Here is a 100,581-nt window from a genome sequence, read left to right on the forward strand (position 1 = left end):
TCGTGGTGATGAACAACTCATCCCGCCGGGAGCCGGAATTTTCGAGCGCGGCGCCAAGAAAGGCTTCCGTTCCATAGATCTGCGCGGCATCGAAATGTCGCACCCCTGCCTCAATCGCGGTGGCGACCACCGCCTGTATCTGCTTGTCCGTCATGAACATCGTGCCAAGGCCCAGGGCGGGTATGTTGGCACCGCCTGCGGTGATGAATTCCATGAACATTTCCTTGCGTCCAAGGCGTGACGAACTACCGGTTACCATCTCCTTGAAACCATAGAAAACGTCCGCGCGGACGAAGTCCCTCGACAATGCGGCGTTTAGTCGATGGAACCAAGGAGCAAAGGGCAGAACATTGGTTTGGAAAGCGCGACAGATTTTGCAGCTTGGCTATGTCGTCCGCAGCCTTGAGGCCGCGGTGGATTATTTCGTCGACCACCAGGGCGTGGGTCCATTCTACGCCATGGATGTTCCCCCCGGCGTCGCACGATATACCTATCGCGGGGAAGCGGTCGAAGGGGTGACGAAGAACCGCGTCGCATTTGGCTATCGCGGTCCCCTGCAATTCGAACTGATCGAAAGCGACAATCCCGTTTTCGATCATCTGCGCGGTGATAAGGATATCGCCTATCATCATTGCATGCAGATGTCGGACAGGTTCGAGGCAGATCGCGCGGCCTATGCAGCAGCCGGTTACGCCACGATGGGCACCGGCGTGATGCCGGGGGTTCTGATCCACTATATCGATACGATGGAGCAGCTCGGCCACTATACCGAATTGTTCAACTACGATTCCGCCATCGACGAAACCGCAGGCGCCATGTTCAAGCTGTTCGAAATCATGTCCGTTGAATCGCAAGGTTGGGGTGGCCAGGATCGGATCAGGGACTTACACGATCTTCCAGCAATGATATAAAGCAAGCTGGTGATTATCATGGGCGGAGACGGGATGCCGCCCGCGCTTTGGCGCGGCTTTTCGGCGGGGCGGGCGCGTCGGTGGCCGGTTTTGACGTCAGCGATGCGGCGCCGGATGCCTTTAGGCTGATGTCGCGGCCCAAGCTGGCCGCTCGCGCCATTGCCTGCGACTTCCTCCCACTATTTCGCCGCATAGGGATGGCGCCGTCGAGGCGGATAACCTCACCGTCCAACATCAGGTTGCGGCTGATGCTGTCGACGATGTCCGTGGATGCGGTGCGTACTCACGGCGCACTGTCTTGATAGAGGGCGCGATGCCCGCGCAACTGACGAAAGAAGATGCCGGCACACTATGAGCCTTTCAGCTGCGTTCAGTCCGGCAGAGGCGCTAGTGTCGTCGTCGACGTTCACAGCCAGGAAGAATCCGCTATCGCGTTCGCCGCGAGAGGTCATGCCCTAATCCGTTTGGACGTCGCTCGCATCTACTGCCCTCAGCAATATGACTATTGGAAGTCTCACTAAGCGTGAGCATGAGACTCGACGCAACGCAGGGGAGGAATACAAGACATGTTTTCTTTGAAAACCATATTTCTTGCGGGCACAGCGGGTGCCGCGATGGCGTTTTCAGGCAGTGCCTATGCGCAAGATGCTGCAGCGCCGGAGACCGGGAGGGCTGGCGGGCTAGGAGACGAAATCATCGTCACCGCGCGCCGTACGGGGGAAAGCATCCAGCGCACGCCCGTCTCGGTTCAGGCATTCTCGGGCGAGACCCTGGCAAGACAAGGCGTCTCAAATCTGCAGGACGTGCAACGCAGCACGACCAGCCTTCAGGTCCAGACGCCGAACGTCTCGCCAGCCGGACTTTTCCTGTCCATGCGTGGACAGGTCGCCGCAGGCACCGGTTCGTTCGACACGAGCTCCGTCGGCGTCTATCTCGACGACGTCTTCAACGGTTCGTCGCAGCTTTCAGGCGGCCTGCTGAATTTCGACGACCTCGAGCGCGTTGAGGTGCTGAAGGGGCCGCAGGGAACCTTGTATGGGCGCAATGTAACCGGGGGCGTCGTCAAATTCGTAACCCGGAAGCCATCCAACGACTTTGAGGGTCAGATGAAGGCCGGCATCGGCAATTACGACCGTCGACACATCAGTGGCATGATCAACGTGCCGATTGTTGACGGAAGGCTTGCGGTGCGCGTGGTTGGCGGGCTCGAAGATCATTCTGGATACTCCTACGACGTGCGATCGAGGCGCGATCTTGACGATTTGCACAAATGGAATGTCCGTGCGTCGGTAAAGGCTAATCCGACCGATAACCTCGAGATCATCGTCACGGGCTGGTATGGCAAATATAGAGGCAACGGCCCGGATACGCGCGTCACCTACGTTCAGCCCGGGATCAACACTTTTTCCATGAATTACATCGTAGCGGAGGGGATCAATGGCATCACTGCCGCTAACCTGGCGCCCTTGATCTTCGGCAGCGCGGGCGGCTTTACCCCGGCGCAACAGGGTGCCGCTGCGGGTCTGGTGCTTGGCGCATTGCCCACCGTCAATCAGCGGATTCAAGATCAGTTGAATGCGCCGCGTAATCGCGCCGAACAGAACCCCCTCTATCCGCAATCCGGCCGGGCCGAAGCGCGAGGTGCGGTGCTCACTGTGGCGCAGCACTTTGGTACGGTCGAACTGAAGTCGATTACCGCTTACGACTATGGAAGCCGCAGCAGCTTCTTCAACGTTGGCGGAGGCTCCTCGATCCCGATCTACACGAACCAACAGGGATCCAACGATCAGTTCACCCAGGAATTGCAGCTTAATGGCACGGCGATGGACAATCGGTTGAAGTTCGCGCTTGGCGCATATTATCTGAATTCAACTCTTAGGGACGCGCGGCGGGACTCGTCGATCGACGGTGCGTTTCCCCTGTTTCTTGGCCAGAAGGGGCTGGGGCTCACCAATGGCTCGACCCAGACAAACCGGCTGAAGGTGGAAAGCAAGGCCGTATACGGCCAGGCGACCTTCGGAATAACGGATTCGATCAATTTCACCGGCGGTCTGCGCTATACGGATGAATCGTCGCAGTTACGCTACTATGCGATCCAGCTTCCAAGTCTGAGCAATGGACTGCGCACCGTTTGCATCGGAGCCGCGCCAACAAACGCGGCCACGCCGCTCGCCCAGTGCGAACAGGAATCGGCAAAATTCTCCAACCACAATCTATCCTATACGGCGGGTCTGGATTGGTCGATCACACCCGATATTCTGGTCTATGGAAAGGTGAGCCGCGGCTTCAAGTCGGGCGGTGTGAGCGCCTACACGGCGGCAGGTGCACCGTTTACCACCTATCGGCCGGAAGTGAACGTCGACTATGAAGCCGGTTTCAAATCTGAGTTTCTCGATCGGCGGGTGCGCCTTAATGCGTCCTATTACCACACCGATTATTCGAACATTCAGCGGACAACCGCGTTCGAAGTGAAGCCGGGGCTGATTGCAACGGCAACGCGCAATGCTGCCGATGCCACCATCGACGGCGTCGAGGCCGAATTGGCTGTCGTCCCGGTCGAGGGACTGACTCTCGGTGGTACATTCGCCTATACCAAACCCAAATATGGCACCTACCTCATCGCAAGTCCCACCTTCCCGGGCGGTTTCAGAGATGCTTCGGGCCAGGCGTTCCAGGGTCTCGCCAAATACACCTACAGCGTGAACGCCGCGTATACGATATCGCTGAAAGATGCGGATGTTACGGCGTCAGTTAACTGGGCCCATCGTAGCAGTGCGGTATTATATGTAGATGATAGCCAGCCTTCCGTATTGGGTGGCCCATCCGCAAGCGATGCCGTCAACACTCAACGGGGCTATGGCCTGTTGAGCGCGTCGCTCAGCGTGGAGCTGCCGAAACACAATGTCACGCTGTCGATCTGGGGCAAGAACGTCCTGAACAAGCGCTATTATGAGGCGATCATCAGCCTAGTGAACAGCGGCGTCGGCTCAGGCTGGGCAACCTTTGGCGCTCCGGCAACGGTTGGCGCGGACGTTACCTTCCGCTTCTGATCGATCGGGAACGACAAGCGCACCGGGGGGACCTTAGGTTTCCTTCCGGTGCGTCTTGTTTTCATCAGCATGCGCGAACCCTCGCACAAATGGACGAGGACAGTCCCCGCCGCACCGTTCATCGTGCGAAAATTGCGGGATCGAACGGCCGATCGCCGCCGGTCACGTCACGTGAGCGCCGTTGGTTCATCAGAGTCACGGAGAAAAGTGATGAGTGGGATCGTACCTGGAACCGATATGTACCACATGGGCGTCGTGACTGGTCCGGACGTAACCGCGATGCCGGGCAAGCTCCCGATCGATAAACTCTATCACTACACGGTCGTCGCCGACCAGCCTCGCGACCAATTCAAGGCAGGTTATGAAGACATCCTTGGTGTGAAGAACTGGTACAAGTTTGAGAACATTCCGCACGAATCGGTGCAGGACTCGCTCTATGAAGGCGAGCCGGAGGACTATCGCTTTCAGACATGGTCCGGACGCAAGGGTGCACTCGGCGTCGAAACCGTGGAGCCCCAAGGCGGAAAATCCATCTTCACCGAAAAGCTGACGGGCGGTGGGCCCGGCATCCACCATATCACGATCACGAACTCGCGGGAGTGGGAGAAGACTGAACGCTGGCTCAAGCAGAACGGTATGTCGATTGCGCAAGAAGCGTGGACGCCCGATCGCTCTACCCAGATCATCTTTGTCGATGCTCGTGAGCGGCTCGACAACATGTATATCGAGGTGCTGGTCCAGCAGGAACGCAGCTCGCCGATGATCGGTCCAGAGGTGGACATTTTGACCGGTGGCTGAGTCGTCTTCGAGCGAGTGGCAAGGCGGCTGGAAGCTCGTGCTCGCCGCCGGTTTAGGGGTAGGCCTGTCCTCGGCCCCACTCTACGCCATCGGCGTCTTCATTGGCCCATTGAATGAAAGCTTCGGCTGGAGCCGTACCGAAATCACCATGTCGCAGGTGTTGGTATCGCTTGTGGTCGCGCTTCTGTCGCCGCTTGCCGGCATCTTGGTCGATCGCGTCGGGGCTCGCCGTCTGGTGCTGCCGGGCACAATCGTTGCCAGCGTAGCGGCCGCCGCACTATCGCTGCAGAACGGATCCCTCCTGGTCTATCTTGCCCTTTATATGGCGTTGGCCATGGGGATCGGAATGGCATCCGCGGTCATCTGGACCCGGGCGATTGTCGATCGGTTCATCGAGAAGCGCGGCCTTGCCCTGTCCATCGCGCTCTGCGGTTCCAATCTGGCCGGCGCTGCCGCACCGTTGTTGTGCCGGTATCTCATTGAAACGGAGGGCTGGAGAACCGCCTATCTGGGGTTGGGGCTATTCATGTTCCTTTCGGTATTCCCGACCGCATATCTCCATTTTTTCGATGGTTCCGATCTCAGGCGCGCATCCACCGCCGGCAACAGTCCCGCGCCTCAGGCAATGCCGGCGCATGGACTTAGCCTGATCGAGGCCAGCAAGACGCTCAATTTCTGGGCATTGGCAGTGTCGTTCCTACTGGCCGGCGGTGGAATCACCGTGTTCGTCATCCACCTCTATCCGATGCAGACGGACCGGGGACTGGCTCCGATGGTCGCGGCAAGCATCGTCGGATCGGTCAGCCTCGCCGCAATTCTGGGACGTTTGATTGCCGGTTATCTGATGGATCGGGTTTTTGCGACACGATTGGCTGCGATCGCGCTGTCGCTGCCGATATTGGCCTGTCTGCTGCTGCTGTTCGCCCCTCCCACTTATTTGTCCGGACTGATGGCTGCAGTCCTGCTGGGCCTCGCAACGGGCGCCGAATTCAGCATGATCTCGTTTCTCACCGCCCGCTATTTTGGCCTTCGGAAGTTCGGCGTCATCAGCAGCGTCATGTTCACCGCATTTACCGCGGGATCGATCATCATGCCGCCGGCCGCCAGCATGATGTATGACAGCCTGGGCAGCTATGATCTGGTGTTGAAATCGCTGGCTGCCTGCTTCGCGATCGCTGTCATCGCGATGCTGTCTTGTTCCCATTACCCGGATCTCAGCGGGAAAAGTGCGATGGTTTCGTCGAACGTCCGCGCGCGCCACATGAAGGACAGAAATCGTGCAGGGAGAGGCTGGAATGAGGCAGGCGGTATCTGACCCTGGTACGAACTACAGTCGCGTACCGCAGCCGAGCCATGTGCCCGACGAGCTCGTCGTCGATTTCGACTATATGGATCCCGACGGAATTGAAGACGACACGGTGTACACCGCGTGGGACCGGTTGCACGCCGGCCCGGACATTGTCTGGACTCCTTGCAATGGCGGGCACTGGATTCTGACCCGCGCCGAGGACATCTGCTGGGTGCAGGAAAGCTACGAGAAATTCAGCCACGAAGTCTTCAGCATCCCGCGCGGTTCGACCCCGATCATCATGCCGCCGATCACGGTCGATCCGCCCCTGCATGCTCGTTATCGAGCCGTGCTGAATCCGTTCTTCGTGCCGAGCAAAGTGGCGAATTTCGGCGAGACGGCGCGTCAGATCACCGTCGAATTGGCGGAGAAACTGCGGCCGGCCGGTCGCTGCGAATTCGTGGGCGATTTTTCGCGTAAAATGCCGGTGAGCGTATTTCTGGACATTGTCGATCTGCCGCAGGATCGACGCGAGGACTTCGTCGCATGGGCCCTCGGCTTCCTTGCGCCCTCGTCAGATCAGAATGCGCGAAACGCCAGCCTGAACAAGATCGTCGAATATCTGAGCGCGAAGATCGAGGAACGTGCCGTAAATCCCGGCAGCGATTTGCTGACGCGGATCGTCAGTTGGCGCGAGAATCCCCGTTTTCAGAGCGAGGCCGAGGTTATCGGCATGGCACTGGTGACATTCCTGGGCGGTATCGACACGGTCGCCAATATGCTGTCCTTCATGGTCTGGCACCTGGCTACCCACCCAGAACATCGGCGCCGCATTATCGAAGAGCCGGAGATTATCCCCAGGGCCGCGGAAGAATATCTTCGCCGTTACGGCCTGTCCAACACCGGCCGGCTGATCCTGAGCGATGTCGAGTACAAAGGCGTGACCTTCAAGGCGGACGAAATGGTGATGGTGCCCATTTCCATGTCAAGCTTGGACGAGCGGAAACACCCCAATCCGTTTGAAGTCGATTTTGATCGGCCCGACCTGTTTGAAAACGGCGTCCCGGCGCACAACACCTTTGGCAATGGGCCGCACAAATGCATCGGCGCGCCGTTGGCACGAGCCGAGCTAAAGATCTTTCTCGAAGAATGGCTGAAGCGTATTCCGGATTTCCGGCTCGATCCGGATCGGCCCCCGGTCAGCCATTCGGGTCCGATCAACGGTGTCGATCATCTCCACCTTGTCTGGGACGTGTGAGTGTCTTCGCGAGACGCGCCGAGCGGACCCGGCATGGTTCCCTGGCGGGGCAGCGAAAGGTTATCCCTTTAGTCCTGTAGGACGCTGCATTGGGATGGGAAGAATGAATATCTGTCCGGAAGAGGGGGGATGATGCAGGGGAAGATAGCGATAGTCACCGGCGGGGCGTCGGGAATCGGCGAGGCCACTTGTCGGCGACTGGCCGATGCCGGCGCGAAGGTTGCCGTCATCGACATCAACGCGGACGGCGCCGATGCGCTGGCCGCAGAACTGGGCGAGGGGCATTTTGCCTTCGGCATCGATATCGGAGACGTCGAGGCGGTTGCGTTCGCGACCGGCGAGATCGCGGACCGGATGGGCGGCATTGATATCCTGGTGAACAATGCGGCGGCACTCGACCTGAGCGGCGTCGATCTTGCGGTGGCGGATATCGACCTCGATGTCTGGAACCGGCAGATCGCCGTGAATCTCACTGCGCCGATGCTGTTCGCGAAATTGACGATTCCGCACATGATCGCACGAGGCGGCGGCGCCATGGTTCATGTCGCATCGGTTACGGCCATGCATTCGGAAGACGTGCGGGCCGGCTATGCGGCCACCAAGTCCGCAATCCTGGCATTGTCGCGATCCGTGGCGGTGCAATATGGCAAGGCCAACATCCGCAGCAATGTCGTTGCGCCGGGACTGATTCTGTCGCCGGCAGCCATTTCCTGTTTCCCCGCGGACATTCTCGAGCTGTTCGAGAATCATCACATGACTCCGCGGCTGGGCGAGCCTAGGGATATTGCAGCGGTGATCGCGTTCCTGGCCTCATCCGATGCTGCGTTCGTGAATGGCGCGGTGTTGAAGGCCGATGGCGGATTTACAGCTGCCCTGCCGGTCGTGCCGGCGCTGCGCGTCCTGGCTCGGCCAGTTGAGTAGGCTAGGCTCGGGCCGGAGGAACAGACATGCTGAGCTTGCGGGAGATATCAGATCGCCTCGAAATCCAGCAGTTGCTGATCGACTATGCGGACGCGATCGACACCAACGACATGGCGAAGCTGGACAATATCTTCACGCCGGACGCCTTCGTGTCCTATACGCCTTATGGAGGGCGCGAGGGCCGCTATTCCGAACTGAGAGACTGGCTGAGGGAATCGCTGAGCGCGTTCAGTGCCACGCAGCACCTTGTCGCCAACCCGGACATTCGGATCGATGGAGACGTCGCGACGGGGAAGGTGATGTGCTTCAATCCACTCGTTGCCAAGTCCGGGGATGCGCCGAACGGCGTCATGTTCCTCGGCCTGTGGTACAAGGATTGCTATGCGCGCACGCCGGACGGTTGGCGGATCACAGCCCGCGAGGAAATACCCTCCTGGGATATGAACCTCAAACTGCCTTGATGTCGCGCGCTTGCTGACGCCGTGACGGTTGGCGGCCGAGCATGGCAGCCTCCGCGGTCATACATCCCACTCGATATGCAACTCGCCCAGACGGGTCTGCGTTCCGGAATGCGACTTATGCGGGGCGCCGGGGGTAAGGCGAAAATCCGGAATCCGGGCGAGCCATTCTTCCAGCATGATCGCAATTTCGGCCCGTGCCAGCGTGGCGCCCGGGCAGCGGTGGGGGCCGGTTCCGAACGTGTTGTGATCCGCCCGGTTCGGGCGATCGAAATCGATCTTGAGCGGCTCGTCATACATTCGCTCGTCAAGGCCCGACAAGGGTAGCGGAACAAGTATCATCTGGTCCTCAGCGAAGGTGACGCCCTTGTACGTCACATCCTCCTTGATCAGCCGGCCGGTGCTGGAAAGGCCGAAGCGTCTAAGATATTCCTCGACTGCGTGCGGAATGATGGCAGGGTCGTCGATCAGTCTTTTGCGGTGATCGGGATGCATGGCCAGATGGCGCATGATGAACGACATCATGTTGGCGACGGTGTCCAGGCCCGCCACGAAAATGAGCAACAGCATACCGGCCACTTCCTCGTCGGTGCGGAAGCGGCCGTCCTTCTTGCCTTCTGCCACCCGGGAAATCAGGTCGGTTCCGCCCTTGCCGCATCGTTCCTCCGCGACCGCCGATAGATAAGCCGTGATCTTGCCGTAATATTCGTTTTTGACCTCCTCATCGAAGGTGTGGATGAAGCGATTGGCCCAGCCGACAAACATATCCCGCTCGCTCAGCGGCAGTTCAATTATCTGGAGGAAGATGGATATTGGCATATCCATCGCGAACTCCGCGACGAAGTTGCAGCGTCCATTTGGCTTGATGTTCTCCACCAGCGAGATTGCCTTCTCTCGCGCCCCTACGGAAATCTTCTTGACCTGCCCGGGGGTCAGGGCGGGATTGATCATGGAACGATAGCGCACATGATCGGGCGGATCGATCGACATGGGCGGCGCGACAAGGGGCTCCTTGAGACGCGGTATGACGAAGATTTCGTGGGAGAATATCCGGTGATTGGCCTGCACCCAGCGAATGTCCTCGGCCCGCGTCACCACCCAATGGCCCCCATTGCGTGGCGTCCAGAAGATATCTGGCCGGTCGTGAATCCGCGACCATGCCTCGGTGATCTCCACTTCGCCTGAGCCGGGGGGATTGATATAGTCGAAATCCACCACAAGCTCGGGGGGCACGTTCGCCGGAGGCTGTGCGTATGTGTCAGTCATCGGGCATAGGCCTTGTTCAATGCAAATGCTGGCCGTCGATATGCGAGTATCCACAAGCCGCATGCCGCAATCGCGACGGGCGCGATGCAACGATGCGGGGTCTTGCCGGACGAAATCGCCGTCGCTCCCGGTTGTCAGCGATCAATTGCTAACAGGTGATCCTCAGGCTCGCTTAGTCCAAATGGACGCCGAGGACGCCAGCGCCATGCGCTAGTTTTTCAGCCGCAGCTTCATCGATCGGGAGACTTCCTTGGAGGAGCAAGCCTGACGTGGCACCTTCGCCAGCCTGGCGACGCCGTCGTCCGCGATCGAGCTTCTCCCCGGGGTTACTGCTGCGGAATGAAAAAGGGAGTGACACATGCCAGCCGCCAGCGGGTTCATCGGCCTCGGAAATATCGGGGCACCTATGGCGCACCGCGTCGCAGAGGGGACACAGACGATCGTCTTCGACGTCCGCGCCGGTGCCAGGTCGGCCTTTGAGGGCAAGGCGCAGGTGGCGCAAAGCCCCGCTGAGATCGGGAAAGAGGCGGATGTCGTCGGCCTGTGTGTGCGCGATGATGCTGATGTGACAGCGGTCACTGCTGGCTCCGATGGCCTTTTCGAAACCATGGGCAAAGGGGGGATTATCCTAGTTCACAGTACCGTAAGCCCCGCCACCATCCACCGCCTTGCCGCACAGGCAGCCGCGAAAGGCATCGATCTCGTCGATGCGGCGGTCACCGGGGGACCGGGCCGGGCAGCCGCAGGCACGCTCGTCACGATGATCGGTGCCACGCCCGAAGCATTCGCAAAGGCAAGGCCGTTCGCGGCCCATTTTTCGAGTGAGGTCATTCATGCCGGGGAACTGGGGGCAGGCATCGCGGCAAAGATCTGCAACAATATCGTCGGTTATATGAGCGTCTTGGCAGTCTATGAAAGTTTTGGCGTGGCGGAGGCCGCGGGCGTGTCTCCGGACGTGCTGCGCAAGATCATGAGCGGTAATGGAAATCTTACCGAGATGATGGGATTGTATCTAGCAGGGCGTGAGGCCGTTCGTTCGGGTGGAGTGCCCGCGACCGGCACTCAACATGCGGCAAGCCTGGCGCGGAAGGACCTTGCCCTGGGGATTGAGCTTGGCGAAGCCAATGGGCGAGATGCCCGTGTATCAAGAGCGATCCGGGAACTGATCGACCTGGCCTTTTGATGTGCCTGCCTGATCGAGAGGTTGTCGGCCTCAGGTCCGTTCGGAAGATGCAGTCCGGTGCCGGCCATCACAGCCAAACCAGGCGTGTCGATGATCCTGAGTAAAGCGATGGCCCTCCCGAACGACGAAGATGATCATGCGGTGATCCGCGCATGGATTGAAGAGAATTTGGGCGCAGCCGTCGAGCAGATCGAACGGACCGAACGATGGCGCCCGGCCTGGATCGTGCGCATCAAGTCAGCCGATGGCGTCGCCAGGCGACTGTATGTCCGCGGCCTGCGCGAGGGCGACCAACCCCGCACATTGAAGCGAGAATGGAAGGTCAATGTGGCGCTGGCCCGGGCTGACATCAGGATTCCGCAACCTCATGGATATATCGAAGAGTTGCCCGCGATCGTGATGGAAGCAGTCGATGGCCGGCCCGATCTTGGTACTGCTGAATCGGACGCCGATCGGGTTGCGGTCCGTCACCAGCTGGTCGAGCAGATGACTAGGATGCACGCCCTCGATACGGAGCAGTTTCGCGACATCGGGTTCGCCGTCCCACCTGATAGCGACGCGATATCGCTCGCCTTCTTCGATTCCAGTTATGCGCTCTATCGCCAGTCGAATTGCCGGGGGAATGCCAGTCTTATCTTTCTCGCGGAATGGGTGATGCGGAACCGTCGATCCTATTGCGATACGCCCACGCTCATTGCCTGCGACGCTGGACAATTTCTGTTCGAGGGTCCTGAACTGACGGCTATGATCGATCTGGAGTTGAGCATGCTGGGTGATCCGATGGCGGATCTGGCGGCGCTGCGCGTGCGGGGGACGCGGGAACTCCTTGGCGATTTGCCGAGCCTGTTCGCCGACTATAGCCGAGTGCGAGGGGCGCCTGTCGATCTGGACGCCATTCGGTACCATACGATAACCTTCGCGCTGTCGACAGCTCTGTTGTCATCGGTGCATGTGAAGCATTTTGCGGCGGATCCAAAGCCGGAGGGTGACTATTTCGAGTATCTGACGTGGATCGATTGGTCACTGAAGCTGGCATATGAAGCGCTGACTGAGCTTATGGGCTGGAAAGACCTGCCGATGCCTTGTCCAAACATCGATGACGATGGTGATCGCGACATCAGCATTCTGCGCTTCGCTATCGAACTGTCTGCAGGCAAAACCGATGAATCCAAATATTTGTGCGACAAGGTCCTTGCACTGACGTCATATCTTCAGCGGCGGCTGGCCTATGGCCCCGAATTCGAGCGAACCTATCTCGACGATTGTACTGCGATTCTGGGATGGCGGCCGGCGACCCGTGATGCGGCTGAAGCGGCACTGGATGCCGTCGTACGATCGGCGTCTCCCCGCGATGATGAGCGGCTATGCGTGTATTTCCTGAAGGACGTTCGCCGCAGAGCGTTCCTTCTGGCGACGCCAGAGTCGAAATACCGAGAAGGTCTGTTGAAGCCGCTTCCCGCTATCTAAGTTGGGCGACTTCCTCCAGCTCCCGCGGATATGGCCCCATGGTGGCAATCAATATCGTCGAGACCACACTGATGCATATCGCTCCCCAAAGCGCGTAGTCATAGGACCCAAAGCGATCATAGACGACGCTCGCTAGCAACGGGCCCAGCCCGGTGGCGAGCCCAAGCAGTGCGGCGATGATCGCGAACAAGGTTGCGTAACGATACATACCGAAATGGCGGGCGACGAGATAGGCACCGATCTCGAACTCCGCGCCGACGGCCAGCCCGATCACAATCGCGACGATGATCGCGTCGGTGCCGGATACGTCCGTTTTCAGCAGAATGGCAAACGCAACAAGTGGCAGAGAGAATATGATCGCACCGATCAACGATCCGCTGAACCGGTCCAGCAATGTGCCGCAGGCGAGCCTGCCGGTGATCGAGGCGAATCCGATGGCACTCGCAATGGCGGCGATCTGTTGGGGCGTTTGGCCCTTCGCTCTCAGTAAGGGAATGAAGTGAACAATCGTTGCCGTCACCACCATGACCGTCAGCGAAACGGAAATGGCGAGCTTGAAGAAGCGGGCCGAGAGAATGGCATCCCTCACTTCCAGACCGGGAAGTCTGGCAGATTGCGCGGTTTCCGCGGCGGTTGAGCGATTGAGGCGGCGAAGGTCAGTGGCTCCGTAGAAAAACATGACGAGCAGAGGCAGCGTCAGCAGCGCCCAGCCGGCGGCAAGGCAAAGAAACGCCAATCGCCACCCGACGCTTTCGATCAGTGCCCCGCAAACGACCGGTGCCAGAATGGACGCTATTCCAGTGCCGCACAATGTCACCGATGTCGCAAGACCGCGCGCTGTCTCAAATCGACTGACGACCGCGGTTGCCCATACGGCAGGACTGATCAGCATTGAGGTCAGCGCGATGGCCAACCACATGCCCCACCAATGCAGAAGATTGCCATTCGCCGTGGATTGCGCTGCAAATGCGCTGAGAAACAGGATGATCCCTGTGATGCCGATGCGGCGTGAACCCAGGCGGTCGATGGCGATGCCGATGAACGGGGAGCATATGAGGTGGACGACTGCATTGATCGTCAGCCCAACCGTGACCTCGGTGCGCGACCAGCCGAATTCCTGCTGTAGCGGGATCATGAACAGGCCTACTGTGTAAACCATGGCCGCAGGGGTTGATATTCCTGCCATGGCGGAGAGGACGACTGGCCAGCCCGCTGCCCATTCGTCCCTCGCGGCTGCATGGTGTTGCGCTATGGAATCCATGCGAACTGCCTTTCAGCCGATATGTTCGGTCGATCGGATTTCGGCGCTCGCGATCTCCGGGGCGTCCAGAAAGCGGGGTGGGCCCTTCAGACTGATCCGGTAGTTCAGCCGACGTTTTCCGGGTTCGTCGGTGAACTCGATGGGCGTCGCGCGATGCATCACGCTAAGATTGTCCCAGATCAAAAGGTCGCCCGGCATGAGCTTGTAGGCCGAGCGAAAACGATCCTGGATGGCATAGCGGCGTAGCTCGAGAATCAACTCGGCGCCTTCTGCATCGCTCATTCCCTCGATCGCATAGGGGGATCCACCCAGCCCATAGAGCGCCTTGCGGCCACTATATGGATTTATCCGAACCAGCGGGTGGCTCACCGGGTCGAGGAACGTGACCGTGGCCGCGATCTCGGGGGGGATCTTGCTTCGGTCCGGAATATGTTCATCCGGTAGCGGGGTGGCGGCGCTGGTCGCGTGTTTGACGGTCAGCGTGTCGTAAAGCGCCTGCTTTTCGCCGGACAAAGCGTCGTAGGCGGCGACCAGATCGGCAAACAGGGTGTCCCCGCCTTCATTCGGCGTTTCCACGCCATAGAGCATCGTGCAGGTGGCGACATCTTCCTCATAAGAGCTGTCGCAATGCCAGTTGCACGCGACGTTGCGGACATAGTCCGGCGTAGCGGCGCTGTTGCCCTGGACGATCATCTCCGGATGGCTCGCCAGCTGGTTCTTCTTTGCGATAAGTAGCAACGGGCGGCCCCAGCGCCCGGCAAATTCGACATATTGATCATTGTTCAACTGTTGGCCGGGAATGACGACGAACCGGTGTTCGGTCAGCAGGTTGTGCAGGGCGCGCAGATCGGCGTCAGGCAAGGCATGGCAGGGCACCTCGCATGGGACGCTGGTCCCGAAATTGCCGGGCAGCCTGTGATGCAGCATTGCCATATGCTTAGCCTCTCCAATGCCTCAAAGAATGCGTCGTCGGTATCGACCGTGTTCCGGAACAGTCTATCGCCGCCGATCGCATCGCATCGTCTGATCCGGCTAGTGTTGCGCGCGACTTCCATCGTCCGAAGCAGGGATGGAGGAAAGGGCGGAGCTCCCTATCGTCGGCCCCGCTATTCGGGAGATGAAATGATGACGAGTATCACGCTGGCCCAAGCCAATGCCCTTGTTGAAGCAGCACTCAAGCATGGGCGAAGCCTCAACCTTGCGCCGCTGAGCGCCGCTGTGCTCGATGCGGGCGGCTTTCTGATCGCATTTGCGCGGGAGGATGGATCCTCCAATTTGCGTCCGCAGATCGCCATCGGAAAAGCTGCTGGTGCGCTTTCGCTCGGCATGTCGTCGCGAAGGATCGGTGAGATGGCAGCCGAACGGCCAAGTTTTGTGGGGGCGCTCGGCTCGATCGCGCCGGGCGGGATCATCCCGGCGGCTGGCGGGCTGCTGATCCGTGCCGACGCCGGGCAGGTGATCGGTGCAGTGGGTGTCACGGGCGATACTTCGGACAATGATGAGCTTTGCGCCCTGCACGCCATCGCAGCTGCAGGCGTTGCCGGTTGATTTCCGTGCGCGGTTGAAGCGACAGGCCTGGCCGGCGTTCGGGCATAGTGCCAGGCCAATGAGCTTTGATCCCGCATCGGCCCGGAAGATTGTGGATCGGACGAGCCGTTCCCTCCGGTCCCGGCTAGGCGGGGAGGAGGCCCAGCTTCGTTAATTCCTCACGCGCCGCGGTCGCTGCATGGCTCGCCTTCGGGTATCCCGCATATGGCAGCGCGTGGAGCACGATCTCTTCGACCTCCGATACCGTGATCCCGTTCTTGATGGCGATCGCAATATGGTATTTCAGTTCGGGCATATGCCCCGTTCCGATCAGGATGCCGATGGTCAACAAGGATCGCGACCGACGATCCAGACCAGGACGTCCCCAATATTCGGCAAAGACGTTGCGCGCGCCATGCTCGGCCAACTCGGCGCCGAATCCACCGCTGTCGCGATGCGCGCGGGCACCGGCGGCGAATTCTTCGCCCAGCAACTCCTCGATAAGCGACATGCCTAGTTCAAAGCGATCCTCAAGCGTCTCCGGCATGCTCATCTTCTCCTAACTTACGAGGTAGCCGCCATCCACGGCGATGATTTGGCCAGTAACGTAGCTCGCCGCGGAGCTGGCAAGAAACGCGACGACCTGTGCCACTTCGCTCGGGTCACAGTGCCGCGCCAGGGGTAGGCGTTTCGGGTCGGTCAACGGACCCTCCATTTTGTATTGTGAGTTGATGCTGGTTGCCCCTTCGCTGACCATTCCGTTTGGTAGGATAGAGTTCACCCGTATTCCCATGCGGCCGAACTCCGCGGCAAAGGATTTGGTCAGGCTGTCGATGCCGGCCTTGGCCGCGTCATAGTGGATGTTGATGTTCCGAAGGCCGGGATGGACGGCTCCTACGGACGATATGTTGATGATGCTGCCGCCGCCTGTTGCCTCCATCCGTGGCAGCGCTTCGCGGCAGCACAGAAACGTACCGCGTAGCGTGACATCCAGCATCGCATCCCACTGATCGATCGTCATGTCGAACAGCGGAGCCTTTGTTCGTTGTGCGGCATTGTTAATCAGGATGTCGATCCTGCCGAACTGGGCATCGATCGCTGTGAACATGCCGGCGATGGACTCGGCAGCGCCGATGTCCACCGCTTGCGCGACTGCGGTTCCGCCTTCTGCATCGATTTTCGCTGCGACGGCCCGTGCGCCTTGCTCATTCAGATCCGCGACGACAACCGTCGCACCGAGTTGCGCCAGCAAGAGGCTCGTCGCTCGCCCGAGGCCCTGCGCGCCGCCGGTCACGACCGCGATCCTGCCATCCAGCCCGAACCGCGATACGATGTCCTGTGCGATCTTCTGGTTCATCGCGATATGTCCCGAACTTCCTTTGTGATGTCGTCAAGCTGCGGCGTCGGCGATCGCGCGAATGAAGCGGCCATTACCAAAAATCAGCGGTCGCGCTTCGTCAGTGAGGCGGACGCCGGCAATTTTGCCGATCACAATGGTGTGGGACGTGTAGTCGATCAGCTTGTCGACGACGCAGAGCAGATTGGCCTGCGCATCGGTGAGATAGGGCGCTTCGTCATAGCCCCAGTTGCCAGAGTCAAAGCGTTTCTCTGGCGGGGTTTTGCCTCCGAAGATCAACGGCAGATCGTGATGCGATTCGGCGAGCAGATTGATGCAGAAACGTGCACCCAGGGGCAGGGCATCACGGATGCTCGCGCTGCGGTTCACACAGGCGAGAATCGACGGCGGATCGGCGGACAGCGAACTGACCGCAGTGGCCGTCATGCCGAGCGGATTTTCCCGATCACCGGTAGTGATGATCGTCACCGTAGTGGCCAGGCGACGCATCGACTGCGTGAAGGCGTCGCGCAGCCGTATCGCGTCAGAAACAAATTGGCATTCTGTCACGGTCGTTCGTTCCCGGCATGAAGTTGCGGATCGCCGCTCATCGGGGAGGTTCAGACCTTCCACGGGTCGATCATCACCTTGCATTCGTGGCTGGGCTTGCGCAGCGCTTCGAACATCTTCGGCAGCTCATCCAGGCTGACGGTGTTGGTCACCATCGCTCGCGACTCCACGGCCCCACTTTCAAGTACATTCAGCGTCGTCTGATAATCGTCGATCGTATAAAGCATCGGAAACTTCATCGTCACTTCCCGCGTCGCTGCGGCGGCAGCGAAAAAGGGTTCCTGCGACATGCAGAAGCCGAGCGACACGATGGTGCTGCATGGCCGTACCCGATCGAGCGACGACAGCAGCAACCCCGGCTTGCCAACGCATTCGAATACTACATCGGCGGGAGCTGGGATCGACGCGGGGTCGACCGACTCTGCCTGTCCTGGCGTCCCAGTGCTGGGCGCGGGCGGGGCGAACAGTTGATCGGCCCCCATCCCCAGGGCCATCTCGCCGCGAAACACGTTTCCTTCGACGATCTGGACTTTGGCGGCGCCAAAATGTCGTGCCCAGAACACCGCGGCCAGACCGATCGGACCTCCGCCCATAACGGTCACCGTCGCTCCCTTCAAATCGGGCACCGTCCTCACGCCATGCAGCGCGACGGCCAAGGGTTCGGCAAGGGCGCCGTCTGCCACATCCAAGCCCCCGGGAAGCAAGAGGCACTCGCGCGCTCCGGCACGGGCGTACTGGGCATAGCCACCGGCCAGATATTGCAATCCCTGCTCGCACCATGATGGCGTGCCGGCTTTGCAGGAGTTGCATTTGCCGCAACCTTTGATGGGCATTGCTGCCACCCTGTCGCCAATCTTCAAGTTTGAGACATCGCGGCCGATGGCCACGACCTCACCGGAAAATTCATGGCCGATGACCGACCTGGAGGCGGGCGGCATCCCGCCCGTGTCGGTCATGTGCAGATCGCTTCCGCAAATCCCGCATCGGCCGACAGAGACGACGACTTCATCGGCGGCGGGTTCCGGTTCGGGCAGCTCGACGATCTCCAGCGGTTGGCCCACCTCCTTGAATATTGCCGCGCGCATCGCCCTCAACCCTTCACGTCATTGCTGTCGGGCGCGAATGCCCTTGGGATGCGCAATGTAGCGCGGAGTTAGCTTGCTGGAACGTCCGAATGGACGAAACGCTATGCCCGGGCATGGCATTAGGCCGTTCGGACGTGGCCCGTCGCGTGCGCGATTCCTAACGGGGAAAGGCAGCATGGCACCGATCGAGGGTTCTTTGACCAAACAGGCAGTGATTACGGGCGGGGCGCATCCCCGGGGCATTGGCTTCGCCGCTGCCCTGAAGCTCGCCGAGAGCGGTTTCGACGTGATCGTGACCGGCATCTCGGACAATGAGGTCGCGCTGACGCCGGATCATCCCCGTATCCGCGCGGTCGTCCTGGATGTGACGGACGACGCGGCGGTCAAGACTCTGTTCGAGGGGCTCGACCGGCTCGACGCGCTGGTCACATGCGCGGGCACGTCGAGCGTCGAAGAGTATGAGGAAGCTGATTTTCTGCGCACGCTGAATGTCAACGTCGCGGGCACGATGCGGTGCTGCACGGCGGCCCGCAAACTGCTGGCTGAGACAAAAGGGGCGATCGTTAACATCGGCTCGGTCTACGCGACGTTCGGCAGCCCTGTCGTTCCGGCTTATACGGCGAGCAAGGGCGCGGTGGTTCAACTGACCAAGTCACTGGCAGTGGCCTGGGGCGGGGACGGCATCAACGTGAATGCCATTTCGCCCGGCTGGATCCAGACGAACATGGCCAGGGGGGTGTTCGAGAACCGCGACTATGTCGCCCAACTGATCTCGCGCACGCCGCTCGGCCGTGTCGGGGTGGCGGCAGATTGCGGCGATGTCATCGCCTTTCTGTGCTCGCCGGAAGCGCGCTTCGTGACGGGTGTCACGATCCCCGTGGACGGCGGCTATATCGTGAGCGGTTGATGATTGCTGAAATCGAAATGGCCGAGACCCGTCGGCGTGCGGCCATGGTGGCCGGCGACGTTGAAGCGCTGATGGCGATTATCGATGAAGACGCGCTGTATGTGCACACGAACGGCCTGCGCGAGACCGGCCCGGAGTTCCTGGAACTGGTACGCAGCGGCACCTATCGATATGCGGATGTGAACCAGCCGGAAATGATCGTGCGGATGCTGGCCGCAGACGTCGCGGTCGTCACTGGGCGCACCATTCTGCATGCCATCATTCCCGATAATTCGATCAAGGTGGTCGATGGCCGCAGCGTGGTGATCTGGGCCCGCCGTGGCGGCGAATGGCGGATGCAGCATTATCAGGGCACGCTGTTTTGACCTGCGAGGATAGCGGCCTCGCCGTAAGGACGGGGCAAGGAGCGCCGTTGCTGCTTCCCGTCATATTGTCCGGCACGGCGATGATGGCGCTCGTGTTCGTCGCGCTGGCGCCGGTGCTGGCCCTGCTCGCCCGGCATCTCGGCGGGGGACAGCAAGGCGCTTTCTACGCGCAGATGTTGATGAGCACGCCCGCATTGGGCATTGTCATCGGCGGACCGCTTGCCGGTGCGCTGATCGGTCGCTGGGGACCGCCTGCCGTCTTGCTGGGTGCATTGCTAGGTTATGCGCTGTTCGGCGGATTCGGGCTTTTCAGCGAGGACGCCAAACTGCTGATTGGGTCGCGCTTCCTGCTGGGGGCCGACGTCGCCGCAATCGTCACGGCGACCAGCACCATGATTGGCAGACTGTACGATAGTGATGCGCGCAACCGCTTGTTCGGATTGCAGGGCGCAATCGGTGCCGGAGTAGCGCTCATCGGCGTGTGGAGCGCCGGGGCGGTTGGGGAGGGGTTCGGCTGGCGCGCACCGTTCGCGCTCTACCTGCTTGCCTTGCCGATGGCGTTGCTCGCGTTCATCGCGGTACGCGGAATCAACTTCGCGGCGGGCCATAGGGTGGAGGTGGAGGCGGATACATTCGCCTCGCTGTCGCTTTACCGGCTCTGGCCAACCTATCTGCTGATCTTCGCGATGTGCATCGTCATGCAGATGACCGGAATCCAGACCGGACTGGTGATGGCCGAGGACGGCGTAACGAGCCCTGCCAGCCAGTCGGTGGTGCTCGGAATGGCTTCGCTTACCGGGATGTTGGCTGGACTGGCATATGGCCGCGTGTGCCGAAGATTCTCCCGCCACGTGGTAGGCAATCTCATCCTGTTATTCTGGTGTGCGGGGCAAATCTCGATCGGGCTGTCGCACGAGCCGGTTGCAACCGGTGCTGCGGTCGCACTGTCCGGTGTCGGGTCGGGGCTGATGATGTCTTATCTGCCCACCCTGCTGCTCGGCCAGGTTCCGCTGCAAATGCAGGCAAAGGCGCTGGGCTTTTATTACGCGACCATGTTCCTGGGGGATTTTTGCAATCCGCTGGTGATGAGCGGACTGCGTACCGTGCTGCCGGACTATCATGCGGTGTTCATCGCGATCGGTGGCATTTGCGGCGCATGCATCTGCCCGTCGCTTGTCGCCACGCAGATGCACGGGCGAAGGGCGCAATGGTAATCCGATTAGACGACGCGGGCATCGTTGCAACATGAGAACAGGCGATCGATGCAGGGGCGCCATTCTGACGACCGTCGCTGATCGGGCGGATCGTGGATGCATTTCCGGGTCCGCCTGACGCGAACTTGTCCATGAATTCGGTACGCCTCTACACGCTCAGGAAAAGGGTGATCGCCAGTGAAAATCTATCATGATGGACGGACGCGTTCGTTGCGCGTTGTCTGGATGGCCGAGGAGCTGGGCCTAGACTATCAGGCGATCCCGGTCGAACTCGGCTCAGCCGAACTGGTTGCGGTCAATCCGCTCGGCACGTTGCCTGCCTTTGTGGATGGCGACGTTCGAATGAGCGAATCCATGGCCATCGTCCAGTATCTGGCCGGCCGCTATGGCCCGACGCCCATCGCCCTGGAGCCGGAAGACCCGGACTATGCCGCATATCTGCAATTTCTTTGGCTGGGCGAAGCCTCGATCGCGATGCCGTTCACGCTGCGCATCCTGAACATGTTCATGGCGCCGGAAAAGCTGAAAGGCGGCTGGATCGAGCACTATACGCAGAATGCGATGCCAAAGCGCATTCAGCACGTCGCCGACCGGCTGGCCGAGCATGATTATATCGTCGGGAATCGATTTACAGCGGCCGACATCTCGCTGTTCCACGCCTTGGGCGCGGTCGAGCTGGTCGGTCTCGAGAATGAGGTGACCCCTTCTATCGCGGCGTACCGGGAGCGGATCAAGTCAAGGCCCGCTTTCCAGCGGGCGGTGGCGAAATAGCGTCACGGCTATGACGAAGGCAAGCGCCCCGTCGACCTATGCAGATACAGCAGGATAGCGGAGTACCTATGACTGGGCGGATTCAGGGCAAGGTTTGCATTATTACCGGGATCGGCAGCGGGATTGGGCGCGAAGCCGCCCGGCTCTTTTGCGCCGAGGGTGGTTGGGTCATCGGCTGCGATCTGGATCAGCAACGAGCCCAACAGACCGCGGAAATGGTTGGGGCCACCGGCGGTCGGATCGATGTCGTCGCGGCGGGCGATCTGACGGCTTTCGATGCGTGCAAGAAGCTCGTTGCAGACGCCGAGGCCATCGCTGGTGGGATCGATGTGCTGTACAACAACGCGGCCCACACGCTGTTCGGCTTCATGGACGACACCGAAACCACGGAAATGTGGGACTATACGATCCGCAGCGAGCTCGACATCGCCTATTACATGTGCCTCGCGGCTTGGCCCGCGTTCAGGCGTCGAGGGGCCGGGTCGATCATCAACGTCGGCTCGCTCGCGGCGCATCGTTCGAGCCGTGCGGTCGGGAATGTCGCGCATCAGGCAGCGAAGGCCGGCGTGATTGCGATGACCAAACAGCTCGCTCTTGAAGGCGGGAAGCATCAGATCCGGGTCAATTCAGTCTCACCGGGACCGGTGGCTACGGAACAGACGGAAGCACTGCTGGCCTCCGATGAATATAGGCAGATCGCTGGCGATTTCCTTGTGCTCGGTCGAGTCGGCAAGCCGATCGACATCGCTGCCTACGCGCTGTTTCTGGCCTCCGATGAATCGGATTGGGTCAATGGCACCGATCTGCTGATCGATGGCGGACATGCTGTGATTTAGGGCAGATGCCAGAACACTGTTCCAGAGATGATATGATGGGCATGGATTCCAGTTTCGCTGACGCTTCCGCAGTTGGAAAAAGCTGGTGCATGCGTTCAGCTTTGGGGCCGGCACGGGCGATGCTGACGCGGAAGGGGCTTTTCCGGTTTCGAGGTCATGTTGGGACAGACCGATGAGGATGTGGTCGGTCGCGCCGCAACCGCGGACTTTTCGACGGAATCTTTCCGCGGATCGAAATTTCTGCAGCAAATCTCGCCGATCGGGCAGCTAGAGATCGATGGCAACACCGCCTCGGGAACGACCATAGTGCGCGAGCATATCCGTCGGCGCGGGCAGGACATGACGGTGTTCAGCGGATCGTATCAGGACAGCTTCGTGCGAACCGCTGAAGGCTGGCGCTTTACACGGCGCAGATTGCAGCCGCTATATGCCAATCAACCAGAAGGCACCGTCACCTGCTTCGGAGGGGGGGCATTCGGATCAGTCGACGGTGATGACGATCTTTCCGTGCATATGATTCGTGCGGCTCTTCGCCAACGCCTCGCCGACCTGCTCGAGCGTAAAGGCTGCCCCGATATAGGGTTTAAGCCTTCCAGTTTCCGCAAGTATTGCGATTTTGTGAAGCTTCGAGCTGTCCGGCGCGGCGCCGACCAGCATCGAGATGACATCGTCCCGCAACTGGTCGGCAGGCTCGAACGGTGGGACCAGCGTGGCCATTCGTCCGCCCGGGCGCAATAGTGGCCACGAACGATTGCGGGTTTCTCCACCGACCGCATCGATCACCAGATCGAAGCCAGAATGCTCGGCGAAGTCTTCGCGGGTATAGTCGACAAGCGCGTCCACACCCAGTTTTTGCGCCAGCGGCATGGCCGCCGCCGAGCATGTGCCGACGACGCGTGCTCCGGCGATTTTGGCGAGCTGTGCAGCAAAGATGCCGACGCCCCCGGCTATGGCGTGAATGAGTACCGATTGGCCAGCTTCAAGCTGACCAAATTCGAACAGCGCGTTCCAAGCGGTGATCGCGGAGAGGGGCATCGCTGCCGCTTCTTCGAACGTCAGGTTCACGGGTTTGCGCGCGACAAGTCGGCTGTCGAGGACAATATATTGGGCAAAGCTGCCATTGCGTGCGATGTCAGCCATGGCGAATATCTCATCGCCTGGCTCGAAGTCCTGTACGGCGTTTCCGCCATTTTCCACCACGCCCGCGACGTCCCAGCCAAGTGTGAGGGGCAGCGTGTGTGGAATGAACCCCTCGATCCAGCCTTCCTGCACCTTCCAGTCGAGCTGGTTGATCGCCGCCGCGCGCACTTTCACCAGCATGTCATGGCCGGCAATGTCCGGGATCGCGGTCTGATTGAGAGATGATCCCTCGCCGCCGCCGAAACGGTTCACCTGATATGCCCTCATCATTCCCTCCCAAGGCAGCGCATCTTCCTCCATTTTGACCTGGAGAGAGCGATTATCCTCGTGCAAGTGGACCATGTTCGAAGGCCGATGGATCGCGATATTTAGGCTATCCAGACGATGCCAATTTGCGCCGCCGCTCTAAATCCTACGATTGAGGAAGTCGACGCGTAGGGGAGGGGTATATGAAGGGTCGGCCCGGCTGGGATTTCATCTTGGTGGGTGGTGGATCCGCCGGTTGCGTGCTTGCCGAGCGGCTGAGCGCCGACCCATCCGTATCTGTCCTGCTGATTGAGGAAGGACCGCCCGCAGAAGACTGGCTGGTTCGCATGCCAAAGGGGTTTACCAAGAATCTGGCAAATCCCGAACGGGCAACCCATCTGGTGACAAGCCAGCCGCGCGGTGAACTGGAGCGACCGGATATCTGGATGCGCGGCAAGATGCTGGGCGGGTCCAGCGCGCTGAACGGCATGGTCTGGATGCGCGGTCAGCCCGAAGATTATGATCGCTACGGTGAGCTGGGCTTGAATGGGTGGAACTGGGCGGACATGCTGCTCTGCTTCAAGGCGCTGGAGGACCATGAGCTGCGCGCGGACGACTATCGCGGCGGGGGCGGGCCGATCCGGATCAGCTCGACCCGCGCTCGCACTCCCCTTGCCGAAGCCTTACTGAAGGCGGCGCGCGATTTGGGGCTTCCGACTCTTCAGGATCTCAATCGGGAAGCGCGCGAAGGCTTGGGCTATCTCCAGGTCAACATTGATGGCCGCGGCAGGCGTGTCAGCGCGGCCCGCGCCTTTCTCAACCCCGCGCGCGTTCGGCCGAATCTGACGATTGTCACCCATACGCGAATCGATCGTGTCTTGTTCGATGGCAAACGGGCGATCGGTGTGGAAGGGCGTTCGCGCGGCGAGGCGGTTCGTTTCGAAACGCGGGGAGAAGTAATTCTCAGCGCAGGTGGGCTGGCCTCGCCGCTGTTACTGCAGCGATCCGGGGTGGGAGACGCCGAGTTGCTGGAATCGCACGGCATTCCGGTGCTTGTCGATAGTCGGGATGTCGGCGCCAACATGCGCGAGCATTGGATGCTGCAAGTGCAGTTTCGCCTCCGGCATGATTCCAACTCTGAAAATCGCTCGCTGCGCGGACTCAGGCTGGCCGGCAATGTGGTGCGCTACTTTCTGACGGGGAAGGGATCGTTGGCGACAGGCCCTTATCATATCGGCGGATTCATGCGGTCCAGCTACAGCACCAACCGACCCGACGCGCAGATCCTGTTCATGCCGCTTTCGCAGGATGAAACCGGCAGGGGTGGGCTGGAAAAGGAGCCTGGGCTGCAGCTGATGGGCTATCAATGCCGACCGGAAAGCAAGGGGAGCATCTCGATCACTTCGGCCGATCCTGACGCGCCGCCTGCCATTCGTCCCAACTATCACGCCGATGAAATGGACCGGAAGATCGCGGTCGAAATGGTGCGCACGATTCGCAGGCTGGCCCAGACATCGCCGCTTTCGGACTTCATTGTGGGAGAGACGAAGCGGACGGCGGACGCGCAGACGGATGCCGCGATACTCGATGCGTTCGCCCGACTGGGACAAGCGGGCTATCACGCATGCGGAACCTGCCGCATGGGGGCGGACGAAAACGCCGTTCTGGATGACCGGGCGCGGGTTCGGGGTGTGACCGGTCTCCGAGTCGTGGACTTGTCCATGGCGCCTGAAATGGTCTCCGGCAACACCAACGCGCCGGTCATGGCGATGGCGTGGCGGGCGTCGCAGATGATCCTTGAGGAGCATCGTGCAAAACATGCTTATGAGACGAGACCAACGCGCAGGTAGCGCGGGATCATGAATGACCCAGAACACTTGAAAAACTTCCCGAGCAGGCTCGTATAGCCTGCTGGCGCAACGCAGCAACAAGCGCCATCTCAACGCCCATTCAGCGGGCGGACCGATTAGATAATGGCTCATCGCCACCGCCATCACAAATGCGTCCTCCTGTAGACAGGAGAACTATGCCAGCGACGTCGGCGAAACGACGCTAGGGAGTGTCATTTCTATCTAGCGCTTTCCCACGCATAGTCCGATAATATATATTATGTTAAATCGGAGGCGCATACTCAGCTGCTTTTGGGCATCGCCATTACGACAACGGTCACCACCGCGATGATCACGATCCACAGCAGCGCCATCAGCAGCATCCTGTTCCGAGGCGTGCGATCCCGCGCGAGCCGGGGCAGCACCAGCGAAAGCATAGCCGCGATTGCGACGCAGCCGACCAGCTGATCAGACGTCACAGGTGCGCCTCCAGCCCGTCATAGCCCGGTTCGACGCCATCGGGCAGCGACGCGCGCAGACGAGCATAGTCCATCGAATGATCCATATGCGTCAGGATTGCGCGTGCGGGTCGGCATGTCGCGATGGCATCGAGAGTCTGGGCCAGATGGGTGTGGGTCGGATGCGGCCGTTCCCGCAAGGCATCGACCACCCAGATGTCAACAGCTGCGAACATGTCGATCATATCACTGGTAACTTCATGAAAATCTGTCGAATATCCGATAGACTTGCCATCGCAGTCGAAGCGGAACCCAATGCTGAAGATGTTGCCGTGGGGCTGGACCACGTAGCGGACCCGGAGATCGCCGAGCTGCATATCCTTGTGCAGCACATGCGTCTCCACCGTCGGCGGATAACCGTCGCGACCTTCGAACACATAGCTGAAGCGCTGCTTGAGCTGCGCCATGGTCTCGGCGACCGCATAGCCAGGCACTGGAGCCCGCCGCGCATGGAAGATCTGCCGGACATCGTCGATGCCATGGCAGTGATCGGCATGGTCATGGGTCCACAGGATCGCGTCGAGAACACCGCGGTCGGCGTCGAGGAGCTGCTGGCGCATGTCCGGCGTGGTATCGACCAGGATGCTGGTGGTGGCGCTTTCGACCAGGATCGAGGCGCGAGTCCGCCGATTGCGCGGGTCCTGGGGATCGCAATCGCCCCAGTCATTACCGATCCGCGGCACCCCCGATGACGTACCGCACCCGAGAATGCGGAGCTTCATGGGCGAGCTTTCGTGAACAATGCAAAGAAATTAGCGCTCGTCCTTCGAGCAAGATCGTCGATGTCCCAGTCGAGCTCCTTCGCCAGAACGCGCGCCGTGTCGGCCACGAACGCCGGCTCGCATGGCTTGCCCCGATGCGGCACCGGAGCAAGGAAGGGGCTGTCGGTTTCGATCAGCAGGCGGTCGTGCGGGATGAGGCGGGCCGTCTCGCGCAGATCAGCAGCGTTCTTGAAGGTCACGATACCCGACAAGGATATCGAAAAGCCGAGATCAAGCATCGCGCGGGCGAGATCGGCACTGCCGGTGAAGCAGTGGATGACCGCGGTGAAAGCCCCCTTCCCCATTTCGTCATCGAGGATGGCAATCGTATCCGCCTCTGCATCGCGGGTATGAACGATCAGCGGCAGCCCCGTCTCGCGTGCGGCGGCGATATGGCGGCGGAAGCTGCCCCGCTGCCGTTCGCGGTCCGACTTGTCATAATAATAGTCGAGCCCTGTCTCGCCGATTCCGACGATCCGCGGATGCGCTGCCTTATCGACCAGCAGCGTCGTCTCGATATCTTCATGGGTGTCGGCATCGTGCGGATGGATGCCGACGCTCGCCCAGACATCGGGTTCGCGCTCGGCCGTCTCCAGTACGGCACCCCATTCGGCGGCGCGGGTCGAAATATTGAGCATGGTTGTCACGCCCGCCGCGCGCGCGGCCGCCAATACTTCCTGCTGGCGTTCTGCGAGGCCGGTATAATTCAGGTGACAGTGGCTGTCGACGAACATCAGGCCTCGATTTCCTCCAGTTCGAGCCGCGGGAACAGTGGCACCGGCTGCGCGATCTTGTAGCCCGAAGTCCGCAAGGCGTCATACCAGGCCTGATCCTCGATGGCCGCGAAATCGCGGCCATCCGTCGCGATGCCCATCTGGTCGAGCAGCTTGCCGGCACTATCGGGAATAATCGGGAGGATCGCGATGGCAAGGTCTCGGATCACGGAGAACAGGGTGCCGAGCACCGTCTTCATCCTTTCGGGATCGCTTTTGCGCAGCGCCCAGGGCGCCTGGCCGTCGACATATTGGTTGCAGGCGAACACCGCCTTCATCCACGCCTCGATACCGACTGAAAAGGCGAGCTGCTCGAAGGCCCGCGGCGTTTCGTCGAGGCAGGCGGCGGCGACCGCGCGGACCAGCGCCGCATCCTCTTCATTCCGGTCGAGTGCCGGCAATTCGCCATCGAGATTCTTGAAGATCATCGAGAGCGTACGCTGCGCTAGGTTGCCGAAACTGTTGGCCAGCTCTGCATTGCAGCGGTTGACGATCGCCTCATGGCCATAGCTGCCATCCTGGCCGAAGCTGACCTCGCGCAGCAGGAAGTAGCGCAGCTGATCGACGCCATAGCGTTCGGCCATTGCCCTGGGATCGACGACATTGCCGACAGACTTCGACATCTTCTCGCCGCGATTGAGCAGGAATCCGTGGCCGAACACCTGTTTGGGCAGCTTTATTCCAGCGGACATCAGGAAGGCCGGCCAATAAACCGCATGGAAGCGGACGATATCCTTGCCGATCAGATGGAGATTGGCCGGCCAATAGCGATCCAGGGTCTCTCCACCATCAGGATAGCCAAGTCCGGTCAGATAGTTGGTCAGTGCGTCGACCCAGACATACATGACGTGGCCCGGACTGCCCGGCACCGGCACGCCCCAATCGAAGCTGGTGCGCGAGATCGACAGATCGCTGAGCCCGCCGGAGACGAAGCTCATCACCTCGTTGCGGCGGCTTTCCGGGCGGATGAAGTCGGGCTGGTCGCGATACAGCCCGAGCAATCGCTCCTGATAGCTGGACAGGCGGAAGAACCAGCTCTCCTCAACTGTCCACTCCACCGGCGTGCCCTGTGGCGACAGCTTCGTCTCGCCATCCCCCGCGACCAGTTCCTTCTCGTCGTAGAAGGCCTCGTCTCGCACCGAATACCAGCCTTCATAGCGATCCAGATAGAGGTCGCCATTGGCCTCCATCGCTCTCCAGAGCGCCTGGCTCGCGGCGTAGTGCTCGGCCTCGCTGGTGCGAATGAAGCGATCATAGGAAATATTGAGAAGATCATCCATCTCTTTGAAATGAGATGCCATTTCATCTGCCAATGCGCGTGGCTCGATATCGCGCGCGCGCGCCGCTTGCGCCATCTTGAGGCCATGCTCGTCGGTACCGGTCTGGAAACGGACGTCGCGGCCCATCGAGCGCTGGAACCGCGCGATGGCATCGGCGGCGATCGCCTCATAAGCGTGGCCGATATGCGGCCGGCCATTGGGATAGCTGATCGCCGTGGTGATATAATAGGGTGTCGACATGCGCTCAGCCATTAGGGACGCCAGCTACTATCCGCAACGGCGGTAATCGTTCCCGCCGGTCGCGCGACGGCGGAGTTGAGGTCGCGAAGCTCCACGGGACTCCGGCCTCCGCCGGAATGACGATTATTTGCCAGGTGCCAGTCTCGCCAGCAGCGTCGCCAGCTCGAACACCGTCGTCGACTGATCGAGCGACAAATGGACGGCGCTTTCGCCGACGCGCCGCGCCTCCTCCCACAGCGCGATGGCATTCGCCAGCGCCTGCCCCTCGCGTTTCCGCGCCTCGGCGGCGATCCTGGCCGGAACGCGATCGAGATAGGCTTCGTAGCGAGCCTGGGCCGCCTTGGTGCCGAGTTGCTTCGCCAGCGCCGCGCGGACCGCGTTGGTGGGGTCGCCCTCCCCGACGAGCCGGTCTATCGCGGCATCGAGCGTCCCGATGTCCAGGCCTGCAAAACCCAGCGCGCGGCCGGGCGATCCTTCGCCCACCGCAACCAGCGCTTCGATTTCGTCGCGCGGTTCCTCCGGCAGCAGGCGCTGGAGCGCGAGCAGCATCTGATCGCCGCTTAGCGGACCGAAACGCAGGAGCCGGCAGCGCGAGCGGATGGTCGGCAGCAGCTTGCCAGGCGCATGGCTGACCAGCAGGAAGACCGTGCCGGCGGGCGGTTCCTCGAGATTCTTGAGCAGCGCATTGGCGCCATTGCGTTCCAGGTCGTCGATCGCATCGATAATCACCACCCGGCGCGGCGACAGGCTGGGCGTAGTCGCGAACAGACCTTGAAGCGACCGCACCTGTTCGATGTTGATTGATCGCGCCAGATCGTCGGACTTATCCTTGGTCAGGCGGGCCAGGACGCGCAGGTCGGGATGGCTGCCGGCGCGGATATAGCGCGCTACCGGATGATCCTCGGGCGTTTCGAAGCCAGGCAGATGGACGCGCGGCCCCGCTGCATCGGCGAGAAGCCGGGTCGCTGCCTGAAGCGCGAAGCTCGCCTTGCCGACGCCTTCCGGGCCGGTCAGCAGCCAGGCATGATGGAGCCGCCCGGAGTCCGCTGCATCGCGAAAGGCGGCGATCTGGCTGTCATGGCCTAGGAGCTTCACGGCAGCAGATCCGACAACGCATCGAGTAGGCGGGTGGTGACCTCTTCGGGCGTGCCTTCCGCGGACACAAGCCTGATTCTCTTCGGCTCGGCCTGCGCGAACTGGCGGAAGCTCGCTGCAACCCGGTCGTGGAAGCCCCCGTCCCGCTTTTCGAAACGATCGCTCAGCCCGATGCCTGCGACCGCCTGTCGATAGCCGGCGTCGTAAACCGGCATGTCCAGCAACAGCGTCCGATCGGGCAGGAGATCCTTGCTGCCGATCTGATGCAGCGTCCGGATCGCGTCGGCACCAAGCCCGTCAGCTCCCCCCTGGTAAGCCAGCGAGCTATCGAGGAAACGATCGCAGATCACCCATTTACCCACGTGAATCGCCGGCAGGATCGTCTTTTCGACATGGTCCGCGCGCGCCGCCGCGAACAGCAGCGCCTCGGCCCGCGAGCTCCAGCGATCGCCTTCGCCCTCGAGCAGCAGCGCGCGGATCGCCTCCGCGCCGGGGCTGCCGCCTGGCTCGCGTGTCTCGATCAGGTCGATGCCGCGTCCGCGCAGGGCCGCGGCGAGTGCGCGGGCCTGGGTGGATTTCCCGACCCCTTCCCCGCCCTCCAGGGTGATGAACTTGCCGGCCACGGCCTCAGGCGAGGCCGAACAGCCAACGCAGCCCGGCCATGACTCTGTCGAAGAAGCCGGCCGTGCCGATATCCTTGTCGGCGACGAGCGGGAGCTTTTGCGGCACCATATCGGGCCCGGTGACGACCAGGTCGGCGATGTGATCGCCAGCCTTGAACGGCGCCTTGATCGGTCCCTGATAGACCACCTTGGTCTTCAGGTCCGATCCCAGGCCGGCCGGAATGGTGACCGTCAGGTTTTTCGGGGCGACCAGGCCCACCTCGCGTTCGTCGCCGAGCTGAACCTCGGCGGTCTGGACTTTGCGGCCCTTGGCGACGAGCGGCTTGGCCTGCCAGGCGCGGAAGCCCCAGTTCATGAAAGTGACGGACTGGTCGATCCGCTCGTTGAACGAGTGCAGCCCCGACAGCACCATCACCAGCCGTCGGCCATTCTGCTCGGCCGAGCCGGTGAAGCCATAGCCGGCCTCCTCGGTATGACCGGTCTTGAGTCCGTCCGCTCCGGCGACGCGGCCGAGCAGCGGATCGCGATTGGCCTGGGTAATCGCCGTGCCGCTACCCATCGTCTTGCCCCAGGTGAAATTGGGGCGGCTGTAGAAGGTCTTGTAGAGCTTGGGGTGCTCCTCGATTGTCTTCTCGGCCAGCGTCGCGAGATCGCGCGCTGTGACATAGGTGACGCCTGCGTCAGGCCAGCCGTTGGAATTGCCGAAATGGCTGTTGGTCAGTCCCATTTCCTGGGCGCGCCGGTTCATGAGCGCGGCGAAAGCCGGTTCGGTGCCCGAGATATGCTCGGCAAGCACGACGCAGGCATCGTTGCCGGAGAGCGTCACGATTCCGAACAGCAGGTTGGCGATGCTGACCTGCTCGCCCGGCGACAGGAACATGGTCGAACCGGCCGCGGGGCCGTGCCACTGCTTCCAGGTCTCGGGACGAACTGTCGCCATCGCATCGAGCTTTAACTCGCCCTTCTCGATCAGGTCGAAGGCGACATAGACTGTCATCATCTTGGCCATCGACGCCGGCGGCATGCGCTGGTCGGGATTTTTGGCGTAGAGAATCGCGCCCGATGACAGGTCCTTCATGAACGCGACCGGTGCGGGAGTATCGAAGACCGGCGCAGCAGCCTTGGCAGGCAGTCCGGCTAGCAGGAAAAGCGCGGGAATAAGGGCGATCGGGCGGCGCATCATTGTGGAATCGTTCCCTCTGGAATCTTGCTGTTGCTGGGGATCAGGACCAGCCTGGCATCCTGATAGCCGTCCGACCGGACCTGCGCCAGCGCGCTTGTCGCCTCCGCCTCGCTCTTATAGGGCCCCATCCGCACGCGCCATAACGCGCCCACCGGCTCGATCCGTCCGGCGATCATCTCGGCGATTTCCTCTGCCCTCTCGCGCAGGCCGACGGCCGTCACCTGGATGAACCATCCGCCGACCGGCACGGCTGCATCGGGTATAGCGGCCGCGACCCGCGGCGGCGCAACCGGATCGGGCGCACGGAGGGCGAAGCGCTGGTTGAGCAGCGCGAGCTCACCACCGCTGGCATTGGGCCGTGCCGAGGCCGGGCGCCCCCAGCGCAGCGCCAGCCGATCCGAATCGGCCGGAAATACGCGGCGGACGCGGACCCGCGACACACCGGCCCGCTCGATGCCCAGCAACTGCGCCGAGCGTCGCGACAGATCTATGATGCGATTGGTGACGAAGGGGCCGCGATCGTTGATACGCACGACAATCGTGCGGCCGGTATCGAGCGCGGTCACCTCGACATAGCAGGGCAAAGGCAGGGTCTTGTGTGCCGCGCCGACCCGATCCATGTCGAACAGCTCGCCATTGGCGGTCTGGCCGCCATGGAATTGCGCGCCATACCAGGATGCTAGTCCGACTTCATCATAGCCGGTGGCATCGGCGGGATAATACCATATGCCGCCGACCTGATAGGCTTTTCCCAGCTTGACCGGCGTGTCGGAGGCGGGGCCGCTTGGCTTTGACGGCGGGAAGACGCGGCCCGGCTTGTGGCGCGGCCGGCCGGATGGATGCTCGGGCGGTGATAGTCCGCAGCTCGCCAGCAGCAGGGTCAGCGCCAGTGCGGCGAACCTACTGGACGATCGCATCGCCGAGCAGGCCCACCGACAGCGCGTAGAAGTTCGAGCAGTTATAATCGAGGATCGAGCGATAGTTGGTCGTGAGCAGATAGGCGGTCCGTCCGTTGCCGTCCGGCTCGATCAGGGTCGCCAGCTCGTCCTCGGCCGGCACCCGCCCGCTCAGCATCGTCAGGCCCCTGTCGCGCCATTCGGAGACGGTCAGCCAGCGGCTCTGCCGCGCGAACACCCGCGGGCACCGCGGCGACGACAGCGGCGAGCGGATCGCGGCCCGGTCGATGCCATCGGGGACACGGACGGCGACGCCCCACGGCACGCCCGGCTTCCACCCCGCATCCTTCAGATAGTTGCCGATCGACGCCAGCGCATCCGGTTCGCTGCGCCAGATATCGACCTTGCCGTCGCGATCGCCATCGGTGCCGAGCCGAAGATAGACGCTCGGCAGGAACTGCGGATAGCCGGTGGCGCCTGCCCAACTGCCCTGCAGCTGCGCCCGCGGCACACCCTGCTGGAGCAGCAGCATTGCATTGAGGAACTCGTCGGCAAACAGCTCCCGGCGGCGTCCTTCGAAAGCAAGCGTGGCGAGCGAACTCAACAGATCGAAATTGCCGGTGAAGGTGCCATAGCCGGTCTCATGACCATAGATCGCAAGCATGATCTGCTCGGGCACCCCGGTCTTCTGCTCGATCGACAACAGCAGCGGGCGTAGCGAGCCATAGCGCGAGCGACCCATGCCGATCCGCACCGCATCGACGTGGCTGGCGAGGTACGGCGCAAAGTCCGGGGGGTTGACTACGGTGGCAGGCGTCGCCCCCGGCTGCGCGCGGTCGAGCCGCACCACGCGCGCGCTGAAGTTCAGTGTCGGCAGGGTCGCATCGAACAATGTCGGGGTGATCCCCATGGCCAGCGCGCGCGGCCGTAGGCCTGCCACGTACGCGCGCATCAGGCTGTCCTGCGAGGGCGCCGCTGGCGCGGGAGCGTCGCTGACCTGCGCCGCATCGTCGGGCGCCTGCCCCTCGCCGGCAATCGTCTGGGCAATCGAAGGCGCTCCAGCGGCGGCGATCGCCATCATCGTCATGGCCGCGACCGCGATACGCAACAGGCTTGGCATTATATCCCCTTTGTTCGCGATCTGCTTGCCACAGCTTCGACCGGTGGTGAAATGCTTTGATCGCGCCGCTTGCACGAAAGGCCGCACCGGCGATATGGGGCGCTTCCGCTCGGATGTTTCGATGCGGAGAGGTGGCCGAGTGGTTTAAGGCAGCGGTCTTGAAAACCGCCGATGGTGCAAGCTATCCGTGGGTTCGAATCCCACCCTCTCCGCCATTGTTGGGTTAAGCGGTTGATGTCTAAGAAACATCGGAAATTCGCCAGTTTCTAGCGGTAGACCCGCTACAAACTGGTGCTACAAATGCGCTTGATGACATATGTTCGAAAAACCAGCGACGGCGGATATGAAGTGCGCATTGTCGTGCCCGCCGAATTCCGCGAGGCGCTGGGTAAGGCTAATCTCACTCAGCGGCTCGGGCGCGTCTCGAAATCCGAACCGTGTTGATGCTAATGTCGCGGTATGCCCCTGCCGCCAATCGATCTGGACCAACCTCTACCGAACTGCTCCGCACGGCTACAAATAGCGGGGACGCCGATTAGGCTCGCGGGGAGCTAACCCTCGGTCGGAAAGTCTTCCAACTTCCAACCCGGTTGCGGATTTGGGAAGAAGGTGTAGCCCTTGTAATATGATGCAAACTGGCCTTGCCGCCGAAGCATCTGCCACATCTTCCGGTGGCCGGTGACCAACCGCACATTCGCGGCTTTGGCCCTTGCCGACATCGAAGCGCAGTCGTCGCGGTCTCTGTAGACCGCGTCCCTGTGAGCCTTGAATTTGTCGAAATCGAAGTCGGCAAAGTGCATGTAGGCTTCTACGGGCGTGAGGCCGGGAAGATCGCGTTCTTCCAGATCAGGCATAGTCACAGCTTTTCCGATGCTATCCTGATAATGTGGCAGCACCAGCAGGCAGGCTGTGAAGGCGTCCACCACCGGCTGCGACGGTGTGTTCGCAATGGCGTGTAGCAAGGCATAGTAGAGGTTGCGCTTAGGATAAGGGAGAAGGCGGGTATCTCGGATGAAGTCGCGCCCTAATTCATTATCGTCAAGCCATGCGGCGAAGCCATAAGCCATACGCATCTTGCCAGCGCGAACGCAGGCGTCTTGTTCGCGCGAGCGGACAATGAACGCCTGCCTTTCCTCTTCCGTCTTAAATGTCAGCCGCACGGGCCTTCACTCCACGCTGAACTTCGTCACCGATCGAATATCGCCAGCCATGAATGGGTTCTCCCACGGCGAGCGTCCGCCCGTATGGAAGATGATATAGGGGTGGCTGGGAAAGATCGCTGCAATCACGGTGGCATCCACAACCGGCGTTTCCTTCCACACCTTTTTTGGCATCATCTTGCCTTTGACGCCTCGCATTGAACGGCCAACCGTCGCGGTCCAGACGATCCCGTTATGTCCGAAGGTCACCGAATAAACCCGGTCGCCAAGTGCGGGCACGCCACACCTGCCATGTTCCGCCATATGGGCATAGGCGGCTTCCTGTTCGTCGGACCGGATTTCCGGGACGAAGAAGGCGGGTGGCTTCTCCATATCGGTAGCTTAACGAATCGGAAAACTAATCACCATGGAAAGTTCGTGACTTGGAAGGTTCGCAGTAAGCCCGCTGACAGACAGTGCACTCGCGGCTCGCTCATGCGAAGCTGGACGGCATATTACCGGCGAAATAGCGGTGGATTGATGAGCGACGAGGAAATTACGAAGCAGCGTTCGTTCTTGGAGGAAGGGCTTCAACGCATCGGCCCTAAGCTGCCGGGGGCTGTCCGTTATCGGCTTGAGAACTGCCTCGACCATTTTTCAAAGGCGCTCGAAATCCTCGATATCGACCGGGCGATGGCATCGTTCCGTGCTATCACCGGTGAAGAAGAAGCCGCAACCGCGCTGATGCGAGCAATCCAGTTTCGGCAATATCCCAACGCAAGGTCATTCAGCGCACGCAATCACGTTCACAAGGCGGCCGTTGGGGCGTGTATTGCGGCCATAGGGCTCGACATACGCCAAGCCCTTCAGAGGTTCCAGCTAACCTTTAATTTCGACGTGCCCCGGATCGATATCAGCGTCCCTATCGCCACATTCGGCGTCGTGATGCCCGAGGGTGAGGAATATTTTCTACAACCCGTCGAGCCGCTGTCGATCGTTCACACGAAGCCCGGCAAAGAACGGTCCAACCTGTTTGAGGATAACTTGGTCAACCTTGCGGAACGGACCCGCTTCGAAAACATCAAGAAGCTGGTCGCTTCGCAAGCAAACGCTCGAAACACCCTACTCTATGCGGGAGATACAAGCCTCCCCATTAGTCGTGCAACCATGAACGATCTGTTGGTTCGGAAGGATCGAGCAATGGGAGCGCTAATTTTGTCGATCATGATCCTGCAATCCAAGGAACATCAGCCGCTTGTCTGCGACGCCATAGATGCATTTTTAAGTGTGATAGCGCGTCTGCCACGGACGAAGGAGAACGATCAATCCGAGGCATAAGATGTGCTCCCCATTACCACTGCAACCTGCTACACAGCCACCTCAGAAACTGACGCATTTCCGGTCGTTTCGATTGACGGTGAATAGTCCCAACCGCTCCGCCACTTTCCGATTTGCGCAGCATCAGTTCGATATAAGGCGCGATCAGGCCCGGAGGGCAGTTTGTCAGCTTGCTGAGCAACGCATAGATTTTGCCAGCGATCGGGACACCGCCGTGGATCGCTCGCCGCGCGGCGAGCCAATTGCCGCCGCCCTCCTCACAGAAACGCCCTCGCAGGCCGCGCATCAGCAGCCATGGGGACAGGCCGCGTTGCAGGACGCGGCCTGTGAGGCGGTCCACGGCGCGCGGCAGGTAATTGACCAGCCATCGTCCGGAATGGCGTTCCCGCAACGCGAGCCTGCTCGCGGTGCCGCAGATGAAGAGGCGCCCGCCGGGCCGCAATAGCCGGTGCAGTTCGGCGAGGACGGCGTCGAGCCGCGCTGGATCGACATATTCGAGAACGCTGTTGGCGATGACGAGGTCGAAGCTGGCGTCGGCCAGGGGCAGGTCCTGCCCTGCCGGAACATGGCGCACAGCTCCGGCCAGGCGGTGGCGCTGCAGATTGGCCCCGGCGATTGCTACGAGCGCCGGATCGATATCTATGCCGGTCACCCGCGCGCCGAGGGCGGCGAGCACCACGGCGGAACCGCCGACGTTGCAGCCGAACTCGAGCACATCGCGATTCGCGGCCTCGACCCCGTAGGCCCGGAGCGCGAGGCGGAGATGGTCCCATTCATAATCGGCGTAGCCGCCGACCCAGCGGTCGGAGGGGTCGAGGCGGGCGGCGCAGGCCACCCGTTCGAAAAGCCGCTGGGCCGCGCCTTCGGGGTCGAAGGCGGGGCGCGGCGGAACCGTCATACGGCGAACAGGATCGGGAAGCGCTTTTCAAGCAGTGCGGCCACACCCATCGCTACAAGAATCGCTGCGCTGTCGGCGACCCAGTCCCACACACTCGCATCGCGGCCGATGAACGGCATCGCCTGGCTGAACTCGATAAACGCGCCGAACAGCGACAGGCCCGCACCCAGCAGCCAACCAGGGCGCGCCCGATAGGCGACTCGCCCGAGCAGGGTCAGCACGAGGAAGGCGGCAATGTGATCGGTCTTATCGCTGCCGCCCAGCGATGGCGCTTCATCGCGTGGCGCGATGGCGAACAGATAGACGATCAGCATCACCGTCCAGAAGATCGGCAACCGATAGCGGCGATAAAGCGTCAGAACCATGAAAGCCCCAAAATGAAAATGGCCGGGCAATGCCCAGCCATATCCATTGCCCCAAGCAGGACGCCAGGCTTATTTCTTGCCGAGCGTCAGTCCGCCGAAGCGCTTGTTGAAGCGAGCCACCTGGCCGCCGGTGTCGAGCAGGCCGGACTTGCCGCCGGTCCAGGCTGGGTGCACCGAAGGATCGATGTCGAGCTGGAGCGTGTCGCCTTCCTTGCCGTAGGTCGAGCGGCTGTCATAGACGGTGCCATCGACCAGCTGCACCTTGATCCGATGATAATCGGGATGGATATCTTTCTTCATGTCTTCTGGCTCCGAGAAAAAGGCTGGTTTCCGACCAGCCGGAGAAGCGAAGCGCGGCCACTACAAGCTAAGCCGCGACAAGGCAAGCGTTGCGCTATCGCGAAGATGGTGAGCAGTGCCTGGGCGCGCTCCCGATCGGGGCGACTATTGGATAATCGGGAGGAGCGGCGCGTCAATCCTTCGGAGGATCGGCAATCATGGCCGTGAAGTTCGCCTGTGCCGCCAGCTTGTCGCCGACATAGGCCTTGCCTTCGAACTTGCAGACGCTGGCACGTTTCTGGACGAACGCGACATCGAGGCGGAGCAGCACGCCAGGTTCGACCGGTGCGCGGAACTTGGCGTCGTCGATCGCCATGAAATAGACCAGCTTGCCCGAGCCGGCGAGGCCGAACGTCTCCACCGCCAGCACGCCGGCGGCCTGCGCGAGCGCTTCGACGATCAGCACGCCCGGCATGATCGGGCGGCCCGGGAAATGCCCCTGGAAGAAGCTCTCGTTGATCGTGACCGCCTTCACCGCCGAGATCCGCTCATCGACCACCAGCTCCTCGACGCGATCGACGAGGAGCATGGGGTAGCGATGCGGCAAAGCCGCCATGACCCGCCGGATATCCAGCGGGCCAAGCGTGGTGCGGACTGCTTCGCTCATCGACGGTCGATCAGCGTCCTGCGGGAGCGGCAGCGGCCTGCTCGGCCTGGCCCGGCTGCCAATTGGCCGGCGGGGTGATCGACACGCTGGGAACCAGCGCATTGAGTTGGGTCACCACATCGAGGGTCATGTCCGATCCGCCCTGAACCGCCACGACGGCGTCGGGAGACAGCACGATTCCGACGCGCTTCGCAGCCATCGCCGCCTTCAGCGCCTGCTCGACCTTGCTGCCGATCTGCTCCTTCACATAGGCTTCGGGACGCGCGAAGGGCATCGTCAGGCGCTGCAGCTCATTCTGTGCGGCCTGCCCGCGCGCCTGGAAGGCGTTGATCTTGGCCTCGAGCGTCGCCTTGGGCGTTGCAGGGTTGCGCTGGAGATTTTCGATCTCGGTCCGCAGCGGCGTAAGCTCGCTCTGAATTGCGGTCTGCCGGGTCTGGAAGGCGGTGATCTGCGGCTTGTAGGTTGTCTGAATCTGGCCCACCGCTGCCTTATAGGCGGCGGAATTGGCAACGGCAGCGTCGAGGTTGACGACCGCAACACCCGTATTCACCGCCGCCGCAGCTGCCGGCGTCGCGGCCGCCTGCGCATGCGCTGCCATCGGCATGAACGACACGCCAGCCGCAAGCGCGGCAATCTTCAAAAGCGATTTCATCAGAACTGTGTCCCTACGTTGAATGTGAAGAGTTTGGTGTTGTCGCCCTTTTCCTTGAGCAGGACCTTGGCGATGTCGAGCCGGAAGGGGCCAAATGGCGAGTTCCAGTTTACGCCGAAGCCCACCGAGAGGCGCGGCTTTGGGGAGTCACCGAAGAAAGCTTCCTTATAAGGCGTGATTTGCTGGGTATACGGAAATGCCGTCACCGTGGTGCTAGTCGTCAAAGGTGTTGAATCTTGAATACTGGGATCTCGATTATAGTATAGTGGGTGGCCCTTGCTATCGGTCAACTGACGCACAAACGGCGTACAATTGGTTGGCGTATTCGGAGCCACCGAGCAGCCATCGCTTAGCGCCGGTGTCTTTACGCCGAACACGGCGCCGACATCCATGAAGATGGAGGGCCGCAGACCGAGTTCGCGCGCACCATTACCAAGCGGCAGCTCGAGTTCCAGCCGCCCCTTATAGTAGGTATCACCGCCCAGGGCGTCGTCGATAGAGTTGTTGTTCCCGGTTTGCAGCACTGGCGCGCCGGGGACGGTAACATCATATTGTTGGCGGCGAACTCGCGGACCGACGCCGCGGATGCCGAAGCCGCGCATTTCCGGTTCGCCGAGATAGAAGCGATCAGTCAGGCGGACGTCCTGGCCGATGCCCTTGATATAGCCGCCCTCGATGCCGGCCGAGAACACGAAGCCGCCGCCGAAGCCCCAATATTTGGTCGCTTCAACCGAAGTCTTGACATAGCGGACCTCGCCGCCGAGACCGGCGAAATCCTGACTCAGCACGGCGCGCTGGCCGCGGGTCGGGCGGAGCCGGTTGTTAAGGTTGTCGAACACCAGCGAATAGCCGACCGAGGAGGTCAGCCGCTTGCCGATTGCCTCGCACAGATAGCGGCCGGCGATGAGCGGGTCGCAGGCGCCGTTGGTGTAGAAGGTGAATTTGTTCAGCGAAACATCGTCATAGCTGAGGCCGTAGCGGACAGCCATGGTGATGAACTCGGTCAGCGGCACGCCCGCGCGTAGCTGGAAGCCGGTGGTCGCCTGCTTGTAGGTGGTGTTGCGATCGCTACCGTTGAAATTGAACGAGTTATAGTCGCGTCGAAACAGGTCGACGCCGACGGCGATGTTCTTGTCGAACACATAAGGTTCGGTGAAGCCGAGTTCGACTGATTTCGAATAGGTCGAATAACTGACGCCGGCGCGGAGCTCCTGGCCCTTGCCCATGAAGTTGCGTTCACGGATCGACAGGTCGACGATGAATTTCTCGAGGCTGGAATAGCCCGCGGACACCTGAAGTTCGCCAGTCGATTTTTCTTCGACATTAGCCTCCAGCACGACTCGGTCGGGCGCAGATCCAGGCTTCTGCTCGATCTCGAACTTGTCCTGGAAGAAACCGAGCGACTGGATACGATCGCGCGACCGCTTGACCTTGAAGCTGTTGAACGCGTCGCCCTCGGCCAGGCGGAATTCGCGGCGGACGACCTTGTCCTTGGTGTGCGTGTTGCCGTTGATGTCGATCCGCTCGACATAAACGCGCGGCGCCTGGTTGATCTTGAAGACGACGCCCATCGTCTTGCTGTCCTTGTCGCGATTGAAATCGGGACGGACATCCGGGGTGAAGCCGAACAGGCCGGTCACTTCGGTAATACGGTCGACCGTGTCTTCGACCTGCTTGGCGTTGTACCAGTCGCCCTTCTTCATCGGCAGCAGATATTTGAACTTGTCGGCCTTGATGTCGCGAATCTCGCTTTCGAGGTCGACATCGCCGAATTTGTAGCGGTCGCCTTCCTCGACGACATAGGTGATGATGAAGTCCTTGCGGTCCGGCGTGAGCTCGGCGACGGCCGAAACCACGCGGAAATCGGCGTAGCCGTTGGTCAGATAATACTGCCGCAGCTTCTGCTGGTCATAAGACATGCGATCGGGATCGTAGCTGGTGCCCGACGAGAAAATCTTGGTCAGACCCGTCTGCTTGGTCGCCATTTCGCCGCGCAGGCGGCCATCCGAGAATCTCTCGTTGCCGATGATGTTGATCTTGCGGACCTTGGACTTGTCGCCCTCGTGGATCTCGAAGATGATGTCGACGCGGTTCTGGTCGAGCAGGACCATCTTCGGCTCGATCGTCGCGGCGAAGCGGCCCTGGCGGCGGTAGAGTTCGATGATGCGGTTAACGTCGGCGCGCACCTTCGAGCGGGTGAATATCTGCCGCGGCGCCAGCTTGATCTCGGGGTTGATCTTCTCCGCCTTCAGCCGTTTGTTGCCCTCGAGCACGATCCGGTTGATCACCGGGTTCTCGCGCACCTGCAGGGTGATATTACCGGCGCCGTCATCGCGGATCTGAACGTCCGCGAACAATTCGGTCTCGTAAAGATCCTTCAACGCCTGATCGAGCGCTTCGCGGGTGTAGGGCTCCCCAGGCGCCAGCTTGACGTAGGAGCGGACCGTGTCCGGCTCGAGACGCTCCGAACCAGCGACATTGACGGTCTTGATGATGCCCGATCCCGCGGGCGCTGCCGCGGCGGCAGGCGGCTGAGGGGCGGCGAGCGCCGCCGCAGGCGCAGCGGGCTCTCCGACCGTCTGGGCCATCACCGGTTGTGCCATGCCGCCGAGCATCGTGCCGACGAGGAGCGCCGGCATGAGCCGCGCCCGATTGATGTTCGCCGTCGCCGTCACGCGTTCCCCGCCTTAATAGAATCCGTCCGCTCATCAGGGAGCGTGCGCCTGCACTGCCCCAACAAGCTCAGCCGATCAACCCGGCAAGCCTCTTGAGGGCGCCCAGCGACAGAATATCGTTCAGCGTTACGAAGATCATGAACGACAAAAGCACCGCCAATCCCGATCGGAACGCCCATTCCATCGCGCGCTCCGGCACCGGCCGGCGCGCAATTCCCTCGAAAAGGTAGAAGACCAGATGTCCTCCATCGAGCATTGGGATTGGCAACAGGTTGATGAATCCCAGATTAATCGAAATGAGCGCCATCAACATGACGAAGTTGAGAAGGCCCAGGGACGCCTGCTGGCCGGACACCTGGGCGATCTTGATCGGACCGCCCAGTTCCTTGACCGAACGGCGGCCGGTGACGATCTGGCCGAGGGTGTCGACCATGGTCCGGACGATGCCGAATGTCTGGCGGGTCGCTTCGACAGGCAGTTGGATCAGCGGGACGGGTTCGATCACCTGCTCCCCGGACATCACCCCGATCGAGCCCTTGCGGAACTCGTTCCCGAACCGGTCCCGCTCGATGGCAGCCGCGGTGGTGACATAGACCGTCCGCCGCTCGTGATCGCGAGCGACCCTGAGACGCAACCGTTCGTCCGGACGGAATCGGATCATTTCAGCGAGTTCGTCGAAGGTGTGAACTGGCCTGCCTGCTATCGACACCACGCGGTCACCGGGCTGCAATCCAGCCCTGGCGGCCGGCGAATTGGCCATGACTGCAGAGATCACCGCCGGCGTCCTCGGCACGCCATAGGCCGCGAAGAACGCCATGAAGATGCCGATCGCGACGAGGAAATTCGTCAGAGGACCGGCAAAGACGATGAAGAAGCGCTGCCAGACGGACTTGGCCTGGAAGGTCTGTGCCCGCTCCGCGTCCGGGAGCGCGAGCCATTCCGCGGTGGGTTGGCTTGCCGGATTCATGTCGCCAGCGAACTTCACATAGCCGCCCATCGGCATCCAGCCGAGCTTCCACCGGGTGCCGCGCGAATCGGTATAGCCGGCGATTTCCCGGCCGAACCCGATCGAGAAGGTGTCGGCCTTCACGCCACAGAGGCGTCCCGCTAGATAATGGCCGAGTTCGTGGACAAAGATCAGTGGCCCGATAACAAGCAAAAAAGCTAGTATAGTAAACGGGATGCCTGGGTTATCTGTCACGCTGTGATAATCTCCATAGCGGCCCTCGCGGTGGCGCGGGCGCCGGCATCGATCGCAAAGACATCATCGAGCGACCCAGGTATCGGCGGATCGTAGCGTTCCAAGGCTTTGCGCACGATTAACGCGATGTCGAGGAAACCGATCCGTCCTTCCAGAAATGCTGCGACCGCGACCTCGTTGGCCGCATTCAGGATTGCGGGACGCGCGCCGCCGGCGGCGAGAACCTCGCGCGCGATGGCAAGCGCGGGGAAGCGATCGAGATCAGGCGCGCTGAAATCGAGCCGGCCGACCATGGCCAGATCGAGCGGCTTGCACGGCGTCGCCATGCGCTGCGGCCAGGCGAGGCTATGCGCAATCGGCGTGCGCATGTCGGGCGTGCCCAGCTGGGCCAGCACCGAGCCGTCGATATAGTCGACCAAAGCATGAACGACCGACTGCGGATGGATGATCGCGTCGAAGCCCTCCACCGGCAACGGGAACAGGTGATAGGCTTCGATGAGCTCGAGCCCCTTGTTCATCAGCGTAGCGCTATCGACCGAGATCTTCGCGCCCATCGACCAATTGGGATGCTTTACAGCCTGGGCCGGCGTCGCGGCGCGCATCGCCTCGATACTCCAGTCGCGGAAAGGGCCGCCGCTGGCGGTGAGCGTCACCTTGCGGATGCTGCCCGGCGCGGCATGGTCGAAGCATTGGAACACGGCGTTATGCTCGGAATCCACCGGAAGCAGCGTCGCGCCATGGACCTCGGCCGCCTTGGTCATAAGCGCGCCGGCAGAGACCAGCGATTCCTTGTTCGCGAGGGCCACCGTCCCACCGGCATTGAGCGCCGCCATCGCTGGTTTGAGGCCAGCGATCCCGACGATCGCCGCCATGGTCCAGTCGGCGCCGAGCGACGCCGCGTCGATGATCGCCTGCTCGCCGGCGGCGACGCGTGTCGCGGTGCCCGAAAGAGCCTCCTTGAGCGTCGCATACAGCGAAAGGTCCCCGATCACGGCCAGCCGAGCATTTGTACGCCGCGCGGCATCGGCAAGGCCGGCAACGTCGCGTTGGGCGGTCAGCGCCGCCACCTCGAATCGCTCCGGCTCGCGTTCGATCAGGTCGAGCGTCGAGGTGCCGATCGAGCCGGTCGCGCCGAGGATCGCCACGCTGCGCGCCGTCATAACAGCCCCGCCGCGACGCCCGCCGCCACCAGCACGGCAACCGGCACGACGCCGTCGAGGCGGTCGAGCACGCCGCCATGCCCAGGTAGTATCTTGCCGCTGTCCTTCACGCCGGAGCGACGCTTGAGCCAGCTTTCAAACAGATCGCCCATCTGTGCGGCCACCGCCAATGGGGCGCCGGCGATCCAGCAGAACAGCGGCAGATCTCCGGCTGAAGCGATACCGGCCCCGGCGACCAGCGCCGCGGCCATGCCGCCGACCAGCCCGGCCCAGGTCTTGTTCGGGCTCAGCGCGGGCGCAAGCTTCGGGCCGCCGATCGCCCGTCCGGCGAAATAGGCGCCGATGTCCGTCGCCCAGACGACCACCAGCGTCCACAGCGCGAGAGTCAGCCCCTGCCCCGGCTGCTCACGCAGGAAAACCAGCGCGATCGCCGGGACCACGGCATAAAGCAATCCCGCGCCTAATCGTGCTCGAAAGGTGATGACGGCAAGCAGGATCGCGCCGAGCCCGGCGAGGTCCAAAGTCTGTGCGATGAGGCGGTCCTCATAGGCGGCGAGCTTGGCCGCATCGGTGAAGGCCAGCGCCACGCCCATCATGGCAGCTGCGAGCACCGCCCCAAGAACGGTTTGCCACCGGGTGGCTCTCGCCATCGCGGCCCATTCGATCATCATCAGGACCGCGAACAGCGAGGCTAGCCCCCAGAAGGCGACGCCGCCGAGCCAGAGGGCTGCCAGCGCGATGACGATCATCGTCAGTCCCGACAGGACGCGCAGCTTCAATTCGGAGTCCGTAGCCTGTGCCATGGGTACCTATCGTCCGCCGAACCGGCGCTCCCGCGTACCGAAATCGGCGATGGCGGCCGCAAGGGCCTTGCCGTCGAAGTCGGGCCAGAGCGTGTCGACAAAGAGCAATTCGGCATAGGCCGCCTGCCACAGCAGAAAATTGGAGAGCCGCCGCTCGCCCGAGGTGCGGATCAGGAGATCGAGCGGCGGCAGATCGCTCGTATCAAGGCGCGCCTCGATGGCCGCGGCATCGATATCGCTAGGGCAAAGCCTTCCGGCACCCACCTCCATAGCGATCTCGCGCATTGCGCGAACCATTTCATCCTGCGCGCCATAGTTGAGCGCCAACACGAAATCGAGCCGGCGGTTGTCCTTGGTGCGTTCCACGCCGTCGCGAACCAGGTCTATCAGATCGCCCTCGAGCCCGCTGATGTCGCCGATGGTGCGCAGGCGGATGCCATTGCGATCGAGTTCGTCGACCTCCTTGCGGAGATAATGGCGCAACAGTCCCATCAGGTCCGACACTTCTTCGGTCGAGCGGCGCCAGTTCTCCGAAGAGAAAGCGTAAAGGGTGAGCGCCTGAAGCCCGAGATCGGCCGCGGCCTTCACGGTCGTGCGGACAGCCTCCGCCCCGGCCTTATGGCCTGCCACGCGAGGCAGGAAGCGGCGCTTCGCCCAGCGCCCGTTGCCATCCATGATGATCGCGACATGGCGCGGACCGCTGCTCGTGGCGGCGACCGCATTGGCGACGGAGCTGGCCGAGAGGCCTTTCACTTGCCGAGGATTTCCTTTTCCTTGGCGCCGGCTGCGGCGTCGATCTCTGCGATGGTGCTATCGGTCAGCTTCTGTACCTCGACCTCGCGGCGCTTGCGTTCATCCTCGCTGATCACACCCTTCTTCTCGTCAACCTTGAGGCTATCCATTCCGTCACGGCGGACATTGCGGGCCGCCACGCGCGCCTTTTCGGCATATTGGCTCGCGAGCTTGGCCAACTCCTTGCGGCGCTCCTCGGTCAGGTCCGGGATCGGGATGCGCAGCGTTTGGCCATCCATGATCGGATTGAGGCCGAGCCCGGCCGAGCGAATCGCCTTGTCGACGGGCCCGACATTGGACTTGTCCCACACCTGCACCGAGAGCATGCGTGGTTCCGGGGCGGTGACGGTGGCGGCTTGGTTGAGCGGCATCTGGCTGCCATATATCTCGACCGTCACCGGATCGAGCAGGTTCACCGACGCCCGGCCGGTGCGCAGGCCGACCAGATCGCTCTTCAGCGATTCGACGGCTCCGTGCATGCGGCGTTCGAGATCGGCCTTGTCGTATGCGGGCATGTTTACCTCTCCTGGTTCTGAACGATCGTGGCGGTGCCCGAACCAGCAAGCACCTTGGCCAGATTGCCCTGCTCGCGGATGTTGAATACCACGATCGGAATGTTGTTGTCGCGGCACAGCGCGACGGCGCTTGCGTCCATAACCTTCAGGTTGTCGGCAAGAACGCGGTCGAAGGTGACGGTGTCGTAGCGCGTGGCGGTTGCGACCTTCTTCGGATCGGCGTCATAGACGCCATCGACGGACGTACCCTTGATCAGGGCATCGCAGCCCATTTCGGCGGCGCGCAGCGCGGCGGCGCTGTCGGTGGTGAAATAGGGATTGCCGGTGCCGGCGGCGAATATCACGATACGGCCCTTCTGGAGATGCCGTTCGGCGCGCCGGCGGATGAACGGTTCACACACCGTGCTCATCGGTATCGCCGATTGCACCCGTGTATCGACACCAATCTGCTCGAGCGCATTCTGCACCGCCAGCGCGTTCATCACCGTGGCGAGCATGCCCATATAATCGGCGCTCGTCCGATCGAAACCCTTGGCTGCAGCAGCCAGTCCACGGAAGATATTGCCGCCGCCGACCACGAGGCAAAGCTCGTAATTCGCTGCGACGTCGGCGATCTCTTTGGCAACGCGGGCAACGGTATCGGGATCGATCCCGAAATGCCCCTGACCCATCAACACCTCGCCCGACAGCTTCAGCAGGATACGGTTGAAGCGTGGTCGGTCCATAGGTTGGGATCTCATGCGTTACAGGAAGCGATGGGCACCTTAGGGGCAGGTTACAAGCCTGCCAAGCGCCAGCGCGCTTTCAAGGCGGATGGTGACATCCGCCGGCTTGGAAAGCCGGTTGCTCAATAAAAAGCCCGCCCTCCGGCTTGAAAAGCAGGAAGGCGGGCCTCGTTCGAGCGCGTTAGCCCTTGGCAGCCGCCGCGACTTCAGCGGCGAAGTCGCTGGTTTCCTTCTCGATGCCTTCACCGAGCTGGAAGCGGACATAATCCTTGAGCGTGATCGAGCCGCCGGCGGCTTTCGCCGCGTTGGCCACGACCTGCGCAATGGGGGTCTTGTTGTCGATCACGAAGACCTGGCTGAGCAGCGCATTTTCCTTGCGGAACTTGGCGACCGCGCCCTGGACCATCTTTTCGACGATCTCGGCCGGCTTGCCCGATTCGGCGGCCTTCTCGGCAGCGATCGCGCGCTCGCGCTCGATCACGGCCGGGTCGAGCCCGTCCTCGGTCAGCGCGTGCGGGAAAGCGGCGGCGATGTGCATCGCGATCTGCTTGCCGAGCGCTTCCATGGCCTCGGTCGGGGCATCGCCCTCGAGCGCGACGAGAACGCCAATCTTGCCGAGGCCCGGCGATACCGCGTTGTGGACGTAGGACACGACAGCGCCCTTGGACACTTCAACAATCTTGGCACGGCGCAGCGTCTGGTTCTCGCCGATGGTGGCGATGTTGGAGGTCAGCTTCTCGCTGACACTGCCACCACCGGGATAGCCCGCTGCGCCGAGCGCCGCGACGTCCTCGCCCGTGGTGAGTGCAAGCTTCGAGACGGTGCGGACGAAATCCTGAAACTGCTCGTTCTTGGCAACGAAATCGGTTTCCGAGTTAACCTCTACAGCCGCGCCGCGAGTACCCTCGACGGCTACGCCAACCAGACCCTCGGCCGCAGTACGGCTGGACTTCTTGGCGGCGGTGGCGAGACCCTTGGTGCGCAGCCAATCGATGGCGGCGTCCATATCGCCGTTGTTCTCGGTCAGCGCCTTCTTGCAATCCATCATGCCGGCGCCCGACTTCTCGCGCAGGTCCTTCACGGCAGCAGCGGTGATCTCCGCCATATTCTTCTTCCTTCTTGCTTACGGGACGGGGGAAGGAGCGTTGCCACCCCTACCCCCGCGCGTTCTCGACTGAGGCCGAGACATGTTCATGACAACGGCCCGGCAGGCCGTGCCGGATCAGTTCGCCAGAGCCTGCTCGACAGGCGGCTCGGCAGCGGCGCCAAAGTCTTCGCCGCGCGACTGGCGCGCGTCGTTGCCACCGCGGGTCGCCGCTTCGGCGATCGATTCGCAGTACAGACGGATGGCGCGAGCCGCATCGTCATTGGCTGGCACCGGAAAGGCGATGCCGTCGGGGCTGACGTTCGAGTCGAGAATCGCGACGACAGGGATACCGAGCGTGTTCGCTTCCTTGATCGCAAGCTCTTCCTTGTTGGCGTCGATCACGAACATCACGTCGGGGATGCCACCCATGTCGCGGATCCCGCCGAGCGACAGCTCGAACTTGTCGCGCTCACGCGTGAGCTGAAGGACTTCCTTCTTGGTCAGGCCGTGGGTGTCGCCCGACAGCTGCTCCTCGAGCGCCTTGAAGCGCTTGATCGACATCGAGATTGTCTTCCAGTTGGTGAGCATGCCGCCCAGCCAGCGATGGTTGACATAATGCTGGCCCGAACGGCGCGCGGCCTCTGCAATCGGCTCCTGCGCCTGGCGCTTGGTGCCGACGAACAGGACCTTGCCACCATTCTGGACGGTCTGGGCGACGAACTCGAGCGCGCGTGCGAACAGCGGCACGGTCTGCGAGAGATCGATGATGTGAACGCCGTTGCGATCGCCGAACAGATACGGCTTCATCTTCGGATTCCAGCGGTGAGTCTGGTGACCGAAATGTGCGCCGGCATCGAGCAATGCCTGCATGGAGACGGTGGGAGCCGCCATAGGATTTTCTCCTTACCCGGTTGAACCTCTGTGGGGCGGTAACCGGGAAACCCGGCACCGGATTATGTGCCCCACATGTGGAATGCTCGCGCCTCTATGCGAGCCGACATGCAAAATCAAGGCTTGACATTATAGAACAAAACATGAACATGAGGAGCAACACACCGTTTCAGGCGCTTTCGGCTCTCTCGCCCGCCGATGCGAAGGGGACGGACGACAAAGGACGAACATGATGCTTCAGCTTCTTTCCTTCGCGTTGTTCAGCACGGTCATGCTGGTTTCGATCATGGCGATCGTCGCCACCGTCCAGGCAGAGATGGTCTATATCCTCCGTGCCCTCGGCATCTCACCAGAGCTGCCGCCGCTGCGCCCCACAGGCGAGCGACGCGTTCGCATCATATCTCAGGCGACGCCGGTTGCTCCAAAGGCGCTCCGCGCTGCCGCCTGATACGACTGTAGGCGATGACGCTGAATGGTATCGTGCTTAGATAGAACAGCATCAGGAAGCTGAGCGTGTGCCATGGCGCCGTGAACAGCGCCGCTCCGGCCATCGCCACCAGCAGCAGCGCCGGCAAGCGCCAGGCGCGAGAGATATGGAGCGACGACCAGCTATAGGTCGCCAGGTCCGATATCATCAGGAAGCCGATGAGCGACGACCAGCCGCAGATGAAATAGGGATCGCGAAAGATGTCGAGGTCGCTCCAAAGCCACATAGCGACGGGCACGAGCATCATGCCGGCGCCGGTCGGCGCCGGAACGCCGGTCAGGAACCCCGCAGCCTTGCGCGGATGTTCGGCGCTGTCGATCGACGCGTTGAAGCGGGCGAGCCTGAGCGCCGCGCACACGGCATAGCCCAACGCAAAGATCCAGCCGAAGCGTGGAATCTGGTTGAGCGACCACAGGAACATGATGATCGCGGGCGACACCCCGAAGGCGATGACATCCGACAGCGAATCGAGTTCGGCGCCGAAGCGGCTCTCGCCCTTGAGCAGGCGAGCGATGCGGCCGTCGAGCCCGTCCAATATGCCGGCGATCAGGATGGCGAACAGCGCGCGTTCCCAGTCTCCCGCAAGGGCGAATCGCACGCCGGTAAGGCCGGAGCACAGCGCCAACGCCGTGACGGCATTGGGCGCTACCGCCCGCGCGGGTATGCCACGCCTTATATTCTCGCGACGGCCGCGCATCAGCTCCGTCCCTTTGTCCGTGGCGCCTTTGTCATTGGGCCGCGCCGACAGTCCGATCCGGCTCGCCAATCCTGGCAATGACGGTCTCGCCGGCGATGGTGCGCTGGCCCAGCGCGACGCGGTGTCCGGTTCCCGCAGGCAAATAGACGTCCACCCGGCTGCCGAAGCGGATCAGGCCGACGCGCTGGCCGAGCCCGACAATGTCCCCGGCCTTGACGAACGGCACGATCCGACGCGCCACCAGTCCAGCAATCTGGGTGAAGCCGATCCGAGTGCCGTCGGCGCCTTCCACCAATATATGCTGGCGCTCGTTCTCCTCGCTCGCCTTATCGAGATCGGCGTTGAGGAAACTTCCGGCGATATAGGCCACCTTGCGGATCGTGCCCGGAATCGGCGTGCGATTGATGTGGACGTCGAACACCGACATGAAGATCGAAACGCGGGTCATCGGCGCATCGCCGAGTCCATCCTCGCCGGCCATCTCGCGCGGCGGCGGTACGGTGGTGATCATCGTGACGAGGCCATCGGCCGGCGCGATCACCAGCCCCTCGCCCGTCGGCGTGCTGCGGACGGGATCGCGAAAGAACGCCGCTACCCAGACAGTGATGCCGACCATGGGCCAGGCGAGCGTCTCCCACGCGAGCAGCGCAAAGATCAGCGCGATCACTGCGGAGATGAGGACAAATTTGCGGCCTTCGGGATGAACGCTGGGCCAGCGCCACTTGACCGAAGTGGTTCCGATATCGGGCTTATTGAGTGAAGTCATCGCACCTTCCTAGGGCCCAGGGGCGGGACTGACAATCATTGCTGCCACGCCGGGGTTCCGGCGAGGCTCGCCGGAACCTCAAGAAAACCATGTCCGAACGGTTGATCCCACCGATTTCGTAGCATAGGGACGGCCGCAATATTCCTCCCCGGAGATAGAAAAGCATGGCGAAGATCAAGGTGAAGACCCCAGTCGTCGAACTCGACGGCGACGAGATGACCCGCATCATCTGGCAGTGGATTCGCGAACGCCTGATCCTCCCCTATCTCGACATCGACCTCAAATATTATGATCTCTCGGTCGAGAAGCGCGACGAGACCGGCGACCAGATCACCATCGATAGCGCCAAGGCGATCCAGCAATATGGCGTCGGCGTGAAATGCGCGACGATCACGCCCGACGAGGCGCGCGTCGAGGAGTTCAAGCTCAAGAAGATGTGGAAGTCGCCGAACGGCACCATCCGCAATATTCTTGGCGGCGTCGTCTTCCGCGAGCCGATCGTGATCAAGAACGTGCCAAGGCTGGTGCCGGGCTGGACCGATCCGATTGTCGTCGGCCGCCATGCATTTGGCGACCAGTATCGCGCCACCGACTTCCGCGTTCCCGGCCCGGGCAAGCTGCGGATGATCTGGGAAGGCGAGAATGGCGAGACGATTGAGCATGAAGTGTTCGATTACCCATCGGCGGGCGTCGCGATGGGCATGTACAACCTCGACGATTCGATCCGCGATTTCGCTCGCGCGAGCATGAACTATGCGCTGGATCGCGGATGGCCGCTCTATCTCTCGACCAAGAACACGATCCTCAAGGCCTATGACGGCCGTTTCAAGGATCTCTTCCAGGAAGTCTTCGACGCCGAGTTCGCCGCCAAGTTCAAGGCGCGCAACATCGTCTACGAGCATCGCCTGATCGACGACATGGTCGCGTCGGCGCTCAAGTGGAGCGGCAAGTTCGTCTGGGCCTGCAAGAATTACGACGGCGACGTCCAGTCGGATACTGTCGCGCAGGGCTTCGGCTCGCTCGGCCTGATGACGTCGGTGCTGATGTCACCTGACGGCAAGACGATCGAGGCCGAAGCGGCGCACGGCACGGTGACCCGCCATTATCGCATGCACCAGCAGGGCAAACAGACCTCGACCAACCCGATCGCATCGATCTTCGCCTGGACCCAGGGCCTAATGTTCCGCGGCAAGTTCGACGACACGCCGGACGTCGTGAAGTTCGCCGAGACGATCGAGCGGATTTGCATCGAAACCGTCGAAAAGGGCGGCATGACCAAGGATCTCGCGATCCTGATCGGTCCGGACCAGCCCTGGATGACCACCGAGCAATTCTTCGAGGAAATCCGCATCAACCTCGAAAAGGAAATGGCCAACTGGGCGTAGCAGAGCGCCCACTGCATTGACGTCATCCCGGCCCTTCGACTGCCTGCAGGGCAGGCGCTCAGGATAAACTCCAGCCAAAGGCTGGAGGCCGGGATCTCAGGAGGCCATGGCGCCTGCTACTCTCCCGAGATTCCGGCCTTCGCCGGAATGACGCTCAGGGCAGTGCGCCCGACCACCACCGCCGGCGAGCGGATATGCTCGCGCCTTACACCAAGTCCGACGATCCGCGCAGGGATGCGCTGCAGCACCGGGAAGCGATCGAGCATCCTTAGCGCGAACGGCGCTTCCATCTGTCCCGTCGCGCTGAGCGTAGGCCCCAGCACGGCGGCATGGACAGCGCGCTGCATCGCCTGGATCACCCGCACTGCGAGCATTCGCCGCGCCTGTACAGCCGCAAGCAGCCGGTCGACCGGCTCGCCGCGAGACAGCGGCAGCGCCAGGATGTTGGCGGCTGCGACAGCATCCTGGATGGCCAGGTTAATCCCGACGCCCCCGACCGGCGACATGGCATGCGCCGCATCGCCGATCGCCAGCAGACCGGGCCGGTGCCACCGCTTAAGCCGATCGAGCGACACAGAGAGCAGCTTTACATCGTCCCATGAGGCGATTGCTCCGAGGCCGCCGGCGATCTCCGGGATGGCGCCCCCCACCCTTGCCTTGAACGCGGCGATGCCTTCGCCGCGGATCCGCTCTGCACCGCCCTTGGCGAACACGAAGGCGCACTGCCAATAATCACCGCGATCGATCATCGCGATGACCGTACCCGGCGCAAATTGCCCGGCCGTGCGATTATCAGCCGTCCGCTGCTTCGGCACCCGAAACCAGAACACGTCGATCGGGGCGCCGAGATCCTCTCGCGGCAGTTGCGCGGCCGCCCGCAGCACGGAGCCTCGGCCATCGGCGGCAATCACAAGATCGGAAGCGATGGTCGTGGCATCTGCCAGGCGAACGCCGGTCACCCTGCCCGCCTCCTCGGTCAGGCCTGTCACCTCCGCGTCCATGCGCAGCGAGAATCCCGGCCATCGGCTCGCCTCGTCGCGGACGAAGTCGAGAAATTCCCATTGCGGCATCATCATCATAAACTTGTGACGCACCGGCAGATGGCGAAGGTCGGCAACGCCATAATCATGCCCGCCCACACGCGCACGGATGCTGGTTACCTGATCGTGCGGCCGAGCCAGCAACGCTTCGGCGAGGCCGAGTTCTTCGAACAGGGCGATGGTCGATGGGTGGACGGTGTCACCACGAAAATCGCGCAGGAAGTCACCATGTTTCTCGAGGACCAGCGTCTCGACGCCGGCCCTCGCGAACAACAGCCCCGCCATCATCCCAGCTGGCCCGCCGCCCGCGATCAGCAACCGTTTTTGCGCCATCGTCAGTTATCCCCTCCGTCGGGTGGCAATTGCACGTCATTGCCGCCACTATCCCCGCCATGGCTTTTTCACTCACCTCGGCAGCGTTCAGCGACACACTTGTCATTCTTGGCACAGCCGGGCTCGTGATCCCGGCTTTTACCCGATTTCGCATCACCCCCGTTATCGGTTTCATCCTGGTCGGCGCGTTGATCGGACCCAACGCGCTCGGCCATCTCATCGCCGACTTCCCTTGGCTGTATTTCGTCACGATCAGCGACCCGCACGCGATCGAACCCTTCGCCGAGTTCGGCATCATCCTGCTGCTTTTCTCGATCGGGCTGGAGCTGAGTTTCCGCCGATTATGGGGGATGCGTCGCGCGGTATTCGGACTGGGCTCATCCAAGCTGATCTTATCGGCGCTGATCATCGGCGGCGGCCTGTTGATCTTCGGCGAACGGCCCGGCGGCGCGCTGGGGCTCGGACTCGCGCTCGCGCTCTCGTCAACCGCGCTGGTGCTGCCGATGGTTGGGACGACCGGTGCCGTCGGCAAACGCGCCTTCGCGATCCTGCTGTTCGAGGATCTGGCGCTGGTGCCGATCATCTTCATCCTCGGTGCGCTGGCGCCCTATGGCGACAATGCCGGCTGGGACGGCCTGTTCCGGACGCTGGGCCTTGGCGCGCTGGTGATCGGCGCGATGATGATCGGCGGGCGCTATGTATTACCGAAGCTGTTCGCGCAGGCCGCCCGCGCCAAAAATCCCGAGCTGTTCCTGTCGGCAAGCCTGCTGGTGGTGATCCTGGCGAGCATCGCGACGACCGCAGCGGGGTTGTCGCCAATCGTCGGAGCGCTGATCGCCGGGCTGCTCATCGCCGAAACCGACTATCATGCCGAAGTCGAGCTGGTGATCGCGCCGTTCAAAGGGCTGGCGCTTGGCGTCTTCCTCATAACCGTCGGAATGTCGCTCGATCCGGCGATGCTCCTGGAAAACTGGCATCAACTCGCTCTCGCGGTCATCGCCGTGGTGGTGGCCAAGGCATTGCTGACGGCGATGCTGCTGCGGTTCTGGGGTGCGAAACGCGCGGTTTCGGCCGAGACTGGCCTGCTGATGTCTTCGCCTTCCGAAACCACGCTGATCGTGTTGGGGACTGCCGCGCAGGCGCGGCTGATCGGTGCGGATACCGCCGCCTTCTGGCAGGTGGTCACCGCGATCGGGCTGACCATCACGCCGATCCTCGCAAAGGTCGGCCATGACATCGCGCGCAAGTTCGATGAAGGCGAGCACAAGGACGGGAGAATCCCCGCGACCGCCCAGGGCCGGGTGATCATAGCCGGTTTCGGTCGCGTGGGCCGGCTCGTCGCGCAGATGCTCGATGCCCACGGCCAGAGCTATCTCGCCGTCGATGCCGACATCGATGCGGTGATCAGCGCGCGGCGGCGCGGCTATGAGATCATGTATGGCGACATCGCGCGGCCCGGGATGATCGAGTTGCTCGATCTTTCGAAAGCGACCGCGCTGGTCCTGACGATGGATGATCCGGTCCAGGTGGTGCGCATCACCCGTTATGCCCGCGAGCATCATCCCAACCTGACCATCGTCGCCCGTGCGCGAGACCCGAACCACGCGGCCGAGCTATACCGGGCGGGTGCCACCGACGCGGTGCCCGAGACGCTCGAATCATCGCTTCAGCTGTCGGAAGCGGTGCTGGTCGATCTCGGCATCGCCATGGGACCCGTCATCGCATCGATCCACGAAAAGCGCGCCGAGTTGCGCGTCAAGATCATGCAGATGGGCGAAATCGACAAGGAGCCGCGCCTGGGGCGTCGGCGCTGAACTACGCCCGGCGCTTCATCCGCGGCGTGAGCATGCCGACTTCCTTGCGATAACGCACATAATCGTCGCCGAAAACGCCGATCAGGTCGCGTTCCTCGTAGCGGATCGCGATCAGCATATAGGCTGACATCCCCAGCGCGAACAGCAGGTGCCCCAGCGTCATGTGCGGGGTTGCCCAGAAGGCCAGAAAGAAGCCGCTGTAGAGCGGATGCCGGACGAGCTTGTAGAACAGCGGACGGCGCAGCACGGGCGCCTCGCCCTTCAGGCCGCGCATGTTCAGCCAGACCTGCTTGAGGCCGAACAGTTCGAAATGGCTGATCAGATAGGTGCTGAGCAGCACGATCAGCCAGCCCAGCGCGAAGAAGCCCCACAATATGGCAGCAGTGACCGGCCGGTCGACATGCCAGATCGCTATCGGCAGCGGTTGCCAGCAGACGAACAGCAGGATCAGCACCGCACTGGCGGCCAGCACGTACGTGCTGCGTTCGATTGGCTCGGGGACGATCCTTGTCCAGGCGCACTTGAATGCGGGGCGCGCCATCAGGCTGTGCTGCAACCCGAAGAAGAGGATCAGCGCGCCGTCGATCAGCGCCGCATGATAGCCCCAGGACGTCGGCGGACCATCGATGCGATACGGGAGTTGCGGCAGATTGGCGAGAAAGCCGATCATGTACAGAAAGGTCGCGAAGAAAATCAGGTAAACGGCGGCGCCGAATGCGAGGCACAGAGTCCGGCTCATGGCATCCTCTTAGTCCTGCGGCGAATATAGCAGATTCGCGCCCGCAAACAAAGGCTGCCAGGCCCGCATGGCGATATCGCACGGCGCCCGCGCTACACCGGTTTCCCCCTGCCCCGGCGCCTGCTATCCACCCGTCCCATGTCATCCAAACATCTCTATCTGGTCGATGGTTCGGGTTATATTTTCCGCGCCTATCATCGCCTGCCGCCGCTCACCAATCGTCACGGCATCCCGGCCGGCGCGGTCTACGGCTTCACCACCATGTTGTGGAAACTCATCAACGAGTTGCACCACGCCGACGGTCCCACGCATCTGGCCGTGATTCTCGATGCGTCGTCCAAAACCTTCCGCAACGACATGTACGACCAGTACAAGGCCCATCGCCCGCCGCCGCCGGAGGACCTCGTCCCCCAGTTTCCGCTGATACGCGACGCGGTCCGAGCCTTCTCGGTGCCCTGCATCGAGGAGATCGGGCTCGAGGCCGACGACATCATCGCCTGCTATTCCGAAGCCGCCATGGCGGCAGGCTGGCAGGTCACCATCGTCTCGTCGGACAAGGATCTGATGCAGCTGATCCGACCGGGCCTGGATCTGCTCGACACGATGAACAACCGCCGGCTGGGCCGCGAGCACGTCCTGGAAAAGTTCGGGGTGGAGCCGGAGGCGCTGGGCGACGTGCTCGCGCTGATGGGCGACAGCGTCGACAATGTTCCCGGCGTTCCCGGCATCGGCCCCAAGACGGCGAGCGAACTCATCCGCCAGTTCGGCGACCTCGAGACCGTGCTGGCCAGCACCGACCAGATCAAGAAGCCGAAGCTCAAGCAGTCGCTGATCGATCATGCCGATAATGCCAGGCTGTCGCGCGAGTTGGTGCGGCTGAAATGCGACTCGCCGCTGCCGGAGCCGCTCGACGGCCTCGCACTGCAGAACCTGCCGCCCGAGCCGCTGCGCGCCTTCCTGGAAGATCAGGGCTTCAAGTCGCTACTCGCCAAGGTCGGCGCCGGTAATGGTCCGGCTACGCTTCCCGGCGGCGGTCCGACCATGCTCGCGCTGGCGGCCGGCCCGGAGGAGAAGCCCGCGCCTGTGGTCGAGAGCGTGCCGTTCAACCACAAGGATTATGAGACCGTTGTTGAAGAAGCTGCGCTAGACCGCTGGATTACAGAAGGTTTTTCTTGTGGAAAAATCGCGGTTGATACCGAAACCGACTCTGTGGATCCGGTACGCGCGGGGCTGGTCGGAGTCAGCCTTGCGGTTGCGCCCGGTAAAGCCTGCTACATCCCGCTCGCGCATGTCGGCGATGGCCTGCTGTCCGAAACGCCGAAGCAGCTGCCGATGGCGATGGCACTGGCAAAGCTGAAGCCGCTGCTCGAGGCGCCCGATGTCCTCAAGATCGGCCAGAATATAAAATATGACATGGTGGTGCTCGCACGGAACGGTATCCGGGTGGGCCCCTATGACGATACGATGCTGCTTTCCTACGACCTCGACGCCGGGCTCGGCGGCCATGGCATGGACGAACTGGCCAAGCGCCACTTCGAGCATGCCTGCATCGAGTTCAAGACGGTCTGCGGTACCGGCAAGGCTCAGATCAGCTTCGACAAGGTGACGCTCGACGCCGCCACCGAATATGCAGCCGAGGACGCCGACGTGACGTTTCGGCTGTGGCAACGGCTCAAGGGGCGCCTCGCCGCCGAAGCCGCGACGCGCGTCTATGAGCTGATCGACCGGCCGCTGGTGCCGGTTTTGGCCGACATGGAAATGGCCGGTATCCGGGTCGATCGCGAGGAACTGGCGCGGCTGTCGCACGAGTTCGCCGGCGAGGCCGCTCGGCTGGAGGCGCTGATCCATGCCGAGGCCGGTATGCCCTTCACCGTCGGCAGCCCAAAGCAGCTCGGCGACATATTGTTCGACAAGATGGGGCTCAAGGGCGGGCGCAAAGGCAAGACCGGGGTCTATTCCACCGACGTGACCGAGCTTGAGCGGCTTGCCGGCGATGATGTGCCGATCGCCCGGCTGGTGCTCGACTGGCGGCAGATCACCAAGCTGAAGTCGACCTACACCGATGCGCTGCAAGGACAGATCAACCCCGCGACAGGCCGGGTCCACACCTGCTTTTCGATGGCGGTGGCGCAGACTGGCCGACTTTCCTCGACCGATCCCAATCTGCAGAATATTCCTATCCGGACCGACCATGGCCGGCGCATCCGTGACGCATTCGTCGCCGAACCAGGCAAGATCATCCTGTCGGCCGACTATTCGCAGATCGAATTGCGCCTCGCTGCGCATATGGCCGACGTCCCGGCGCTGAAAGAAGCGTTCGCCAACGGCGACGACATCCACTCGCTGACGGCGCAGGAGGTGTTCGGCGAGGTCACCCGCGACACCCGGGCGCGCGCGAAGACGATAAACTTCTCGATCCTCTACGGCATATCGGCGTGGGGGCTGGCCGGCCGGCTCGAAGTCTCGCGCGAGGAAGCGCAGGGGATGATCGACCGCTATTTTGCCCGCTTCCCCGGCATCAACCACTATATCGCGGCCACGCTCGGCCAGGTCCGGGAACAGGGTTTCGTCACCACCCTGTTCGGCCGCAAGACTCACCTGCCCTGGATCCGCAGCGCCAAGCAGGGTGAACGACAGTCGGCCGAACGCCAGGCGATCAACGCGCCGATCCAGGGCACGTCCGCCGACATCATCAAGCGGGCGATGATCCGGATGAATCCCGCGCTTGAGGCTGCCGGGCTGGGCGACGTCAAGATGCTGTTGCAGGTCCATGACGAACTGGTGTTCGAACTCGCCCCCGATCAGGCCGAGACCGCGTCAGCCGTGATCCATGACGTCATGGCCAGGGCTGCCGAGCCGTTGGTCAGCCTGTCCGTTCCCCTCGGCGTGGAGATCGGTACCGGCCCAAGCTGGGGTGCGGCGCATTGACGCTAGCTCCTGAGCCGCTCGATCCGGGCGACGACATCAAGGCGCTAGCCAAGGGCGGCCGCACGAACTTCTTCGGTTTCCTGCTGCGCCTGGCCGCGCGCCTGCCCTTCCTGTTCATCGCCGGACGCTGGTACGGCGCCGACGCACTCGGCCGCTTCGCCTATGCGGTAATCATCGTAGAGTTCGTTGCGACCCTCGCCACGCTCGGCCTCAAGCGCGGCCTCGCGGCGCAGCTCTCGGCGACCGACCGGCCCCACGTCCATGTCGTCTGGGACGCGCTGCTCGTCGCCGCGGTCGCCTCGGCCATCGCCGCAACGGTGCTTGGAACCATACCCGAACTCATGTTCCCCAACAGCGGAATCAACGGTCTGGAATGGCTGCTGCCGCTCACGATATTCGCGCTCGCCTGGTCGGACATCTCGCTCGCGGCGCTGGCCTATCGGCTGGACATCGCCGCTACCGTGCGTGCGCGATCGGTCATCGAGCCATGGACGATCAGCATCGCCGCCTTCGCACTGGCCTTCTACTCGCTCCGCGACGGGCTGATCATCGCCTATGTCGTCTCGATGGCGGCGGCGCTGGTCGCCTCGATCTGGCCGCTGTTGAAAAGCTTCGGCTGGCCGAGCGGCTGGCGCCCCCGCCCCGCGTCGCTGTTTTCGCTGGCCCGACGCAACGTCCCGCTGGCCGCCGCCGATGCCATCGAATGGGGATCGCGCCGCCTCGACATCGCGATCCTAGGGCTGTTCTTCTCTCCGGCCATCGTCGGCATCTATTATGTCGCGCAGCAGGTCGCCTCGCTGCCGCAAAAGCTCAAGACCAGCTTCGATCCGATCCTGGGGCCGGTTATCACCCGCAATCTGGAATCCGGCAACCGCCAGGCCGTCGCGAAACAGGTGGCGCAGGTCGGCTTCTGGATCATCGCCGCACAGGCCGCGATCGGACTGGCGCTAGGCATTCCGGGCGAAGGCGTCATGGGTCTGGTCGGGCCCAATTTCGTCGGCGGGACGGGCGCTCTCGCCTTCCTGCTGCTCGCCGAAGTGGTGGCGGCCACCGCGGCAGTTTCCGAGGCTGCGCTGATCTATGTCGCACGCCACCTCAACCTGTGGATCTCGCTGGGCATGGTGGGCATCCAGATTCTCCTCAGCTTCGCGATCGTGCTGTTCTTGCGCGACGAACTCGGCGTGCCGCCGCTCTGGCAGGCAGCCGGTCCTGCGATAGCGCTGGCGATGGCACTGGGCATCGCCTCGATCATGAAGGCCCGATTGCTTTCGTACCTGCTCCAGGCACCAGTCTCCGGCTGGCGCTGGCCGCTAATTTGGGCGACCTTGGCGGCCGGCATCATCGGATCTCTCGCGACGCGCCTGCCCGAATGGCTCGAGCTGTCGCTGGGCATCCCGGCGATCCTGCTGACCTTCGGCATCGTGATCTGGCGTTTCGGCTTCACCAGCGAAGACCGCATGCTGTTCCGCCTGAAGCAAGCCTGAGGGCGGTGCTAGCTGCCCTGCGGCGGCAGTGGCAGCAATATACCCCGGTCAGGAACATCCTCGCTCCAGCGAACGGAGCCATAAGGCCGCTCGAGCATGCGGCGTATGGTCACCTTCCCACCTTGATGGAAAGCCAAGGCGCGATTCCAGATGGCGACATCCGCGGCGGTAAGGCGGCTGCGCTGGCGCAGATAGTCATGCCAGGTCGGGGTGTGGTAGCGTTCGGTCCACAGTTCGGGGTCGGCGACGTCCCGCGCCAGCGACCATGCATAGCCTCCGGTACGGTACCGGATCGGCTCCACGCTGAGCATCGCCGTGTAAAATGCGCGCGCCTGCTCGGCGAGAACCCGGTATTCGATCGTCAATATGACCGGCCCGCTGCGGCCGCTGACCTCCAACCTTACGTCCGGATCGCTCGGGACGAGGCCTGGATCGCGCTGCTCCTCGATTTCCGGCATCCGCAGGACCAACCCGGCGGCGGCCGAAAGAATCATGGCGCTCCCGGACAAGATCATCGCGATGCCTGTGCCATGACTGGCCGCGACGTGGCCCCAGCCCCAGCTACCGATAGACAAACCGGCGCAGACGGCGGTGGTGAAGGCAGCAAGCGCTCTCGCCGTTACCCAGCGCGGCGACGACACCTGGATACTGATGTTGCTGATCGCCACCAGAATCATCCACCCCGCCCCGGCGCCGAGCAGCAACAGTCCGGTCGCCAGGCGATCACGGCTAAGTCCGACCCCGACCATGCACAGCCCGAGAAGGACCAGGCAGGCGGCCGTCGTCTGCTCCTCGCTCAGGTGAGCCTTGATCCGGGCCATCACCAGCGCACCCAGCACCGCACCTACACCGAAGCAGCCGAGCAATATCCCGTATAGCGATGCGCCACCGCCCAGCAGCTCGCGTGCGACGAGTGGCATCAAGGCAGAGATCGACGCGCCGAGCGTACTGAGCAGCAAGGACCGCAGGAACACCGTCCGGATCGGCGGGGAATGGATTGCGAAACGCACGCCGGAAATGATGGCGCGTCCCAGCGCTTCGGGCGGAAGCCGCGAGGCCTCCGCCGGCCGCCGCCACAGGAACATCACCACGATCATCGGAAGATAAGCAAGGGCGTTGAACACGAAGGCTGCCAGAACCCCCGCGGCCGCGACCAGCAGCCCGCCAATGGCCGGCCCGAAGCTGCGCGCGATATTGTAGCTGATCGAGTTGAGCGTGATCGCCTGGGGAAGCGCCTGAGGCGGCACCTGCTCGCTGACCGACGCCTGCCATGCCGGCGACAGCAGCGCCGTGCCCGTGCCGACCATGAAACAGAACAGCAGCAGAAAGCCCGGCGTGAGCAGTCCCAGGACTGTCACCAGGCTGAGGCCGATCGCGCCGACAAAGGCGATGCCCAGCGCAACCAGCGCGATCTTGCGGCGATCATAGCTGTCGGCGATCGCCCCCGAGGGAAGTGAGATCAACATCAACGGCGCGAAGGTCGCCGACTGCACCAGCGCAACCATGTCCGCCCGGCCCGTCAGCTGTGTCATGGCCCAGGCCGCGCCAACGCTCTGGATCAGCGCGCCAAAGTTGGAAAACAGGCTGGCGGTCCAGATCCGGCGGAAAAGCCGCTCGCGCAAGGGGCCGAAAGTGCCTTGGCGTTGGATCGCTCCGCTATTCTCCTCGGCCATATGCCAACGCTCCCTGCCGCCTCTTAAAGGCAGGCACTTCGCTTTGGTCAATGCCGGAAATGGCGCATGCCCGTGAAGATCATTGCCAGCCCCGCCTCGTCCGCGGCGGCGATCACCTCGGCATCACGGATCGAGCCGCCGGGTTGGATGACGGCCGTGGCGCCTGCTTCCACTGCAGCGAGCAAGCCGTCCGCGAAGGGGAAGAATGCGTCGGAGGCTACCGCGGAGCCGATGGTCCGCGGTTCGCTCCATCCCGCCTTGTCGGCGGCGTCCTTCGCCTTCCAGGCGGCAATGCGGGCAGATTCGAGTCGGTTCATCTGGCCAGCTCCCACGCCGGCGGTCGAGCCGTCCTTTGCGTAGACGATGGCATTGGATTTCACATGCTTGGCGACCGTCCAGGCGAACAGGCAGTCCTTGAGCTCCTGTGCGCTGGGTTCCCGCTTCGTGACGACCTTGAGATCCGCCTCGGCTATCTGACCATTATCGCGCGACTGGAACAACATGCCCCCGGCGATGGTCTTCATCGCGACGCCGGCGCGCGCGGGATCGGGCAGTTCGCCGGTCAGCAGCAATCGAAGATTCTTCTTCTTGGCGAACACCGCCCTCGCGTCCTGATCGGCGTCGGGCGCAGCAACTACCTCGGTGAAGATGCCACTGATCGCTTCAGCGGTCTTGCCATCCAGCGGCCGGTTAACTGCGATGATGCCCCCGAAGGCCGAAACGCTGTCGCAAGCGAGCGCAGCCTCATAAGCCTCGATCAGCGTCTCTCCGGTGGCAACGCCGCACGGGTTGGCGTGCTTGACGATCACCACCGTCGGCGGCCCGTCGCGAAACTCGCTCACCAGCTCCAGCGCAGCGTCGGCATCGTTGTAATTGTTGTAGCTGAGCGCCTTGCCCTGGACCTGGACCGCCTGGGCGACGCCGTGGGCGCCAGGCCCGACCGGTACATAGAGCGCGGCCTGCTGGTGCGGATTCTCGCCGTAACGCAGCTCTTCCGCCTTGCGAATCGGCACCGACAGCGTGTCGGGGAAAAACTGGCCCTGATCCGCATGCGCAAACCAGGCGGAAATCATCGCGTCATAGGTCGCCGTCGCGGCGAAGGCCTTGGCGGCGAAACGCTTGCGCATGTCGAAGCTGACGCTGCCGCCGCTCGCGATGATCTCCGCATAGTCGGCGGGATCGGTGGCGATGGTGACATAGGCGTGGTTCTTGGCCGCCGAGCGCACCATCGACGGCCCGCCTATATCGATATTCTCGATGATCTCGTCGCGCCCGGCGCCCTTGGCCACGGTCTGCGCGAAGGGGTAGAGGTTGACCACCACCAGATCGATCGCGCCGATGCCATGCTCGGCCATCGCCCGCGCGTGCTCGGGATCGTCACGCACGCTGAGCAGCCCGCCATGCACCATCGGATGCAAAGTCTTGACCCTGCCGTCCATCATCTCGGGAAAGCCGGTGATGTCGGACACGTCCTTCACCGCCAGGCCCGCGTCCCGTAGCGCCTTTGCGGTGCCGCCGGTCGAGACGAGCTCGACGCCCCACCCAGCCAGAGCCTGGCCCAGTTCGACGAGCCCGCTCTTGTCGGACACCGACAGCAGCGCGCGCTTCAGGGTGACTGTGTCTGGGGCGGCTGCGGTGGGGGTTTTCATGGGGAAGTCCTGGTCGGAGAGACGGTGGAAAGGTCGGTGCGCTGTGATCGTCACCCCCGGCCCTCGCCTACGTGCGAAGCAGGCGCCGGGCGGGGGTGGTGCGGGAGGAGTTAGCGCAGCGCCTTGATCGCGGCACGCCCCGCATAGGTGGCAACCGTGCCGAGCTCTTCCTCGATGCGGATGAGCTGGTTGTACTTGGCGAGCCGATCGGAACGGGCGAGGCTGCCCGTTTTGATCTGTCCGCAGTTGGTGGCCACGGCGAGGTCGGCGATGGTGGAGTCTTCGGTTTCGCCGGAGCGGTGCGACATGACCGCCGTATAGCCTGCGCGATGGGCCATGTTGACCGCCTCGAGCGTCTCGGTGAGAGTGCCGATCTGGTTGACCTTGACGAGCAGCGAGTTGGCCAGGCCGTCCTTGATCCCCTGCGCGAGCCGCTTCGGATTGGTCACGAACAGATCGTCGCCAACCAACTGGCACTTGTTGCCGATCAGGTCGGTCAGGATCTTCCAGCCCTCGAAATCATCCTCGCCCATGCCGTCCTCGATCGAGAAGATCGGATAGTCGGCGGCGAGCTTGGCGAGATAGGCGGCCATTTCGGCTGGCGAGCGCTTCACGCCCTCGCCGTGGAAATCATAGACGCCGTCCTTGAAGAACTCGGTTGCTGCGCAATCGAGCGCCAGCACGACATCGTCGCCGGGCCGGTAGCCGGCCTTTTCGATCGACTGCATGATGAAGTCGAGCGCATCGGGCGCCGACGCGAGATTGGGGGCAAAGCCGCCCTCGTCGCCGACCGCCGTCGCCAGCCCCTTGTCGTGCAGCGCCTTCTTCAGGGTGTGGAAGATCTCCGAACCGCAGCGAACCGCGTCGAACAGCGTCGGCGCACCGACCGGCATGATCATGAATTCCTGGAAATCGATCGGATTGTCGGCATGCGCGCCGCCATTGATGATGTTCATCATCGGCACCGGCAGCACCGAAGCCGAAACGCCGCCGACATAGCGATAGAGCGGTAACGCGCGCGCTTCGGCCGCCGCGCGAGCGACCGCGAGGCTCGCGCCGAGAATCGCATTTGCACCGAGTCGGCTCTTGTTGGGGGTGCCGTCGAGTTCGATCATGCGCGCGTCGATCTCGCCCTGATCTTCGGCTTCCATGCCGATGATGGCATCGGCGATATCGCCGTTGACGGCATCGACTGCGGTCTCGACGCCCTTGCCCAGCCACTTCTTCTTGTCGCCGTCACGCTTCTCGACCGCCTCATAGGCGCCGGTCGAGGCACCGGACGGCACCGCTGCGCGGCCGAAACTGCCGTCCTCCAGGGTCACGTCGACCTCGACGGTGGGGTTGCCACGGCTATCGATGATCTGACGGGCATGGACGTCGACGATGGCGGTCATGTGCGCGAATACCTTTGCTGGTGGACGGTGAGTTGCGCGCGCTCTATCCGCGCGGCTGAAGATAGGCAAATATGAAGTCGTTTCGGATCTGGAAAAGGAACGCTATCCTCCCCACGTGGTTGATGGACTGACTTCCCAATGGAGACGATCGACATGGCGACCGACAATCTGAACGACGGCACCGGCAACGCTGCCGAAAGCCCGTTCGAAAGCGCCCGGAAGGCGTTCGGCGACACCGCATCGAGCTTCACCGAGCAGGCGGCGTCGCGGGCGCGTGACTATGCCGGCCAGGGCAAGGACCGCGCGGTCGAGGCGCTCGACAATGTCGCGAGCCTCGTCGGCGACGCGGCCAACCAGGTCAGCGGCAAGCTCGGCGGCCAATATGGCGGCTACGTCCAGCAAGCCGCCGATGCGGTCAGCAGCCTCGCCAACACGCTGCGCGACAAGGATGCCGACGAACTGATCGACGATGCCCGCAACGCGGTCCGCAGCTCACCCGCCGTCGCAATCGCCGCGGCGGCGGCGGTCGGTTTCCTGGCGGCCCGCGTGGTGAAATCGGGCTTCACGCCCAAGGCCGGCAAAGCGGCGCCCGAGGAAGAAGCCGCTACACCGGCGCGCAAGGGCGCTCCGGAAACCGTTGACCCGGATAGCCCCATGTCAACGCCAGGCGCGCCGGGCTTCGTACCGCCGATCAGCTGATCCGTTGTTGTCGGGGCGGGAACAGGAACAGGAATCGATCGGCGCGCTGCTTGCGCGGCTGTTCGATGACGCGCGGACAGTCGCCAAGGCCGAGCTCACGGTGTTTCGCACCGATTTCTATCGGCGCATCGGCCGAGCTCGCACGGGGGCGTTGCTGTGCCTGATCGGCGCGATTATGGGCCAGGCGGCGGCCGTGACCTTCCTCGTCACCCTGTCGTTCGTGCTTACCCCCTGGATCGGCCGGCTCGGGGGGGCGGCGGTGTCCGTGGTGCTGGGAGTCGGTCTCGCTGTCATTCTGATCCGCGCGGGCGTCAAGAAGCTGATGCTCGTCGTCGAGGATATCGACGACGACGACAAAGACGACGGCAAGGGGGTGAGCCGGCTCGACGAGCTCTTCAGCCGCATGCGGGAACGCTCGCAGCTGGCGCGCGCCGAATTGGCCGAAACGGTGGGAGAAGCTCAAGCCCGGCTGCACCCACAGGCATTGCTCGCCGATCTCGCCGATGAGGTCGTCGACCGGGCGCAGCTGTTAAGTCACGCTACGCTCGCCGCTGTCCGCCGGCGGCCGGCGCGGGCGACGGCTGCAGCCATTACCATCCTGCTGCTGATGGTTCGCCCGCCCATCTATCGCTTCGTCGTGGGGCTTGGTCGTGCAACCCGGCGAAGCGCGGCGAGTTTGAAACGCCAACAGGCTGCGCGATCGCCCCGATCGCAAGACGAGGAGACGATCTCATGAAGACGCAAGGCAAGGGTGAGCAGGGCAAGACGGGCCGGGGCAAGAACGCCCCCAGCACCGGAAACCCGGACAATCGGGCCGGGCAGGCGGCGAAAGGTGCAGCCGGCATCAAAGCGCGCGCCACCCGCGTTACGGCGGTGGCGGGCGAGAAACTCAAAGGCAGCAGCGCCGCCGCGCGCGCGGCGAGCCGGAAAGCCGCTGAGGGCGTCGACGCCTTTCCGGTGGCGGCACTGGTCGGCGGCGTGGCGCTGGGCGCGGTGATCGGCGCGCTGCTGCCGCGCACGCGCCAGGAAGAGCAGCTGCTCGGATCGATTGGCGGCTCGATCAACGACAAAGCCAAGGGTGCCGCCTCGGCCGCTCGCGAGGCCGGTCAGGCCAAGCTGGACGAGCTCGGCATCAGCAGCAATTCGGCGGGCAAGACGGTCGGCAAGCTGATCGACTCGATCGCGCAGATCGCGGAAACCGCCGGCAGCGCCGCCGTCGAAGCCGTTCGCCACTGATTGTTTCGGAACGGCCACGGTTCAATCAGGGTTCATGGCGCCGCTTCTAAGGCGGTGCCCAATGGCGCGCCTATGGCGAGCCCATGCAGAGAAGGCGAATAATGAAGACCATATTGTATATTGCCGGCGCGGCGCTGATGTCCGCCACCATGATCACCGCCCCGATCGCGCCCGTCGAGGCGGCCGTCGTAGCCAACCAGGACGCCGGCACGTTCGTCTCGTCGCTCGGCACCGAAGCGTTCGCTGTTCTCAAGACCGGGAACAAGGCCGCTGTACGGGCGAAGTTCCGCGATCTTCTGTCACAGCATTTCGCCATCGATGCGATCGGCGAGCGGCTGATCCGTCGCTGGTCCAGCCAGATCACGCCGGCGCAGAAGGCATCGTACAAGCAGGCCATCCCGACCTTCATCATCGGCACCTATTCCGATAATCTGTACGACTATGCGAATGCGTCGATGAAGGTGATCCGCACCGCCCCGGCCGGAAGCGGCTTCAACGTCACGACTCAGGTCCAGAAGCCCGGTGCCCAACCGATCACCGCCGTATGGTCGGTCGCCCAGGTCGGCGGCGCGTTCAAGGTGACGAACCTGACCGTTGCGAACATCAACCTCGCAGTAACGCAGGGGCAGGATTTCGACGCAATTATCCAGCGTAAGGGCATCGATGGCCTCATCGCCATGATGAAGGCGCGCGGCTGATATCTCGCGAGCGACGGCACGCCCGCAGCGTGCCGTCCATTCCTGCACAACGATCTTTCAATCGCAGCCGTTTTTCGACAGGAGGTGGAGCACGGCCTCACCGCCTGCGGGTGATCAACGGAGTATCAGCATGAGCAAGATTCATCTCGTTTTCGGCGGGCGCGTCACGGATCCGCGGGGGCTCGATTTCGAAGACTTGTCCAAGATCGATGTCGTCGGCTTCTTCAAGGACTATAAGAGCGCCGAGAAGGCTTGGCGCGGCGCAGCCCAGCGCACGGTGGACGACGCCGAGATGAAATATGTGGTGGTCCACCTGCACAAACTGCTCGAGCCCGACCTGGCGTAGCTTTGCTTCTCTCGTCGCTCCGGCGGAGCCCGGGAGCCGCGAGCGTTGGGACCAGCTGGTCTCACGAGACGAGGGACATCCGGCCTGCGTCGGGATGACAAAGCTAGATGGCGCGCCGTTCCATCGCCAGCAGCGGCCGGATCAACGCCAGGCCGGCGACAAATCCGCCGACATGCGCGGCAGTCGCGATGGCCATGCCCATAATTCCCAGCGCCATCCCCATGAGGAACTGCACGCCGACCCAGGCCGCTGCCAGCCAGAGGATGTTGACCGCAAGTCCGATCCGCGGATGGGCGGCGAAGCCGCGCGGGCGGCCATAGAGTAGCGCATAGGCGCCGAACACCGCCGAAACAGCACCGCTCGCGCCGATCATCGGCGCCATGTCATAGGGGCCGGCGAGATATTGTGCGCCCGCCGCCGCATAGGCGCCGACTACATACAGGATCGCAAGCCCGAGGGGCCCGATTACCGCCTCCACCATCCGCCCGCAAAAGACGAACATCAGCAGGTTGAAGCCGATATGGAACAGCCCGCCATGCAGCAAGGTGGCTGTCAGCGGGGTGATCCAGATCGGAAGCGCGCCGGGAAGTTCGAAGCCGCTGAGGCGCGCCGGCACGAAGCCGCCGAGCAGATCGGCGCTCTCCGCCCGACCGGACAGCATCAGCAGCACAAAACTCGCCACCGTCACAACGGCGACAACGCTGGTGGCGCGCGCCGGCGGCGATCCCATCGCTGCCGCCACGCGGTTCAGATGAACTCGATCTTCGACACGACGTAGAAGCGGTCGCCCGACGGCACCGTCACCTCTACCTCATCGTCGACGCGCTTGCCGATGAGGGCGCGACCGAGCGGCGAATTATAGGAGATCTTGCCCGACTTGGCGTCTGCTTCGGTCTGGCCGACAATCTGGTAGCGGACCGGCTTGTTGTCGTCGTCGAGCAGGGTGACAGTCGCGCCGAACACGATCTTGTCGCCAGACAGATCGCGCGGATCGATCACCTGGGCGCGGCTCAGCCGATCCTCGATGTCGGCGATCGACGCCTCGATCTGGCCCTGGCGTTCCTTGGCCGCATGATATTCGGCATTTTCCGACAGATCGCCATGCGCGCGAGCTTCCTCGATCGCATCGATGATCGTCGGCCGTTCGGCTTTGAGGCGCGCGAGCTCTTCGGTGAGCATCTTCTGCCCCTCCGCCAGCATCGGCATCTTCTCAACGCTCGCCATCGTCCTCGAACCCCTTCGTCAAAAGCCGCAATCCCCGGCCGGCCCCAGTCGGGCCGCCCGCACCGTCTCCTGCAATGTGGGGATCAGGCGTGCGATGCTGAATAATAGGATTGAAGCGCGCGTACTTCAAGCTTGCGCTCCCTGAGCGCCTCGATCGCCTGTGCCGCAGCGACGCTGGCTGCCGCGGTGGTGAAATAGGGTACCCGCCCATAAAGTGCGGATGTGCGGATCGCCTTGGAATCGAGCAGCGACTGCCAGCCCTCGGTGGTGTTGAAGATCAGATCGACATCGCCATCGACGATCCGATCGACGATGTTGGGCCTGCCCTCCCGCTTCTTCAGGACGGTCTCGACCTCCAGCCCCTGCGCGCGCAGATAGGCCGCGGTGCCGCTTGTGGCGAGGATCGTGAAGTTCATCGCGATCAGCTTCTGAACCGCCGGCAGGATAGGGCTCTTGTCGCTCTCCTTGACCGAGACGAAAGCCGTGCCACCAAGCGGAAGCTTGGTCCCCGCCCCCAGCTGCGCCTTCGCGAAGGCGGTTGCGAAATCGCTGTCGATACCCATCACCTCGCCGGTCGATTTCATCTCCGGGCTGAGGACCGGATCGACGCCGGGGAAACGCGCAAACGGGAACACCGCTTCCTTCACCGCGATATGCGCGACATCGAGGTCGATCTTCGGCAGGTCCTTCAGCTTCTCGCCAGCCATAACCCGCGCCGCGAATTTGGCGATCGGCTGACCGATGGCCTTGGCGACGAACGGTACCGTGCGGCTCGCCCGCGGATTGACCTCGATCAGGTACACCGCGCCGTCCTTGACTGCGAACTGCACGTTCATCAGCCCGCGCACCGACAGCGCCCGCGCCAGCGCGTCGGTCTGCTTTTCGATTTCGTCGATGATGTCGCGCGACAGGCTGTAGGGCGGCAGCGAGCAGGCGCTGTCACCAGAATGCACGCCCGCCTCCTCGATATGCTGGAGCACGCCGGCGACCACCACATCGTCGCCGTCGCAGATCGCATCGACATCGACTTCGATCGCATCGCGCAAATATTGATCGATGAGAACTGGTGAATCACCAGATACTTGTACAGCAGTGTTGATATATTGGTCGAGCTGTGCGGGGTCCTCGACGATCTCCATGGCGCGGCCACCCAGCACATAGGAGGGACGCATCAGTACCGGATAACCGACCCGCTCGGCGACAGCGAGCGCCTCCTCGCGGCTGCGGGCAAGGCCGTTGCGCGGCTGCTTGAGGCCGAGCCTGCCGACCAGATCGGCGAAGCGCTCGCGGTCCTCGGCAAGATCGATGGCGTCGGGCGAGGTGCCGAGGATCGGAATGCCGGCGTCCTCGAGTTCCTGTGCAAGCTTGAGCGGGGTTTGCCCGCCAAACTGGACGATCACCCCCTTGAGCGTCCCGTTGGACTGCTCGACGTGGAGGATCTCCAGCACGTCCTCCGCCGTCAGCGGCTCGAAATAGAGCCGGTCCGACGTGTCGTAATCGGTCGAGACCGTCTCGGGATTGCAGTTGACCATGATCGTCTCATAGCCCGCGTCGGCGAGCGCAAAGCAGGCATGGCAGCAGCAATAATCGAACTCGATCCCCTGCCCGATCCGGTTCGGACCGCCGCCAAGAATGACGATCTTCTCACGGTCTGTGGGCATGCTCTCGCACTCGGGCGTGCCGAAGCTCGGCGCCTCATAGGTCGAGTACATGTACGGCGTCTTCGCCTCGAACTCAGCCGCGCAGGTGTCGATCCGCTTGAACACCGGGCGTACGCCGAGCCGGTGGCGCAGCGCGCGCACCTCCTTCTCGGTGATGCCGCCGGTCATCGCTTTCGCCGCGTCGTGGACTATGCCCGATCCTCGCGCCTGCTCGTGTGACATGCCCGCAAGGTTGGCCGATTGCAGCGCCAGCCAAGCGAGCCGCTTGTCCGAAAAGCCCATCGCCTTGAGGCGCCGCATACCAGCGGCGTCCCGCGGCAGGCCATCACGGCAGATCTGCTCCTCGGCTGTGACGATCTCTGCGAGGCGCTCTAGGAACCAGGGATCGAACTTCGAGATACGGTGGATCTCTTCCACCGTCATCCCTTCGCGCAGGGCCTGGGCAGCGACGAGGAAGCGGTCGGGAGTCGGCCGGGCAAGCTCCTCCTCGATCACCGACTTGGACGCACCGCGGAGGCTTTCGATAATGTTGAAGCCGGCAAGGCCGGTCTCCAGGCCGCGCAGCGCCTTCTGCATCGACTCGTGGATGTTGCGGCCGATCGCCATCGTCTCGCCGACCGATTTCATTGCGGTCGACAGCAGCGGCTCGGCGCCCTTGAACTTCTCGAAGGCGAATCGTGGGATCTTGGTGACGACATAGTCGATCGTCGGTTCGAACGAGGCGGGGGTCGCGCCGGTGATGTCGTTCATGATCTCGTCGAGCGTATAGCCGACGGCCAGCTTGGCGGCGACCTTGGCGATCGGGAAGCCGGTCGCCTTCGACGCCAGCGCCGAGGAGCGCGACACGCGCGGGTTCATCTCGATCACGACCAGGCGGCCATCGACCGGATTGACCGCGAACTGCACGTTCGATCCGCCGGTCTCGACCCCAATCTCGCGCAGCACCGCGATCGAGGCGTTGCGCATGATCTGATATTCCTTGTCGGTCAGCGTCAGCGCCGGCGCGACGGTGATCGAGTCACCTGTATGGACACCCATCGGATCGATATTCTCGATCGAACAGATGATGATGCAGTTATCGTTGCGATCCCGCACCACCTCCATCTCATATTCCTTCCACCCGAGCACCGACTCCTCGATCAGCACTTCGGTGGTCGGGGAGGCATCGAGCCCGCCGGTCACGATCTTGAGAAACTCGTCCTTGTTATAGGCGATGCCGCCGCCGGTGCCGCCCATGGTGAAGCTCGGCCGGATGATCGCCGGCAGCCCAACGAAATCGAGCGCGCGCAACGCCTCGTCGACGCTGTGCGCGACGTCGGAGCGCGGGCTTTCGAGGCCGATCTTGTCCATTGCCCGCCGGAACTTCATCCGATCCTCGGCCTTGTCGATAGCCTCGGCATCGGCGCCGATCATCTGGCAGCCATATTTTTCCAACGTACCGTCGTTGAACAGAGCGAGCGCAGTGTTGAGCGCGGTCTGCCCGCCCATCGTCGGCAGCACGGCGTCCGGCCGCTCCTTCTCGATGATCTTGGCCACTATTTCCGGCGTGATCGGTTCCACATAGGTGGCGTCGGCCATGTCCGGATCGGTCATGATCGTCGCAGGATTCGAGTTGACGAGGATGATGCGATAGCCCTCCTCGCGCAGCGCCTTGCACGCCTGCGTGCCCGAATAATCGAACTCGCAGGCCTGCCCTATCACGATGGGCCCCGCGCCGATGATCAGGATGGAGGAGATGTCGGTGCGTTTGGGCATTATCGGGCTTTCGAACGAGGCGCTTTGTCAGGGAAGATGATGCGCGTTTCGGGATAGTCCCGCATGACCTTGTTCAGCAGGCAGCCGAAGGTCTTGTGCCGCGCCATCTTCCGGGACTTGAACTTTATATTACCTGATTTCAACAACTTGAAAGACGATCTTTCCACCGAACAGAGATCGGCCATAGTGTCGAGCTCTCCTTCCGTGATGCGGTTCGCAGATCGCTCGGCCGCGTTGATGGGCACGGCGAGACAGGCCAGAGCCGCCGCTGCGAGCCATGCCTTCACTTGAGCTGGCTCACGAACTGCTCGAACAGATAATGGCTGTCCTGCGGCCCGGGGCTGGCCTCGGGGTGGTACTGCACGCTGAACGCCGGCTTGTCGGTCAGCCGAAGCCCCGCCAGCGAACCATCGAACAGCGACACATGGGTGGCCTCGGCATTGGCCGGCAGCGTCTCCGCGTCGACCGCGAAGCCGTGGTTCATCGATGTAATCTCGACCTTGCCGTCATCGGCGCGCTTGACCGGATGGTTCGCGCCGCGGTGCCCCTGGTGCATCTTGAAGGTCTTCGCGCCCACAGCGAGCCCGAGTATCTGGTGGCCCAGGCAGATGCCGAAGAGCGGCTTGCCGATCTCGAGCAGTTGGTGGATCACCGGCACGGCATATTCGCCGGTGGCGGCCGGATCGCCCGGCCCGTTGGACAAAAACACGCCATCCGGCTCGTGCGCCATCACCTCCTCGAAGGTGGCGGTGGCGGGGACCACCGTGACGCGGGCGCCCGCCGCGACGAGATTGCGCAGGATGTTGCGCTTCAGGCCGAAATCGATCGCGACGACATGCGGAGCGTCGGACTGCGCGGCATCGACGTCATAGCCCTCGCCCAGGGACCACAGACCGTCGGACCATTTGTAGCTCTGGGTGCATGAGACCTGTTTCGCGAGGTCCATGCCCTCGAGGCCTGGCCAGGCGCGCGCCTTCTGCTCCAGGGCAGCAATGTCGAACCTGCCGTCCGGGCTGTGCGCGATAACGCCGTTCGGCGCGCCGCCGATCCGGATCGCGCGGGTCAGCGCCCGGGTGTCGACGCCGGACAGGCCGATCCGGCCATTGGCCTTCAACCAGGCATCGAGATGCTGGGTCGAGCGGAAATTGGCCGGGTTGGTGACATCCTCCCGCACGACCATGCCGAGCGCGTGCGGGTTGATCCCCTCGACATCCTCGATGTTGGTGCCGACATTGCCGATATGAGGGAAGGTGAAGGTGATGATCTGCCCGGCATAGGAGGGATCAGTCATCACCTCCTGATAGCCGGTCATCGCCGTATTGAAGCAGACTTCGCCGACCGCATCGCCGGTCGCGCCGAATCCCCTCCCCCAGATTAAAGTGCCGTCACCCAACACCAAAACGCCCGTTGCGCCCTCGGGGGGTGTCAGACGCGCGTGATCGGTTTCGGCCACGATCGGGCTCTCCTCTTGGCAACAGGGTGCGGGGCAAACGGCGGCGTAACTAGGCACCGGTCCCGGCAGGGTCAATTCTATTAAAATAAGAATCTCTGTGCTAGCATTCGCCTTTCCGATCCAGCTGCGACAGGCCCCCCATGATTCGAGACGATATCAAGACGGCGCTCGTCGTCGCTATGAAGGCGCGCGACACCACCACGACCGCGGCGATCCGCCTGATTCAGTCATCGATCAAGAATCGGGACATCGAGCTGCGCACCGCATCCAGCCAGCCTGAAGACGATCTGCTGATCACCGAGGTGCTCCAGAAGATGATCAAGCAGCGCCGCGAGTCGATCGACATGTACGAGAAGGGCAACCGCCCCGAACTCGCGGCAGCCGAAGCCGCCGAGGTCGCGGTAATCGAACGCTTCCTGCCGCAGCAGATGAGCGAGGAGGAAGCGAAAGCAGCCATCGACACAATCGCCACCGAGCTGGGCGCGGCGTCGGTCAAGGATATGGGCCGGGTGATGGCGGCGCTGAAGGATCGCCACGCCGGCCAGATGGACATGGCGAAGGCCAGCGGCCTGGTGAAGGCGCGGCTGGCTTAAAAGCTCCCCTCCCTGCCAAGGGAGGGGTAGGGGGTGGGTTACGCCGCGCAGAATCAATCCAAGGCTAGCGGGCTTTGCCCGAAAGATGCGAGCGGAGCCGACCCCGCTGGAGGAGAAGCTCTGGCAGGCTCTTCGGGCATCGCAACTCAACAATCTGAAATTCTCTCGTCAGATCGTGCTTCAGGGCTTCATCTGTGACTTCGTCTGCCGCAATCTGCGTCTCGTGATCGAAATTGACGGCGATACCCATGAGCGTGCGAGGGATGCGGAGCGAGACTTCGCGCTTGGGCGGGCGGGATATCATGTACTGAGATTCATGAACTCGGATATTGGGAACAATCTGGATGGCGTTCTGGCTGCTATCCGCGAGGCAGCGGCCGGTCGCCCTTCCAAGCTCGACCTGTTGGACGGCCTGACCCACCCCCAACCCCTCCCTTGGCAGGGAGGGGAGTAAGCAGCGATGTCCCTCTCCCCGCAATTCCTCGACGAGCTGCGCACGCGCACCACGCTCTCGACGCTGATCGGCCGATCGGTGAAGCTCGTGAAAGCCGGCCGCGAGTTCAAGGCCTGCTGTCCGTTCCATAACGAGAAGTCGCCCAGCTTCTATGTCAACGACGACAAGGGCTTCTACCACTGCTTCGGCTGCAGCGCGCATGGCGACGCGATCCGCTTCCTGACGGAGGCCAAGGGCCTGCCGTTCATGGATGCTGTCAAGGAACTGGCCCAGGCGGCCGGGTTAGATGTCCCTGCCCCCGATCCCCGCGCCGCCGAGCGCAACGACCATCATGCCGGGCTGCATGAGGTGATGGCCGGTGCTGCCATGTGGTTCGAGGAGCAGCTTGCCGGCATGGAGGGGGCGGAGGCGCGCGCCTATCTCAAGCGGCGCGGCATCGACGACCGGCTCGCGGCGGCCTTCCATATAGGCTTCGCACCCGATTCGCGCGGCAAGCTAAAGAACGCGCTCAAAGCGTTTGGCGAGAGCAAGCTGATCGAAACCGGTCTGCTGATCCTGGTCGAGGAAAAGGAGCCTTACGACCGGTTCCGCGGCCGGTTGATGATCCCGATTCGCGACCAGCGCGCGCGGGTGATCGCGTTCGGCGGCCGCATCCTTGACAGCGGCGAGCCCAAATATCTGAACTCCCCCGAAACGCCGCTGTTCGACAAGGGCCGCACCTTGTTCAACATCGATCGCGCGGGGCCCGCCTCACGCAAGGCGGGACGGATCGTTGCGGTCGAGGGCTATATGGACGTCATCGCGCTGGCGAAGGCCGGCATCGACGAGGCTGTCGCCCCGCTCGGTACGGCGCTGACCGAGATGCAGCTCGAACGGCTGTGGCGGATGGCGGAAGTGCCTATCCTGTGCTTCGATGGCGACAAGGCCGGGCAGAAGGCCGCGATCCGCGCCGCCCAGCGCGCCTTGCCGATGATCGCGCCTGGCCGCACGCTGCGATTCGCTCTGCTGCCCGGCGGACAGGATCCCGACGATCTGGTAAGGGCAGGTGGCGCTTCCGCCGTCGAGGCGGTGTTCGGCCAGGCGATCAGCCTCGACGAGCTGCTCTGGCGCAGCGAATATGAGGCGCAGCCGCTCGGCACGCCGGAGGCGCGAGCGGGCCTGCGCAAAAGGCTCGGCGAGCTGGCCGGCACGATCCAGGACCGAGATGTCCGCGAGCAGTATCAGGGCGAGTTCCGCCGCCGCTTCGACGAACTGTTCGCCGCCGCGCCGCGCCGCCCGTTCGAGCGATCGTTCCCGGCCAGCGGCGGCAACGGCGGCGGCCGTCGTCCTGGCAAGCCCTGGAAGCCGGAACCCCTGCCGCCATCGCGGGCCGCCCATGCCGTCAACCTGTCTGGCATCGACCGGATGCTGGTCCGCGCAATCCTGTCCGGCCTGTTGCGCTATCCCGCGCTGTTCGCCACCGACATCGAGGCCATCGCCCGGCTCCAGCTGGGCGATGAACGGCTGGAGCGCCTCCGCTCGGCCGCTTTCGAGGCCAGCCTCGGCGGAACCCCGCTTGAAAAGGACAGCCTTGAAACCATATTGCGTGAGGCAGGGTTCGGGGTCCTGGTCGAGGAGCTCAAGGCAACGAACGCTCTTGCCTTTTCCTTCTTGCGCGGCAATGCCGATCCTGACCGTGCTGTGCGCGATCTTTCGGCGGCAATCGAGGCCCTGGCGGCGCGTCCCATGCTGGATGCGGCGCTGCGGGAGGCCACTGAGAGGCTGGGTATGGCAACCGACGATGCGGGGCTGGACGAGCAGCGCAGACTGCTTATGGCCCGCGACGCGGCGGATCGCGCGCTCACCGATCTCGCCCAGGGCGGGGACGGCGAGGGCGCTTAAACTTGTTTGGGCCGGGTTCGGCCCAGCTTATTCGAATTGAGGGCTGGTCTTAATGGCGAAGACGAACGGGAGCGATGGTGGCGATCGGACTGATGGCGATGCCCCGCTCATCGATCTCAACGAAGGGTCGCTGAAGAAGCTGATCGCCCGCGCCAAGCGCAAGGGCTACATCACCTATGAGCAGCTCAACGAAGCGCTGCCGCAGGACCAGATGACCTCCGATCAGCTCGAGGACGTGATGTCCGCGCTCAACGAAATGGGCGTGAACATCGTCGAGAACGAGGAAGGCGGCGAGGACGAGCAGCCCGAGGACGACAGCGCCGACGAGGCCGCCGCGTCCGAGGAGGCAGATACCGGCCCTGCCCTCACCACCACCGTCAAGAAGGAAACCGTCGATCGCACCGACGATCCGGTGCGGATGTATCTGCGCGAGATGGGTGCCGTCGAACTGCTCAGCCGCGAGGGCGAGATCGCCATCGCCAAGCGGATCGAGGCCGGTCGCGATACGATGATCCTGGGGCTGTGCGAGAGCCCGATCACCTTCAATGCGATCATCGACTGGTCCAACGCGCTCAACGAAGGCACGATGCAGCTGCGCGAGATCCTCGATCTCGACGCCATGCTGTCGAAGGGTCCGACCGCCGAGCAGGTCGAGAATGAGGACGAAGGCGGCGAAATCTCCGCCGAGACCGCCGGGCCGACCTTCAAGGAGGAGGAAGAGCCCGAGGAGGAGCCCGCCGCCGACGAAGACGAGGAATCGATGACCGAACGGCGCACACCGCGCCCGCAGGAAGACGATGATGAGGACAACACCCTCAGCCTTGCCCAGATGGAAGAGCAGCTCAAGCCGCTGGCGCTGGAGCGGTTCGCGACGATCACCGACCTCTACAAGTCGTTCTCCGCCGTTCAGGCGTCGCGTGTCGCCGCGCTCAGCGTCGGCGACGACTTTCCGTCGTCCGAAGAGGACCGCTATCAGGAGCTGCGCGAACAGCTGACCGCCGAGGTCGAGAGCGTCCAGTTCCATGGCGCCAAGATCGAATATCTCGTCGACCAGCTCTACTCGTTCAACCGCCGGCTGACCACGCTGGGCGGCCAGATGCTGCGCCTGGCGGAGCGCCACAAGGTGCCGCGCAAGGACTTCCTCGACGCCTATATCAACCACGAGATGGAAGAAGGCTGGCTGGAGCGAGTCGCCAAGATCGACAAGAAGTGGGCGAATTTCGCGGCCACTGAGGTCGATGCCGTCGAACGGATTCGCAATGAGATCAACGAGATTGCTCAAGCAACCGGCATGGCACTCAGCGAGTTCCGCCGCATCGTCAACATGGTCCAGAAGGGCGAGCGCGAAGCGCGAATCGCCAAGAAGGAAATGGTCGAGGCGAATCTGCGGCTCGTGATCTCGATCGCGAAGAAATATACCAACCGTGGATTGCAGTTCCTGGATCTGATCCAGGAGGGCAATATTGGGCTGATGAAGGCCGTCGATAAGTTCGAATATCGGCGCGGCTACAAGTTCAGCACCTATGCGACCTGGTGGATCCGGCAGGCGATCACCCGCTCGATCGCCGATCAGGCGCGGACCATCCGCATTCCGGTTCACATGATCGAGACGATCAACAAGCTCGTCCGTACGAGCCGCCAGATCCTCCACGAGATCGGCCGCGAGCCGACGCCGGAAGAATTGGCCGAGCGTCTGTCGATGCCGCTCGAGAAGGTCCGCAAGGTGATGAAGATCGCCAAGGAGCCGATCAGCCTTGAGACGCCGATCGGCGACGAGGAGGATTCTCATCTCGGCGACTTCATCGAGGACAAGAACGCGATCATCCCCGTCGATGCCGCGATCCAGGCCAACCTCAAGGAGACGGTCACCCGCGTCCTGGCGAGCCTCACTCCGCGCGAGGAACGCGTGCTGCGGATGCGTTTCGGCATCGGCATGAACACCGATCACACGCTCGAGGAGGTCGGCCAGCAATTCTCGGTGACACGCGAGCGGATCCGCCAGATCGAGGCGAAGGCGCTGCGCAAGCTCAAGCACCCGAGCCGCAGCCGCAAGATGCGCAGCTTCCTGGATCAATAGCCAACCAGTTGGACGATCGATCCGCTCATCCGGAGTAAGGCCCGAGCTTCGGCAGGCTTGGCCGGGTGAGCGGACGGAACAGCATGCGCTTCAACCGCCCACGCTGTATTGCGAATTATTCGCATTAGCTATTGCGGCATGACAGCCTTCGCGTTACTCGGCGCTGGTGAACCGGTCGCCTGATCCCGCCACTTTCGTCGAGAGGCGCAAGCCAGTATCGAGGCCCTGGTATCGGTCGCGGGGCTGGTGGCTCAAGCAGCTACATAAGTGGCATTGGATGAGTGCGGCGGTGTCGATGATCGGCATGCTGCTCTTCGCCACGACCGGCATCACGCTCAATCACGCGGCGACGATAAACGCCGCCCCCCATACGCGCGAGCTCAAGGCCCAGCTTGCCGCCCCGTTGCTGTCCGAACTTGCGAAACCCGCCTCGGACGTGGCCAGCCTCCCTGCTTCGGTAGCCGACGACCTCCGCAACAGCATCGGACTGGATCCCGGCGGAAAGGCCGGCGAATGGTCCGACGGCGAAGTCTATGTCGCCCTGCCCCGCCCCGGCGGAGACGCATGGATCAGCATCGATCGCCGCAGCGGTGCGGTGACGGCCGAAGTCACCGACCGCGGATGGATCAGCTGGGCCAACGATCTCCACAAGGGACGCAATACCGGCGGCGCGTGGAGCTGGTTCATCGATATTTTCGCGGGTGCCTGCATCCTCTTCACGCTCACAGGGCTGTTCCTGCTCTACATGCACTCGAAGCCACGCCCGCTGACCTGGCCGCTGATCGGCCTTGGCCTGGTCGCTCCGCTGCTGCTCATCCTCATCTTCGTCCATTGAGAGTATATCGATGCGTTATTCGTCCTTCCTGACCTTGAGCGGCATGGTCGCGGCGCCTGCCATGGCAGCAGGCACGGTCAACGTCACCATTCCCCGCCTGAACGTCGCCGAATATCACAAACCCTATATGGCGGTATGGATCGAGCCAGCCGGCGGCGGCGCGGCGCGCACTGTGGCGGTCTGGTATGATCTGAAAAAGGGCGGCAACGAGCCGGGCACCAAATGGCTGTCCGAGCTGCGTGCGTGGTGGCGCAAGGGCGGCAAGAACGTGAGCATGCCCGCCGACGGCATCAGCGGCGCGACCCGCGCACCCGGCAGCTATGTGATCCCCCTGCCCGCCGATCTCAAGCCCGGCGCCTATGTCCTCAATGTCGAGGCCGCGCGCGAGACTGGGGGCCGCGAGGTCGTCTCGATGCCGATCAGCGTGCCCGCCAAGGCCGCCAAGGCCGGTGGCAAGACCGAACTCGGCACCATCACCCTCTCCGCTCGCTGAAAGGAACGGCCATGAAGCGCGTCGCCGCCTGTCTTGTCGCAGCCGCCCTGCTAGCGCTGCCGGTCGCAGCCTCGGCGCATCGCCAGTGGCTGCTCCCCAGCGCCACGATCTTCTCCGGGACCGACAGCTGGGTCACCGTCGATGCGGCCGCCTCGAACGACCTGTTCTTCGCCGATCATCAACCGATGCGGCTGGACGGGCTCAAGGCGTGGGCTCCCGATGGCAGCGAGGCCAGGATCGAGAACGCCTCCACCGGTCGCTATCGCTCGACATTCGACGTCAAGCTGGACAAGTCGGGCACTTGGAAGATCGGCACCCAGAGCACGAACGTGACGGGCAGCTTCAAGCTCAACGGCGAGGAGCGCCGCGTCGGCGGACGGCCGACCATGACGCCGCCAGCGGGCGCGCCCGGGAGCCCGCCCCGTCCGGCGGCGGTGTCGGTCGCGGACATCCCGCCAGAGGCTGCTGACGTCAAGCTGACCGAAGTATCGAGCCGCAACGAAATCTTCGTGACCGCCGACGCGCCGAGCACAACCGTGTTCAAGCCGACTGGCAAGGGCCTCGAGCTCGAACCGATCACCCATCCCGACGAACTGGTCACGGGCGAACCGGCAAGCTTCCGCTTCCTCGTGGACGGCAAGCCCGCCGCCGGCCTGAAAGTCACGGTGGTTCCGGGCGGCAAGCGCTATCGCAACGACGATGGTGCGCGCGAACTGACTACAGGTGCCGACGGCCTGGTCCGGATCGATTGGCCCGCACCAGGGATGTACTGGATCAACGCCACAACGACGGATGAGAAGGCGTCCGAGCCTCGGGCCGCTCAGCGCCGGCTCAACTACATGACCACGGTCGAGGTGCTGCTCCCCTGAGCGAACCGCGCATCGCTCTGCCCCGCGAGATCGCGATCGCCGCCTTTGCCGATCGCGATCCGTCGCGACCTGTGATGACATTGGCGGGCGAGACGATGGGCACGAGCTGGTCCGTCCGCTTCGCGGCACCTTCCGGCTGCGATGCGTCTGCCGTCGAGGCGGCGATCGTGGCGCGGCTCGAGGGGATAAACGCGCAGATGAGCCATTGGCGCGAGGACTCGGTGATCTCCCGCTATAACCGAGCGGCTCCGGGAACATGGATCGAGCTCCCCACGGACTTCGCTGTGGTCATTGATGCCGCTTTGGACATTGCCCGGCGTAGCCAAGGCGCCTTCGATCCCGCCATCGGTCGGATCGTCGATCTTCGCGGCTTTGGTCCCGATCCGGCTGGCCGATCGGAGGATGTGCGCGAGATCGAGGTAGCCCGGGCGGGGGGCGGGCGGCGGCGGCTGTGCTGGGATCGCCCGCGCCTGCTGCAGCCCGGCGGACTGGCAATCGATCTGTCGGGTATCGCGAAAGGCTATGCGGTCGACGCGATCGCAGATCATCTCGGCGGGCATGGCATCGACCACGCTCTGGTCGAGATCGGCGGCGAACTCGTCGGGCGGGGCGTGCGTCCAGACGGCGATCCCTGGTGGGTCGACCTCGAAGATCCGCCCGGCATCGCTCTGCCCCGCTTGCGGATCGCACTACATGGCTTGGCGGTCGCGACCTCGGGCGATTACCGACGCGGTGCGCATAGCATCGATCCGGCCTCGGGCCGCTCGATAGACAACGGCATCCGATCGGTCAGTGTCATTCACAAAAGCGCGATGCTGGCCGATGCCTGGGCAACCGCGCTTACGGTGCTAGGCATCGAACGGGGCATGGCGCTAGCGACGCAGGAGGCGCTCGCAGCCCGCTTCGTGAGCGGGGTCGAGCTTCTCAGCCCCGCACTGACGGCGATGCTCGATTATTAGCCTTCGCCCCTTGCCCGCCGCTCCCTTCGTCGCCATAGGGGCGGCACATTCCAATGATGAGGCCGCGATGAAAACCCGCGTCTATGTGACCCTGAAGGGCGGCGTGCTCGATCCGCAGGGCAAGGCGATCCACCACGCGCTGGGCTCGCTCGGCTTCTCCGGCGTGAACGATGTCCGTGCCGGCAAGCTGATCGAACTCGACCATGACGATGGCGTCAGCGACACCGATATCGAGGCGATGTGCAAGAAGCTGCTTGCCAACACCGTCATCGAGAATTTCCGGATCGAACGCAGCTAAAGCGGAGACCAGGCCATGAAGAGCGCCGTCATCGTCTTTCCGGGATCGAACTGCGACCGCGACCTTGCCGTCGCGATCCGCGAGGTCACAGGCCATGCGCCCGTGATGCTGTGGCATGGCGAAAGCGAGCTGCCGGAGGGCATCGGCCTGATCGCCGTGCCCGGCGGCTTCTCCTATGGCGATTATCTGCGTTCCGGCGCGATGGCGGCGCGCTCGCGGATCATGTCCTCGATCATCGAGGCGGCGGGCCGCGGCATACCGGTGCTGGGCATCTGCAACGGTTTCCAGATCCTGACCGAAGCAGGGCTGCTGCCAGGCGCGCTGATGCGCAACGAAGGCCTGAACTTCGTCTGCCGCGACGTGGCGCTGACCGTCGAGAACAGCCAGTCGACCTTCACCGCGCGCTACGACGCCGGCGAGACGATTCACCTGCCGGTCGCGCATCACGACGGCAATTTCACCGCCGACAGCGAGACGCTCGACCGGATCGAAGGCGAGGGCCGGGTCGCGTTCCGTTATGCCGAATCCGTCAACGGCTCGGCCCGCAACATCGCCGGCATCCTCAACGATGCCGGCAACGTGCTGGGCATGATGCCGCATCCCGAACGCGTGATCGAAGCCGCACATGGCAAGACCGACGGTCGCCGCTTGTTCGAAGGACTGCTCGAAACGGTCGCCTGATGCGGCCTTCGATTGGCTGATGCGTCGGACCGGCAGAGGCCGTAGCCTCAGCAGTCCGTTACAGCGCAGCCCTGAAGGGCGTGAAGTCGGTCTTCCCGTCGAAGATGTCGATGCCTTCTCGCCGCTTCAGGAAGTTGACGACGGCATAAGTGACCGGTGTCAGAATCGCCTCCCAGCTGACCTTGAGCACCCACTGGGTGACGAGCACCTTGAGCACGAGCCCGGTCGTCCAGCCCTCCGCGCCGAGAAAGGCCAACGGGTAGAAGATCATGCTGTCGACCGCCTGCCCTACCACCGTCGAGCCGATCGTCCGCATCCAGAGATGCTTGCCCTGGGTCATCACCTTCATCTTCGCCAGCACGAAGCTGTTCGCGAACTCGCCCGCCCAGAAGGCGACGATCGACGCGAAGACGATGCGCGGCACCTGCCCAAAAACCTGCTCATAGGCCGTTTGCCCGCCCCAGTCCGCAGCGGGAGGGAGGGCTACGACCACCCAGCTCATGAATGCCATGAACAGCAGCGCCACCGTTCCCGCCCAGATGCAGCGGCGCGCGCGGGCATAGCCATAGACCTCGGTCAGGATGTCGCCCAGCACATAGCCGATCGGAAAGAACAAAATGCCGGCGCCGAAGGGCCAGGCACCGATGCCCGGAAGGTCGACCCTGGCCACCTTGCCCGCGCCCAGGACGTTCGACAGAAGCAGGATCGTGACGAACGCCGCCATCACGAAATCGAAATAGCGCAGCGGCCGCCCCTTCAGGGCTTCGGCGTCGATCGCGGCGAGAGCTCCGGAGGACATGTCGGGAAAATCCTTCATTGGAGCAGACTAACCTCGTTCCATCGCGGCGCAAACCACGCTATCTGGCGGCGTTATGCGCGCCCGTAGCTCAGTTGGATAGAGCACGAGCCTTCTAAGCTTGGGGTCACAGGTTCGAATCCTGTCGGGCGCGCCAATCCACGGGAAATGGTCGCCCTGATTCAACGGATAGTTCGAACAAAGTTCGAACGGGCGCGCCATATCGAGAGAGCGATACCAGGATTGAGTTCGGAGTTCGTCCGAACGGGCGTGACATTTCGAACCTGAACTTGTGTTTTGGGCGCCAATCCATCCTGGTTTCGCTCGCCTGCACTTGCCGATATTGCGCTGCCCTGCAGTGGCCCCTAAGGCGCTCGCATGACTGATCATCGCACCAGGCTGACACTGCTCGCCCTCGGCGGCGTACCGTTCATCGAAAACGGCGCCGATCTCACAACGATCGTACTGGCAGCCGTCGAGCATGACGGGCAGACGCTCGTCGACGGCGACATCATCGTTCTCGCGCAGAAGATCGTCTCCAAGGCCGAAGGCCGGCTGATCGATCTCGCTACCGTTGTGGCCTCTCCCCAGGCAGTCGACCTGGGCGAGCAATCGGACAAGGATCCGCGGCTCGTCGAGCTTATCCTGCGTGAGTCGCAGGAGGTCATGAGGGTCCGCACGGGCGCGCTGGTCGTTCGCCACAAGCTGGGACTCGTGCTGGCCAACGCGGGTATCGACCAGTCCAACATCGATCATGGCGGGGCGACATTCGCCTTGCTGCTGCCCGAGGATCCCGATGCCAGCGCGCAGCGCATACGCCAGGCTCTCATGGAGCGCACCGGCGCGAACGTCGCGGTGCTGATCATCGACAGTCTCGGCCGCGCCTGGCGAACCGGGACAACCGGCACCGCGATCGGCTTGGCCGGAATGCCCGGACTGGTAGACCTGCGCGGTCAGCCCGATCTTCACGGCCGCACGCTTGCGACCAGTGAGCTTGGCCTCGCAGACGAAGTTGCCGCGGCGGCCTCGCTGATCATGGGTCAGGCCGACGAAGGAAGGCCGATCGTACTCGCGCGCGGGGTGGGCTATGGACGGCGCGAAGGCAGCGCCGCCGAGCTGATCCGCCCCCGCCATATGGACCTGTTCGCATGATCTTGGCGCTAGCGGGCGGCGTCGGCGGCGCGCGGCTCGCAAACGGGCTCGCGGCCATCCTGCCACCCGAACAGCTTATGATCGTCGTCAACACCGGCGATGATTTCGAGCATCTGGGGCTGCTGGTCTGCCCGGATCTGGACACCGTCTGCTACACGCTCGCGGGCATCAACAACCCAGCCCAGGGCTGGGGCATCGAGGGGGAGAGCTGGGCGTTCATGGACGCGCTCGGGCGACTCGGGGGCGACACCTGGTTCGCCTTGGGCGACCGCGACCTGGCGACGCACGTCACGCGAACCGGGATGCTCGGGCAAAACAGCCTTTCCGGAATAACCAGCCAACTCGCATCCTCGCTGGGCATAACCCATCGCGTCGCGCCGATGAGCGACGATCGGGTGCGCTCGATGGTTGATACCGACGAAGGCGAGCTTCACTTTCAGCATTATTTCGTCCGGCGGCGCGCAGAGCCGCGCTTCCGCGCTATCCGATTTGAGGGCGTCGAAGTTGCGAAGCCGTCCCCCGCGCTTCTCCAGGCACTGGACGATCCCGCACTGGAGGCGATCATCCTGTGCCCCTCCAACCCGGTGTTGAGCATCGCGCCGATCCTCGCCCTCCCCGGCATCCGCGCGCGCCTCGACGCACGCAGGGTGCCCGTCGTCGCGGTGTCGCCGTTCATCGACGGCAAGGCCGTGAAAGGCCCTGCGGCCAAGATCATGGCCGAGATCGGCGTGGCCCCTAACGCGGCCGGCCTCGCGGACTATTATGACGGCCTCCTCGACGGCATCGTCGTCGATCGCGCCGATGCAGGCGATCATGTGGCAGCGGCGAAGCTGCACGTCACCGACACGCTGATGCGCGGCCGCGATGACCAGCGGCGCCTTGCCGCCGAGACGCTGGCCTTCGCCCGCGCCATCGGCTGACATGGCCTGTTACGCTCTTCTTGCGGTTCGCCCACCCGGCGAGGGCAAAAGCCGGCTCGCCGGCGCGCTCAGCGACGCCGCAAGAGAAGCGTTGAATTATAGCATGTTCCGCCACATTCTTGGTGTAACACGAGAGGTAATCCTGCCGGCTCATATTATCGTCGTCAGCCGATCCGAAGCATTGCTCGATGAAGCGCGCGCGGCGGGTTGCCATGCCGAGCCGGAGCACGGCGACGGTCTCAACCAGGCCTTGTCGCAAGCTGGGCGCGCGGCCGTCGACAGGGGAGCGGCGGAATTGCTGTCACTCAGCAGCGACCTTCCCTTTCTCGGGGCAGAGGACATAGCGACGATGTTCGCGGCCCGAGGCGACGTCGTCATTGCAACGGATCGGCTGCACATCGGTACCAACGCCCTGCTGATGCGGCAGCCGTTCGCAATCCCCTTCAGCTACGGGCTGGGCAGTCTCGCGGCACATCTCGCCGCCGCCGAGAAAGCTGGACTGAAGGCGACCGTGGTGGATTCGCCGGGTCTGGCGCGCGATATCGATACGCCCGCGGATCTCGCGGAGCTGTCAGCGGGCTGAGCGTCAGCCATCTGCACGACAGTCGACAGCCCGCGCAACATTGATCAAGATTGAGTTAAGAACTTGCAACACATGGGTTAATTATAGGTTATTCGCGGTTGTACTTACACCCGTAAAGCATAACCGTCCTGTTCGGGCGTGCCGAGTCGGGCAATCCCCCTTCGACCATAGCGTGAAGCGACGTCAAAAGGCGTCGCCGGACAGCTCATGCAAGCGGCCGATCGTCCTTTTAGTGGGAGATCGAGATGAAACGCTTTATGTCCATGGCAATTGCGGGAGCATGTCTCTTCGCACCGACACCCCAGGCGATAGCTCAATCCAACGGCACAGCGGAAGAGCATGTTACCCTGGCACAGTGGTCTAGTCGCGTAACGCGTGCATTGGAACATGGGCTTTCCTACCCGCCCGGCCTCTTCGGCAGAGCGAGCAACGAAGGCGTAGTCACCGTAAAATTCAATTGCAGCGACAATGGATCTCCGGCCGCGGTTGCACTGGAGAAGTCGTCAGGTTCACGAGATCTGGACGCCGCCGCCCTGCGCGCGGTTTCCCACATCGCCACGCTACATCCGCTGCCTGACGGCATTATCCATGGCCAGAAATTCCTCGCGCTTGTGCTGTTCGCGACAAGTGAGGACAGCAAGGATTTCTTTATGAAGAGGATATCCAAGGAGATGGCACTGCGTAACGCCTGGTTCGGAAAGAATGCGGAGCTCACCAGCGTCGGGATCGTGCCCGCTTATTCACGATAGGTCCGTCCCCTGGCCTCCAGCAGGGTGGAAAGGTACCGGAAGAACCCGTTCGATTTTCTGGGGGATCCAGGCTTGTCGGATCCCCCACCTATCCTGTTCCCGCCTATTTTTCGATATTGTCGGCAATGAACCTGTCGAGCAGGCGAACGCCGTAGCCGGTGGCGCCCTTGTCCCAAGTCGCGCCGGGCTTCGAAGCCCACACCATGCCGGCAATGTCCAGATGAGCCCAGCGCACGCCATCGTCGATATAGCGCTTGAGGAACTGTGCGGCGGTGATCGAGCCGCCTTCACGCGGCCCGACATTCTTCATGTCCGCGATGGGAGAGTCGATCAGCTTGTCATAGGCTTCGCCCAGCGGCATGCGCCACAGCTTGTCGCCGACCGATGTGCCCGCCGCCAGCAATTGCCCGGCGAGTTCGTCGTCATTGGCGAACATCCCGCCATATTCATATCCGAGCGACACGATCATCGCGCCCGTCAGCGTGGCGAGATCGACGATCGTCTTCGGCGCATGGGTCTTCTGCACCCAGGTCAGCGCGTCGCACAGAACGAGCCGCCCCTCCGCATCGGTATTGATGACCTCGATTGTCTGCCCAGACATCGATGTCACCACGTCGCCCGGCCGCTGTGCGTTCCCGTCGGGCATATTCTCCACGAGCCCGCAAACACCGATCACATGCGCCCGGGCCTTGCGCAGGGCGAGCGCCTTCATCGTGCCCGCAACCGCGCCGGCGCCGCCCATGTCCCACTTCATGTCCTCCATGCCGGCCGGCGGCTTCAGCGAGATGCCGCCGGTGTCGAAGGTGACGCCCTTGCCCACCAAGGCGATCGGCGGCTCCGCACCACCCGTCCCGTCCCAGGTCATCACCAGCAGTCGCGCCGGCCGCACCGAACCCTGCGAAACGCCGAGCAGAGCGCCCATGCCGAGCGCCGCCATCTGCTCTTCGCCGAGCACCTCGATCCGGACGCCGAGGTCGGCGAGCGGACGGCAGCGTTCGACGAAGCTTTCCGGATAGAGGATGTTAGCCGGTTCGGTGATCAGCGTACGGGTGAACATCACCCCTTCGGCGACAGCCTCGCGGGCGGCCCACAGCGTTGCGGCACCTGCGCCGCCGCCAATGATCACGATCTCGTCCAACGAAGGCCGCTGCTTGGCATCGAGCTTGGTGCGATAGATATCGTGCCGCCAACTGCGCAGCACCGCACCGAAGGCAAGCGACACCGCCGCTTCGGCGGGATCGCCGCCGGCTACGCCCGAGATGTCGACCACGAGGCTTCTCTCTCCCGAAGTCAACAGCTTGGCCGCCAGCGCCGCGCCGGCGCGCTCATAATCCTTCTTGGCGCCAATACCAACGAGCAAGAGGCGGCGATGCGCGCCGTCGGTCTCGCCGAAGAACTCCACTACCGCGCCATTATCGCCATCGAAGCGATTGGCCGCGCCGGCCGCGCGTGCCAGCGCCTCGGCCGAAGCCGGCAATGCCGAGACGCCCCCACTGCTCAAGGTGCCGGGAGCGACAACGATTGCCAGCGCATGAGTCGCGGCCGGCCGGCGGTCGGCAAAGCTGATACGCATTTATGAGATTTCCTTATTTGGTTCGTCCTTCCATCTAGGATGGCGATTCCCGCGCCGCAACGGTGCTAATCGTCATCGCCGCACCAGAGGATTGCAGCGGAGCGCCGGGTGCGATAGGCGGCGCGAACGCGATTTGAAGGCTTGGCCCGTCGCACCCGTCTTGTGGGGTAGTGTGAAGAAGCCGAGATTTTTCCTGCTGGCAACCACCCTTCCCTTGCTCTGCGCGGGAACGCCGCTCATCGCACAGGATCTGGCCACCCCTGCGGCGGGCGCTCCGCAGCGGGGCGATGCGCCGATGCCGGCCAACGAGCAGGAGGTCACTTTCGCCGCCGATGCGCTGGCATATGACAGCAATGGCGAGGTCGTGACCGCGACCGGGAACGTCCAAATGATGCGACGTGGCGATCGCCTGCGCGCCGACAAGGTGGAGTGGAACCAGACCACTGGCGTGGTCCGCGCCACCGGCAATGTCGCCGTGGTGAACTCGGGTAACGACACCGTCTATGGCGACTCGGTCGAACTGACCGACTCACTGCGCGATGGCGTCATCGAGAATCTGCTGCTGGTGCTCAACGATGGCGGACGCCTGGCCGCTGTCCACGGCGTTCGCAAGGATGGGGTGTCGACGCTCGACAAGGCGGTCTACACGCCTTGCGCGGTGGTCGACAGCCATGGTTGCCCCAGAGAGCCGATCTGGAAGATCAGCGCCGTCCGAGTGGTCCATGATCCCGTCAAGCACCGCATCAGCTATGACGGTGCGCGGATCAGCTTTCTCGGCGCACCTGTCCTGTGGCTGCCGGGCCTGTCCCATCCCGATGGTAGCCAGGGCGGCGGGTCCGGTCTGCTTCTGCCGAACATCCAGTATAACCGGGTAAACGGCGCCGAGTTGGCGGTGCCCTACTATATCCAGCTCGCGCCCAACCGCGACCTGACGATCACCCCGCATGTCTACAGCGAGGTCCTCCCGGCGATCGCGGCCCAATATCGGGCGCTGACCGATCATGGCGCGTGGCAGGCGACGGCCATGGCGACCTATAGCTCGCGCTTCGCCGCGACCGCCGCCGGCACTGCGGCACCCAACGGCAACCGCGACGTCCGCGGCTATGTCGATGCCAACGGGCAGTTTCAATACGGCCCTTACTGGACCTTGTCCGGTTCGATCCGGGCGACGACCGATCGTACTTTTCTGCGCCGCTACGACATCTCGCGCGACGATCGGCTCCGCAACCAGATCAATGCCGAGCGAATCACCCCCGACAGCTATCTGTCGATCAAGGGCTGGGCGGTGCAGACCTTGCGCACCAACGACGTTCAGGGCCAGCAGCCGATCGCCCTGCCCGCGATCGACTATCGCCTTCGACTGACCGATCCCTGGGTTGGCGGCAGAATTCAGCTCCAGGCCAATACGCTCGCGCTGCTGCGCACCGATGGCCAGGACACGCAGCGCGCCTTTGCCGCAGTTGAGTGGGATCTGCGCCGCTATACCCCGCTGGGGCAGGAGGTCTCTCTTACTGCTTATGGCCGCGGCGACATCTATCACACCGATCAGGTCGGACGGACGACCACGGCAGTCTATCGCGGCAACCCCGGCTGGAGCGGGCGCGGGATCGCCGCCTTGGCCGCCGACATGCGCTGGCCGCTGATCGGCAACTTCCTCAACGGCACGCAACGCCTCACGCCGCGCGTGCAGATCGTCGCCAGCCCCCGGACGCGAAACCTGAGCCTGCCCAACGAGGACGCGCGCTCCATCGATCTCGAGGACAGCAACCTGTTCGCGCTGAACCGCTTCTCCGGCTATGATCGGTGGGAGGACGGCAACCGCATCACCTATGGCGCCGAATGGGCCGTCAACGTGCCCGGCATCGCGTTCAGTACGGTGATCGGGCAAAGCTACCGGCTGTCGAGCAAGCCGAGCATCTTGCCGGTTGGCACAGGGCTGTCCGACCGTAGATCAGACATCGTGGGCCGGACCACGCTGAAATATGGCCGCTTCCTCGAATTCACGCACCGCTTCCGTCTCGACAAGGATAATTTCGCGGTCCGCCGCAACGAGATCGATGCGACTATCGGCACCACCAGGACCTACGCGACCATCGGCTACCTGAAGCTGAACCGCGACATCGCGGCGAGCATCGAAGATCTGCGTGACCGGGAAGAAGTTCGTCTCGGCGGCCGGATACAGATTGCCCGCTACTGGTCGATCTTCGGATCGACTGTCATCGACCTGACGGGCCGCCGGGAAGATCCGCTCACTCTATCCGACGGATATCAGCCGATTCGGCACCGGCTGGGGATCCTCTATGACGACGACTGCATCGAGCTCGGCGTCACCTGGCGGCGCGAATATGATGCGATCGGCGACGCGCGGCGCGGGAATACCTTCCTGTTGCGGCTGGCGCTCAAGAATTTGGGCCGCTAAGCGTTCATTCAGCGGGCGAGCGCCAGGAGAAGCCCACCCCATATGATCGAGGATGTGACTAGGTGCGCGGAATGAAGTTGAGCCAGGGCAAATTCCTCCTGATGGCGCTTGCCGGTGCGGTCGCGATGTCGGCCCCGCTGATCGGACAGACGGTGTCCGGCGACGAGCCCGAACTGTCCGGCGGCTTGAACCTGCCGAAGGACATCACCGTCTTCGGCAATCGTGACCCCAATGTTCGCACCGCCACGGCGATCGTCAACGGCACCATCATCACCCAGACCGATGTCGACCAGCGGCTCGCGCTGGTCGTCGCGGCCAATGGCGGCAAGCTTCCCGAAGAAGAGAGGGAGCGGCTGCGCCTTCAGGTCCTGCGCAACCTGATCGACGAAACACTCCAGATCCAGGAAGCCGCCGCGCAGAAGATCGAGATCGCTCCAGAGGAAGTGGAGCAGACCTATCAGCGAGTGGCTGCCAACTTCAAGAAATCGCCCAAGGAGTTTAGCCGATTCCTGCGTGAACAGGGTTCATCGGATGCATCGATCAAGCGGCAGATCGAGGGCGAGAACGCCTGGCGGCGCGTGCTGAGCCGCAGGGTCGAGCCGTTCGTGGCGGTCAGCGACGAAGAGGTCAACGCGATCATCTCGCGCCTGAACGCCGCCAAGGGCGCCAACGAATACCATGTCGGCGAAATATTCCTGTCCGCCACGCCCGAAAGCATGGCCGATGCCAGCGCCAATGCGGAGCGGATCATCGACCAGATCCGCAAGGGCGCATCCTTCCCGGCCTATGCACGGCAGTTCTCGGAAGCGTCGACCGCCGCCGTGGGTGGCGATCTTGGCTGGGTACGCGCCGAGCAGCTTCCCGAGCAGCTGGCCGGTGTCGTCGCCGGTCTGTCTCCCGGCCAGATCAGTTCTCCCATACCGGTTCCAGGCGGATATTCGATCATCCTGCTGATCGACAAGCGCCAGGTGCTCGGCACCGATCCGCGCGATGCGATCCTGGCGCTCAAGCAGCTGACCATTGCCTTCCCGCCGGGCATGACGCAGGCGCAGGCGACACCGAAAGTCGAGGCATTCGCCCGCGCGCTGCAATCGATCCAGGGTTGCGGCAAGGCTAACGAGATCGCCGCGACGGTAGGCGCGGATGTGGTCAACAACGACCAGATCAAAGTCCGCGATCTGCCGCCTCAGCTACAGGATCTGATGCTCAACCTCCAGGTCGGCCAGGCCACGCCTCCCTTCGGTTCGCTCGCCGACGGGGTCCGCGCCCTCGTGCTGTGCGGTCGCGACGATCCGCAGCCCGCTGCAGGCCCATCGTTCGAGCAGATCCAGTCGCAGATCGAGCAGGAGCGCGTGAACCGTCGAGCCCAGCGTTATCTGCGGGATCTGCGCCGCGATGCGGTGATCGAATATCGGTGACGCGATGGAGATAAGCCCGCTTGCCGTTGCGCTGGGCGATCCCGCCGGGATCGGACCCGAAATCGCCGCGAAGGCGTGGGACGCGCGCACGCAATATGGCTTGGCACCCTTCTTTGCTGTCGGTGACCGGCGCTCGATCCAGGCGGTGTGGAACGGCCCTATCCAGCTGATCTCCTGCCCGGATGAGGCTGTAGCCTGTTTCGACAGTGCGCTGCCGCTGATCCAGATCGAAGATACCGGGCTCATAATCCCGGGAGAGCCGGACCTTGCCGGCGCCCGCTGTGCGCTGGACTCGCTGGAGATGGCCGCCGGGCTTGCCCGTTCGCCAATGGTCGGCGGGCTTGTCACTGCGCCGGTCGCCAAGGCGCAGCTCTACGCGATCGGCTTCACTCATCCGGGCCAGACCGAGTTCGTCGCCGAGCGTTGCGGTATCGCGTCGGCCAATGCGGTGATGCTGCTGGCCGGGCCGACGCTGCGCGCGGTGCCGATCACCACCCATATGCCCCTGCGCGACGTCGCCGACTTCGTCACAGTCGACCTGATCGTCGCCAAGGCGCGCGCTACGGACCGGGGCCTTGCGCGCAATTTCGGTATCGAGCGCCCGCGGCTCGCAATTGCCGGCTTCAACCCGCACGCCGGGGAGCAGGGCGCGATCGGGCGGGAGGAGATCGAGCTGATCATTCCGGCGGTGGAAATCTTGCGCGGCGAAGGAATCGACATCGTCGGCCCGCTGGCGGCCGACACCATGTTCCATGCTCGTGCCCGCGCGCTCTACGATTGTGCGCTGTGCCTGTATCATGATCAGGCGCTGATCCCACTGAAGACGCTCCATTTCGACGAGGGCGTCAACATGACCCTGGGGCTGCCGATCGTGCGCACTGCTCCGGACCATGGCACCGCCTTCAGCATTGCCGGGCATAACAAGGCGAACCCTGGTGCGATGATCGCGGCCATCGCGCTGGCCGCCGAGGCCGCGCGGAACCGACTCATCTACGCATGAGTCGCGCATTGCCGGATTTGCCGCCGCTGCGTGACGTGATCGCGCGTCACGGTCTCAGCGCCAACAAGGCGCTTGGCCAAAACTTCCTGCTCGATGGGCAGCTTCTCGACCGGATCGCGCGAGTGCCCGGCAATCTCGACGGGCAGACCGTGTACGAGGTCGGGCCGGGGCCGGGCGGCCTGACGCGCGCGCTGCTCGGGGCGGGGGCTTCCGTGGTCGCGGTGGAACGCGACGACCGGTGCTTGCCGGCGCTCCAGGAACTGAACCAGGCTTCGAGCGGAAGACTGCGGGTGATCTCCGCGGACGCGATGAAGATCGATGAGCGTGCAGAGGCGGGCGAAGGCGCACATATCGCCTCGAATCTCCCCTATAATGTGGGGACCGCTCTGTTTGTGCGCTGGATGACGCTCGACCCCTGGCCTCCCTGGTGGCGCTCTCTGACCCTTATGTTTCAGAAGGAAGTTGCGGAGCGGATCGTCGCCAGGCCCGGCAGTTCGGCCTATGGCCGGCTGGCGGTGCTCGCCCAGTGGCGCGCCGCCCCGGCCATAGCGATGAACGTGCACCGCTCGGCGTTCGTACCGCCGCCCAAGGTAATGTCGGCCGTCGTGCATGTCGTTCCCGGCAGCCAGCCCGCCGGCGTGTCGGTGCGCACCGTCGAAGCGCTGACCGCCGCCGCCTTTGGGCAGCGCCGCAAGATGCTGCGGCAGAGCCTGAAGGGATTGAAAGGCGCGGTCGAGGCGCTCGGCGCGGTCGGGATAGATCCCGAGCGGCGCGCCGAAACCCTTTCTGTGGAAGAGTTTGTAGCAGTAGGCCGACTACTCGAGGCCTGACAGCCGCGGCTATGCGCCGACGGTGGCTGCTTAATTCTCGCCTGCAGTGCTCTTTTCCTGGCCCTTCGGCGGAACCTGGTCGCTCTGCTGGGCCGCCAACACCGGAGCCGGAGGCCCCTTGGCGATCGCAGCGGCGAGTTGCATAGCGGGAGCACATTCGCTCTTGCACAGCGTCTTGACGCGGGCGAGATTGGCGCGGGCGCGCTCGACTGCCCCCTTCTGCACCATGGCCTCGCCCTGCGCCGACAGGGCATTGACGTCGTTCGGCTCGAGCGACAGCGCCTCGAAATACATGCGGATCGCCTTGCCGGGCAGTTGCTGCGCCTGCGCGACGCGGCCCAGCGAGACGAACGCCGCGCGGTTGCGCGGGTCTACCGCCAGTGCTGTCTCCAGCGCGTCGTTCGCGGCAGCCAGATTGCCTGCCTTCAGCGCCGTCTGCCCCTCGGCGAGCAGCGCCATCGACTTCGGATTGATCTCATCATCGGCCTTCTGGCCGTTCACCCCGCTCGAAACCGCCAACAAGGTCAGCGACAAGGCAACCGCAACAGGCGAAAAACGCATCAACATCTCCAACACAGAAGCATGCTGGCCTTCTATCATGCGCGGACGAACCTGGCGACGAAAAAGCCATCGGTACCGTCGCGCGCCGGGCTCAGCAGCTTGCCGGGACCCTGATAACAGCCGGGGGTGAACAGATCCTTTTCAGGGCGAAATCCCGATGTGCGGGCGAGAAACGCCGCCGCCTGCCCCGCCCCCTCCTCGTCGAGCATCGAGCAGACAGCATAGACCAGCGCGCCGCCGGACTTGACCAGGGGCACGGCAATATCGAGTAGCCGCGCCTGGGTTTCAGCCAGCTTCGCGAGCCGATCCGGCGTCAGCCGCCAGCGCGCTTCGGGATTGCGCCGCCAGGTGCCACTGCCCGAGCAGGGTGCATCGACAAGCACGACGTCGCATGCTCCGTCGAGATCGGCCAGCGTCGCGGCTTCGCGGCCGGGGTCGAGCAGCCGGGCCTCGATGAAACCGGCGCCGACCCGCGCCGCTCGCGGCGCAAGGCGCGAAAGCCGCGCGCGATTGGTGTCGCTGGCGATCAGCCGTCCTTCACCAGCCATATCGTCGGCCAGCGCCAGAGTCTTGCCGCCAGCACCTGCGCAAAGGTCGACCACCGTCATGCCCGGTCTCGCGCGCGCCGCCTGCACGATCAGCTGGCTTCCTTCGTCCTGGATCTCGATCAGCCCCTGTTCCCACGGCTCGCTCGTCTCCACGGCGGTTCCTTCGGGCAGGCGCAGGCCATGCGGCGCGAAAGGCGTCGGTGTCGCGTCGGGCAACAGCGCCGCCACGCTGTCGCGATCGGCCTTGCTGCGGTTGACGCGGATATCCAGCGGCGCGCGCTCCAGCAGCGCGTCATGCTCGGACGGGTCGATGCGGGCGGCGAGCCAGCTTGGCAAGACGCCGGCCGTCGCGCCGAGCTCCTTGGGCTTGATGGGGGCCGGCGTATGCGGTGAGCCATCGAAGGCGGCGGCGAGATCGGCGTCGCTGCGAGCCACGCCGATCAGGGCCGCCCGGCCGTTTTTAGGAGGATCACCGGCGCGCCGGATCGCCCGGTAAACGAGTTCGCGAATCGCGCGGCGGTCCTTGGAACCGGCATAGCGCCGCGTCTTGAAATAGCGCGCAATCAGCGTATCGGCCGCAGCCCCGCCGTCGCGCGCGGCGATGATGATCTCGTCGAGCAGCTCGATCGCGGCCTGCGCTCGTCCGCCCGGGGTCATGCGGGCTTACCGCGTAGGATAGTTCGGCGCCTCGCGGGTGATCGATACATCGTGAACATGGCTTTCCTGGAGGCCCGCATTGGTGATGCGGACGAACTGCGCGCGCTTCTGGAGATCGGGAATGGTGCGGGATCCAGTATAGCCCATCGCCGCCTTCACGCCACCGACCAGTTGGTGGATGACATCGCGCGCGGCACCCTTGAACGGTACCTGGCCTTCGATGCCCTCGGGCACCAGCTTCATCTGGTCCTTGATGTCCTGCTGGAAGTAGCGGTCGGCCGAGCCGCGCGCCATCGCGCCGACCGAGCCCATGCCGCGGTAGCTCTTATAGGCTCGGCCCTGGTACAGGAAGGTCTCGCCGGGGGCTTCGGCAGTGCCCGCCAGCAGCGATCCGACCATCACCGAGCCCGCCCCGGCGGCCAGCGCCTTGGCGAGATCGCCCGACGTCCTCAGCCCGCCATCGGCGATGATCGGGATGCCGGACTTCGCGGCCTCTTCGGCGGACTCCATGACAGCGGTGAGCTGCGGCACGCCGACGCCCGCCACCACGCGCGTCGTGCAGATCGACCCGGGCCCGATGCCCACCTTGATGCCGTCGGCTCCGGCATCGATCAGCGCGCGCGTGGCCTCTGCGGTGGCGACGTTGCCTGCAATCACCTGGACCGAATTGGAGAGCCGCTTGACCCGCTCGACCGCGCGGGCGACGTCGCGGTTATGGCCGTGCGCCGTATCGATGACGATCAGGTCGCACTCTGCGTCGATCAGCGCCTCGGTGCGCTCGAAGCCCTTGTCCCCGACCGTCGTCGCGGCGGCGACGCGCAGCCGCCCCGTGCCGTCCTTGGTGGCGCTTGGGTAATTCACCGCCTTCTCGATATCCTTGACCGTGATCAGGCCGACGCAATGATAATTGTCGTCGACCACCAGCAGCTTTTCGATGCGGCGCTGGTGCAGCGTCCTGCGCGCCTCTTCCTGCGATACGCCGGTGCGGACCACCGCCAGGTTCTGGCTGGTCATGAGTTCGGCGACGGGCTGCTTGGGATTCTCGGCGAAGCGGACGTCGCGGTTGGTGAGGATGCCGAGCAGCTTGCCGCTCGCTTCGACCACCGGGATGCCGGAAATCTTGTGCCGCGCCATCAGTTCGAGCGCGTCGGCGAGGCTCTGCTCGGGGCGCATCGTGATCGGGTTGACGACCATGCCCGATTCGAACCGCTTGACTGCGCGGACCGCGGCAGCCTGCTCTTCGAGGGTAAGGTTGCGATGGAGCACGCCGAGGCCGCCGAGCTGGGCCATCACGATCGCCATGTCGGCCTCGGTAACAGTGTCCATCGCCGAGGACAGCACCGGGATATTGAGGCGAATCGACTTGGTTACCTGCGTGGCGGTATCCGCCTGGCTTGGCAGGACTTCGGACTCGGCTGGCCGGAGGAGCACATCGTCGAAGGTAAGGCCGAGGCTGATGTCCATGAAATCGAATCCCAGCGAGGTGGTGAAGGATTCGAGGCCATATATGGTGAGAGCGCGGGGATAACCAGCGGGTTGTTTACTTCTCCTTCGAACACCGGACACGGGCGGATGTCCCGCGCCCGGCGCTCGAAGGGCTGAACGGCAGCTTCGTCAATCTTCCCCGTGGATGATGACGCGGTTCCGGCCGCCATTCTTGGCGTTGTAGAGCGCCTCGTCGGCACGCCGCAGCATGTCGCCATCGGCTTCGCCCGGCAGGAGCTGCGCGATCCCAGCCGAGAAAGTCACGGTACCCAGAGATTCGCCGGTCGTCCTGGAGACCAGATGGCGGCCGGATAGCTCGTCGCGGATCTCATCGACGCGCATCGCCGCGCGGCGCGCCATGATCCCATCAAATAGGATCAGGAACTCCTCGCCGCCGAAGCGCCCGACAAAAGCATCATCGCCTGCACCTTCCGCCAGTGCGTCCGCGACCATCTTGAGGATGCGATCGCCGGTGTCATGGCCGTGATTGTCGTTGATCGACTTAAAGTGATCGATGTCGCAGAACGCCACGGACAGCGGATAATTCTCCGCCTGCGCCTGGGTCATCGCCCGGGCCAGGCGGGACTGGAAGGCTCGGCGGTTCGCGAGCCCGGTCAGCGGATCGCTCTCGGCCACGGCCTGCGCCTCGGCCAGGTCACCCTGCAGGGACTCCATCTGCGCGCCCATATCGGCCAGGCGGCGCTCCGCGTCCTGGGTCTTGCCGATCATCGTCCGCGTCAGCTCGACCATCAGCTCCACCGCCCTTGCCGCGGACTCGCCACCCGAGTCCATGGCCGAAGCCCCCTTGTCGAGGGCGCTGCCGAACACCTTCACGTCGGTGCGCGACTGGCCGACAAGGCTGGCCGCCAGCGTCATGCTCTGGTGCGCCTGGTCGATCAGTTTCCCGACCAGTTCGGAGGAGATATGGTTCGCGGCAGCGTCGGCAATCTGCTCCGCCACCTCGGTGCGCAGCAGACCGTCGCGCACGATCGCGGTGTCGACCGAGGCGACCAGCGTCGGATCGTTGCCACTCAGATATTTATAGGCGAGATCATAGTTGATCGGCGTCGGATCGAGCCGATGTGCGCGCAGGAACCCTCCGATCCGGCCGAAGAGATCGGCGGCCACTATGGCCGGCTCGAGCGCCGGAGCGATCGGTGCTATTGGGGTAGCCGGGGCCTGCTCGACGGAGCGCCCGAACAGCGCGTCGAGGCTCCAGCCCTTCCGGCCGGCAGACGAAGGTGGTTTAGATTCGTACATTGCACCCGCCCAGGAGATTTCCTGATCGGTTTAGGAGCCGCCCCCTTAATTTTTGGTGGGGGAATCATGGTAAATATTTCACATCCGGAGCGGTTCTTCGGCGCCTCGCTTCGACCGAAAACAGGCTTGCCCGGCTGTAGAAGCGCAGAGGCCAGTCGCGCTGGCCCTCGGGCTCGAGCAGCAGCCCATTGACCCGATCGAGCAGCGACGTCGCCCCGGTGCGCGCCAGCCACTTCCTGATGCCGGCGATGAAACACTGCGTGATCGTGTCATGATAGCCGCTCTGATCGTCGTTCAAGCCGCCGATAGCTGCGTTATAACCGCTGATGATCTCGCGCATGTCGCGCTCCGGCAGGATTTCCGGGCGTTCGGTGAGTATCCACAGGCATGTCGCCAGGTGCGCCTCATGCGTCCACTGCTCCTTCGGCAGGGTGCGATCGAGCAGGCCGAGCCCGATGCGACGGATCTCGTGTTCGCCCCCGAACAGCCGCGGTGCTTCGGACATCGTTTCCTATCCCCAGATGCAAGAAGGGCGCCCCTGCCGAAGCTGGGGCGCCCTCCTGAAGGCCGCTAGGGCCTACCGGATGTGCGTCAGGCCGCCTTCGGTGCCGCCTGACGAACGCCTTCGTCGACATGATCCGCGAATTCCGCGAAATTCTCGATGAA

At 63.2% G+C, this 100,581-nt stretch carries 99 protein-coding genes, 2 tRNA genes and 1 pseudogene (1 of these 102 cut by a window edge); 49 read left to right on the plus strand and 53 right to left on the minus strand.

Features of this window, described 5'->3' with window-relative positions; all coding sequences use genetic code 11:
* On the minus strand, positions 1 to 214 hold the start of the coding sequence (locus AAC645_RS10500; RefSeq protein WP_340315829.1) for an aldo/keto reductase. The gene continues 611 nt to the left of window position 1, outside the view; only the first 214 of its 825 coding nucleotides appear in the window; its start codon is at positions 212 to 214; the stop codon falls past the left edge of the window.
* Between the two features lie 136 nt (positions 215 to 350).
* Here AAC645_RS10500 and AAC645_RS10505 point away from each other — a divergent pair, with 136 nt between their 5' ends.
* The 8 genes from AAC645_RS10505 to AAC645_RS10540 all read left to right on the plus strand — a co-directional run bounded on the left by AAC645_RS10505 (position 351) and on the right by AAC645_RS10540 (position 8,687).
* A complete protein-coding gene (locus AAC645_RS10505) occupies positions 351 to 911 on the plus strand; it encodes a VOC family protein (RefSeq protein ID WP_340315830.1) in 561 nt (186 codons plus the stop codon).
* A 47-nt stretch (positions 912 to 958) separates the two neighbouring features.
* Positions 959 to 1,213, plus strand: coding sequence for a hypothetical protein (locus tag AAC645_RS10510; RefSeq protein ID WP_340315832.1), 255 nt, complete (start codon positions 959 to 961; stop codon positions 1,211 to 1,213).
* Positions 1,214 to 1,477: 264 nt separating this feature from the next.
* The gene (locus AAC645_RS10515) at positions 1,478 to 3,961 is read left to right on the plus strand and encodes a TonB-dependent receptor (protein ID WP_340315834.1); all 2,484 of its coding nucleotides are present in this window, start codon (positions 1,478 to 1,480) and stop codon (positions 3,959 to 3,961) included.
* Between the two features lie 246 nt (positions 3,962 to 4,207).
* On the plus strand, positions 4,208 to 4,759 hold the full coding sequence (locus tag AAC645_RS10520; RefSeq protein ID WP_340315835.1) for a VOC family protein: 552 nt from the start codon (positions 4,208 to 4,210) through the stop codon (positions 4,757 to 4,759).
* On the plus strand, positions 4,752 to 6,074 hold the full coding sequence (locus tag AAC645_RS10525; RefSeq protein ID WP_340315837.1) for an MFS transporter: 1,323 nt from the start codon (positions 4,752 to 4,754) through the stop codon (positions 6,072 to 6,074). Before AAC645_RS10520 ends, AAC645_RS10525 begins: the two co-directional genes overlap by 8 nt.
* 40 nt (positions 6,075 to 6,114) lie before the next feature.
* Positions 6,115 to 7,305, plus strand: a complete 1,191-nt coding sequence (locus AAC645_RS10530) for a cytochrome P450 (RefSeq protein ID WP_340315838.1) — start codon at positions 6,115 to 6,117, stop codon at positions 7,303 to 7,305.
* A 129-nt stretch (positions 7,306 to 7,434) separates the two neighbouring features.
* Positions 7,435 to 8,226: an SDR family NAD(P)-dependent oxidoreductase gene (locus AAC645_RS10535; protein ID WP_340315839.1), complete on the plus strand. Its 792-nt coding sequence runs from the start codon at positions 7,435 to 7,437 to the stop codon at positions 8,224 to 8,226.
* 26 nt (positions 8,227 to 8,252) lie between these two features.
* Positions 8,253 to 8,687, plus strand: a complete 435-nt coding sequence (locus tag AAC645_RS10540; RefSeq protein ID WP_340315840.1) for a nuclear transport factor 2 family protein — start codon at positions 8,253 to 8,255, stop codon at positions 8,685 to 8,687.
* 57 nt (positions 8,688 to 8,744) lie between these two features.
* Here the strand turns inward: AAC645_RS10540 and AAC645_RS10545 are convergent, their stop codons facing one another.
* Positions 8,745 to 9,950 carry a cytochrome P450 gene (locus AAC645_RS10545; protein ID WP_340315841.1) on the minus strand — a complete coding sequence of 402 codons (1,206 nt, stop codon included), beginning with the start codon at positions 9,948 to 9,950 and terminating at the stop codon, positions 8,745 to 8,747.
* A gap of 358 nt (positions 9,951 to 10,308) precedes the next feature.
* Here AAC645_RS10545 and AAC645_RS10550 point away from each other — a divergent pair, with 358 nt between their 5' ends.
* Together AAC645_RS10550 and AAC645_RS10555 are read left to right on the plus strand one after the other, a co-directional pair.
* Positions 10,309 to 11,133, plus strand: a complete 825-nt coding sequence (locus AAC645_RS10550) for an NAD(P)-dependent oxidoreductase (RefSeq protein ID WP_340315842.1) — start codon at positions 10,309 to 10,311, stop codon at positions 11,131 to 11,133.
* 57 nt (positions 11,134 to 11,190) lie between these two features.
* Entirely contained in the window at positions 11,191 to 12,600 is a 1,410-nt protein-coding gene (locus AAC645_RS10555) for a phosphotransferase (protein WP_340315843.1), read from the plus strand.
* Here the strand turns inward: AAC645_RS10555 and AAC645_RS10560 are convergent.
* Together AAC645_RS10560 and AAC645_RS10565 are read right to left on the minus strand one after the other, a co-directional pair.
* The gene (locus AAC645_RS10560) at positions 12,593 to 13,861 is read right to left on the minus strand and encodes an MFS transporter (RefSeq protein ID WP_340315844.1); all 1,269 of its coding nucleotides are present in this window, start codon (positions 13,859 to 13,861) and stop codon (positions 12,593 to 12,595) included. The genes AAC645_RS10555 and AAC645_RS10560 overlap by 8 nt on opposite strands.
* Positions 13,862 to 13,873: 12 nt before the next feature.
* Positions 13,874 to 14,794, minus strand: a complete 921-nt coding sequence (locus AAC645_RS10565) for a TauD/TfdA dioxygenase family protein (protein ID WP_340315845.1) — start codon at positions 14,792 to 14,794, stop codon at positions 13,874 to 13,876.
* A 189-nt stretch (positions 14,795 to 14,983) separates the two neighbouring features.
* Between AAC645_RS10565 and AAC645_RS10570 the strand changes: the two genes are divergently transcribed.
* Positions 14,984 to 15,409, plus strand: coding sequence for a GlcG/HbpS family heme-binding protein (locus AAC645_RS10570; protein WP_422785821.1), 426 nt, complete (start codon positions 14,984 to 14,986; stop codon positions 15,407 to 15,409).
* 124 nt (positions 15,410 to 15,533) lie between these two features.
* Here AAC645_RS10570 and AAC645_RS10575 read toward each other — a convergent pair whose 3' ends face one another.
* Genes AAC645_RS10575 through AAC645_RS10590 form a run of 4 tightly spaced genes read right to left on the minus strand, consistent with a single transcriptional unit; the run spans position 15,534 to position 18,379 of the window.
* Positions 15,534 to 15,935, minus strand: a complete 402-nt coding sequence (locus tag AAC645_RS10575; RefSeq protein WP_340315847.1) for a carboxymuconolactone decarboxylase family protein — start codon at positions 15,933 to 15,935, stop codon at positions 15,534 to 15,536.
* Positions 15,936 to 15,947: 12 nt separating this feature from the next.
* Positions 15,948 to 16,745 (minus strand): SDR family NAD(P)-dependent oxidoreductase, encoded by a 798-nt coding sequence (locus tag AAC645_RS10580; protein ID WP_340315849.1) that lies wholly within the window; start codon positions 16,743 to 16,745, stop codon positions 15,948 to 15,950.
* A 33-nt stretch (positions 16,746 to 16,778) separates the two neighbouring features.
* Positions 16,779 to 17,357: a flavin reductase family protein gene (locus tag AAC645_RS10585; protein ID WP_340315850.1), complete on the minus strand. Its 579-nt coding sequence runs from the start codon at positions 17,355 to 17,357 to the stop codon at positions 16,779 to 16,781.
* Positions 17,345 to 18,379, minus strand: a complete 1,035-nt coding sequence (locus tag AAC645_RS10590) for an alcohol dehydrogenase catalytic domain-containing protein (RefSeq protein WP_340315852.1) — start codon at positions 18,377 to 18,379, stop codon at positions 17,345 to 17,347. The genes AAC645_RS10585 and AAC645_RS10590 overlap by 13 nt, the downstream gene beginning before the upstream one ends.
* A 175-nt stretch (positions 18,380 to 18,554) precedes the next feature.
* Between AAC645_RS10590 and AAC645_RS10595 the strand changes: the two genes are divergently transcribed.
* The 6 genes and pseudogenes from AAC645_RS10595 to AAC645_RS20445 form a co-directional block, all read left to right on the plus strand.
* Positions 18,555 to 19,286, plus strand: a complete 732-nt coding sequence (locus AAC645_RS10595; protein WP_340315853.1) for an SDR family NAD(P)-dependent oxidoreductase — start codon at positions 18,555 to 18,557, stop codon at positions 19,284 to 19,286.
* Positions 19,286 to 19,651: a nuclear transport factor 2 family protein gene (locus tag AAC645_RS10600; RefSeq protein ID WP_340315855.1), complete on the plus strand. Its 366-nt coding sequence runs from the start codon at positions 19,286 to 19,288 to the stop codon at positions 19,649 to 19,651. The genes AAC645_RS10595 and AAC645_RS10600 overlap by 1 nt, the downstream gene beginning before the upstream one ends.
* A 47-nt stretch (positions 19,652 to 19,698) precedes the next feature.
* Complete coding sequence (locus AAC645_RS10605) at positions 19,699 to 20,865, plus strand: MFS transporter (protein ID WP_340315856.1); 1,167 nt, start codon at positions 19,699 to 19,701, stop codon at positions 20,863 to 20,865.
* A gap of 177 nt (positions 20,866 to 21,042) precedes the next feature.
* A complete protein-coding gene (locus AAC645_RS10610) occupies positions 21,043 to 21,636 on the plus strand; it encodes a glutathione S-transferase family protein (protein WP_340315858.1) in 594 nt (197 codons plus the stop codon).
* 68 nt (positions 21,637 to 21,704) lie between these two features.
* A complete protein-coding gene (locus AAC645_RS10615; RefSeq protein WP_340315860.1) occupies positions 21,705 to 22,472 on the plus strand; it encodes an SDR family NAD(P)-dependent oxidoreductase in 768 nt (255 codons plus the stop codon).
* Positions 22,473 to 22,628: 156 nt separating this feature from the next.
* Positions 22,629 to 22,874: pseudogene (locus tag AAC645_RS20445) on the plus strand (nuclear transport factor 2 family protein); the annotation flags it as partial.
* Positions 22,875 to 22,952: 78 nt separating this feature from the next.
* On the opposite strand, the gene AAC645_RS10620 reads toward AAC645_RS20445, so the two are convergent.
* The gene (locus AAC645_RS10620) at positions 22,953 to 23,879 is read right to left on the minus strand and encodes an NADP-dependent oxidoreductase (RefSeq protein ID WP_340315862.1); all 927 of its coding nucleotides are present in this window, start codon (positions 23,877 to 23,879) and stop codon (positions 22,953 to 22,955) included.
* 182 nt (positions 23,880 to 24,061) lie between these two features.
* Here AAC645_RS10620 and AAC645_RS10625 point away from each other — a divergent pair, with 182 nt between their 5' ends.
* Entirely contained in the window at positions 24,062 to 25,708 is a 1,647-nt protein-coding gene (locus AAC645_RS10625; protein ID WP_340315864.1) for a GMC family oxidoreductase, read from the plus strand.
* Positions 25,709 to 25,989: 281 nt separating this feature from the next.
* Here the strand turns inward: AAC645_RS10625 and AAC645_RS10630 are convergent, their stop codons facing one another.
* The 9 genes from AAC645_RS10630 to AAC645_RS10670 all read right to left on the minus strand — a co-directional run bounded on the left by AAC645_RS10630 (position 25,990) and on the right by AAC645_RS10670 (position 34,179).
* Entirely contained in the window at positions 25,990 to 26,166 is a 177-nt protein-coding gene (locus AAC645_RS10630) for a hypothetical protein (RefSeq protein WP_340315866.1), read from the minus strand.
* The gene (locus tag AAC645_RS10635) at positions 26,163 to 26,927 is read right to left on the minus strand and encodes an MBL fold metallo-hydrolase (protein WP_340315867.1); all 765 of its coding nucleotides are present in this window, start codon (positions 26,925 to 26,927) and stop codon (positions 26,163 to 26,165) included. Before AAC645_RS10635 ends, AAC645_RS10630 begins: the two co-directional genes overlap by 4 nt.
* Positions 26,924 to 27,700 carry a TatD family hydrolase gene (locus AAC645_RS10640; RefSeq protein WP_340315869.1) on the minus strand — a complete coding sequence of 259 codons (777 nt, stop codon included), beginning with the start codon at positions 27,698 to 27,700 and terminating at the stop codon, positions 26,924 to 26,926. Before AAC645_RS10640 ends, AAC645_RS10635 begins: the two co-directional genes overlap by 4 nt.
* Complete coding sequence (gene metG, locus AAC645_RS10645) at positions 27,700 to 29,259, minus strand: methionine--tRNA ligase (RefSeq protein ID WP_340315972.1); 1,560 nt, start codon at positions 29,257 to 29,259, stop codon at positions 27,700 to 27,702. Before metG ends, AAC645_RS10640 begins: the two co-directional genes overlap by 1 nt.
* 123 nt (positions 29,260 to 29,382) lie before the next feature.
* A complete protein-coding gene (locus AAC645_RS10650) occupies positions 29,383 to 30,354 on the minus strand; it encodes a DNA polymerase III subunit delta' (protein WP_340315871.1) in 972 nt (323 codons plus the stop codon).
* A complete protein-coding gene (tmk, locus tag AAC645_RS10655) occupies positions 30,351 to 30,977 on the minus strand; it encodes a dTMP kinase (RefSeq protein ID WP_340315873.1) in 627 nt (208 codons plus the stop codon). Before tmk ends, AAC645_RS10650 begins: the two co-directional genes overlap by 4 nt.
* Before the next feature lie 4 nt (positions 30,978 to 30,981).
* Positions 30,982 to 32,157, minus strand: a complete 1,176-nt coding sequence (locus AAC645_RS10660; RefSeq protein WP_340315973.1) for a D-alanyl-D-alanine carboxypeptidase family protein — start codon at positions 32,155 to 32,157, stop codon at positions 30,982 to 30,984.
* Complete coding sequence (locus tag AAC645_RS10665) at positions 32,157 to 33,077, minus strand: septal ring lytic transglycosylase RlpA family protein (protein ID WP_340315875.1); 921 nt, start codon at positions 33,075 to 33,077, stop codon at positions 32,157 to 32,159. The genes AAC645_RS10660 and AAC645_RS10665 overlap by 1 nt, the downstream gene beginning before the upstream one ends.
* Positions 33,061 to 34,179, minus strand: a complete 1,119-nt coding sequence (locus tag AAC645_RS10670; protein WP_340315974.1) for a lytic murein transglycosylase — start codon at positions 34,177 to 34,179, stop codon at positions 33,061 to 33,063. Before AAC645_RS10670 ends, AAC645_RS10665 begins: the two co-directional genes overlap by 17 nt.
* 122 nt (positions 34,180 to 34,301) lie before the next feature.
* Between AAC645_RS10670 and AAC645_RS10675 the strand changes: the two genes are divergently transcribed.
* Positions 34,302 to 34,391: transfer RNA gene (locus AAC645_RS10675), tRNA-Ser, on the plus strand.
* 336 nt (positions 34,392 to 34,727) lie between these two features.
* On the opposite strand, the gene AAC645_RS10680 is transcribed toward AAC645_RS10675, so the two are convergent.
* Both AAC645_RS10680 and AAC645_RS10685 read right to left on the minus strand, forming a co-directional pair.
* Positions 34,728 to 35,336: a hypothetical protein gene (locus AAC645_RS10680; RefSeq protein WP_340315877.1), complete on the minus strand. Its 609-nt coding sequence runs from the start codon at positions 35,334 to 35,336 to the stop codon at positions 34,728 to 34,730.
* Between the two features lie 6 nt (positions 35,337 to 35,342).
* Positions 35,343 to 35,708, minus strand: a complete 366-nt coding sequence (locus AAC645_RS10685) for a hypothetical protein (protein WP_340315879.1) — start codon at positions 35,706 to 35,708, stop codon at positions 35,343 to 35,345.
* A gap of 147 nt (positions 35,709 to 35,855) precedes the next feature.
* Here AAC645_RS10685 and AAC645_RS10690 point away from each other — a divergent pair, with 147 nt between their 5' ends.
* On the plus strand, positions 35,856 to 36,653 hold the full coding sequence (locus AAC645_RS10690) for a hypothetical protein (RefSeq protein ID WP_340315881.1): 798 nt from the start codon (positions 35,856 to 35,858) through the stop codon (positions 36,651 to 36,653).
* A gap of 13 nt (positions 36,654 to 36,666) precedes the next feature.
* On the opposite strand, the gene AAC645_RS10695 is transcribed toward AAC645_RS10690, so the two are convergent.
* The 14 genes from AAC645_RS10695 to rpsB form a co-directional block, all read right to left on the minus strand.
* Positions 36,667 to 37,551 (minus strand): class I SAM-dependent methyltransferase, encoded by an 885-nt coding sequence (locus AAC645_RS10695; protein ID WP_340315882.1) that lies wholly within the window; start codon positions 37,549 to 37,551, stop codon positions 36,667 to 36,669.
* Positions 37,548 to 37,916 carry a VanZ family protein gene (locus AAC645_RS10700; protein WP_340315884.1) on the minus strand — a complete coding sequence of 123 codons (369 nt, stop codon included), beginning with the start codon at positions 37,914 to 37,916 and terminating at the stop codon, positions 37,548 to 37,550. Before AAC645_RS10700 ends, AAC645_RS10695 begins: the two co-directional genes overlap by 4 nt.
* Before the next feature lie 69 nt (positions 37,917 to 37,985).
* Positions 37,986 to 38,216 carry a 50S ribosomal protein L31 gene (gene rpmE, locus AAC645_RS10705; protein WP_340315886.1) on the minus strand — a complete coding sequence of 77 codons (231 nt, stop codon included), beginning with the start codon at positions 38,214 to 38,216 and terminating at the stop codon, positions 37,986 to 37,988.
* A 172-nt stretch (positions 38,217 to 38,388) separates the two neighbouring features.
* Positions 38,389 to 38,862, minus strand: coding sequence for a 3-hydroxyacyl-ACP dehydratase FabZ (gene fabZ, locus AAC645_RS10710; protein WP_340315887.1), 474 nt, complete (start codon positions 38,860 to 38,862; stop codon positions 38,389 to 38,391).
* A gap of 10 nt (positions 38,863 to 38,872) precedes the next feature.
* Positions 38,873 to 39,514: an OmpH family outer membrane protein gene (locus tag AAC645_RS10715; protein WP_340315888.1), complete on the minus strand. Its 642-nt coding sequence runs from the start codon at positions 39,512 to 39,514 to the stop codon at positions 38,873 to 38,875.
* The gene (gene bamA / locus AAC645_RS10720; protein ID WP_340315975.1) at positions 39,514 to 42,153 is read right to left on the minus strand and encodes an outer membrane protein assembly factor BamA; all 2,640 of its coding nucleotides are present in this window, start codon (positions 42,151 to 42,153) and stop codon (positions 39,514 to 39,516) included. Before bamA ends, AAC645_RS10715 begins: the two co-directional genes overlap by 1 nt.
* 103 nt (positions 42,154 to 42,256) lie before the next feature.
* Positions 42,257 to 43,390: an RIP metalloprotease RseP gene (gene rseP, locus AAC645_RS10725; RefSeq protein ID WP_340315889.1), complete on the minus strand. Its 1,134-nt coding sequence runs from the start codon at positions 43,388 to 43,390 to the stop codon at positions 42,257 to 42,259.
* On the minus strand, positions 43,387 to 44,550 hold the full coding sequence (locus tag AAC645_RS10730; RefSeq protein WP_340315891.1) for a 1-deoxy-D-xylulose-5-phosphate reductoisomerase: 1,164 nt from the start codon (positions 44,548 to 44,550) through the stop codon (positions 43,387 to 43,389). The genes rseP and AAC645_RS10730 overlap by 4 nt, the downstream gene beginning before the upstream one ends.
* Positions 44,547 to 45,353: a phosphatidate cytidylyltransferase gene (locus AAC645_RS10735; protein ID WP_340315893.1), complete on the minus strand. Its 807-nt coding sequence runs from the start codon at positions 45,351 to 45,353 to the stop codon at positions 44,547 to 44,549. Before AAC645_RS10735 ends, AAC645_RS10730 begins: the two co-directional genes overlap by 4 nt.
* A 6-nt stretch (positions 45,354 to 45,359) precedes the next feature.
* Entirely contained in the window at positions 45,360 to 46,106 is a 747-nt protein-coding gene (locus tag AAC645_RS10740) for an isoprenyl transferase (RefSeq protein ID WP_340315894.1), read from the minus strand.
* On the minus strand, positions 46,103 to 46,660 hold the full coding sequence (gene frr, locus AAC645_RS10745) for a ribosome recycling factor (protein WP_340315895.1): 558 nt from the start codon (positions 46,658 to 46,660) through the stop codon (positions 46,103 to 46,105). Before frr ends, AAC645_RS10740 begins: the two co-directional genes overlap by 4 nt.
* Positions 46,661 to 46,662: 2 nt before the next feature.
* Positions 46,663 to 47,385, minus strand: a complete 723-nt coding sequence (gene pyrH / locus AAC645_RS10750; RefSeq protein ID WP_340315896.1) for a UMP kinase — start codon at positions 47,383 to 47,385, stop codon at positions 46,663 to 46,665.
* A 181-nt stretch (positions 47,386 to 47,566) separates the two neighbouring features.
* Entirely contained in the window at positions 47,567 to 48,490 is a 924-nt protein-coding gene (gene tsf, locus AAC645_RS10755) for a translation elongation factor Ts (protein WP_340315897.1), read from the minus strand.
* A 117-nt stretch (positions 48,491 to 48,607) separates the two neighbouring features.
* On the minus strand, positions 48,608 to 49,363 hold the full coding sequence (rpsB, locus tag AAC645_RS10760; protein ID WP_340315899.1) for a 30S ribosomal protein S2: 756 nt from the start codon (positions 49,361 to 49,363) through the stop codon (positions 48,608 to 48,610).
* Between the two features lie 229 nt (positions 49,364 to 49,592).
* Here rpsB and AAC645_RS10765 point away from each other — a divergent pair, with 229 nt between their 5' ends.
* Positions 49,593 to 49,811, plus strand: a complete 219-nt coding sequence (locus AAC645_RS10765; protein WP_340315901.1) for a hypothetical protein — start codon at positions 49,593 to 49,595, stop codon at positions 49,809 to 49,811.
* On the opposite strand, the gene AAC645_RS10770 is transcribed toward AAC645_RS10765, so the two are convergent.
* Together AAC645_RS10770 and AAC645_RS10775 are read right to left on the minus strand one after the other, a co-directional pair.
* The gene (locus AAC645_RS10770; protein WP_340315902.1) at positions 49,759 to 50,547 is read right to left on the minus strand and encodes a CDP-alcohol phosphatidyltransferase family protein; all 789 of its coding nucleotides are present in this window, start codon (positions 50,545 to 50,547) and stop codon (positions 49,759 to 49,761) included. The two genes, AAC645_RS10765 and AAC645_RS10770, sit on opposite strands and share 53 nt — an antisense overlap.
* A 31-nt stretch (positions 50,548 to 50,578) precedes the next feature.
* Entirely contained in the window at positions 50,579 to 51,313 is a 735-nt protein-coding gene (locus AAC645_RS10775; RefSeq protein ID WP_340315905.1) for a phosphatidylserine decarboxylase, read from the minus strand.
* Between the two features lie 164 nt (positions 51,314 to 51,477).
* Here AAC645_RS10775 and AAC645_RS10780 point away from each other — a divergent pair, with 164 nt between their 5' ends.
* The gene (locus tag AAC645_RS10780) at positions 51,478 to 52,698 is read left to right on the plus strand and encodes an NADP-dependent isocitrate dehydrogenase (protein ID WP_340315907.1); all 1,221 of its coding nucleotides are present in this window, start codon (positions 51,478 to 51,480) and stop codon (positions 52,696 to 52,698) included.
* A 116-nt stretch (positions 52,699 to 52,814) separates the two neighbouring features.
* On the opposite strand, the gene AAC645_RS10785 is transcribed toward AAC645_RS10780, so the two are convergent.
* Positions 52,815 to 54,071, minus strand: coding sequence for an FAD-dependent oxidoreductase (locus AAC645_RS10785; protein WP_340315909.1), 1,257 nt, complete (start codon positions 54,069 to 54,071; stop codon positions 52,815 to 52,817).
* 59 nt (positions 54,072 to 54,130) lie between these two features.
* Between AAC645_RS10785 and AAC645_RS10790 the strand changes: the two genes are divergently transcribed.
* Positions 54,131 to 55,885, plus strand: coding sequence for a cation:proton antiporter domain-containing protein (locus AAC645_RS10790; RefSeq protein WP_340315910.1), 1,755 nt, complete (start codon positions 54,131 to 54,133; stop codon positions 55,883 to 55,885).
* A gap of 1 nt (position 55,886) precedes the next feature.
* Here AAC645_RS10790 and mddA read toward each other — a convergent pair whose 3' ends face one another.
* Positions 55,887 to 56,624: a methanethiol S-methyltransferase gene (gene mddA / locus AAC645_RS10795; RefSeq protein WP_340315912.1), complete on the minus strand. Its 738-nt coding sequence runs from the start codon at positions 56,622 to 56,624 to the stop codon at positions 55,887 to 55,889.
* Positions 56,625 to 56,762: 138 nt separating this feature from the next.
* Between mddA and polA the strand changes: the two genes are divergently transcribed.
* Both polA and AAC645_RS10805 read left to right on the plus strand, forming a co-directional pair.
* Positions 56,763 to 59,552 (plus strand): DNA polymerase I, encoded by a 2,790-nt coding sequence (polA, locus tag AAC645_RS10800; protein WP_340315914.1) that lies wholly within the window; start codon positions 56,763 to 56,765, stop codon positions 59,550 to 59,552.
* The gene (locus AAC645_RS10805) at positions 59,549 to 61,036 is read left to right on the plus strand and encodes a lipopolysaccharide biosynthesis protein (protein ID WP_340315915.1); all 1,488 of its coding nucleotides are present in this window, start codon (positions 59,549 to 59,551) and stop codon (positions 61,034 to 61,036) included. The genes polA and AAC645_RS10805 overlap by 4 nt, the downstream gene beginning before the upstream one ends.
* A gap of 8 nt (positions 61,037 to 61,044) precedes the next feature.
* Here the strand turns inward: AAC645_RS10805 and AAC645_RS10810 are convergent, their stop codons facing one another.
* From AAC645_RS10810 to eno, 3 genes are all read right to left on the minus strand, one after another.
* The gene (locus tag AAC645_RS10810; protein ID WP_340315917.1) at positions 61,045 to 62,709 is read right to left on the minus strand and encodes an MFS transporter; all 1,665 of its coding nucleotides are present in this window, start codon (positions 62,707 to 62,709) and stop codon (positions 61,045 to 61,047) included.
* 47 nt (positions 62,710 to 62,756) lie between these two features.
* Positions 62,757 to 64,358: a bifunctional phosphoribosylaminoimidazolecarboxamide formyltransferase/IMP cyclohydrolase gene (gene purH / locus AAC645_RS10815; RefSeq protein WP_340315918.1), complete on the minus strand. Its 1,602-nt coding sequence runs from the start codon at positions 64,356 to 64,358 to the stop codon at positions 62,757 to 62,759.
* Between the two features lie 110 nt (positions 64,359 to 64,468).
* Entirely contained in the window at positions 64,469 to 65,752 is a 1,284-nt protein-coding gene (gene eno, locus AAC645_RS10820) for a phosphopyruvate hydratase (protein WP_340315919.1), read from the minus strand.
* 153 nt (positions 65,753 to 65,905) lie between these two features.
* On the opposite strand from eno, the gene AAC645_RS10825 reads away from it, so the two are divergent.
* From AAC645_RS10825 to AAC645_RS10845, 5 genes are all read left to right on the plus strand, one after another.
* A complete protein-coding gene (locus AAC645_RS10825; RefSeq protein WP_340315920.1) occupies positions 65,906 to 66,451 on the plus strand; it encodes a hypothetical protein in 546 nt (181 codons plus the stop codon).
* A 7-nt stretch (positions 66,452 to 66,458) separates the two neighbouring features.
* A complete protein-coding gene (locus AAC645_RS10830) occupies positions 66,459 to 67,187 on the plus strand; it encodes a DUF3618 domain-containing protein (RefSeq protein ID WP_340315921.1) in 729 nt (242 codons plus the stop codon).
* The gene (locus AAC645_RS10835) at positions 67,184 to 67,687 is read left to right on the plus strand and encodes a hypothetical protein (RefSeq protein ID WP_340315923.1); all 504 of its coding nucleotides are present in this window, start codon (positions 67,184 to 67,186) and stop codon (positions 67,685 to 67,687) included. The genes AAC645_RS10830 and AAC645_RS10835 overlap by 4 nt, the downstream gene beginning before the upstream one ends.
* A gap of 101 nt (positions 67,688 to 67,788) precedes the next feature.
* Positions 67,789 to 68,385, plus strand: coding sequence for an MlaC/ttg2D family ABC transporter substrate-binding protein (locus AAC645_RS10840; protein ID WP_340315925.1), 597 nt, complete (start codon positions 67,789 to 67,791; stop codon positions 68,383 to 68,385).
* A gap of 130 nt (positions 68,386 to 68,515) precedes the next feature.
* Entirely contained in the window at positions 68,516 to 68,731 is a 216-nt protein-coding gene (locus AAC645_RS10845; RefSeq protein ID WP_340315927.1) for a DUF4170 domain-containing protein, read from the plus strand.
* 103 nt (positions 68,732 to 68,834) lie between these two features.
* Here AAC645_RS10845 and AAC645_RS10850 read toward each other — a convergent pair whose 3' ends face one another.
* The 5 genes from AAC645_RS10850 to carA all read right to left on the minus strand — a co-directional run bounded on the left by AAC645_RS10850 (position 68,835) and on the right by carA (position 74,824).
* The gene (locus AAC645_RS10850; protein WP_340315929.1) at positions 68,835 to 69,461 is read right to left on the minus strand and encodes a rhomboid family intramembrane serine protease; all 627 of its coding nucleotides are present in this window, start codon (positions 69,459 to 69,461) and stop codon (positions 68,835 to 68,837) included.
* A gap of 17 nt (positions 69,462 to 69,478) precedes the next feature.
* Complete coding sequence (greA, locus tag AAC645_RS10855) at positions 69,479 to 69,955, minus strand: transcription elongation factor GreA (protein WP_340315930.1); 477 nt, start codon at positions 69,953 to 69,955, stop codon at positions 69,479 to 69,481.
* Between the two features lie 83 nt (positions 69,956 to 70,038).
* Positions 70,039 to 73,371, minus strand: a complete 3,333-nt coding sequence (gene carB, locus AAC645_RS10860; RefSeq protein WP_340315932.1) for a carbamoyl-phosphate synthase large subunit — start codon at positions 73,369 to 73,371, stop codon at positions 70,039 to 70,041.
* Positions 73,371 to 73,658: a hypothetical protein gene (locus AAC645_RS10865; protein ID WP_340315934.1), complete on the minus strand. Its 288-nt coding sequence runs from the start codon at positions 73,656 to 73,658 to the stop codon at positions 73,371 to 73,373. Before AAC645_RS10865 ends, carB begins: the two co-directional genes overlap by 1 nt.
* Complete coding sequence (gene carA, locus AAC645_RS10870; RefSeq protein WP_340315936.1) at positions 73,655 to 74,824, minus strand: glutamine-hydrolyzing carbamoyl-phosphate synthase small subunit; 1,170 nt, start codon at positions 74,822 to 74,824, stop codon at positions 73,655 to 73,657. Before carA ends, AAC645_RS10865 begins: the two co-directional genes overlap by 4 nt.
* Positions 74,825 to 74,964: 140 nt before the next feature.
* Here carA and AAC645_RS10875 point away from each other — a divergent pair, with 140 nt between their 5' ends.
* From AAC645_RS10875 to purQ, 10 genes are all read left to right on the plus strand, one after another.
* Positions 74,965 to 75,417, plus strand: coding sequence for a GatB/YqeY domain-containing protein (locus tag AAC645_RS10875; protein WP_340315937.1), 453 nt, complete (start codon positions 74,965 to 74,967; stop codon positions 75,415 to 75,417).
* Between the two features lie 85 nt (positions 75,418 to 75,502).
* Positions 75,503 to 75,871 carry an endonuclease domain-containing protein gene (locus AAC645_RS10880; RefSeq protein ID WP_340315939.1) on the plus strand — a complete coding sequence of 123 codons (369 nt, stop codon included), beginning with the start codon at positions 75,503 to 75,505 and terminating at the stop codon, positions 75,869 to 75,871.
* 6 nt (positions 75,872 to 75,877) lie between these two features.
* A complete protein-coding gene (gene dnaG / locus AAC645_RS10885; protein WP_340315940.1) occupies positions 75,878 to 77,752 on the plus strand; it encodes a DNA primase in 1,875 nt (624 codons plus the stop codon).
* Between the two features lie 52 nt (positions 77,753 to 77,804).
* Positions 77,805 to 79,829, plus strand: a complete 2,025-nt coding sequence (rpoD, locus tag AAC645_RS10890; protein ID WP_340315941.1) for an RNA polymerase sigma factor RpoD — start codon at positions 77,805 to 77,807, stop codon at positions 79,827 to 79,829.
* 166 nt (positions 79,830 to 79,995) lie between these two features.
* Positions 79,996 to 80,664, plus strand: coding sequence for a PepSY-associated TM helix domain-containing protein (locus AAC645_RS10895; protein WP_422785822.1), 669 nt, complete (start codon positions 79,996 to 79,998; stop codon positions 80,662 to 80,664).
* Positions 80,665 to 80,674: 10 nt separating this feature from the next.
* Entirely contained in the window at positions 80,675 to 81,157 is a 483-nt protein-coding gene (locus AAC645_RS10900; RefSeq protein WP_340315943.1) for a DUF2271 domain-containing protein, read from the plus strand.
* 11 nt (positions 81,158 to 81,168) lie between these two features.
* Positions 81,169 to 82,026: a DUF4198 domain-containing protein gene (locus tag AAC645_RS10905; protein ID WP_340315945.1), complete on the plus strand. Its 858-nt coding sequence runs from the start codon at positions 81,169 to 81,171 to the stop codon at positions 82,024 to 82,026.
* A gap of 74 nt (positions 82,027 to 82,100) precedes the next feature.
* The gene (locus tag AAC645_RS10910; RefSeq protein WP_340315947.1) at positions 82,101 to 82,985 is read left to right on the plus strand and encodes an FAD:protein FMN transferase; all 885 of its coding nucleotides are present in this window, start codon (positions 82,101 to 82,103) and stop codon (positions 82,983 to 82,985) included.
* Between the two features lie 67 nt (positions 82,986 to 83,052).
* Positions 83,053 to 83,283: a phosphoribosylformylglycinamidine synthase subunit PurS gene (purS, locus tag AAC645_RS10915; protein WP_340315949.1), complete on the plus strand. Its 231-nt coding sequence runs from the start codon at positions 83,053 to 83,055 to the stop codon at positions 83,281 to 83,283.
* Between the two features lie 15 nt (positions 83,284 to 83,298).
* Positions 83,299 to 83,964 (plus strand): phosphoribosylformylglycinamidine synthase subunit PurQ, encoded by a 666-nt coding sequence (gene purQ / locus AAC645_RS10920; protein ID WP_340315951.1) that lies wholly within the window; start codon positions 83,299 to 83,301, stop codon positions 83,962 to 83,964.
* Between the two features lie 58 nt (positions 83,965 to 84,022).
* Here the strand turns inward: purQ and AAC645_RS10925 are convergent, their stop codons facing one another.
* The gene (locus tag AAC645_RS10925; RefSeq protein ID WP_340315952.1) at positions 84,023 to 84,763 is read right to left on the minus strand and encodes a queuosine precursor transporter; all 741 of its coding nucleotides are present in this window, start codon (positions 84,761 to 84,763) and stop codon (positions 84,023 to 84,025) included.
* 77 nt (positions 84,764 to 84,840) lie between these two features.
* On the opposite strand from AAC645_RS10925, the gene AAC645_RS10930 reads away from it, so the two are divergent.
* From AAC645_RS10930 to AAC645_RS10950, 5 genes are all read left to right on the plus strand, one after another.
* A tRNA-Arg gene (locus tag AAC645_RS10930) sits at positions 84,841 to 84,917 on the plus strand.
* 221 nt (positions 84,918 to 85,138) lie between these two features.
* Complete coding sequence (gene cofE, locus AAC645_RS10935; protein WP_340315953.1) at positions 85,139 to 85,912, plus strand: coenzyme F420-0:L-glutamate ligase; 774 nt, start codon at positions 85,139 to 85,141, stop codon at positions 85,910 to 85,912.
* Positions 85,909 to 86,832 carry a 2-phospho-L-lactate transferase gene (gene cofD, locus AAC645_RS10940; protein WP_340315954.1) on the plus strand — a complete coding sequence of 308 codons (924 nt, stop codon included), beginning with the start codon at positions 85,909 to 85,911 and terminating at the stop codon, positions 86,830 to 86,832. Before cofE ends, cofD begins: the two co-directional genes overlap by 4 nt.
* Before the next feature lies 1 nt (position 86,833).
* The gene (cofC, locus tag AAC645_RS10945) at positions 86,834 to 87,415 is read left to right on the plus strand and encodes a 2-phospho-L-lactate guanylyltransferase (protein WP_340315955.1); all 582 of its coding nucleotides are present in this window, start codon (positions 86,834 to 86,836) and stop codon (positions 87,413 to 87,415) included.
* 245 nt (positions 87,416 to 87,660) lie between these two features.
* Complete coding sequence (locus tag AAC645_RS10950; protein WP_340315956.1) at positions 87,661 to 88,164, plus strand: energy transducer TonB family protein; 504 nt, start codon at positions 87,661 to 87,663, stop codon at positions 88,162 to 88,164.
* A 103-nt stretch (positions 88,165 to 88,267) separates the two neighbouring features.
* On the opposite strand, the gene AAC645_RS10955 is transcribed toward AAC645_RS10950, so the two are convergent.
* Positions 88,268 to 89,737 carry a leucyl aminopeptidase gene (locus tag AAC645_RS10955; protein ID WP_340315957.1) on the minus strand — a complete coding sequence of 490 codons (1,470 nt, stop codon included), beginning with the start codon at positions 89,735 to 89,737 and terminating at the stop codon, positions 88,268 to 88,270.
* Between the two features lie 172 nt (positions 89,738 to 89,909).
* On the opposite strand from AAC645_RS10955, the gene AAC645_RS10960 reads away from it, so the two are divergent.
* From AAC645_RS10960 to rsmA, 4 genes are all read left to right on the plus strand, one after another.
* On the plus strand, positions 89,910 to 92,156 hold the full coding sequence (locus AAC645_RS10960) for an LPS-assembly protein LptD (RefSeq protein WP_340315958.1): 2,247 nt from the start codon (positions 89,910 to 89,912) through the stop codon (positions 92,154 to 92,156).
* Between the two features lie 71 nt (positions 92,157 to 92,227).
* Positions 92,228 to 93,574 carry a peptidylprolyl isomerase gene (locus tag AAC645_RS10965; protein WP_422785823.1) on the plus strand — a complete coding sequence of 449 codons (1,347 nt, stop codon included), beginning with the start codon at positions 92,228 to 92,230 and terminating at the stop codon, positions 93,572 to 93,574.
* Between the two features lie 4 nt (positions 93,575 to 93,578).
* A complete protein-coding gene (gene pdxA, locus AAC645_RS10970; RefSeq protein ID WP_340315959.1) occupies positions 93,579 to 94,574 on the plus strand; it encodes a 4-hydroxythreonine-4-phosphate dehydrogenase PdxA in 996 nt (331 codons plus the stop codon).
* Complete coding sequence (gene rsmA / locus AAC645_RS10975; protein WP_340315960.1) at positions 94,571 to 95,404, plus strand: 16S rRNA (adenine(1518)-N(6)/adenine(1519)-N(6))-dimethyltransferase RsmA; 834 nt, start codon at positions 94,571 to 94,573, stop codon at positions 95,402 to 95,404. The genes pdxA and rsmA overlap by 4 nt, the downstream gene beginning before the upstream one ends.
* 30 nt (positions 95,405 to 95,434) lie before the next feature.
* On the opposite strand, the gene AAC645_RS10980 is transcribed toward rsmA, so the two are convergent.
* From AAC645_RS10980 to AAC645_RS11000, 5 genes are all read right to left on the minus strand, one after another.
* Complete coding sequence (locus AAC645_RS10980; protein ID WP_340315961.1) at positions 95,435 to 95,965, minus strand: tetratricopeptide repeat protein; 531 nt, start codon at positions 95,963 to 95,965, stop codon at positions 95,435 to 95,437.
* Between the two features lie 35 nt (positions 95,966 to 96,000).
* Positions 96,001 to 97,170 (minus strand): RsmB/NOP family class I SAM-dependent RNA methyltransferase, encoded by a 1,170-nt coding sequence (locus AAC645_RS10985; protein ID WP_340315962.1) that lies wholly within the window; start codon positions 97,168 to 97,170, stop codon positions 96,001 to 96,003.
* Between the two features lie 6 nt (positions 97,171 to 97,176).
* Entirely contained in the window at positions 97,177 to 98,634 is a 1,458-nt protein-coding gene (guaB, locus tag AAC645_RS10990; protein ID WP_340315963.1) for an IMP dehydrogenase, read from the minus strand.
* Between the two features lie 150 nt (positions 98,635 to 98,784).
* Positions 98,785 to 99,915 carry a GGDEF domain-containing protein gene (locus AAC645_RS10995; protein ID WP_340315964.1) on the minus strand — a complete coding sequence of 377 codons (1,131 nt, stop codon included), beginning with the start codon at positions 99,913 to 99,915 and terminating at the stop codon, positions 98,785 to 98,787.
* 64 nt (positions 99,916 to 99,979) lie between these two features.
* Positions 99,980 to 100,420, minus strand: coding sequence for a hypothetical protein (locus tag AAC645_RS11000; protein ID WP_340315965.1), 441 nt, complete (start codon positions 100,418 to 100,420; stop codon positions 99,980 to 99,982).
* Between the last annotated feature and the right edge of the window lie 161 nt (positions 100,421 to 100,581).

The sequence above is a fragment of the Rhizorhabdus argentea genome (assembly GCF_037861105.1).
Classification (GTDB): Bacteria; Pseudomonadota; Alphaproteobacteria; order Sphingomonadales; family Sphingomonadaceae; genus Rhizorhabdus; species Rhizorhabdus argentea.

Coding starts and splice junctions, on each gene's coding strand:
- AAC645_RS10515 (WP_340315834.1), top strand. CDS start 1,478: ATGTTTTCTTTGAAAACCATATTTCTTGCGGGCACAGCGGGTGCCGCG.
- AAC645_RS10520 (WP_340315835.1), top strand. CDS start 4,208: ATGGGCGTCGTGACTGGTCCGGACGTAACCGCGATGCCGGGCAAGCTC.
- AAC645_RS10535 (WP_340315839.1), top strand. CDS start 7,435: ATGATGCAGGGGAAGATAGCGATAGTCACCGGCGGGGCGTCGGGAATC.
- AAC645_RS10540 (WP_340315840.1), top strand. CDS start 8,253: ATGCTGAGCTTGCGGGAGATATCAGATCGCCTCGAAATCCAGCAGTTG.
- AAC645_RS10545 (WP_340315841.1), bottom strand. CDS start 9,950: ATGACTGACACATACGCACAGCCTCCGGCGAACGTGCCCCCCGAGCTT.
- AAC645_RS10550 (WP_340315842.1), top strand. CDS start 10,309: ATGCCAGCCGCCAGCGGGTTCATCGGCCTCGGAAATATCGGGGCACCT.
- AAC645_RS10560 (WP_340315844.1), bottom strand. CDS start 13,861: ATGGATTCCATAGCGCAACACCATGCAGCCGCGAGGGACGAATGGGCA.
- AAC645_RS10565 (WP_340315845.1), bottom strand. CDS start 14,794: ATGGCAATGCTGCATCACAGGCTGCCCGGCAATTTCGGGACCAGCGTC.
- AAC645_RS10570 (WP_422785821.1), top strand. CDS start 14,984: ATGATGACGAGTATCACGCTGGCCCAAGCCAATGCCCTTGTTGAAGCA.
- AAC645_RS10575 (WP_340315847.1), bottom strand. CDS start 15,935: ATGCCGGAGACGCTTGAGGATCGCTTTGAACTAGGCATGTCGCTTATC.
- AAC645_RS10580 (WP_340315849.1), bottom strand. CDS start 16,745: ATGAACCAGAAGATCGCACAGGACATCGTATCGCGGTTCGGGCTGGAT.
- AAC645_RS10590 (WP_340315852.1), bottom strand. CDS start 18,379: ATGCGCGCGGCAATATTCAAGGAGGTGGGCCAACCGCTGGAGATCGTC.
- AAC645_RS10595 (WP_340315853.1), top strand. CDS start 18,555: ATGGCACCGATCGAGGGTTCTTTGACCAAACAGGCAGTGATTACGGGC.
- AAC645_RS10600 (WP_340315855.1), top strand. CDS start 19,286: ATGATTGCTGAAATCGAAATGGCCGAGACCCGTCGGCGTGCGGCCATG.
- AAC645_RS10615 (WP_340315860.1), top strand. CDS start 21,705: ATGACTGGGCGGATTCAGGGCAAGGTTTGCATTATTACCGGGATCGGC.
- AAC645_RS10620 (WP_340315862.1), bottom strand. CDS start 23,879: ATGAGGGCATATCAGGTGAACCGTTTCGGCGGCGGCGAGGGATCATCT.
- AAC645_RS10625 (WP_340315864.1), top strand. CDS start 24,062: ATGAAGGGTCGGCCCGGCTGGGATTTCATCTTGGTGGGTGGTGGATCC.
- AAC645_RS10635 (WP_340315867.1), bottom strand. CDS start 26,927: ATGAAGCTCCGCATTCTCGGGTGCGGTACGTCATCGGGGGTGCCGCGG.
- AAC645_RS10640 (WP_340315869.1), bottom strand. CDS start 27,700: ATGTTCGTCGACAGCCACTGTCACCTGAATTATACCGGCCTCGCAGAA.
- metG (WP_340315972.1), bottom strand. CDS start 29,259: ATGTCGACACCCTATTATATCACCACGGCGATCAGCTATCCCAATGGC.
- AAC645_RS10660 (WP_340315973.1), bottom strand. CDS start 32,157: ATGCGCCGCCCGATCGCCCTTATTCCCGCGCTTTTCCTGCTAGCCGGA.
- AAC645_RS10665 (WP_340315875.1), bottom strand. CDS start 33,077: ATGCGATCGTCCAGTAGGTTCGCCGCACTGGCGCTGACCCTGCTGCTG.
- AAC645_RS10685 (WP_340315879.1), bottom strand. CDS start 35,708: ATGGAGAAGCCACCCGCCTTCTTCGTCCCGGAAATCCGGTCCGACGAA.
- AAC645_RS10690 (WP_340315881.1), top strand. CDS start 35,856: ATGAGCGACGAGGAAATTACGAAGCAGCGTTCGTTCTTGGAGGAAGGG.
- AAC645_RS10695 (WP_340315882.1), bottom strand. CDS start 37,551: ATGACGGTTCCGCCGCGCCCCGCCTTCGACCCCGAAGGCGCGGCCCAG.
- AAC645_RS10700 (WP_340315884.1), bottom strand. CDS start 37,916: ATGGTTCTGACGCTTTATCGCCGCTATCGGTTGCCGATCTTCTGGACG.
- rpmE (WP_340315886.1), bottom strand. CDS start 38,216: ATGAAGAAAGATATCCATCCCGATTATCATCGGATCAAGGTGCAGCTG.
- fabZ (WP_340315887.1), bottom strand. CDS start 38,862: ATGAGCGAAGCAGTCCGCACCACGCTTGGCCCGCTGGATATCCGGCGG.
- AAC645_RS10715 (WP_340315888.1), bottom strand. CDS start 39,514: ATGAAATCGCTTTTGAAGATTGCCGCGCTTGCGGCTGGCGTGTCGTTC.
- bamA (WP_340315975.1), bottom strand. CDS start 42,153: ATGCCGGCGCTCCTCGTCGGCACGATGCTCGGCGGCATGGCACAACCG.
- AAC645_RS10730 (WP_340315891.1), bottom strand. CDS start 44,550: ATGACGGCGCGCAGCGTGGCGATCCTCGGCGCGACCGGCTCGATCGGC.
- AAC645_RS10735 (WP_340315893.1), bottom strand. CDS start 45,353: ATGGCACAGGCTACGGACTCCGAATTGAAGCTGCGCGTCCTGTCGGGA.
- frr (WP_340315895.1), bottom strand. CDS start 46,660: ATGCCCGCATACGACAAGGCCGATCTCGAACGCCGCATGCACGGAGCC.
- pyrH (WP_340315896.1), bottom strand. CDS start 47,385: ATGGACCGACCACGCTTCAACCGTATCCTGCTGAAGCTGTCGGGCGAG.
- tsf (WP_340315897.1), bottom strand. CDS start 48,490: ATGGCGGAGATCACCGCTGCTGCCGTGAAGGACCTGCGCGAGAAGTCG.
- rpsB (WP_340315899.1), bottom strand. CDS start 49,363: ATGGCGGCTCCCACCGTCTCCATGCAGGCATTGCTCGATGCCGGCGCA.
- AAC645_RS10765 (WP_340315901.1), top strand. CDS start 49,593: ATGATGCTTCAGCTTCTTTCCTTCGCGTTGTTCAGCACGGTCATGCTG.
- AAC645_RS10770 (WP_340315902.1), bottom strand. CDS start 50,547: ATGCGCGGCCGTCGCGAGAATATAAGGCGTGGCATACCCGCGCGGGCG.
- AAC645_RS10775 (WP_340315905.1), bottom strand. CDS start 51,313: ATGACTTCACTCAATAAGCCCGATATCGGAACCACTTCGGTCAAGTGG.
- AAC645_RS10780 (WP_340315907.1), top strand. CDS start 51,478: ATGGCGAAGATCAAGGTGAAGACCCCAGTCGTCGAACTCGACGGCGAC.
- AAC645_RS10785 (WP_340315909.1), bottom strand. CDS start 54,071: ATGGCGCAAAAACGGTTGCTGATCGCGGGCGGCGGGCCAGCTGGGATG.
- AAC645_RS10790 (WP_340315910.1), top strand. CDS start 54,131: ATGGCTTTTTCACTCACCTCGGCAGCGTTCAGCGACACACTTGTCATT.
- mddA (WP_340315912.1), bottom strand. CDS start 56,624: ATGAGCCGGACTCTGTGCCTCGCATTCGGCGCCGCCGTTTACCTGATT.
- polA (WP_340315914.1), top strand. CDS start 56,763: ATGTCATCCAAACATCTCTATCTGGTCGATGGTTCGGGTTATATTTTC.
- AAC645_RS10810 (WP_340315917.1), bottom strand. CDS start 62,709: ATGGCCGAGGAGAATAGCGGAGCGATCCAACGCCAAGGCACTTTCGGC.
- purH (WP_340315918.1), bottom strand. CDS start 64,358: ATGAAAACCCCCACCGCAGCCGCCCCAGACACAGTCACCCTGAAGCGC.
- eno (WP_340315919.1), bottom strand. CDS start 65,752: ATGACCGCCATCGTCGACGTCCATGCCCGTCAGATCATCGATAGCCGT.
- AAC645_RS10825 (WP_340315920.1), top strand. CDS start 65,906: ATGGCGACCGACAATCTGAACGACGGCACCGGCAACGCTGCCGAAAGC.
- AAC645_RS10835 (WP_340315923.1), top strand. CDS start 67,184: ATGAAGACGCAAGGCAAGGGTGAGCAGGGCAAGACGGGCCGGGGCAAG.
- AAC645_RS10840 (WP_340315925.1), top strand. CDS start 67,789: ATGAAGACCATATTGTATATTGCCGGCGCGGCGCTGATGTCCGCCACC.
- AAC645_RS10845 (WP_340315927.1), top strand. CDS start 68,516: ATGAGCAAGATTCATCTCGTTTTCGGCGGGCGCGTCACGGATCCGCGG.
- AAC645_RS10850 (WP_340315929.1), bottom strand. CDS start 69,461: ATGGGATCGCCGCCGGCGCGCGCCACCAGCGTTGTCGCCGTTGTGACG.
- greA (WP_340315930.1), bottom strand. CDS start 69,955: ATGGCGAGCGTTGAGAAGATGCCGATGCTGGCGGAGGGGCAGAAGATG.
- carB (WP_340315932.1), bottom strand. CDS start 73,371: ATGCCCAAACGCACCGACATCTCCTCCATCCTGATCATCGGCGCGGGG.
- AAC645_RS10875 (WP_340315937.1), top strand. CDS start 74,965: ATGATTCGAGACGATATCAAGACGGCGCTCGTCGTCGCTATGAAGGCG.
- AAC645_RS10880 (WP_340315939.1), top strand. CDS start 75,503: ATGCGAGCGGAGCCGACCCCGCTGGAGGAGAAGCTCTGGCAGGCTCTT.
- dnaG (WP_340315940.1), top strand. CDS start 75,878: ATGTCCCTCTCCCCGCAATTCCTCGACGAGCTGCGCACGCGCACCACG.
- rpoD (WP_340315941.1), top strand. CDS start 77,805: ATGGCGAAGACGAACGGGAGCGATGGTGGCGATCGGACTGATGGCGAT.
- AAC645_RS10900 (WP_340315943.1), top strand. CDS start 80,675: ATGCGTTATTCGTCCTTCCTGACCTTGAGCGGCATGGTCGCGGCGCCT.
- AAC645_RS10905 (WP_340315945.1), top strand. CDS start 81,169: ATGAAGCGCGTCGCCGCCTGTCTTGTCGCAGCCGCCCTGCTAGCGCTG.
- AAC645_RS10910 (WP_340315947.1), top strand. CDS start 82,101: ATGACATTGGCGGGCGAGACGATGGGCACGAGCTGGTCCGTCCGCTTC.
- purS (WP_340315949.1), top strand. CDS start 83,053: ATGAAAACCCGCGTCTATGTGACCCTGAAGGGCGGCGTGCTCGATCCG.
- purQ (WP_340315951.1), top strand. CDS start 83,299: ATGAAGAGCGCCGTCATCGTCTTTCCGGGATCGAACTGCGACCGCGAC.
- AAC645_RS10925 (WP_340315952.1), bottom strand. CDS start 84,763: ATGTCCTCCGGAGCTCTCGCCGCGATCGACGCCGAAGCCCTGAAGGGG.
- cofE (WP_340315953.1), top strand. CDS start 85,139: ATGACTGATCATCGCACCAGGCTGACACTGCTCGCCCTCGGCGGCGTA.
- cofD (WP_340315954.1), top strand. CDS start 85,909: ATGATCTTGGCGCTAGCGGGCGGCGTCGGCGGCGCGCGGCTCGCAAAC.
- cofC (WP_340315955.1), top strand. CDS start 86,834: ATGGCCTGTTACGCTCTTCTTGCGGTTCGCCCACCCGGCGAGGGCAAA.
- AAC645_RS10950 (WP_340315956.1), top strand. CDS start 87,661: ATGAAACGCTTTATGTCCATGGCAATTGCGGGAGCATGTCTCTTCGCA.
- AAC645_RS10955 (WP_340315957.1), bottom strand. CDS start 89,737: ATGCGTATCAGCTTTGCCGACCGCCGGCCGGCCGCGACTCATGCGCTG.
- AAC645_RS10965 (WP_422785823.1), top strand. CDS start 92,228: ATGAAGTTGAGCCAGGGCAAATTCCTCCTGATGGCGCTTGCCGGTGCG.
- pdxA (WP_340315959.1), top strand. CDS start 93,579: ATGGAGATAAGCCCGCTTGCCGTTGCGCTGGGCGATCCCGCCGGGATC.
- rsmA (WP_340315960.1), top strand. CDS start 94,571: ATGAGTCGCGCATTGCCGGATTTGCCGCCGCTGCGTGACGTGATCGCG.
- AAC645_RS10980 (WP_340315961.1), bottom strand. CDS start 95,965: ATGCGTTTTTCGCCTGTTGCGGTTGCCTTGTCGCTGACCTTGTTGGCG.
- AAC645_RS10985 (WP_340315962.1), bottom strand. CDS start 97,170: ATGACCCCGGGCGGACGAGCGCAGGCCGCGATCGAGCTGCTCGACGAG.
- guaB (WP_340315963.1), bottom strand. CDS start 98,634: ATGGACATCAGCCTCGGCCTTACCTTCGACGATGTGCTCCTCCGGCCA.
- AAC645_RS10995 (WP_340315964.1), bottom strand. CDS start 99,915: ATGTACGAATCTAAACCACCTTCGTCTGCCGGCCGGAAGGGCTGGAGC.
- AAC645_RS11000 (WP_340315965.1), bottom strand. CDS start 100,420: ATGTCCGAAGCACCGCGGCTGTTCGGGGGCGAACACGAGATCCGTCGC.